The organism is Actinosynnema sp. CS-041913 (assembly GCF_050942485.1).
Lineage (GTDB): Bacteria > Actinomycetota > Actinomycetes > Mycobacteriales > Pseudonocardiaceae > Actinosynnema.
Window position 1 is genome coordinate 510,290 of the sequence record NZ_CP192037.1, and the last position, 110,672, is coordinate 620,961.

Genomic DNA, 110,672 nt, shown 5'->3' on the forward strand with positions numbered 1-110,672 from the left:
ACCTGCACCTGACCGACGACCAGGGCTGGCGCTTCGAGTCGAAGCGGTACCCGAAGCTGCACGAGGTCGGCGGGTGGCGGCCGTCGTCGCGGTACGGCGACCGGCGCAGCGGCGGCCAGACCGGACGTCCGCACGGCGGCTACTACACGCAGGACGACCTGCGGGAAGTCGTGGCGTACGCGGCGCGGCGGCACATCACCGTCGTGCCGGAGATCGACGTGCCCGGCCACAGCCAGGCGGCGATCGCGGCGTACCCGGAACTCGGCGTGTCCGGCGGCGGCGTGTGGACGGACTGGGGCGTGAACCCGAACGTCCTCAAGGCCGACGAGTCCACCGTGGACTTCTACCGCAACGTCTTCGACGAACTGCTGGACGTCTTCCCGTCCGAGGTCATCGGCCTGGGCGGCGACGAGGCCGAAGGCGGCGACGGCCGGTTCGTGCGACGGATCGCGCAACACCTGGCGCAGCGCGGGCGGCGTCCGCACGGCTGGGACGAGGTGCTGGACGTCGGTCCGCTGCCGACCAGGACGGTCATCGCCTCCTGGCGTGGCGAGGAAGCCGGCCTCACGGCGCTGGAACGTGGCCACGACGTCGTCATGTGCCCGGAGAAGCACGTCTACCTGGACTACCGCCAAGCCGACGACCCGTCCGAGCCCATCCCGGTCGGCACCGTGCTGACCTGGGAAGACGTCTACTCGTACGAACCCGCGGCAGCGGATCGGGTGCTCGGCGCACAGGCGAACCTGTGGACCGAGCACCTCGACTCCCCGAGGCGGCTGGACTACGCCGCCTTCCCCCGGTTGAGTGCTTTCGCCGAAGTGGTCTGGAGCCCCGCTCCCCGTGACATCGCGGAGTTCCGGACCCGGCTCACCGAGCACCACCTGCCACGGCTGGACGCCTTGGGTGTCGAGTACCGGCCCCTGTCCGGCCCTCGTCCCTGGCAGTTGCTCCCCGGTGTGCCCGGCTTCCCCCGGTGAAACATCCCCTGCATCCCCTGACCGGCGTACCTCCTCATCACACATCCCCCGTGATCACTGCCGTCGGTGTGGGCGTCAGTCCTCTTCGGGCATGAGGATCCACGCCGCGAGGTAGAGGATGGCCCCGGCGCCGAACCCGAACAGGGTCGCGGCGACCAGCAGGATGCGCGTCAGCGCGGCGTCCACACCGAGGAGCTTGGCGACGCCGCCGCACACACCCGCGACCATCCGGTCGTTCCGGCTGCGGCGGAGCTTCTTGACCTTGTCGGTGGCCTGGTTGAGCACGTCGTTCGTCATAGCTCAATAGTGCTGGTCAGAGCACCGCGGCACATCGGGGACGGACCCTGAACCCGTCCTCAGGGTAGAACCAGGACCTTCCCCCGAGTCCCGCCCTCCGGGTCCACCGGGAACCGGTTCCGCGCTGTCGGCGTGACCTCGCGCTATGTTCGGTCCGTGACGCCCGAGGACCTGGCCGCCGAGCTGGACCGCGTCGGCTACCTGCCGGACGACGGCATCGCCACGGCGGCGTTCCTGGCGTGGCGGATGCACCGACCGCTGTTCTGCGAGGGCGAGCCCGGCACCGGCAAGACGTCCCTGGCGCTGGCGCTCGCGGAGGCGTTGGGGCTGCCGCTGATCCGACTGCAGTGCCACGAGGGGATCGACGCGTCCCAGGCGCTGTACGACTGGGACTTCCCGCGCCAACTGCTGCACCTGCGCGCCCTCGAAGCCGCCGGCCCGGTCGACGCCGAGCAGGCCGAGGCGTCCCTCTACACGCGCCGCTTCCTGCTGTCCCGTCCTCTGCTGCGGGCCCTGGAGGAAGCGCCCTGCGTGCTCCTCGTGGACGAAGTGGACCGCGCGGACGACGAGTTCGAGGCGTTCCTGCTGGAAGTGCTCGGCGAGAACGCGGTCACCATCCCCGAACTCGGCGTGGTCCGGGCCGAGACGCCGCCGCTGGTCGTGCTCACCTCCAACCGCACCCGCGAAGTCCACGACGCCCTGAAGCGCCGCTGCCTCTACCACTGGCTGGAACACCCCGACCTGGCCCGCGAGGTGGCCATCCTGCGCCGCCGCCTGCCCGGTGTCGACGAACGCCTCGCGCACCAGGTGGCGTCCGCCGTGCGGCGGCTGCGCGAGCTGGACCTGCTCAAGCCGCCGGGCGTCGCCGAATCCCTGGACTGGGCGGAGGCGCTGGTCACGCTGGGCCGGACGGAACTGGACGCGGAAACCGCCGCGACCACGCTCGGCGCCGTCCTGAAGTACCGGGAGGACGTGCAACGCGCCCTTTCGGCCGGTGTGCCGGCGGTCACTTTCGGGAGCACAATCGCAGGATGACCGGCGCCGGGTCGTTGATCGGGCTCGTGGGGTTCGCCCACGTGCTGCGGCGGGCTGGGGTCGCTTGCGGGCCGGAGCGGGTGCAGGCGTTCCTGCGGGCCGCCGGGTTGGTCGACCTGTCGTCGCGGTCGGCCGTCTACTGGGCGGGGCGGGTGACGTTGTGCGGTGAGCCCGACGACCTCGTCCGGTACGACGCCGCGTTCGCCGCCTGGTTCGGTGGGGTGGAGGTGCGGGCTCCTCGGCACGCCCGGGTGCGGACGTCTTCGGTGGCCGCGTTGGGTGGCGGGCCGTCGCGGGACGGGCGTTCGCGGCGGTTGGCGGTGGCGGCCAGTGACGTGGAAGTGTTGCGGCGCAAGGACATTGCCTCGTTGAGTCCGGGGGAGCGGGCGCACCTGCGCGAGATGCTGGCGACGTTGCGGCCGGTGCCGCCGATGCGTCGGGGGCATCGGCGGCGGCCTGCGCGGCGCGGTGGGGTGGACGCCCGGCGGACGTTGCGGGCGATGGTCCGCTCCGGGGAGCTGACCCGGCCCCGGTATCGGCGGCCGGCCGCGCGGGCGCGGAAAGTCGTGTTGCTGGTGGACGTTTCCGGGTCGATGGAGCCTTATGCCGACGCGTTGCTGCGGTTCGCGCACGTCGTCGCGCGGCGGATGCCGGTGGAGGTCTTCACGCTCGGCACGCGGCTGACGCGGGTCACCCGGCAGCTCCGGCACCTGGACCCGGAGCAGGCGTTGGCCGCCGCGGCGCGGGCGGTGCCGGACTTCTCCGGTGGCACGCGGCTCGGGGAGACGGTTCGGGTGTTCCTGGACCGGTGGGGGCAGCGGGGCGCGGCTCGGCGGGCTGTGGTGGTGGTGTTCTCGGACGGGTGGGAGCGGGGTGACCCGGCGTTGCTCGCCGAGCAGGTGGCTCGGGTGAAGCGGTTGGCGCACAAGGTCATCTGGGTCAACCCGCACGCGGGGAAGGACGGGTACGAGCCGGTGCAGTCCGGGATCGTCGCCGTGCTGCCGCACCTGGACCGGCTGCTCGCCGGGCACAGTCTGGACACCTTGCGCCGACTGTTGGAGGAGGTCGGCGATGCGTGATTCGGTCACTGGTGCGGGTCCTTCGCGCCGGCTGTTGGAGGTCGGCGATGCGTGAGTCGGCACTGGATCGGGTGCCTCGCGCCGGCTGTTGGAGGTCGGCGATGTGTGATGTCGTCGGCACGGACAACCTGTGTGGTCTGGAGGTCGACTTTGCGTGATGTCCTCACCGAACTCGCCCGGCGAGTCGAGGCGGGCGAGACCGTCGGCGTCGGCACGGTCGTGGCGACGTTCAGTTCCGCGCCGCGCCCGCCGGGTGCGTCGATGCTGGTCGGGGCCGATCAGGCGGTGGTCGGGTCGGTGTCCGGCGGCTGCGTGGAGGGCGCCGTCTACGAGCTGGCGCGGGAGGTCGTGGCCGCGCGCGTGCCGGTCCTCCAGCGGTACGGGGTGAGTGATGACGACGCGTTCGCGGTGGGGCTGACCTGCGGCGGGATCATCGACGTCTACGTGGAGGCGATCGACCGGGACGGGTTTCCCGAGTTGCCAGACGTGGTGGAGACGGTCCGGGCCGAGGAGCCGGTCGCCGTCGCCACGGTCGTCGAGCACCCGGAGTGGGTCGGCAAGCGGCTCGTCGTGTGGCCGGACCGGGTGGCCGGGGACGTGCCGTCGGCGCGGGCGCGGGACGCGATCACCGACGACGCGCGGGGGCTGCTCGCGACCGGGCGGAGCGGGACGTTGCACTACGGGCCGGACGGGCAGCGGCGGGGCGAGGGCATGGCCGTGTTCGTCAACTCGTTCGAGCCGCCGCCCCGGATGCTGGTGTTCGGCGCGATCGACTTCGCCGCCGCGATGGCGCGGCTCGGGGCGTTCCTCGGCTACCGGGTGACGGTGTGCGACGCGCGGCCGGTGTTCGCGACGAGGAGCCGGTTCCCGGAGGCGGACGAGGTGGTCGTGGACTGGCCGCACCGGTACCTCGCCGGGCAGGCCGACGCCGGGAAGGTGGACGAGCGCACGGTGGTCGCCGTGCTGACCCACGACCCGAAGTTCGACGTGCCGCTGCTGGAGGTCGCGCTCCGGCTGAAGCTGGGGTACGTGGGCGCGATGGGGTCGCGCCGCACGCATGACGACCGGATGCGCCGGCTGCGGGAAGCCGGGCTCACCGAGGGCGAACTGGCCGGGCTGGCGTCGCCGATCGGCCTCGACCTCGGGGCCCGCACGCCCGAGGAGACCGCCGTGTCCATCGCCGCCGAGATCATCGCGTTGCGCTGGGGTGGGGGAGGTGAGCGCCTCACGCGGACCGAGGGCGCGATCCATCGCGCGGGCTGAGACAGCGCATCTCCTGGGACACCGCATCGGCCGAGACGTCCATCCCACCGCCGACGGGGGTTGTTTGACGAGGCAACCAGTAGCAGGCTCTGTTGTGACCCCCATCACCACCACATGCTTGGAGGGTTCATGCGGATCACCGTCACCGTGGACGGGGTGAACTACAGCGACGAGGTCGAGCCCCGCACGCTGCTCGTTCACCACCTCCGCGAACGACTCGGCAAGACCGGAACCGTCGTCGGCTGCGACACCAGCAACTGCGGCGCGTGCACCGTCCACCTCGACGGCCACAGCGTGAAGTCGTGCTCCGTGCTCGCGGTGCAGGCGAACGGGCGTGAGGTCACCACCGTCGAGGGACTCGCCCGGGACGGGCGGCTGCACCCGGTGCAGCAGGCGTTCCACGAGAACCACGCGCTCCAGTGCGGGTTCTGCACGCCCGGCATGATCATGCAGGCCATCGACCTGCTCGCGGACGACCCCGACCCGGACGACGACGCCGTCCGCCACGGCTTGGAGGGCAACCTCTGCCGCTGCACCGGGTACCAGAACATCGTGCGCGCCGTCCGCGACGCGGCTCGGCGGATGAGTCCGGGCGCCGGTCCCGACGCCGAACGCGTCGACGAGCCCGTGGGCGCGAGCGAGCCCGTGCCCGAGGGAGCCGTGCCCGACCAGGCCGGACCGGGCCGGACACCGCTGCGCGCGGGCGGTGGGGAATGACCGCCACGGCCGAGCCCGAGGTCGGCCGGGCGCGGCGGCGCAAGGAGGACGCCCGGCTGATCACCGGCGCGACCAGGTGGACCGACAACATCCAGCTCTCCGGGATGTTGCACATGGCCGTGTTGCGCAGCCCGGTCGCGCACGCGCGCATCACGTCCATCGACGTCACCGAGGCCGTGCGGATGCCGGGCGTGCTGGACGTGCTCACCGGCTCCGACCTGGCGGACGAGCAGGGCAGCCTGCCGTGCGCGTGGCCGATCACCGAGGACATGCTCGCCCCGCCCGCCCCGTCCCTCGCGGTGGACGAGGTGAACTTCGCCGGCGAGGCCGTGGCGCTGGTGGTCGCCCGCACGGCGGCCGAGGCGCAGGACGCGCTGGCCGCGATCGACGTCGACTACGAGGACCTGCCGGTCGTGCTGGACATGGCGGCGGCGGTCGAGCCGGGCGCCGACCTCGTGCACCCCGACCTGGGCACGAACAAGAGCGCCACCTGGGTGTTCGACTCCGCCGAGGCGGGCACCGGCGCCGACGTGGACCAGGCCATTGCCGACGCCGAGGTGGTGGTCGAGCGGACGTTCCGGCAGCAGCGGCTGATCCCGGCGTTCATGGAGCCCCGCTCGGTCGTGGTCGACCCGACGCCGGACTCCGCCACCATGTGGTCGTCCACGCAGGTGCCGCACATCCTGCGCTGGATGCTGTCGGCCGTGCTGGGCATCCCCGAGCACAAGCTGCGGGTCATCGCCCCGGACGTCGGCGGCGGCTTCGGCGGCAAGCTCCAGGTCACGCCCGAAGAGGTGCTGACCCTGCTGGTCGCGCGGCGGCTCGGCAAGCCGGTGAAGTGGACCGAGTCGCGCACCGAGTCGATGCTGTGCGCGCACCACGGCCGCGACCAGGTGCAGCGGATCACCGTGTCCGCCCGCCGGGACGGCACGGTCACCGGGCTCAAGGTCGACCTGCTCGCCGACATGGGCGCGTACCTGCGCCTGGTGTCGCCGGGCGTGCCGATCCTGGGCGCGTTCATGTTCAACTCGATCTACAAGTTCCCGGCGTACCGGTTCACCTGCACCAACGTGTTCACCAACAAGACGCCCACGGACGCCTACCGCGGCGCGGGGCGTCCCGAGGCCACGTTCGCCATCGAGCGGATGATGGACGAGCTGGCCGCCGAACTCGGCGTGGACCCGATGGCGTTGCGGCAGCGCAACTGGATCAGGCACGAGGAGTTCCCGTTCACCACGGTCGCGGGCCTCACCTACGACAGCGGCAACTACGAGGCGGCGACCGCCCGCGCCATGGAGCTGTTCGGCTACGACGCCCTGCGCGCGGAGCAGGACGAGCGGCGCGCGAACGGCGACCCGGTGCAGCTCGGCATCGGGATCTCCACCTACACCGAGATGTGCGGCCTCGCGCCCTCCCGGGTGCTGGGCGCGTTGCGCTACGCCGCGGGCGGTTGGGAGCACGCGGCGATCCGGATGCTGCCCACCGGCAAGGTCGAGCTGGTCACCGGCACCTCCCCGCACGGGCAGGGGCACGAGACGGCGTGGAGCCAGATCGTGGCGGACCGGCTCGGCGTGCCGTTCGAGGATGTCGAGGTGCTGCACGGCGACACGCAGGTCGCGCACCGGGGCATGGACAGCTACGGCTCGCGGTCGCTGGCGGTCGGCGGCGCGGCCGTCGTGCTGGCCGCCGACAAGGTGCTGGCCAAGGCGCGCACCGTGGCCGCGCACCTGATGGAGTGCTCGGCGGACGACGTGGAGTTCACCGCCGGCACGTTCTCCGTGCGCGGCACGTCCACCACGATGGCGCTGGGCGACGTGGTGGTCGCGGCGCACGTCGCGCACAACCTGCCGGACGGGATGGAGCCGGGGCTGGACGCGGAGGCCGCGTTCGACCCGACGAACTTCTCCTACCCGCACGGAACCCACTTGTGCGCGACGGAAGTCGACACGCGGACCGGGCGGGTGCGGATCCGCTCGTACGTGTGCGTGGACGATGTCGGCAAGGTGGTCAACCCGCTGATCGTGGAAGGCCAGGTGCACGGCGGAGTGGCGCAGGGCATCGCGCAGGCGCTGTACGAGGAGGCCCTGCACGACGAGGGCGGCACGCTCACCACGGCCACGCTCGCCGACTACCTGGTGCCGTCGGCGGCGGACCTGCCGTCGTTCACCACGGACCGCACCGAGACCCCGGCGGACACGAACCCGTTGGGCGTCAAGGGAGTCGGCGAGGCGGGCACCATCGCGTCCACGCCGGCCGTGGTGAATTCGATCGTGGACGCGTTGCGGCACAAGGGTGTCACCGAAGTCGAGATGCCGTGCACGCCGATGCGCGTGTGGAAAGCGTTGCAGGGCAGTAAAACCGATGTCTCGTCCACGACCGGCGCGGTCGGCGGACTCGGTTCGATCGACGCGCGAGGAGGTGCGGAGTGATCCCGGCCCCGTTCGACTACCTGGCACCGTCCACAGTGGACGAAGCGGTACGCGCGCTGGCGGAGGGCGGCGAGGACGCCAAGGTGCTGGCCGGCGGGCAGAGCCTGCTGCCGGTGCTGCGGATGAGGCTGGCCGCGCCGACGCTGGTGGTGGACCTGTCCGGGCTCACCGAGCTGACCGGCGTGCACGACGACGGCGACTCGCTGCTCATCGGCGCGATGACCACGCACTACGAGGTGCAGCGCGACCACCTGATCCGCGAGCACGCGAAGCTGCTGCGGCTGGCCACGGACACCGTCGCCGACCCGCAGATCAGGCACCGGGGCACGTTCGGCGGGTCGCTCGCGCACGCCGACCCGGCCGGCGACCTGCCCGCGTCCGCGCTGGCCCTGGACGCGGTGATGGTGTGCCGAGGTCCGGGCGGCACGCGGGAGGTGCCGGTGGCCGAGTTCTTCGTGGACTACTTCACCACCGCCCTGGAGCCCGGCGAGCTGCTCACCCACGTGCGGGTGCCCAAGCTGACCGGGTGGGGCGCGCACTACGAGAAGTTCAACCGGGTCGCGCAGGCCTGGTCGATCGTGGCGGTGGCGGCGGCGCTGAAGGTCTCCGGCGGCGTCATCGAAGAGGCTCGCGTCGCCTTGACCAACGTGGGGCCGACGCCGCTGCGGGCGTCCGGTGTGGAGGAGGCGCTGGTCGGGCGGCCCGCGACGGCCGAGGCCATCACCACGGCCGCGAACCGGGCCGCCGAGGGCGCCCGTCCGGGGACGGACGCCGACGCCGACCCGGAGTACCGCACCCACCTGGCCCGCGTGCTGACCGAGCGGGCCTTGACCGCCGCGGTGAGCGCATGAGGCTGGAGCACCGGTTCACCGTTCCCGCGCCCGTGCCGGACGTGTGGGCGGCGCTGCTCGATCCCGCGAGGGTGGCGCCGTGCATGCCCGGCGCCACCCTCACCGGGGTGGACGGGCGGACGTTCGCGGGCACCGTGAAGGTGAGACTCGGGCCGGTGACCCTGCTCTACAAGGGGACCGGTGAGTTCACGTCGGTGTCCGAGGACGTGCACGCGGCCGTGCTCAAAGCGTCCGGCAAGGACACCAGGGGCAACGGCACGGCATCGGCCACGGTCTCGGTGACGCTGGCCGGCGAGGACGGCGGCACCGCCGTGTCGGTGGTCACGGACCTGGCCGTCACCGGGCGTCCCGCCCAGCTCGGACGAGGGCTGATCAGCGAGGTCAGCGGCAAGATCGCGGGCGAGTTCGCGGATTGCCTGGCGGCCTCGCTCGGGACGGGGGAGGCTGAGGGGGTGACTTCTCCCGAAGCCGGTGCCCGACCGCGGCTGCACGCCGTGCCCGACGAGCCGATCGACCTGCTGGAGACCGCGCGCGTCCCGGTGCTCAAGCGGGTGCTGCCGTTCGCGCTGGCGCTGGCCGTGCTGGTCTTCCTGCTGCGCCGCAGGCGGCACCGCTGATCAGGCGCGGCAGGCGGCTGGCGGCCGTGACGCTGGCCGCCTGCCTCACCGCGGCCTGCACCGGGTCACCGGTGGTCATCACGTCGTCCCGGCCGCCCCCATCGTCGTCGGCGCCACCGCCGCCGCCGTCGTTCACGCTCGCGGCGGGCGGCGACATCCTGGTCCACCCGGCGCTGACCGAGCAGGCGGACCAGGACGGCGACCGGGACTTCGTGCCCTTGCTGGAGGGCCTGCGCCAGGCGATCGACGCGGACCTGTCGATCTGCCACCTGGAGACCCCGCTGTCCGCGCCCGGCGAGCCGACGTACGGCTACCCGGCGTTCAGCGCGCCGCCCGAGGTCGCTACGGCGCTGAAGACCATCGGCTACGACACCTGCTCGACCGCGTCCAACCACACGCTGGACCGCGGTCCGGGAGCCATCAAGACGACTTTGGACGTGATGGACGGGGCCGGCCTGCACCACACCGGTTCGTTCCGCACGCCCGCGGAGTCCTCGACACCGCTGCTGCTGGACGCGAAAGGCGTGAAGGTCGGGCACATCGCGTTCACCTACGGCTTCAACGGCATCCCGCTGCCGCAACCGTGGATGGCGAACCAACTGTCCGTCGACGGCGTCCTCTCGGCCGCGCGCGCGGCCCGTGCCGCCGGGGCCGAGGTCGTGGTGGCGAGCCTGCACTGGGGCGCGGAGTACCAGCACGAGGCGACCGAGGAGCAGCGCGAGATGGCGGCGGCGATCCTCGCCGACCCGGCGGTGGACCTGATCATCGGGACGCACGTGCACGCCGTGCAGCCGATCGAGCAGATCAACGGCAAGTGGGTCGTCTACGGCATGGGCAACGAGGCCGCCCGCCACTCCGAGCCGCGCGGGATCACCGAGGAAGGGATCGTCACGCGGTTCAGGTTCGTCAAGGGCGCGGGTGGCTGGGCGGTGGAACACGCCGAGTACATCCCCACGATGGTGGAATTCGGTCCACCGATCCGGGTGATTGATTTGACCAGGTCGCCGGCTACGCCGCGCCGGGTCGAGGCGTTGAACCGCACGGACGGCGTGGTGCGCAGCATGGGCGTCCAAGGCCTGAACCGGCCATGATCGCCGGATCGGGTGATGCATTCGAACGCCTGGGCGTGAAATACTGTGACCATGCTGACCGTTGCGGAGTATGCCTCGCTCGGTGAGTTCGAGTGCGGTTATACGGAACTGTGTGAAGGGCGGGTGGTGATATCGCCGAATCCGGCGGTCGAGCACAATGTCGTCTTGGGTCGGTTGGCTTCTCAGTTGCACTCGCAGTTGCCCGGTCGACTGATCGTGGTCCACGGTCTCGACATCGATCTGGAGCTCGCTCCGCCTGCTGGGCCGGGGTTCTCGCGCAGACCTGACCTGGTGGTACTCGATGCTGCCGCGCTTCAGCGGGTGAAGGGCGGCGGCGGCATGATCCGCGCCTCCGAGGTGCGAGTGGTGATCGAGGTCGTGTCGCCGGACTCCCACTGCACCGACTACGTGGTCAAGCGCGCGGAATACGCCGATGCCGGTATTCCGCGCTACTGGGTCGTTGATCCGGTCGAACCGATCTCATTGGTCGACTGCCATCTCGCGGGGGAGTTCGGTTATCGGGATGCTTCGGCGGTGACCGGCACATTCGTGACCACCGTGCCGTGTCCGATCACCCTGAAAGTTGACGAATTGTCCTGAGGCTCGCCAGGTGCAGGCCTTTCGCCTCCCTGGTTGTCGAGCCCTGGATGCCGAGCCTTGGGTTTGGAGCCTTGGGTTTGGAGCCCGCGTTCGGAGCCTTGGGTTCGGGGCCTGCGATCGGCGCGAAATCAAAGTTTGGCGCGGCGGCGGCGGTCGGCGCTAGGGCGTTCAGCGCCAGGCCGGGGCGATGCCGGCCTCGGCCGTCACGCGGGCCAGGCGTTCCTCCCAGCGGCGCGTGGTGGGCGGGTCCGCGGTGAAGTCGGCCATCCGGTCGGGTTTCGGCGCTTCCGCCGGCACCGGCAGCCAGCCGTCCACCGGACGCAGGGACTCGCTCGCCACGTCCCCGTCCAGCAGCGACAACGTCCCCAGCCCACACGCGAAGTCCAGCTCCGGCAACGCCCCGGCCAGCGCCAGCCCGGCCGCCATCCCCACCGACGTCTCCACCGCCGACGACACGACACAAGGCAACCCGCAGGCCTCGGCGACCTCCAACGCCCGCCGCACCCCGCCCAACGGCGCCACCTTGATCACCGCCACGTCCGCCGCCCCCGCGACGGCGACCCGCAACGGGTCCTCGGCGCGTCGGATGGACTCGTCGGCCGCGATCCGCACGTCCACCCGCCGCCGCACCGCCGCCAATTCCTCGATCGACGGACAAGGCTGCTCCACGTACTCCAACCCCCGCGCGGCCCGGTCCAGCTCGCGGATCGCGGGCACGGCGGTGTCCACGTCCCACGCGGTGTTCGCGTCGACCCGCAGCGCTCCGGACGGCCCGAGCGCGTCCCGCACCGCCGCCACCCGCTCCAGGTCGTCCGACAGCCCGACGCCCGGATCGGCCACCTTGACCTTTGCCGTCGAACACCCCGAGGCCACGACGATCTCGTACGCCCGTTCCGGCGACACCACGGGCACCGTGCAGTTGACCGGGATCCGCGACCGGACCGGCGCGGGCCAGCCGTCGGTGGCCGCCTCCGCCGCGCACGCCAGCCACGGCACGCACTCGGCGTCCGAGTAGTCCAGGAACGCGCAGAACTCACCCCACCCGCGCGGCCCTTCCAGCAGCACGCCCTCCCGGACGGTGATACCGCGGAACCGGTTGCGCATCGGGATCGAGTAGACGAACACGCCGCAGAGCCTAGAGCGGGTCCAGCGCGGCGACCCGGCGGAGCGCGCTCGCGGCGAGTTCCGGGTCCAGCTCCTCGACCGCGATGCGGAGCGCGGCGCCGAACTGGTCCACCCGCCGGTCCAGCTCGGCCAGCGCCCTGGTCGACTCGGCGATGGCGGCGGCCAGGCCGGGCCTGTTGTCGGTCCGGGCGAGGGCGTCGCGCACCGCCAGGCTGTTCCGCAACGCCACCAGCGCCTGCCACAGCAGCAGTTCGACGTGGGCGAGCCGCGCGGAGTCGGCGTTCTCCCGCACCGCGAGGAAGTGCTCGCACAGCTTCCGCGCCCGCCGCCGCTGCTCGACGTCGGCGAACTGCTCGCAGTGCACGACATCACGCTCCCGCGCGGCCACCACGACGTCCCACTCGGAGACCCGCTGCGGCAGCAGCAGGATCCCGCCGACGAACAGGAACGGCACACCGGCCAGCACCACCGCCGACCACAGCGCGGGCGCGAGCATCACCAGCACCCCCGCCAGCGGCACCGCCACCGCCAGCAACACCCGCGACCGGGCGTGCCTGGCCCGCTGCCCGGCCAGCCGCGCGGGCCCGCCCCGATCAGCGCCCGGCCGCCACATCCACCAGCGCGGTAACGGCTTGAGCCGCACCACCACAGTCATGTCTCACCCGATCGTCGGGCAGTAGGACGGCGATCAACCTAGCGGGCGCGACGGTCGGGCAGAAGATCACTCAGCGCTTCGGCCCAACCGGGGGTCAGGACCCCACCTCGGGGAGCTTCGGGCCGAGCAGGTCGTCCGCGTCCACGATCTTGTACGCGTACCCCTGCTCCGCCAGGAACCGCTGCCGGTGCGCCGCGTAGTCGGTGTCCAGCGTGTCCCGCGACACCACCGAGTAGAAGTGCGCCTGCCGCCCGTCCCCCTTCGGCCGCAACAGCCTGCCCAGCCGCTGCGCCTCCTCCTGCCGCGACCCGAACGTCCCCGACACCTGCACGGCGACCGAGGCCTCGGGCAGGTCGATGGAGAAGTTCGCGACCTTCGACACCACCAGGGTCCGCAGCTCACCGCGCCGGAACGCGTCGAACAACTGCTCGCGTTCCTTGTTCTTGGTGGAACCCTGGATGATCGGGGCGTCCAACGCCTCGCCCAGCGACTCCAGTTGGTCCAGGTAGGCGCCGATCACCAGCGTCGGCTCGTCCGGGTGGCGGGCCAGGATCGCCTTCACCACCGGCAGCTTCGTGCGGGCGGTGGAGCACAGCTTGTAGCGCTCGTCCGGTTCGGAGGTCGCGTACTCCAGGCGTTCGTGGTCGGTCAGCGTCACCCGGACCTCCGTGCAGTCCGCCGGCGCGATCCAGCCCTGCGCCTCGATGTCGCGCCACGGCACGTCGTACCGCTTCGGCCCGATAAGGGAGAACACGTCGCCCTCCTGGCCGTCCTCGCGCACCAGGGTCGCGGTCAGGCCCAGCCGTCGTCGGGACTGGAGGTCCGCCGTCATCCGGAACACCGGGGCGGGCAGCAGGTGCACCTCGTCGTACACGATCAGGCCCCAGTCGCGGGAGTCGAACAGCTCCAGGTGCTTGTACTCGCCCTTGGACTTGCGGGTGATCACCTGGTAGGTCGCGATGGTGACCGGGCGGACCTCCTTGCGCTCGCCGGAGTACTCGCCGATCTCCTCCTCGGTCAGCGACGTCCGCGCCACCAGCTCGCGCTTCCACTGCCTGCCCGCGACGGTGTTCGTCACCAGGATCAGCGTGGTCGCGCCCGCCTCGGCCATCGCCGCCGCGCCGACCAGCGTCTTGCCCGCGCCGCACGGCAGCACGACGACACCCGAGCCGCCCGCCCAGAACGCCTGCGCCGCCAGCCGCTGGTAGTCGCGCAGTTGCCAGCCGTCCTCGACCAGCGAGATCGGGTGCGCCTCGCCGTCCACGTAGCCGGCCAGGTCCTCGGCGGGCCAGCCGACCTTGAGCAGCAACTGCTTGAGCCGACCGCGCTCACTGGGGTGCACGACCACCGTGTCGTCGTCGAGGCGCGCGCCCAGCATCGGCTTGACCTTCTTGTGCCGGAGCACCTCCTCCAGCACCGCCCGGTCGGTCGAGCTGAGCACGAGGCCGTGCGCGGGGTGGTTGGCGAGCTGGAGCCGGCCGAACCGGCCCATCGTGTCCACCACGTCCACCAGCAGCGGCTGCGGCACGGGGTAGCGGGAGAACCGGACCAGCGCGTCCACCACCTGCTCGGCGTCGTGCCCGGCGGCACGCGCGTTCCACAGCGCGAGCGGCGTGACGCGGTAGGTGTGGACGTGCTCGGGGGCGCGTTCCAGCTCGGCGAACGGCGCGATGGCGGTGCGCGCGTCGTCCGACAGCGGGTGGTCGACCTCCAGCAGCAGGGTCTTGTCCGACTGGACGATCAGTGGGCCGTCGGTCACGAGAACGCACTCCTGTCGTTGGCGTATCCACCAGTGTTCCAACCGGGCGCAAGTCGATCGCGGCCGGTGTGAGGCGGCCCACACCCGAAGTCCGCGGACTCGTTTCGGTAACACCGCATACCCCCGGATGGGTGACCCGATAGCTTGCCGACTTCCCGTCCGCGTGGAATCGCGCGGAGTCACGCAAGTCCCCGAGAACGAACGAAGGACATCATGAGCACGGACGCGCCCGCGCCCACCCCCAACTTCCCGCCGGCGGCGCCTCAGCAGCAGGAGCCTGCTCCGCCGAAGAAGAAGAGCATCGTCAGCCGCATCCTGACCGCGGTGGTCGGCATCATCGTCGCGGGCCTGGTCGTCTACGGCATCAACTACTTCACCAGCGACGCCGCCCAGTCCAAGGCCGGTGACTGCGCCAGCGTGACCGGCACGACGACGAAGCCGGAGTTCAAGACCGTGGACTGCGGCGCGGCCGAAGCGAACTACGACATCGCCAAGGTGCTCAACTCCACCTCGGAGTCGTGCGGCGGCAACTACGACGAGTACACCGAGACCGCCCGCCGCGGCCCCGACTCGAAGCTGTGCCTGATCCCGCGCGTGGCCGAGGGTGCCTGCTACGACCTGGAGAACACCGCGAACATGGGCTTCCCGAAGGTGGACTGCGGCAAGTCCGGCGCGTTCAAGCTGGTCAAGCAGCTCAAGGACGTCGAGGACGAGGCCGCGTGCACGGACAGCGCGCCGCTGACCTTCCCGGAGCCGAAGCTGACGCTCTGCTTCGCACCCGCCGAGAGCGCCTGATCGCGGCGACGGGTGCGCGGGCCGCTACCTTCTGTGGCGTCACGCGCACCCGTCCAGCGAGGATGATCATGAGCAACGAGCCGAACCAGCCCGCCGAGGACGCGCCCGAGCCCAAGTCCGCGGAGGCCGCAGGTCAGGCCGCACCCGCGCCGAAGGCCGACGCCGACGCACCGAAAGCCCCCGCGCCCGCCGCCGACGCCGCCAAGCCCGCGCCCGCTGCCACCCCTGCCGGCAGCGCCGCCAAGCCCGCCGAAGGCGCCGCGACGCCCGCCGCCGAGTCGGCCGAGCCCGCTGCCGAGCCCGCTGCCGCCGTGCCCGCCGACGCAGCCGCGAAGCCCGACACCCCGGCCGGTGCGTCGCCCGCTGGCGAGGCGCAGCCGTACCTGATCGCGCCGGACGACGAGGAGCGCGCCGAGCCCGCCAAGGCGGGCAGCCCGACCAGGAAGATCCTCATCGGCGTGCTCGGCCTGGTGATCGTCGTCGCCGGCTTCTTCGCCGTCCGCTACTTCGTCGGCAACAGCGCCGCCGCCACGGCGGGGGACTGCGTCGACCTCATCGAGCAGCCCGACAACCGCGCCGACGTCAAGACCCTCGACTGTGACGACGAGAAGGCCACCTACAAGGTCGGCAAGGTGATGGACAAGGCCGAGGACGTCTGCCCGGAGGAGGGCCTCTACACCGAGGTGTCCCCGGCGTCGAGCGTCGGCGGCGACGGCTACAAGCTGTGCCTGCTGCCGAACATGGTCGAGGGCGCCTGCTACCAGCCGGACGAGAGCAGCACCGGGTTCGTGAAGGGCGACTGCACCGGCACGGACACCTTCAAGGTCACCCAGGTCATCAAGGACGTGTCCGACCTGACCAAGTGCCCGGACAGCGCCGGCTTCGCCTACCCCGAGCCCGCCGTCACCTACTGCCTCGCCCCAGCCGAGTTGTAACCACATGCGGTGAACTCGTTCAACTCGGCGCGCGGCCGTGCCGATGTCCCAGTCCATGCGGAAGATCGGATGGGGCGTCGGCGCGGCCGTCGTCGCGATTGCGGGCGGGTACGCGCTGACCATGACCGGTGGCGACGCCGCGCCGCCGCCACCGGCGCCGGGTGACTGCGCGAGCGTCGTCGGGCAGGCCGAGCAGCGCCGCTACCTGGCCCTGGACTGCGGGGCCGAGCAGGCCATGGTGAAGGTCGCCAAGGTGGTGGACGACCAGGCGCAGTGCCCGAAGGGCGCGCCGTACTCGACCTTCCACGGCCCGGTGACGCTGTGCCTGATCCCGAACTTCGTGGAAGGCGCGTGCTACCAGCAGGACCGGGACGCCGGCCTGCGCAAGGCGGACTGCGCCGCGGCCGAGGCGTTCAAGGTCGTCAAGGCCGTCCAGGGAACCGTGAAGTGCGACGACGGCCGGACGCTCGCCTACCCCGAGCCCTCGGTCACGTTCTGCCTCACGCGCACCACCGCACCGGGCTGAGCCCTTCGCGACCATCCCAGGCCGCGATCCGCCGCGCCGGGCTGAGCCCCTCGCGACCACCCCGGGCCGCGATCCGCCGCGCCGGGCTGAGCCCCTCGCGACCACCCCGGGCCGCGATCCGCCGCGCCGAAACGCCTGCGCCCGCCGCTCCCACGGCGGTACGTTCCGCTCGCCCGACCCGAGAGGAACGCAGCGTGACCACGCCCCCGAACCCGCCGCCGTACAGCCCCCAGCCCGGCGGTCACCCGCCCCAGCAGCCGGGCTGGGGACCGCCGCCGCAGGGTTTCCCGGCTCAACCGGGTCACCCCGGACCGGGCTATCCCGCACCACCCGGCTACGGCGCACAGCCGCCCGGCTACCAGGGACCGCCGCCGAACCAGGGCTACCCGCCGCCCGGAGGCTTCCCCCCGCCGCAGGACTTCCCGCCACCGCCGAAGAAGAAGACCTCGACCGGCGCGAAGGCGCTGATCGGCGTGGTGGTGCTGGGCATCGCGGCCATCGTGGTGATCGGGATGATCGCGGGCGCGGGCAGTCCCGGCCGGGCGAACGCGGGCGACTGCATCAAGGTCAACTCGGCGAGCGTGGGCAAGGCGGACGTCGACACCGTCGACTGCTCCTCGCCCGAGGCGGCGTTCAAGGTGGCCGTGAACCTGGACAGCAGCACCAGCGCGTGCCCGTCCGGCGACTACTTCGAGTACAGCGACCGGGGCGGCCGGCGGAGCAACGGGTTCAAGCTGTGCCTGGTGTTCAACGCGAAGCAGGGTGACTGCTTCAAGCAGGAAGGCACGATTGTCGCGGGCAAAACCACCAAGGTGACCTGCGATTCGTCGGCCACCCACAAGGTGACCAAGGTCGTGAACACCTCGGACGAGAACGCGTGCGCGAGCGGCGAGGCGGTGGTCGTTTACTCACAGCCCGCTACCACCCTCTGCCTGGTCAAGACTGAATAACAAAAAGCAAGGGGCCTTCCGCGGTCGACGCGAAGGCCCCCTACAAACGTTCTTGGTGCACGGCGTGCGACGAACCGGTCGCACGCCGCTGATCATGTGGTGCCCGGCGGGAGCAGGCCCTGGACGTCCAGCCGGCCCTGCAGGACCTCCTCGGTGTCCATCATGTCCGCCACGCGCTGGAGCCGGATCGGGTTGAGCGACAGCGGGAACGTGCCCACCGAGACCAGCGCGGCGGTCTGCTGGTCCACGTCGACGTAGCCGGTCAGGGCGTCCTGCACGGACAGCTTGTTGTCCGTCGCGAGCTGCTGCGCGTCCCGCAGGACCTGCCGGAACAGGGCCAGCGTCTTGGGGTTGGCGTCGGCGAACTTCTTGCTCGACGCGTACCCCGACATGGGGAAGTCCTTGGTCGGGCCGACCGCGGTGTCGGTGACGATCCGCGCGCCGACGTCCTTCTGCGCCTTGGTGATGAACGGCTCGGTCATCCACGCCGCGTCGACTTCCTTGGCCCGCATCGCGAGCACCATCTGGTCGAACGGCATCTCGCGCAGGTCGATCCGCTGCTTCTCGACGCCCGCCGTGTCCAGCACGGCCTTGGTGGTCAGCGCGCCGACGTCGGACTCGCTGTTCACCGCGATGCGCGGCGCGACCAGCTTGTCCGGGCGGTCGTAGTTGGGGTCGGTCGTGACCAGCGCCATCGTGTTCGCGCCCGCCTGGTACGCCTCGCCCTGGAGTTGCAGCTCGGTGCCCTCGGCGACGGCGCGGAACAGGTTGACGTGGCCCGCCCAGGTGATGTCCAGCGTCGTGTCGAGCTGCTTGATGCCCTCGGCCTCGCTGCTCAGCGTCACGAGCTGCACGGACAGGCCGGCCTTCTCGAACAGCTTCTCGTTGGTGGCGAGCCTCAGCGGGGCCACGTCCACCACCGGCATCACGCCGATGCGCAGCGTGTTGCGCTCGACTTCGGGGCGGTCGGTGCCTTCGGTGCCCGGCAGCAGGCCGCACGCCGTCAAGGTCGCGGCGCACGCGAACAACGCTGCCGCACGTCGCAGAACACGCGCTGGGGTTGGCATGGCACCTCTCGCCGCGATGACCGCTGGAGCGGGTCTATTTGATCAACCGAATTTTCGACGCAGTTGTCGATGCGGGGGATGGTAACCACCCAGAGGTATGAAACGACAGCCCCGGCGGATACTGTGAGTGCTTCCCGGAGTCTTCCCTGGGGCAGGGGTGCGGCACTACGCTCCCGGCCGGGTGGCACAAGGTCCAAGTGGGTCGTCGTGTCCCCGTGCGGAGGTGGGGTGCCTAGCCGGCACTACCACTCCTGTGCTGCAATTCGGCCCGATTTGCCAGTCCATGCTTCGGTCCGGGGGAGAGGCCGGGGAACACTGCTGCCGGAAGAGGAAGCCCAGGGTGGCCCGACGAGAGAGAGGTCCCAGCCAGTCCGGCGTGGGGATTACACCGCGCTCCGATAGCCCCGGAATGGGTGACGGACTGGCTGCGCTGCGTGATGGAACTGTGACCGAGTCAACGGGCGCCGGGCCGACAACCGAGGTGCGCACCAAGCAGAACGCCGGTACCGCCCCGTGGCGGCTCCGCAACTGGCGCCTGCCCACCAAGCTGGCGGCCGTCCTGCTGATCCCGACCGTGGCCGCGCTGGCCCTCGGCGGGCTGCGCGTGCAGTCGGACCTCAGCGACGCGACGGAGTTCAACCGGCTGGCGAACCAGATCCAGCTAGAGGCCGCGGTCGCGGACCTGGTGCAGCAGTTGCAGCGCGAGCGCGACCTGAGTGCGAGCCACGTGGCGTCGGGCAAGAGCCTCGACCGCGTCGTGCTCGACCGCCAACTGCGCCGGGTGAACGACACCACGGACGCGTTGAACAACAAGATCTCCGAGCTGAGCGGCGACCTGGACGACGAGGTCGTCACCCGGTTCCGCCGCGCCGCCGAGCAGCTCAAGCGGCTCAACAGCCTGCGCAACGCCGTGCGGGACACCGCGTACCCGTCCGACGCCGTGCTGCGCACCTACTCCGAGTCCGTGGAAAGCCTCCTGGACCTCGGCGAACAGGCCATCGCGGGGATCAGCCACCCCGAGCTGGTGCGGCTGCACCTGGCCACCAACGCGATCGCGCGCATCAAGGAGCAGGAGTCGCGCAAGCGCGGCATCATGCTCGACGTCTTCCAGCGCGGCGGCTTCGGCCCCGGCCAGGAACGCGCGCTGCTCGCCGCGAACGCCGAGCTGGACGCGGCCCGCAACGACTTCCGCAAGTCCGCGACGCCCGACCAGGCCAAGATCTACGACGACACGGTCACCGGCCTGATCGTCGACACCGCGAACGACATGCAGGAGTCGGCGCTGAACCTGGGCGCCGGCGGCAAGAGCCTGTCCTCGCTGCGCCCGGAGAAGTGGGACATCGCGTCCACGCTGACCGTGAACCTCACCCGGGACGTGGAGAACCTGCTCCTGGAGCAGCTCCAGAACCGCACCGACGAGCTGACCGACCTGGCCCGCACCGCCGCGCTGCGCGACTCGGGCATCGTGCTCGGCGCGCTGCTGCTGGCGTTGATCATGGCGTTGTTCGTGGCCCGGTCGATCCTCAACCCGCTGCGGACGCTGCGCCGCACCGCGCTGGAGGTCGCCGACCACGGCCTGCCGGACGCGGTCAGCCGCATCCTGGTCGACCCCAACCCGCACGAGGCCGCGAAGACGGCCATCGCGCCGGTGCCGATCACCACCAAGGAAGAGGTCGGCCAGGTCGCGCGGGCGTTCGACGCGGTGCACGGCGAGGCGGTCCGGCTGGCCGCCGAACAGGCCCTGCTGCGGGACAACGTCAACGCGATGTTCGTCAACCTGTCCCGCCGCTCGCAGGCCCTGGTGGAACGCCAGCTCAACCTGATCGACCGGCTGGAGCAGGACGAGCAGGACCCCGACCAGCTTGCCAGCCTGTTCGAGCTGGACCACCTGGCGACCCGGATGCGCCGCAACTCGGAGAACCTGCTGGTCCTCTCCGGCACCGACCTGTCCCGCCGGCTCACCCGCCCGGTGCCGGCCGCCGAGGTGCTCGGCGCGGCGGTGTCCGAGGTCGAGCAGTACGCCCGCGTGCAGGTCGGGCAGACCCCGGAGCTGACCGTCCAGGGCCGCGCGGTCAACGACCTCGTGCACCTGATCGCGGAGCTGCTGGACAACGCCACCGCGTTCTCCGACCCGGTCACCCCGGTCACCGTGCGCACGGCCCGCACCCGCAAGGGCGAGCTGGCGATCGAGATCCAGGACCGCGGCGTCGGCATGGTCGAGCAGGAGATCTCGGACGCCAACGAGCGGCTGGCCGACCCGCCGGACGTGGACGTCGCGGTGTCCCGCCGGATGGGCCTGTACGTGGTCGCGCGGCTGGCCAAGCGGCACGACATCCGGGTCCGGCTGCGCGCCAACGAGGACATCGAGGGCGGCACCACCGCGCTCGTCGTCGTGCCCGAGACGCTGGTCGCCGCGCCCGGCGCGGCAGGCGGTCCGGTGCCGACGGAGTCCGTGTTCGGCACGCCGGCCACGTACCAGACGAACCCGGCGGAGCGCGCGAGCGGCATCGCGGGCGCGTTCACCGGCGCCGTGCCGCGCGTGGACGACGAGTCCGGCCACCCGAGTTCGCCGCGCTTGAACGAGGAGTCCGGCTGGGGCAGCTCGCCGCGGCTCGACGAGGAGTCGGGCTGGGGCAGCTCGCCGCGCCTGAACGAGGAGCCCGGCTACGGCAGTTCCCCGCGCTTGGAGGACGAGCCGGGCTGGGGCAGCTCCCCGCGGCTGGACGAGGAGCCCGGCTACGGCAGCTCGCCGCGCTTGGAGGACGAGCCGGGCTTCCCGGTGAGCTTCGTGCGCAGCGACAGCGAGCCGGACCCCGCCGGCCTGCCGTCGTTCGGCGAGGCCCCGGCGGAGACCTCCGGCGAGATCTCCCAGCCGTGGCGGCCACTGGCCGAGGAGCACAGCGGGCGGGACGTCGAGCGCGAGCCCGCGGGCTCGTTCGGCGAGCCGACGCTGTTCACCGCCTACGAGGACCGGCACGAGCAGGACGACCAGGACCAGCACGGCTTCGAGACGACCCAGTTCGCGCCCGCCATCGAGAGCAGGCTCACGCGCGAGCCGTACGCGGAGCCGTTCGCCGCGGAGCCGTTCGCCGCGGCGCCGGAGCGGTTCGACGAACCCCAACCGGTGCGGCGCAACGGCTCCTCGCCGCACGCGCCGGCGGCCAAGGAGGTCGAGCACGACTTGGACGCCCCGACCGAGCGGCTGCCGATCTACGAGGCGGTCCTCTCGCAGTGGTTCCAGGCCGTCGGCAGCGAGACCTCGGCGGCGACCGCCCAGGCGGTGCCGCCGGCCCCCGAGCCGGACGCGGAGCCCGCCGCGCGCGAGGAGACGTCCCTGCCGACCCGCAAACCCCGCTCGACGACGCCGGCGGCGCCGACCGCGGAGGCCGGCCCGGCGCACCCGCCGCTCGCGCCGCGCGAGGCCGACAAGGGCCGCCCGTTCACCGAGGGCGGGCTGCCGAAGCGGCAGCCCGGCTCCCCCGCCAACCTGCCCAAGCGCGCTCCGGAGGTGTCCCGCGTGACCGAGCCCGAACCGGTCGCCGAGCCGGAGCCGGTCGCGAACGGCGCCTTCGGCCACGGGGACGCCGAGCACGGCGACCTCGCGCCGGCCACCGAGTCGACCTGGCACTCGCCGGCCGACGAGGGCTGGCAGGCGGCCCAGGCGCTGCTCGGCAAGACCCCAGAGACCACGACACAGGCGGGGTTGCCCAAGCGGGTGCCCAAGGCTCAGCTTGTGCCGGGATCAGCCGCTCCCAAGCCCCTTTCCGCGGAGCGGCAACCGCAGCGGCCCCCGCTGCCACCACGATCGGCTGACGCGATCCGTGGACGCATGTCGAGTCTTCAGCAGGGCGTCCGTCGAGGGCGACACGCGATGATCGACGCTTACGCTGGTGACATGTCGAGCCGGCAAGACGAGGAGCAGGAGTGACGACCGCAGCTCAGCCAGGCAGCTTTGGTTGGCTTATCACCGACTTCGTGCGCAGGGTTCCCGGTGTGGCACATTCCGTGGTCGTGTCGGCGGACGGGCTGTTGCTCGCCGGCTCGCAGGGCCTGCCCCGCGACCGTGCCGAACAGCTCTCCGCGGTGGCGTCCGGACTGGTCAGCCTCACCGCCGGCGCGGCCAGGTGCTTCGAGGCGGGCACCGTGAACCAGACCGTGGTCGAGATGGAGCGGGGCTACCTGTTCCTGATGTCGATCAGCGACGGGTCGTGCCTCGCGGTGCTGGCGGCCCCGAACTGCGACATCGGCCTGGTGGCGTACGAGATGACCCTGTTGGTCGAGCGCGTCGGCCAGCAACTGACCCCGGAGCTGCGCGCGCAGCTCCAGGGTGTGGTTCGGCGGTAGATCCTCATGAGATCGTGGGGGTGAGCGGTAAATGGCTGAACGATCTGGCGCCGGCGGACGTCGCTTCGGTAGGAACTTCAACTACCAGGAGTGGGCGGCCGGGGGCTTCCAATTCGCTGAGCCGGATGCCGACCCCTCAGCAGACGAGGAAGCCGAGGACGTACCCAACTCGTGGACCGGTCGGGCGGCCGAGCCTCCACGGGTCGAAGGCACAGGGCAGGGGCTAGGCGATATGTCTCAGCGTGAGGTTGACGACTCGTCGTACGACTACGACGACGTCCCCAACCGGTTCGACATCGACGGGTACGGCAGCGGGCTGTTCGGAGGTCCGGGCGCCGACCTGTTCGGCGCTCACAACCTGCCGGACAGCGTGCCGGAGCAGCTTCCCTACACGACCGGTCCGCAGCCGGTCGTGCGCCGGGAGGAAAACCCGGCGGCCGAGTCGGGCTCGCTGGTCCGCCCGTACACCCGGACCGGCGGCCGTACCCGGCCGGACTACGACCTCGCGATCGAGGCGCTCGTGTCGACCAGCGAGCGGGGTCTGGAACGAGACGCGGCGGTGCTCCCCGAGCACCGGTCGATCTGCGGGCTGTGCACCGACACGCGGTCGGTGGCGGAGGTGGCCGCGCACCTGCGGCTGCCGCTGGGCGTCGTGCGGGTGCTGATCGGCGACATGGCGAGCATGGGTTTGGTTTTGATTCACCAGGGCGGCTTGGTCGTGGGGGACCGGCCTTCCATTGAATTCCTTGAGAGGGTGCTCAGTGGGCTTCGCAGGCTCTAGCCCCGACGCGGCCGAAGGCGCACGGAAGCCGACGACCTCCGCGAAGATCGTGGTGGCCGGTGGCTTCGGCGTGGGCAAGACGACGTTCGTCGGTTCCGTGTCGGAGATCGTTCCGCTGACCACCGAAGCGGTGATGACCGAGGCGAGCGCCGGGGTCGATGACCTGTCGGCGACGCCGAACAAGGTCACGACGACGGTGGCGATGGACTTCGGTCGGGTGTCGTTGGACCAGGACCTGATCCTGTACCTGTTCGGTACGCCGGGTCAGCACCGGTTCTGGTTCATGTGGGACGACTTGGTGAAGGGTGCGATCGGGGCGATCGTGCTGGTGGACACGCGGCGGTTGGCGGACGCGTTCGCGTCGATCGACTTCTTCGATGATCGGCAGTTGCCGTACGTGGTGGGGGTGAACTGTTTCGACGGTTTGCTGCATCACCGGATCGAGGATGTGCGGGAGGCGTTGACGATCGACCAGTCGGTGCCGATAGTGACTTGTGACGCTCGGAACCGTCAGTCGACGAAGCAGACGCTGATCACGCTGGTGGAGCACGCGATGCGCCAGTGGATGTCGGTTCGCGCCGGCTGAGCCGGGTTTCGGCGGTGGGGCGGTCACCTTGGTGGGGAGGCCGCCCTTCGAGCGTGCCCGGCATCGCCTGGTCCGGCGTCGCGGAGGGGACTTCGCGAGTCAGGCCGTGACGGCGTCGCGGTCGATTTCGCTCGCCGAGACGGTCACGTCGTGGTCATCGAAGTCGGCGACGACGCGCAGACGTCCGCCGACAGCCGTGATGTAACGGTTCAGCGTGTCGACTTCCAGTTGGCCGACCTCGCCGCGTTCGAGCTGGCTGACCCGCGGTTGGCTGATTCCCATGCGGCCGGCGACCTGGGTCTGCGACAGCCCGCGTTCTTCGCGTAGCTGCGCCAGCCGGAAGCCGAGGATGAACGCGTGGGTGCGGTTGCGCGCATCTTCGCGAGCCTGCGCCACGTCTCGGCCGGCCGCTGCATCACGACGTGCCTTGTCTGCTTTAACGTCCTTCCAGGAACGAGTCACCGTCAGTCCCTCTCCCTGAGCGTGTCCGCTTGCGCAGGTGTTCGTCGAACCTCCGGTCGGCGACCGGGATACCGCGCTCGTACCAGCCTTTCCAGTCGCCGGACTTACGCCGGGTCAGCACCGGTTCTGGTTCGTGTGGGACGATTTGGTGGGGAGGCCGCCCTTCGAGCCTGCCCGGCATCGATCCGAGGGCGGCGTCCACCGGCCGCGCCATCGTGGCTGCTCAATCCAGGAGCGGCCCCCTCGTGGGAGGCCGCCCCTCGGGCTGCTCCGGTGAGCGGGGTGACGCCCGCCGCGCGGCTGCCCTCGTCACGAGGTCGATGGGATCGCGCTCGCCCGTGGAGACGACCGCCGGGGCGCGCCCGACCAACGCCCCGCCTCCACAGACGCTAAAGGGCCCCGCCGCCACCGTCAGGTGATCAACGCGCCCGATCGGGCATCACTCGGAGTCCTCGATCAGCGCCGCCGACGTGATCCGGTGCAGCGGGAACCGGCGCACCTCGCCGTAGCTGACATCCACGCCTTCCAGCACACCACCGCCCACGACCTGCGGTTTTATCACCCGACGGGCCGCCGTGCCATGGCCGTCGACGAAGTCCACCAGGACACCGCGCCCCTCCCGGGCGGCCCGTTGCAGCAACGCCATCGTCGCCGACGGACCCGCTCCCAGGTGACCCGGCACGGACACCCGAGTACCCCCGGTAGTGGACGCCGCCTGGTCGCCGGCGCGCACCATCCGCACCAGCTCGCCCAACTGCTCGTCCGACGGCGGCGTGGGCGCGGGCGACCTGCGCCGGCCCTTGCCCGCGATCCGCCTGCCCGTCCCCGCCCGCAGGTCCAGCACCCGCCCGTCCGGCCCTTCGGCGGCCGGCGCGAACCCGGCGGCCCGCAACCCGTCCATCACCTCGGCCAGCGGATAAGGGCTGACCAGCACGGTCGGCGCGATCTTCCGCAGCTCCAGCCGCTCCGCCACCGGGTGCGCGGCCACCTCGGCGATCAACACGGGATCGTCGCACCGCAGGAACGACCCGGCCGCGCCACCCCGCAGCTTGCCGTGCTTGCGGGCCGCGTCATCGATCAGGTAGGTCAGCGACTGCGGGATCGGCGTCCGCGACTTGGACCGGAACAGCTCGTGCAGGTCCGCCGCGGTCCGCCCGGCGTCGAACGCCCGCCGGACCGAACCCTCGTGCACCCGGTACACGGTCGCGCCACCGGCCGACTCGACGTCCGCCACCATCGCGATGTCGTCGGCCAGGTCCGGCTCCAGCCGTCCCGGCGCGACCACGGTCAGGTCGGCCTGCACCAGGACGTGGTCGACCGGCGCCGGCAGGGCGTCCCCGAGCCGCTTCGCCGCGGGCCCAGGCCCCTCGCTCAGCAGCGTGCGGCCCTGCGCGGTGAGCGCGTGCAACGCCAGCACGCCGACCGCCGTGCCCTCCGCCAGGGTCCACCGCACCAATTCGTCCCGCAGCCGCCCACCCCGCCGAGGCGCGCGCCACGCCAGCACAGCGGCCAACTCGTCGGCGTTCGGCACGGCGGTGCCCACGGGAAGGGCGGCCAGCGCCTCCAACACCCGCTTGCGGTCGCGCGGCGCACCCGGGCGGTTGAGTTCGGGCGCCAACGGGTTGAGCAGCCGGTCACGGTCGTCCCGCTGCCCGATCAGGCCGGGCAGCCGGGGCAGCTCCAGCCACGCCTGGGCGAGCGTCGCCCACCGGTGCTCGGGCGCGGCGGCCAACCAGGAGTCGGCCTGCGTGGTCGGCACCCACTCGGGTTCGGCGCCCTCGCTGTCGGCGACGAGCCCCGCATTGACCACCAACTCGACGAGCAACCCGGCCCGCCGCTCGTCGACGTCCAGGTCCTTGGCGACCTTGCGCAGCTCACGGACACCCACACCACCGGACCGGAGGACCGCCGGCGGCTCCTCGGACCACCCGGTGAGCAACGCCTCGACGTGCCGCCCGAGTTCCAAGGCCTCGCCGGCGCCCGTGCTGTCGACCGTCGCCGGCTCCCGTTCGACGGTGGTCAGCGCCGGCTCGGCGGTCTGGACCGGACCCAGCGGACGGTCCCCGCGGACCTTGAGACCGATCTCACGCGGCAACTCGACGGTCAACGCGTCCCGCCGCACCAACAACCCGCGGGCCAGCAACTTCTGGATGGGCGTACGGGCATTCGCCAACGACACGACGTGCGCGGCGTCCTTCGTCTGCCCGACCGGAGGCCCGGCGGCCAACGCACCCAACACCCGCCGCTCGTCCTCCCCGAGAACACCGAGGTCGACGTCGGCCAGGCTCGGCACGGACCGCCCGAGACCACAAGGGAACGGGTTGACCGCGTCCCGGGTGGCGGGCGGCGTGGAGAGGGAGTCGTCGTCCCCCCACACCAGCGCGCGGTCGCGCAACGCGTCGACAGCCGGCCGGACGTCCACGTCGAACAACCGGCTCAGGTCCCCGAGCCCGACCGGCCGCTGATCGGCGTCCAACACCAACAGCGCTTCGAGGACGGTCAGCGTCAACGTGTCGAGATCCTCACAGGCCCGAGCGACAGACGCCCGCGACCCGACCCGGGTGGCCAGCACCATCGTGTCGGCAGGAGGCGGAGTGGCCAGGTCAGGACGCGCGCGCAGCAGCGCCACGAGCGCGGTGTCGTCCTGCGCGCGCAGCCACGCGGCCAATGTGGTGCCGGACATCCCCACCACGGTATAGGGCCGCGCACACCACCGACCCGGTGAGGCACACTTGTCCCGACGTGCAGGACTCTAAGGAGGAACCGTGGCCAAGGCCCGCCCCGAGCGCATCGACCCCCACTGGCCGGAGCCGCCCGCGGACGGCAAGTACGCGGTGAGCGAACTGACCAGCGACGTCCAAGGCGCACTGTCCCCGTTCGGCAAGGTCACGTTCCCCTTGCCGGCGGAAGAACTCGGCTACTACCACCCGGTGACCGAAATCAACCGCTGACCGGCACCCCCAGCCACAGCCGAGGCGCGCACACCTGTCGGTGGGCTGCGTGTCATCCCCGTACGGCCTGCCCGCAGGTTGTCTTCGACCTGGTCATACGGGGATGGCACGACGCCCGGGTCTTGCTCTTGTGATCATCCTTCGCGGCCTGCCCAACGGCGACCGCCTCCGCGCCAAGGCAGAACAGCGCCAACGCCGAGCCGCGCACGTACCGCTAATCCAAGCGGACTAGGCTCGGTCAACGGTTGAGCAGTGCTGTTCTGGGAGGTTCGATGCCGGTCCCCGGCCCTGGTTACTCGATCACCGTCCGCTTGGAAGCGCCACCTTCAGCGAGCGCGGCAGGCGACCTGACCTCGGCAGTGGGCAGAGCAGGCGGCGTGATCACCGCGTTCGACGTCGTCGAGTCGCACACCGACCGGGTGATCATCGACCTCACCTGCAACGCCCTCTCCGCCAACCACGCCAAGGACATCACCGACACCCTGGGCCTCCTCCCGGGCATCGTGGTCCGCAAGGTCTCCGACCGGACGTTCCTGGTCCACCTCGGCGGCAAGATCGAGATCTCCTCCAAGGTCCCGCTGCGCAACCGCGACGACCTCTCCCGCGCCTACACGCCGGGCGTGGCGCGGGTCTGCCAGGCCATCGCGGAGAACCCGGACGACGCGCGCCGCCTCACCATCAAGCGCAACACCGTGGCGGTCGTCACCGACGGTTCCGCGGTCCTGGGGCTGGGCAACCTCGGCCCGGCCGCCGCACTGCCCGTCATGGAGGGCAAGGCCGCCCTCTTCAAGAAGTTCGCGGGCGTGGACGCGTGGCCGGTGTGCCTGGACACCCAGGACACCGAGGAGATCATCCGCGCCGTGGAGCTGATCGCCCCCGTCTACGGCGGCATCAACCTGGAGGACATCGCGGCTCCCCGGTGCTTCGAGATCGAGGCCCGCCTGCGCGAGAAGCTGAACATCCCGGTCTTCCACGACGACCAGCACGGCACGGCGATCGTCGTCGTCGGGGCCCTGCGCAACGCCCTCCGGGTCGTCGGCAAGAAGCCCGAGGACTGCAAGATCGTGGTCTGTGGCGTCGGCGCGGCCGGGTCCGCGATCATCCGCCTGCTGCTCAAGCAGAACCCCGGCGACGTGGTGGCGGTGGACGTCGACGGCATCGTGCACCGCGACCGGCCCGGCCTGGACGACAACCTCAAGTCCATCGCCGCCGCCACCAACCGCGACAACGTGAGCGGGCGGCTGCACGACGCGCTGGTCGGCGCGGACGTGTTCATCGGCGTGTCCGCGCCGAACCTGTTCGGGGCCGAGCAGGTCGCCACCATGAACTCCGACGCGATCGTGTTCGCGCTGGCCAACCCGGACCCGGAGATCGACCCGATGGAGGCGCAGAAGCACGCCGCCGTCGTCGCCACCGGCCGGTCGGACTTCCCGAACCAGATCAACAACGTGCTGGCGTTCCCCGGCGTCTTCCGCGGGCTGCTGGACGCGCACGCGCGCACCATCACCGACTCGATGCTGCTGGCCGCCGCGAACGCCATCGCGGACGTCGTGGACGGCGAGAAGCTGAACGCCTCGTTCATCGTGCCCAGCGTGTTCGACAACACGGTCGCGCCCGCCGTCGCCGAAGCGGTCCGGAAGGCCGCCGCCGGACAGGCCTAGCATCGCTGGCATGACCAAGCAGTTCAGCCACCTGGACGGAACGGGCGCGGCCCGCATGGTGGACGTGTCCGCCAAAGAGCCGACCACCCGCACGGCGGTCGCGTCCGGCGTGCTGCGGACCATCGACGAGGTGGTGGCGCTGCTCGGCAGCGACGGCCTGCCCAAGGGCGACGCACTGGCCACCGCGCGCATCGCGGGGATCATGGCGGCCAAGCGCACCTCCGAACTCGTGCCGCTGTGCCACCCGATCGCGTTGACCAGCGTGGCGGTCGACTTGGAGCTGGGCGCGGCGGAGGTGCGCATCACCGCGACCGTGCGGACGACCGACCGGACCGGCGTGGAGATGGAGGCGCTGACCGCCGTGTCCGTGGCCGGGTTGACGCTGCACGACATGGTGAAGTCCGTCGACCCGGCGGCGACGCTCGACGCGGTGCGGGTCGAGCGCAAGGAAGGCGGCAAGACCGGCCTGTGGGTGCGGCCGTGAGGACGGCGCGGGTGATCACCGCCTCGAACCGGGCCGCCGCCGGGGTGTACGAGGACCGGGGCGGCCCGATCATCGTGTCGTGGCTGGCCGAACGCGGCTTCGACGTGCCGGACGCGGTGGTCGTGCCGGACGGCGACCCGGTCGCGGAGGCGTTGCGCTCGGCCGTGGCCGCCGGCGTGTCGGTGGTGATCACCACCGGCGGCACGGGGATCAGCCCGACCGACCGGACCCCCGAGGCGACGCGGACCGTGCTCGACTACGAGGTGCCGGGCGTGGCCGACGCGATCCGCACGTCAGGCTGGCCGCGCGTGCCCACCGCCGTGCTGTCGCGCGGTGTGGCGGGTGTGGCGGGCTGGACCTTCGTGGTGAACCTGCCCGGCTCGACCGGCGGGGTGCGCGACGGGCTGGAGGTGCTCGGCACGCTGCTGGAGCACGCGGTGGACCAGTTGGCCGGAGGTGACCACGCATGACCGAGGTGCTGCGGGCTGCCGTCAGCGAGGAGCCGTTGTCGGTGGACGAGCACGCGCAGCTCGTGGCTGATGCCGCCGCCGGCGCGGTGGTCACCTTCGCGGGTGTGGTGCGTGACCACGATCACGGGCGGTCGGTGCGGGAGCTGGAGTACGTGGGGCACCCGTCGGCCGGTGATGTCGTGGCCGAGGTCGTGCGCGACGTGGTGGGGCGGTTCGACGGGGTGCGGGCGGTCGCGGTGTCGCACCGGGTCGGTGAGCTGGCGATCGGGGACGTGGCGCTGGCTTGCGCCGTGTCGGCCGAGCACCGGGGCGAGGCGTTCGCGGTGTGCTCCGAGCTGGTGGACGAGGTGAAGCGGCGGCTCCCGGTGTGGAAGCGGCAGGTTTTCGCGGACGGCACCGACGAGTGGGTCAACTGCCCTTAGCCCGGCCTCCGGCCCTGTCTTTGGCCTGGCCTCCGGCCCCGCCTTGCCTCCGGCCCCCGCCTTGCCTGGCCTCCGGCCCCCGATTCAATCATCCCACGGACCACCGACAATCCCGGCGGTGCGCGGGCAAGGGCGATCATGACCGTTCTTGACCGGACAGCGGTGGTCCTGCTGTTGGCCGGCTAGCGGTGACCCTGCCGGTGGTCGGCTTGCGGTGACCGTGTCGTCGGCCGATTAGCAGAGACCCTGCCGTCGGGGGGAAGACGGCAGGGTCTCTGGTCTGGCGGGTCGGCCGTGGCCGACCCCGGGATCACTTGGTCGCGATCTTGTGACCCGGCAGGATCAGGTCCGGGTTCGGGATGAACTGCTTGTTCAGCTCGTGCAGCTTCTCCCAGCCACCCTCGACCTTCAGCTCCGACGCGATCTTGGACAGGCTGTCGCCCGCCTTGATCTCGTAGTCGCCCGCCGGGTTGGTGCTGGGCAGGGCCACGGCCACCGGGGCGGGCGCGGACTGCTGGACCGGCGCGGACTGCTGCTGCTGCTGCGGGGTCGCCTTGCGCGGCTGGGCCGGGGCCGGGGCGGCGGTGCGCTGCGGGGCGGGGGCGGCGGCGCCGCCCAGGCCCTTCGGGCCGCACACCGGCCACGCGTTGATGCCCTGCGAGTCGAGGACGTTCTCGGCGACGCGGATCTGCTCCTCGCGGGACGCCTGGTGGGGCATCCCGGAGCCACCGTTGGCCGTCCACGTGCTGGGCAGGAACTGCAGCCCGCCGTAGTAGCCGTTGCCGGTGTTGATGCTCCAGTTGCCACCGCTCTCGCACGCGGCGACCGTGTCCCAGTTGACGCCGGAGCCCTGCGCGCTCGCAGTGCCGGCGGCCAGGCCCAGCGGGGCGCCGACGATGACGCCGGCGACGGCGACCTTCGCGACGGTCCGGGCGGCGGAGCTGACGGCCGGTCGGTGCTTGCCTCGGTAGGAAGCCATTTCCCTCTCTGCCCACCACACCTGCGCGATCGACTCGGGTTCGGGGCCCGGGATGTCGATCGGTCCCTGTCCGGGCGGTTTTCTCTCACTCGGGGTTGGTGCCGGGGTCGCTGGACAGGGCTCGGTGTGCGACATCCCGGATCTTGCTCGTGGTCGGTCGGGGCCAACCGAAGAGCGACGGTACGTAACCGGGAGCGCGAGTCCAAACGTTCCATTGTGTGGCGCACATCACTGTAACGCTTTGCAGTGATCCGCCGAGATGGCTGTTTAGCCAGCTCAGACCGCCGTTACCATCTCGTTTCCGTTCCGAGATCTGTCGAGATGGATCACGTTAAGTGAGGCATGGCTCACGTTGCCGACCCCCCTGAGTAGCGGCTCGTCAGCCGCCGGCGAAGGGCGGGAGCACGTCCAGCCGCGACCCGGACGGCACCGGCGTGCCGCGGTCCCGGACCGCCACGCCGTCCAGCAGGAAGCTGCACGCCGCCAGCACCCGCTCCAGCCCGTCCCCGTGCCGCGCGCGCACCGCGTCGAGCGCCTGCGCCACGGTGGGCCCGCCGGGCAGCTCGAAGCTCTCCTCCGGCACCCCGGCCGCCGCCCGCGCGCCGGCGAAGTACCGGACCGTCAACTGGACCAACGCTCAGCCCCCGATCGCGCTCATCGGCCGGTCCGGCTGCTGGAACCCGGCGTCATTGATGCCGTGCCCGGCCGCCTTCGCCCACGAGTTCGCCCGCCACCGGTCGGCGATCTCCCCGTCCGACGCGCCGCCGCGCAGCAGCGCCCGCAGGTCCGTCTCCGACCGGCTGAACAGGCAGTTGCGCACCTGGCCGTCGGCGGTCAGCCGGGTCCGGTCGCACGCCGCGCAGAACGGCCTGGTCACGGACGCGATCACGCCCACCGCGGCGGGCCCGCCGGCCACCAGCCACCGCTCCGCCGGCGCGCCGCCCCGCTCGCCGGGCTCCGGCGTCAGCTCGAACTCCGTCCGCAGCTCCGCCAGGATCTCCTCGGCGGTCACCATGTCGCCCCGGTCCCAGCCGTGCTGCGGGTCCAGCGGCATCTGCTCGATGAACCGGAGCTGGTAGCCGTGCGCCAGGCAGAACCGCAGCAGCGGCACGGCCTCGTCCTCGTTCACGCCGCGCATCAGCACCGAGTTGACCTTGACCGGCGTCAGGCCCGCGTCCCGCGCGGCGGCCAGCCCCTCGAACACGTCCGCCAGCCGGTCCCGCCTGGTCAGCGTGCGGAACCGGACCGGGTCCAGGGTGTCCAGCGAGACGTTCACCCGGTTCAGCCCGGCCGCCACCAGCGCGGCGGCCCGCCGGTCCAGGCTCACGCCGTTCGTGGTCATGGAGATCCGGGGCCGCGGCTCCAGCGCCGCCGTCGCCGCGATGACGGCCTCCAGACCGGGCCGCAGCAGCGGCTCGCCGCCGGTGAACCGGACGTCCGTGACGCCCAGCCGGGTCACCGCGACGCCGATCAGCCGCGTCAGCTCGTCGTCGGTGAGCAGCTCCGGCTTCGGCAGCCAGTCCAGGCCCTCGGCGGGCATGCAGTAGGTGCAGCGCAGGTTGCACCGGTCGGTCAGCGACACGCGCAGGTCGGTCGCGACCCGGCCGAAGCGGTCGACCAGCAGCGCGGAATCCGGCCGCGCGGACATTTCGGACGTGCCCCGCACGGTGGGTAGGCCCAGCTCGACTGCTGTCACCCCTACCAGGGTAATGCGCCGCCGGCGGAGGGCGCCGGAACCGGCCTGGAGACAGCTCGGAGGAAGATGCCGGCCGAACTCTCTCACCGGCTAAATTACTTGACATGAAGAGCGAGCACGACGTCCCCGCCGACGAGTTGGAGCGGTTCGGCTTCTACGCCCGCGAGGCCAGCACGCTCACCATCCTGTTCCACAGCCGCGTGGCCGAGCAGATGGGCCTGTCGCCGACCGACGAGAAGTGCCTCGACCTGGTCGTGCGCGCCGAGGACCCGATCACGGCGGGCCGCATCGCCGAGCTGTCCGGCCTGTCGACCGGCGCGGTGACCGGGGTGATCGACCGGCTGGAGAAGGCCGGGTACGTGCGTCGGGTGCGCGACCCGCACGACCGCCGCAAGGTGCTGGTGGAGGTCACCATGGCGGACCACCGGTTCGACCACCTCTTCATCGGCGCCCAGGAGACCCTCCGCGAGGTGTTGGCGCAGTTCACACCGGATGAGCGGAGAGTGCTGGAGCACTACAACAAGACCCTGATCGAGGTCTTCCGGAGACGCGTCATCGACGCCTGAGCCGGCAGCATGGCGGCCATGGCCGAGCAGTGGAACTACCTGATGGACATGGACGGCGTGCTCGTGCACGAGGAGCACCCGATCCCCGGTTCGAGCGAGTTCGTGGCGGAGCTGACCGCGCACGGCATCCCGTTCCTCGTGCTCACGAACAACTCCATCTACACACCGCGCGACCTGCGTGCCCGGCTGGCCCGCACCGGCCTGGAGGTGCCGGAGACGGCCATCTGGACCTCCGCCCTCGCGACCGCGAAGTTCCTCGACTCGCAGCGGCCGGGCGGGTCGGCGTTCGTGATCGGCGAGGCCGGCCTGACCACGGCGCTGCACGAGATCGGGTACGTGCTGACCGACCGCGACCCGGACTACGTGGTGCTCGGCGAGACCCGCACGTACAGCTTCACGGCCATCACCAAGGCGATCCGGCTGGTGGAGGAGGGCGCGAAGTTCATCGCGACCAACCCCGACGCGACCGGGCCGTCCCGCGAGGGCTCGCTGCCCGCGACCGGCTCGATCGCGGCCCTGATCGAACGCGCCACCGGCCGCGAGCCGTACTACGTGGGCAAGCCGAACCCGCTGATGATGCGGTCCGCGCTGCGGGCGCTGGGCGCGCACTCGGCGAACACGCTGATGATCGGCGACCGGATGGACACCGACGTGCGGTCCGGCCTGGAAGCCGGGCTGCGCACCATCCTGGTGCTGACCGGCATCTCGTCGGCGTCCACCGCCGAGCTGTACCCGTACCGGCCGACGCGGGTGGTCAAGTCCATCGCGGACCTTCTCGGCAACTCCGCGGACCCGTTCCCCGACGAGGCGTGACACCTGACCGGGGGTCACCCCCATGAGGACTGGGCGTGCCACCCGACCGGAACTCACCCCGGAGGGGGAGGCCGATCGCCCGACGATCCTCCCGCCGGGGGTGGCCGTCCGGCCCAACCCACGCCCGCGTTGATCCACTTCTACGCACCGCGGGGCAACGTCGCTTATCGTCGCAACTGTGGACCGACCGCTGTTCGTGGTAGGCGACGTGCACGGGCACCTCGCCGAGCTGACCCGCGCCCTGCACGCCCGCGACCTGGTGGATGAAGCAGGCGACTGGGCGGGCGGCGACGCGGAGCTGTGGTTCCTCGGCGACTTCGTGGACCGGGGCCCGGACGGCATCGGCGTCATCGAGTTCGTCATGCGCCTGTCCGAGCAGTCCGGCGGCCGGGTGGACGCCCTGATCGGCAACCACGAGGTCCTGCTGCTCGGGATGCACCGGTTCGGCGACGAGCACGTGCCGAACGCGCCGACCCCGCGCAGCTTCGCCCGGAGCTGGCTGCTCAACGGCGGCCTGCGCAGCGACCAGGACCGGCTGACCGACAAGCACATCGAGTGGCTCACCACCCGCCCGGCGCTGCACCGGGTGGACGACCACCTGCTCATGCACTCCGACACGCTGGCGTACCTGGAGTGGGGCTCGACCATCGCCGAGGTGAACGCCGCCGTCCACGGGGTGCTGGCGGGGCACGACCTGGACGCCTGGTGGGAGTGCTGGCGGAAGATGACGACCCGGTACGCGTTCCGGGGGCCGGACGGCGGCGCGGTCGCCGCCGCGCTGCTGGACGCGCTGGGCGGGTCCGAGGTGGTGCACGGGCACAGCGTGATCGCCGACCAGCTCGGCGTGCCGCCGGAGGAGATCGACGGGCCGCTGCGGTACGCCGACGACAAGGTGCTGGCGATCGACGCCGGGCTGTACAGCGGGGGGCCGTGCCTGGTGGTGCGGCTGGACGGCGGCGGCCTAGGGGGCGGGGACGATGACCTTGCCGAGCGGCATGAGCGAGACCGGGACCATCTTGAAGTTCGCGACGCCGAGCGGGATGCCGATGATCGTGACGCACAGCAGGACACCGCTGACCAGGTGGCCGATCGCCAGCCAGAACCCGGCCACGACGATCCAGATGACGTTGCCGACCAGTGACGGCGCGCCCGCGTCCGGCCGGTCCACGATGGTCCGCCCGAACGGCCACAGGGCGTAGTTCGCGATCCGGAACGCCGCCAGCCCCCACGGGATCGTGATGATCAGGATGCAGCAGACGATCCCGGTCAGCACGTATCCGATGGCGAGCCAGAACCCGCTCAGCACCAGCCATATCAGGTTCAGGATGATCCGCACCGCACCATCTTGCCCGAACGCCGGCCACGGTGATGCGGCCAAGCGGATCACCGTGCGGTCACGGGTGGACGGCGGGTCTCAGGCGAGCAGGGCCGTGGCCACCAGCACCACGGCGCGCACGCCGTCGTGCCGCGGGGTGAGCAGGTGGCTGAGCGCCACCCGAACGACGGTCTCCGCGACCAGCTCGGCCCGTTCGGCGGGCAGCCACGGCCAGTGCCGGCGCACGTGCTCCAGGAACACGTCCGTGGCGGAGGACAGCACCGCGTGCCCCCTCGTGGTCACCAGCGGCAGCATGTCCTCGGCGTTCGTGCCGCTGAGCACGGAACTGCTCAGCGGGTCCTTCGCGGCCAGGTCGAACACGAAGCGCGCGGCCTCGCGGATGCCGTCGACCGGATCGGGCGTGTCCGCGAGCCGCCGCCGGACGCCGTCCACGAACTCCTCCGTCTTGTGGAGGGCGACGGCGTGCACGATCCGTTCCTTGTTGCCGAACTCGTTGTAGACGGTCTGCCGGCTCACGCCCGCCCTGGTGGCCACGTCCGCCATCCGCAGGCCGCGGAAGCCGTGCGCCGCCAGCAGGTCCGCTGCGGCATCCACTAACGAGCGGGTGAGTTCGGTCACGGCCCCCAAGCTTTACACAGAGTGGCTTTTTGTAAAGCCCGTAGAGTGCGGACGTGTCGCTGACCGTGGGATTCGACCTGGACATGACGCTCATCGACCCCAGACCGGGCATGGCGGCGGTGATGGACGCGGTGGCCGCCGAATCCGGCTACCCGCTCGACGGCGCGCACTTCGCGGCGAACCTCGGCCCGCCGCTGGACATGGTCTACCGCGACTTCGGCGTGCCCGAGGAGGACGTCCCGGACCTCGTCGCCCGGTTCCGGCAGTTGTACCCGGAGATCGTCATCCCGGCGACGGTCGCGCTGCCCGGCGCGGAGCAATCGCTTGCGGCGGTGCGTGAGCTGGGTGGCAGCGCGGTCGTGGTGACCGGGAAGTACCGCGCCAACGCCGCCCTGCACCTGGCCGCGTTCGGGTGGGAGGTCGACCACCTGTTCGGCGAGCTGTGGTCCACGGGGAAGGCGGAGGCGCTGAAGGCCCGGGGCGCTGCGGCGTACGTCGGCGACCACGTCGGGGACGTGCGGGGCGCGCAGGCGGCGGGCGCGGTGGCCGTGGGGGTGCCGACCGGGCCTTGTTCGGCGGCCGAACTCACGGCGGAAGGCGCTGACGTGGTGCTCTCGTCGTTGGCCGAGTTCCCCGACTGGTTGCGGGAGCACGCTCCCCGGCTCGCGGACGGGAGCTTCGCGCGGCGCTAGCCAGGTCCGGTGCCGGCTATCTGCTGTGTCGCCTTCGTGCGGCGCTGACCAGGCGCGACGCCGGCCAGGCCCGGTGCGGGCTAGGCGTGCGGACGGCGGCGGGAGCCGCGGACGGCGCCGTACACGCCGAGCGCCAGCCCGGCCGGGGCCAGCAGCCAGCCGGCGGCGAACACCCAGGCCGGCAGGCCTCGTTCACCCGCGATGAACATCGCCGCGATCGCCACGACGCCGAGCGCGAACAGCGCCACCGCCGGCGGCATCAGCTTCGAAGTCGACATGGGGTGAGCGTAGTCGCGCGGGTGGTCGCGCGATCGGAGGTGCCCCGACAGGGGTCTTCTGGATAGTCTGGTGGGACGCGTCCTGGGCACGCCTGGGGCGCGTTCGTCGTGTGGTTGCAGAGGATTGGTGAGCGCGGTGCCGACCGGCAAGGTCAAGTGGTACGACTCGGAAAAGGGCTTCGGCTTCGTCACGCAGGACGGTGGCGAGGACGTGTACGTGCGGAAATCCGCGCTGCCTCCGGGCGTCGAGGGCCTCAAGGCCGGACAGCGCATCGAGTTCGGCATGGCCGAGGGGCGGCGCGGGCCGCAGGCCCTGTCGGTCCGGCTGATCGACCCCGCCCCCTCGGTGGCGGAGGCGCGGCGGCGGCCGGCCGAGGAGCTGCACGGCCTGATCGAGGACATGATCAAGCTGCTGGAGGTCAAGGTGCAGCCCGAGCTGCGGCGCGGGCGGTACCCGGACCGCAAGAACACCAAGCTGATCGCCGACGTGGTCCGGGCGGTCGCCCGGGAGCTGGACCCGTAAAGCCGACCCGGGAAGCCGGGGAGCCGGACCGGTGAGGCCGGCTACCGGCGGTCCTCCACCGAGAGGATCCAGGTCCCCCTGGCCACGAAGTCGAACGCGCCGGTGGTGCTCGACTCGATCCGGGAGCCGTACTGCTGGACCTCGACGCTCTCCAACCGGTCGTCGGGGTTCGGCAGCACGAGGGTGTAGGCGTACTTCGGGTCGCGTTCGGTGAACAGCTTGCTGCGCAACGGCTCCTGCGGCTCGCCCCGCGCGTTGCGGTAGGTGAACTTCACCGACCAGGCGGTCTCGGCGAGGTCGCCCGGAACCGAGATCTGCACCGGCTTGCCCGGCCGCACCCGCAGCACGCCGGCGGCCCGGCTGTCCGCCGTGCAGTTCTCCGACTTCACGTCGCAGTACTGGGTCGGCTTGACGTTGACCGTCTTGCCGTCGGCGTGGAACGTCACCTCGGGGCTGGTGGGCGCGGCGCAGCCCGCGACGACCAGGAGCAGCAGGAACGGCAGTACTCGGCGCACGGGCAGGCAGCCTACGGCGTCACCGGGGTCGGGCGGATCGGGCGGTCGCCACCCAGGCCCGGGATGAGGGTGCTGCCCTGCCGGGACAGGATCGTCTGCGCCAGGCCGCAGGCCAGCAGGCCGGACAGGACCGTGAAGCCGATCCAGTACTCGGTCGGCAGCAGCACGCCCACGGCCCCGCCGAAGACCCAGCCGAGCTGGAGGATCGTCTCCGAGCGGCCGAACGCGGACGCCCGGGACTGCTCCGGGAGGTCGTCCTGGATCACGGCGTCCAGGCTGACCTTCGCCAGCGAGCTGGCGGTCGCGCCGACCAGGCCCACGGCCGCGGCCGTGATCAGGCCGGGCAGGATCGCGGCGAGGACGGTCGTGACGAACGCCGCGACCAGGCAGCCGATCACCACCTGGTCGGGTGCGCCGAAGTGCAGCCTCGCGCCCACCGCGTTGCCGAGGAAGCTGCCGATGCCCGCCGCGCCTGCGATGACGCCCAGCAGCAGGAGCTGCATGAAGGCGTCGCCTTCGGTCTGCGCGCGGACCACGAAGGCCGCGAACAGCATCAGGAAGCCGGTGAGCATCCGGATCGCGCCGTTGCCCCACAGCGCCACCACGACGGTGCGGCCGAGAGGTTGGCGGGTGAGCTGCGGCTGGGCGCGCAGGGAGGTCGGGACCTCGCCTTCGGTCACCTCCACCCAGGACGGGATGCGGAGGCAGAACCAGGCGTTGACCAGGCACAGGACCGCCGTGAACCACAGCGCGCCCGGTGAGCCGAAGATGTTCGCGAAGCCCGCCGCCACCAGCCCGAACACCCCGCCCGCCGCCAGGCCGAAGATGGTCATCCGGGCGTTGGTCTTCGACAGGGTGATGTCCCGCGGCAGGACGCGGGGCGTGATGGCGGCCTTGAGCACGGTGAACGACTTCGACAGCACCATGCTGCCCAGCGCCGCCGGGTAGAGGCCCCAGTTGTCGAAGTTCATCGCCATGACGACGGACAGCACGACGCGCAGCACGCAGGCCGCGGCCAGGGCGAACCTGCGGCCGTGCTGGATGCGGTCCAGGGCCGGGCCGATCACCGGGGCCACCAGGGCGAACGGGGCCACCGTGATCAGCAGGTAGAGCGCGACCTTGCCCTTGCTCTCGCCGGTCGCGGCGGAGAAGAACAACGTGTTGGCCAGCGCGACGGCCATCGCGGCGTCGGCGGCGTAGTTCATCATCACCGAGTACGTCAGCGACGACAGGCCGGACTGCTTGGCCCCGTCCGCGTGGGCCGCCTTGCGGAACGCCGCCACCGCCTGGGCGCTGAGCTGCCGCGTCCGCCACAACGCCACCCTGGTGACGGTGAGCTTCCGCGGCATGGTCGGGGCGGTGGGGCGGTCCCCGGACGGCGGTCCCTGAGGCGGCGGTCCCTGAGGCGGCGGTCCCTGGGAGGGGGTGCCCTGCTGCGGGGCGCCGTGCTGCGGCGGGGGTTGGGGCGGTCCCTGAGGTGGCCCCTGGGGCGGGCCTTGCGGCGGGCCCTGTGTCGGGTAGGGCCGGGTGCGCGGCTTGTACTCGTCGTCTTCCCACGGGTACCGCCGCGACGGGTCTTCCGGCCGTTGACGCGTCACAGGGTCAATCCTGCCTCACCGGCACCCCGCTGTCTCAGACATTGCTCCCGGTGAGCACGGTGGCGACGGTCTCGCCCGGGATGTCGTGGACGGCGAGGGCGGCCAGACCCGCCGCGCCGGCCGGCTCCAGGACCAGGCCCAGGGTGCGCAGGGCGAGGTCGGACGCGGCCCTGATGGCGTCGTCGGCCACCAGCACGATGTCGTCCACGAGTGCCCGCAGGCGCGGGACCGCTTCCGGCACGGGCACGCGGACCGCGATGCCGTCCGCGATCGTGTCCACCGGCCCGGAGTAGGTTTCGCCCGCCCAGGCACGGGCCACCGCCGGCGCGCCGGCCGCGCAGACGCCGACGATCCGGGTGCGCGGCGAGTGCTCCCGGAGCCAGCGGGCCATGCCGGTGACGAGGGCTCCGTCGCCGACCGGGACGACCGCGGTGTCGATCTCCAGGCCCGCGTGCAGCAGCTCCACGGCGATGCTGCCCGCGCCCTCGGCGATCGCCGGATCGCGGCCGTCCTCCACGAACACCGCGGCGGTCCGGTCGGCGTGGTGGCGGGCGGCTTCCTTGGCCGCCGTGAAATCGCCGTCGACCTCGATGACGGCCGCGCCGAGCGAGCGCATCCGGCGGACCTTGTCCGGGACGGCGGCGTTCGACACGAAGACCTCGACCGGGAAGCCGCGGTTGCGGCCCGCGTAGGCGACGGCCTGGCCGAAGTTGCCCGCCGACGCGCACACCACGGTCTCGCCGACCGGCAGGGTGGTGGCCAGGAAGTCGGCGCCCCGGCCCTTGAAGCTGCGCAGCGGGTTCGCCGTCTCGACCTTGACCAGGACCCGCCTCCCCAGCTCGGCGCAGAGCTGCTCGTCCACGTACTGCGGGGTGTCGCGGAAGACCGGGTCGATGGTCTTGGCGGCGCGGGCGATGTTCTCCAGGGTGATGTACACGGCTCGACGGTAGAGCGGGCGCCGGTGGGCGCGATTGAAACTTTTCCCGCCGTGACGCAAGATTTTTGCGTGGACGACCTCGATCGCCGACTGCTCGACCAGCTCCAGCGCGATGCCGGGCGGACCCTGCACGAGCTGGGCGAGCTGGTCGGTCTGTCGCCGAGCGCGGTGCAGCGCCGGATCACCCGCTACCGGGAGTCCGGGGTGCTGACCGGGGAGGTCGCCGTGCTCGACGCGGCGAAGCTGGGCGGGATGCTGTTCATCGTGCTGGTCGCGCTCGAACGCGAGTCGAACGCGCACCACCGCCGGTTCGCCGAGCGGATGCGGAGCACGCCCGAGGTCCAGCAGTGCTACGAACTCGCCGGGCGGTGGGATTACCTGATCGTGTTGTCGACGTCCGACATGACCCGGTTCCGCGAGTTGGGCGACGAGCTGTTCCAGCAGGACGAGAACGTGCGGCGGTACGAGACGTTGCCGGTGTTCGACGCGGTGAAGACCGGGCTCGCGGTCACTTTGCGTTGAGCCGGACGCGGAAGATGGTCGGCCAGTTCTTGCCGGTGACCAGGAACTCGTCGGTGCCCGGCACGGCCGCGATGCCGTTGAGCACGTTGTCCTTCGGCACGTCCGCGGGCCGCAGCGAGCTGAGGTCGACGGTGGCCAGCACGTCCCCGGTGCCGGGGTCGATCTTCACCACCTCGTCGAGCTGCCACAGGTTCGCCCACACCTGGCCGCCGACGCACTCCAGCTCGTTGATCCGCACCAGCGGGATGCCGTTGCGCCGCACGGTGACGCGGCCGGTCTCGGCGAACGTCTCCGGGTCGCGGAACCGGAGTTCCTCGGTGCCGTCGCTCATCACCAGCCGGCCGCCGTCCCGGCACAGGCCCCAGCCCTCGCCGTCGTACGTGACGCGCTTCACCTCTTCCAGCGTCCCCCGGTCGCGCTGGATGGCGATGCCGTTCTGCCAGGTGATCTGCCAGATCCGGTCGCCGACCACGGTCACGCCCTCGCCGAACAGCGGCGACGGCAGCTCGACCTGCTGCCGGACCTCGCCGGTGGCGGGGTCGAGGCGGCGGAGGGTCGACTGGCCCGCCAGGCCCGTGCCCTCGTAGAGGACGCCGTCGACCAGTTCCAGCCCCTGCGTGAACGCCGAGGTGTCGTGCGGGATCGTGCCCAGCACTTCCACGCCCTTCACGGGCTGTTCCGGCCCGCTCGGCGGACTGGTGCACGCCGCCGACAGGACGAGGACCGAAGCCATCAGGAGCCACCGCACGTCCGAAAGGGTGGCACGTGTGCACGAGCCTGCGAAGACGTGCGGCACAATTCACCTGTGACCGCCACGCCGACCCAGCAGCCCGATCCAGTGCTCGCCGACCCGGTACTCGTCGAAGCCGGGGCGGTTTCGCTCGCGCGGGCCGCCGCGCAGGAGGAGGCCGGCGCCGAACCCGTCGGCGACCACGTGGGTGTGCTCGCCGAGGACGAGGCGTCGGTGACCCACCTGTTCGAGGCCGAGCACGCCGGCTACCGGGGCTGGAACTGGGCGGTGACCGTCGCGTTCGCGGGCGCGGGCACGCCGGTCTCGGTCTCCGAGGTGGTGCTGCTGCCGGGCCAGGACGCGCTCGTCGCGCCGGACTGGGTGCCGTGGAACGAACGGGTCCGCGCGGGCGACCTGGGCGTCGGCGACCTGCTGCCGCCCCGGGAGGACGACCCCCGCCTGGCCCCCGGCTACGTGGGCTCCGACGACCCCGCGGTCGAGGAGGTCGCGCTGGAGGTCGGGCTCGGCCGGGTGCGCGTGCTGTCCCGCGAGGGCGTGCTGGACGCCGCGGCCCGCTGGCAGGGCGGCGACTACGGTCCGCGCAGCGACATGGCCCGCAGCGCGCCCGCGAAGTGCGGCACCTGCGGTTTCTACGCGCGGGTGGCCGGTTCCCTGGGTGCCGCGTTCGGCGTGTGCGCGAACGAGTTGACGCCGGCCGACGGCCACGTGGTGCACGTCGAGTACGGCTGTGGCGCGCACTCCGAGGTGGAGGTCGAGAACAGCCCGGCGGTGCCGGTGGCCGACCTGGTCTACGACGACGCTGTGCTCGACGTCGAGGTGAACCCGGCGGGTTCCGTGACTGCGGCGGACCCGGCGTCCGAGTCCGGGCAGTGAGCCGCGACCCGTTCGGCACGGAGGCCCTGCGCGAGTCGGTCCTGGCGGCGTGGCGGGGGTCGCCCACCCGCTTCCGCGAGGACGCCAACGCCGAGGAGGACCTGCGGCTCGGCGGCTACCGCGACCGGCTGCTGGTCGAGCTTGCGCAGAACGCCTCCGACGCGGCCGGCGACACGCCCGGCGTGCTGCGGCTGTCCCTGGTGGACGGCGAGCTGCGCGCGGCGAACACCGGCTCGCCGCTCACCGCGTCCGGCGTGGCCGCGCTGGCGTCGTTGCGCGCGTCCGCCAAGTCGACCGACACCGTGGGCCAGTTCGGCGTCGGCTTCGCCGCCGTGCTGGCCGTGACCGACGCGCCCCGGGTGGTGTCGACGTCGGGCGGTGTGCTGTTCTCCGCGTCCCGGACGCGGCAGGCCGTGCCCGAGCTGGCGTCCGCGCGCGGCGGCGACGTGCCGGTGCTGAGGCTGGTGTGGCCGACCGACGAGGCGGACCTGCCCGCGGGCTTCGACACCGAGGTGCGGCTGCCGCTGAAGGTCGACGGCCCGTCGCTGCTGGCCGAGTTCGCCGAGCAGGTGCCGGACCTGCTGCTGGCCCTGCCCGGTCTGCGCCGGGTGGAGGTCGGCTCCGACACGTGGGAGCGCACCGAGGACGGCGGCGTGGTCGTGCTGACCGGTCCGGCCGGCTCGGCGCGGTGGCGGGTGCACCGGGTGGGCGGCGAACTGCCGTCGTCGCTGGTGCAGGGCGTCGAGTCGCGTGCGCACTGGACGGCCTGCTGGGCGTGGCCGATGGACGAGCCGCTGACCGGGGACGTGTTGCACGCCCCGACGCCGACCGACGAGAAGATGTCGCTGCCCGCCCGCCTGATCGCGACGCTGCCGGTCGAGCCCTCGCGGCGGCGGGTCCTGGTCGGCGCGGCGGCCTCCTACGTGCTCGACCGGGCCGCGCTCGCCTACCCCGACCTGGTGACGGCCCTGCCCGCGGTGGACCGCACGGCGCTGGTGCCGCTGCCCGGCTTCCCGCTGTCCGAAGTGGACGGTCTGCTGCGGGACGGCGTGCTCGCCGCGCTGCGCAAGGCCTCCTGGCTCCCGCTGGCCAGCGGCGACTGGGCGGCTCCCGCGTCCGCGAAGGTGCTGGACGCCCCGTCGGAGGACCTGGTCGAGCTGCTGGAGGACGTGGTGCCCGGCCTGCTCGACGCCGAGCTGACCCTGCCCGAGCACGCGAAGGCGCTGGCCGCGCTGGAAGTCCCCCGGATGTCGGTCTCCGAGGTGGTCGCGGCGCTGGCCGGCGTCGGCGGCGACCCGGAGTGGTGGCGCCAGGTCTACCAGGCGCTGACCCCGCTGGCGGATGTCGACTCCGCCGCGCGCGAGGAGATGGGCAGCCTGCCCGTGCCGCTCGCGGACGGGCGTCTGGTGAGTTCGCCGCGCGGTGTGCTGCTGCTGTCCTCGGACTTCTCGGTGGAGCTGTCCGGGATGCGCGTCGTGCACCCGGCAGCCGCCCACCCGTTGCTGCTGCGCCTGGGCGCGACCGAAGCCGGACCGGCCGAGCTGCTGGACTCGGACGCGGTGCGCGAGGCCGTGCACCGGAGCCTGGACGACCCGGCGATGGACGGCCCGGACCTGGTGCGGACCGTCCTGTCGCTGGTGGCACGCGCCGGCGGGCGGCCGTGGCTGGGCGAGCTGGCGCTGCCCGACGCGGCCGGCGAGTGGCGGCGGGCGGACGAGCTGGCGCTGCCCGACTCGGCCCTGCTGTCCGTGCTCGAAGCCGACGCGCCCATCGGCGTCCTGGACTCGGCGCTCGCCGCCGAGTGGCCGCGGTCCGTGCTGACCGACGTGGGCGTTCTCGACGGGTTCACCGTCGTGGAGGACGACGCGCCGACCGAGCCCGACCACGACCTGGCCGACGAGGGCTACTGGTGGGACGCCGCCGAGGAGCCGCCGTCGCACGTGCGGGGCATCCGCGACCTGGACCTGGTGGCCCGCGACAAGTGGCCGGACGCGCTGCGGCTGATGGCCGCCGACCCGGTGACCTGGCGCGCGGTGACCGAGCCGGACGGCTACACCGGCTGGTGGCTGGCCCGGTACGCGACCTTCGACGGCGTGCCGCTCGGCTCGTGGCGGCTGCCCGACGCGGCCGGCCTGGACGGCCTTTACGACGTGGTGCCCGACGTGGACCTGCCGCCGCACGTGCTGGCGGCGGCCGGCGTGCGGACGTCCCTGACCGTGCTGGACGAGGACGACGTCACCGATCTGCTGGGGCGGTTGGGAGACCCGGAGCGCAAGCTGTCCGACGCCCTGGTGCTGCGGGTGCACGCGGCGCTGGCGGAGGTCGCGGACGCGGTGAGCGTCGAGCCACCGGACCGGGTGCGCGTGCTGACCGGCGAGGCGGCGCCCGCCGACGACGTGGTGGTGCTGGACCTGCCGTGGCTGCTGGGCGTGCTGCCCGGCAACCAGGTGCTGGCCGCCGAGGGCGCGGCGGAGGTGCTGGCCGAACTGCTCGCGCTGCCGCTGGCGTCCGAGGAGGTCAGCGGGGAGGTCGTCGGGGAGGGCGACGAGGTCGTGTGGTCGGACCTGGGCGCGGTGCGGCTGGCGTGCGACCTGCTGGGCGTGGAGCTGCCGATCAGCCCGGTGATCGTGCACGACGAGCTGGTGGTGGCGTTCGAGGGCGAGCAGCACGAGGTGTCGTGGTGGGTCGCCGACGACGTGCCGCACGCGGCCGACAGTCCGGAAGGCCTGGCGCGGGCGTTGGCGTGGGCGACCGGGCGGTGGGCGGACCGGCACACGTTCGCGGCCTTGATCACGGACCCGACGCCGACCGTGCTGCTCGGCTGAACCCCGGCGCTCGCTCTTCGCCGAGCAGGTGCACGGCAAGGTGAAGGCGTCGTGTCACCGGGCGGCTCCGGCGGCGAGGGTGGTGGATCCGGCGGCGGTGGGGGTCAGGTCGCGCAGCCACCGTTCGCAGCCGATGGTCTGCTCGACCATGATCGGGGTGGCGTCGCTGGTCCAGATGCCGGTCAGCGCGGACCGGAGCCGGGTGGGGTCGACCAGCCCCAGGTCGGCCAGCCTGGCGTCCTGGCACAGGGTCAGCAGGTCCGCGCGGTAGAGGGGCAGGGCGGCGTGCTCGGGTGTGGTGCCGCCCTTGGTCGTGCGGGTCAGGCAGTGGTCCGGGACGATGCCGCGCATCGCCTCGACCAGCAGCGGCTTGTACCGCCAGGGGGTGGTGCGCTCGTGCGGGCGCCCGGTCAGGCAGGCCTCGACGACCCGGTCGTCCAGGAACGGCGCGGCCAGCGGCAACCCGGCCGCCGGCGCGGCCATGGCGGCGCGGCGCATCGTCCGGCCGGCGCAGCGCGCCAGTCGGACGGCGTCGTGCGTGACCCAGTCCGACATCGGCGCGGGCGTCCGGTCCGCGGCCTCGATCAGCAGTTCCCGCGCCAGCCGCACGGCGTCGGCACTCGCCCACGGGGCGAGCGTCACCGAGCCGGGGGAACGGTCGTCGGGGGCGGTGAGGGTGCGGGCCAGCCGCAGCAACTCGCTGCGCTCATCGCGCGGCGCGGTGAGCCGCCGCCACACCGTCGGCCACGACCAGCGGTGCAGGGCGCTCATCCCGCGCAGGTGGGACAGCCCGAGCCGGGGGCGGCGTCGCAGCAGCGCGGGCAGGTAGCTCACCGGGGCCGGCAGCACTTCGTCGCCGCCGTCACCGGTCAGGTGCAGTTGCGCTCCGCGTGCGGTGAGCAGGCGGGCGCGTTCCCGGTCCTCGGCCCGCAGGTGGATGTCCGGGTACGGCTCGTCGTTGGCCATCCCGGTGCACAGGATGTCCTGGTACGGAGCGGGAAGGTCGTCGTCGGTCACGACGAGCCGGTCCAGCTTGCCCAGACCGGCGGCGGCGATGCCGGCCCAGTAGCCGTCGTCGTCGGCGGGGTCGGTGCTCGCGACGGTGAACGCCGTCAACCGGTCCATCCCGGCGACGGCCACCGAGCAGATCGCGGTGGAGTCCACCCCACCGGACAGGTCGGCGCTGACCGTGCGCCCTGACCGGGTCCGCGCGCCGACCGCCGTGACCAGTGCCTGGCGCAGGAGGGGCGCCGCGTCGGTCAGCGACAGCGTCGGCGGCGGGGGCCGCCACCAGCCCACCGTCCGGGCCGGCGTCCGGGGGGTGAGCAGCAGGTAGTCCTCCTCGGGCACCGCGGCGACCCCGTGCCAGTACGACCCACCCGTCAGCGCCGGCGGCGGCTGCGGGTACATCAGGCAGGTGACGAGCTGCCGCTCGTCCAGGCCGGCGCCGGTCAGCCGGGCCAGCGTGTCCGCCCGGTCGGCGGCGACGTCCACCTCGCCCATCCGGGTGTGGAACACCCGGCGCACCCCCGAGACGCTGCCCTGGGCCCGCACCACCCCGTCCACGCTGGCCACGAGGTGGAAGCTGCCGGCCAGCGAGCCCGCCACCCGGTCCAGGCCGGCCGGTCCGGCAACCTGGTGGGTGAGCAGTGCGAGTTCTCCGATCGAGGCCGGGCAGTACCCCAGCACGGCCACCCTGGTCCGCCCGGCCGAGGCCAGCAGCAGGTCCCGCGAGTCCCACCGGCCCATCAGCCAGGGCCGCCCGGACGGGTGATCGACGCGTCGGGACACCGCCCAGCGCCCTGCCGCCGTGGCCATCGCGGTGGCCACGGCGGAAGCGGAGTCATCGTCCGGCAGGACGACGAACCACTCCTCGCCGTGGCCCCCGTCGGCGGCCGAAAGGCCCCTGTTCATACCTGTCGCCTCGCCGGCTCGCCGTTGTCGCCGTCAGCCCTCATTCTTCTGGCGACGCCGGCTGTCCCGATCCCTTCCCCGGGAGCCGAGGGTCAGCGAGGCGAAGCTGCCGACCATCACCAGCGCCGGCTTCACGTATGGAGACGGTTTCTTCTGCATGACGAACCTCTTCCTGATCGTGGGATCGGAAATGTCGCCGTGGCACGGCCGGTTCACCCACCCGCGTTCGCCGGACCCGGCGTGCGAATGGGGTGCCCGGCCGACGCGGGCTCTCACCGAACACGGCCATGTTCGCCACATCCAGTGACCGCGTGACAAGAAGTGACCGAGGCGAAGACCTTCCGTGCCGCCTAGTCGACCAGACCCTGCTGGGCCGTCCGCGAACCCCGGCGGGCCGCTGATCGTTGCCACCGGAAGACGCCATAGCCGATCAGGCCGAGCCCCGCACCGCTCAGGCAGGCCCACAAGAGAGTGGTGTGCGACCGGAAGAAGACCAACACGACCAGGAAGGCCAGCAGCCACAGCCCGGTGCCGACCACGATGGCAGGCACGGGGTCGGCCAGCCGGGCCGGCAGCGGCGGCGGGGCGGGCGGCGATTGGGTCTGTTCGGCCACGTCAGGCAGGCTACCTGCCGGAAACGCGGGCACGGCGCGTCGCGCCCCACCCGGCACACCGACCACAAGGGAGACGAGATGGCCACGAGGGCCGGCCTGGACGGCTTCTTCAAGATCACCGAACGCGGCTCCACCGTCGGCCGGGAAGTGCGCGGCGGGCTGGTCACGTTCGTGACGATGGCCTACATCGTGGTGCTCAACCCGCTGATCCTGGGCAGCTTCGCGGCGGACGACCCGGCGGCGAAGAAGGACCTGTTCGGCGCGATCCTGCCGGTGTCGCAGGTGGCCGCCGTCACAGCCCTGGTCGCCGGTGTGATGACCATCCTGTTCGGACTCGTCGCCAACTACCCGTTCGCGCTCGCCACCGGCCTGGGCATCAACACGTTCGTGGCGGTGAGCATCGTCCCGATGATGACGTGGCCGGAGGCGATGGGCCTGGTCCTGGTCAACGGCCTCGTGGTGCTGCTGCTCGTGGTCACCGGGGTGCGCACGGCGGTGTTCAACGCGGTGCCGCCGGAGCTGAAGGCGGCGATCGCGGTCGGCATCGGGCTGTTCATCACCTTCATCGGGCTGGTGGACGCCGGGTTCGTGCGGCGGATCCCGGACGCGGCGGGCACGACCGTCCCGGTCGGACTGGGCATCAACGGCGCGATCGCCTCGTGGCCGACGCTGGTGTTCGTGGTCGGGCTGGTGCTCACCGGCATCCTGGTGGCGCGCAAGGTGAAGGGCGCGATCCTGATCGGCGTGCTCGCGACGACCGCGCTGGCCGTCGTGATCGAGGCGATCGTCCAGGCCGGCCCGTCGAAGGGTATTCACCCGGAAGGCTGGAACCTCGGCTACCCGGCGCTGCCGGACCACGTGTTCGGGCTGCCGGACCTGTCCCTGCTGGGTGACGTGTCGTTCGGCGCGTGGACGCGGCTGCCCGCGCTGACCGCCGCGCTGGTGGTGTTCACGCTGGTGCTGACGGACTTCTTCGACAGCGTCGGCACGATGACCGGCCTGGGCAAGGAGGCGGGGCTGATCGGCCAGGACGGGCAGCTCCCGGGGGTGAGCAAGGCGTTGTTCGTGGACGGCATGGCGGCGGTCGCGGGCGGTGCGGCCTCCTCGTCGTCCAACACGGTCTACGTCGAGTCGGCGGCGGGCATCGCGGAGGGCGCGCGGACCGGCCTGGCGAACGTCGTCACGGGGCTGCTGTTCCTCGCGGCGATGTTCCTGACACCGCTGTACTCGATCGTGCCGGTGGAGGCCGCCGCGCCCGCGCTGGTGATCGTCGGCGCGCTGATGATCGCCCAGGTGAGGGAGATCGACTTCGCCGACTTCTCGGTGGCGCTGCCCGCGTTCCTGACGATCGTGGTGATGCCGTTCACGTACTCGGTCGCCAACGGCATCGGCGCGGGTTTCGTGAGCTACGTGCTGCTGCGGGCGCTGACCGGGCGGGCCCGCAGCGTGCACCCGCTGATGTGGGTGGTGGCCGGGGCGTTCGTCGTCTACTTCGCGGTGGAGCCCATCCGGGCCGCTCTCGGGAGCTGAATGGGCAAGTTCACACGATGGGTGCAGAGATCGTGAGGTATGCTAACTACGTGGCGGAGACCGACGCGGAACAGGGACTGGCGAGCCGGCTGCGGCTGGCCGTGGTCCGGCTGACCCGGCGGCTCCGCGCGCAGCGGGTGAACTCCGCGCTCTCGCTCACCCAGGTGTCCGCGCTGTCCACGCTGCACAAGTGCGGGCCGCTGACGCCGGGGGAGCTGGCCGCGAAGGAAGGCGTCCAGCCGCCGTCGATGACCAGGGTGATCGCGGCGCTGGAGGAGTACGGCTTCGCGACCCGCCGCCCGCACCCCACGGACGGCCGGCAGGCCATCGTGGAGCTGAGCGAGTCTGGCGCGACCTACATCAACGAAGAGGTGTCGGCGCGCGAGGCGTGGCTGGACAAGCGCCTGGCCGAGCTGACACCGGAGGAACGGGGCGTGCTGTCGCGCGCCGCCGAGATAATCGACAGGATGGCGGGGCAGTAACGAGTGCCGGCGTACGTGGGTGGGGCGGAGTCCGATCAGCTCGATCGTGGCAAGGCGCTACCCCCGCCGAAGAGGCGCATGTTCGGCTCGCTCCGGGTGCGCAACTACCGCCTCTACGTCTCCGGCCAGGTCGTGTCCCTGGTGGGCCTGTGGATGCAGCGCGTCGCGCAGGACTGGCTGGTCCTGGAACTCTCCGACGGCTCGCCGGTGGCGCTGGGCATCGCCGTCGCGCTCCAGTTCGCGCCGACCCTGTTCCTGTCCCTCTGGGCGGGCGTGCTGGCCGACCGGATGGACAAGCGCAAGCTGCTGCTCGTGCTGGAGACCGGCCTCGGCCTGTGCGCGCTGACGCTGGGGCTGCTGGACGTGACGGGCGTGGCCGAGCTGTGGCACGTGTACCTGCTGTGCCTGCTGCTGGGCGCGGTGTCGGCGGTGGAGACGCCCGTGCGGCAGTCGTTCGTGGTGGAGATGGTCGGGCGTGACCAGCTCACCAACGCCGTCGCGCTGAACTCGATGACGTTCAACCTGGCCCGCATGGTGGGCCCGGCGGTGGCGGGCGGTCTGATCATCGTCGTCGGCACCGGCTGGGTGTTCCTGATCAACGCGATCAGCTTCGTCGGCGTGATCACCGGCCTGCTGATGATGAACCCGCGGGAACTGCACCGGGGCGACCCCGTGCCGCGCGAGAAGGGCCAGCTCCGCGAGGGCCTGCGCTACGTGCGGCACCGGGCCGACCTGGTGATCCTGCTCTGCCTGGTGTTCTTCATCAGCACGTTCGGCCTGAACTTCGCCGTGACGCTGGCCGTGCTCGCCCGCAACGCCTTCGGCGGCGACGCCGACGCGTACGGCCTGCTGTCGACCCTGCTGGCGGTCGGCACGCTGGCCGGCGCGACCCTCGCCGCGAAGCGCAGCGCGAAGGGCAAGCCGCGCCTGCGCCTGCTGATCGTCGGCGCGCTCGCGTTCGGCGTCCTGGAGATCGCCGCCGGCCTCATGCCGTCGATCTGGCTGGTCGGGGCCACCCTGATCCCGTTGGGCGTCGCCATGATGACCTTCACGACCACCGCGAACGCCACCGTGCAGCTCGCCGTGGCGCCGGCCATGCGAGGCCGCGTGATGGGCCTCTACATGCTGGTCTTCCTGGGCGGCAACCCGCTCGGGGGCCCCGTGATGGGCTGGCTGGCCGAGCACTTCACGGCCCGCGCGCCGCTCGTGGCGGGCGGTGTGGTGTCCATCGTGGCGGCCCTGGTGGGCGGCCTCGTGCTGGCGAAACGGGGCGGCCTGACGCTCCCCTCGTACCGACTGGGCCTGCGCCGCCGCGCCCGCGTCTGAGACGCGGGTGGTCGGATCACCCCACCGGGTGTTCAGATGCTCTCGTGGTCATCGCAACGGATTGGGTGCGCCTGCTCGTCGTGTGCCTGCTGTTCACGGCGGCGGCAGGCGCGGTGCTGTGGTGGGGCGGCCTGGCGTCGCCGAAACCGGTGGTCAGGGCGGCACTGCGGGCGACCGCCCAACTGGCCGCCGTCTCGGCCGTCATCACGGTCGTGCTGGCGTCCCTGCCCCTGACCGCCGCGTTCCTGGTGCTCATGGCGGCGGTGGCCACCGGCACGTCCGCCGCCCGCACGAAGACCGGCCGCCGGGGCGCCTGGGTGGGTGTCGCGATCCTCGTCGGCACGGTCCCGGCGGTCGCCGCCCTGGTCTTCACCGGCCTGGTGCCCCTGGACGGCATCGCCCTGGTGCCGGTGGGCGGCATCCTCATCGGCGGCGCGATGACCGCGACGACGCTGTCCGTCCGCCGGGCCCTGGACACCCTCCAGGACCGCCACGGCGAGTACGAGGCGGCGTTGGCGCTCGGCTTCACCGAGCCGGTCGCGGTGCGCGAACTCGTCCGCCGCCCGGCGGCGGAGGCGATCCTGCCCGCCCTGGACCAGACGAGGACCGTCGGCCTGGTGACGCTGCCCGGCGCGTTCGTCGGGATGCTGCTCGGCGGGGCGCCGGTGTGGCAGGCGGGTGCGCTCCAGCTAGTGGTCCTGCTGGGCCTGCTGGCGGTGGAGACGGCCGCCATCGCCGCCGTCGTGGAGTTGGTGGCACGAGGACTGGTACGTAGGGCTTCCCCTGATAGGGAAGTTAGGCTAACCTAAGTCTCGTCGCTTCGTGGTGGGAGCGGCAGTCAGTTCGGGAACAGACGAGGCCCCGCCTCCCGGTCGTACCACCGGGACGCGGGGCCTCGTCGTGTCGGCGGGCGGAAGCTTGTCGGAGCATCCACCGCCGAGTCCGGGCGAGCCCTCAGGCCGTCACTGCGCGGGTAGCCGGAGACCGTTCTGTCCGGCCCGCGCCGCCTCGAAGCGGGCGTTCACGTCGTCCCAGTTCACGACGTTCCACAGCGCGGAGATGTAGTCGGCCTTCAGGTTGCGGTACTGGAGGTAGTACGCGTGCTCCCAGATGTCGAACACCAGCAGCGGCGTGGTGGCGATCGACAGGTTGGAGTGGTGGTCCTTCAACTGCTGGGTGATCAGCCGCTGACCGACCGGCTCCCAGGCGAGGATGCCCCAGCCGGAGCCCTGGATCGTGGACGCGGCGGCGCTGAGCTGCGCGCGCAGCTTGTCGAACGAGCCGAAGTGCTCGTCCACGGCCGCCGCCAGCTCGCCGACCGGCTTGTCGCCCCCGTTGGGCGAGAGGTTCTTCCACCACACCTGGTGCAGCGCGTGGCCGGCGAGGTGGAACGCCAGCGTGGTCTCCAGACCGACGATCGAGCCGAAGGAGTCCTTGTCCCGCGCCTCGGCGATCTGCTCGATCGCGTCGTTCGCGCCCTTGACGTAGGCGGCGTGGTGCTTGCTGTGGTGCAGCTCGTTGATCTCGCCGATGATCGCCGGTTCGAGGGCGCCGTAGTCGTAGTCGAGATCCGGCAGCACGTACTGGGCCATGACCATCCCCTCGTTGCAACTCTCTTGTACCTGCAATCTACTTGCAACTAGGCCGGTGGGAAACCGGGGTGCTGATCACAGAAGTTCCTGCGACGATCGGGAATGTGTCCGCACTGACAGCCCGAAACGTCACGCTGTCGTTCGGTCCGAGGACCGTTCTCCAGGAGGTGGATCTCGATGTCCACGCTGGTCAGCGCATAGGTCTGAGCGCGCCGAACGGGGTGGGCAAGTCGACGCTGCTCCGCGTGCTCGCGGGGGAGCTGAAGCCCGACGAAGGCGCCGTGACGGCCCGGGGAACGGTCGCCCACCTCACCCAGGAGCCGACCGTCGAGCCCGGCGAGCCGCTGCGCGCCCACCTGGCGAGACGCACCGGCGTCGCCCGAGCCGTCGAACGCTTCGAAGCCGCCACCCGAGCACTGGCGACCGGCGAACCGAACGCCGAAGACGCCTACGCCCGAGCCTTCGACGAGTGGACCGCCGCCGGCGCGGCCGACTTCGACGAACGGGCGGACGAGGTCTGCGAACGCCTGGGCCTGCCCGCCGACCTCCTGGACGAGAACCGCCCGCTCTCCGGCGGCCAGTCGGCGAGGCTGCGACTGGCCTCGGTCCTGCTGGTGCGCGCCGACGTGCTGCTGCTGGACGAGCCGACGAACGACCTGGACGCGGCGGGCCTGGACCTGCTGGAGTCGCACGTGCCGGCCAGCCCGGCGGGCATGGTCCTGGTCAGCCACGACCGGGAGTTCCTGGCCCGGACCACGACGGCGGTCGCGGAACTGGACGAGTTCACGCACGGCATCACGGTCTTCGGCGGCGGCTGGGACGCGTACGTGGCGGAACAGGCGGTGGCGAGGAAGAGGGCGCGCGAGGACTACGAGACGTACGCCGCCAAACGGGACAACCTCACCCAACGCGCCCGCCAGACCCGTGAATGGTCGCAGGCGGGCGTGCGCCGCAACGCGAAGTCCGACGAGAAGGACAAGAACATCAAGTTCTTCCGCAAACAAGGAGCGGAAAACCTGGCCGGCAAAGCGTCGGCGACCGAACGTGCCCTGGAACGCCTGGAAGACGTGGAAGAGCCCCGGGAGCCGTGGGAACTACGGCTGACCCTGCCGACCTCGGGACGCGGCAGCCAGGTGGCCTTCACGTTGCGCAACGCCGTGGTGAGCAGGGGCGACGTCACCCTGGGCCCGGTCGACCTGACCATCGGCGCGGGCGAGCGCTGGCGCATCACCGGCCCGAACGGCTCGGGCAAGTCGACCCTCCTGGCAGCCCTCCTGGGCCGCCTGCCGTTGGCGGGAGGCGACCGGAGCCAAGGCGCTTCGGTGGTGATCGGCGAGGTCGACCAGGTACGGGCGTCGTTCGCGACGGAAACCCCGGCCCTGGCGGTCGTGGCCGAGGCGACGGGCTTGCCGGACGTCGAGGTGCGCACCCTCCTGGCCAAGTTCCGAGTGGGCGCGGACGCGGTGCTGCGCCCCGCGAACTCCCTGTCCCCGGGCGAACGAACCAGAGCGGGCCTGGCCGTGCTCCAGGCGAAGGGCACCACTTGCCTGGTGCTCGACGAACCGACGAACCACCTCGACGTGGCGGCCATCGAACAACTGGAACAAGCCCTGGAAACCTACGGGGGAACCCTGCTCCTGGTGACCCACGACCGGAGACTCGCCGACGCGGTGGGGGTTGACCACACGCTGGACGTGCGGACCCTGGCAAGATGACCGCATGGGCACCGAGGAGGACTGGCCGATCGAGCAGACGTGGTCACTGCGCAACACGCACTGGCACGCCTACGTAGAACACACGTCCCTCGACCACGCCTCTCCACGCCAGGAACGTCTGGAACGAACCCCGGAAGAGGTGCTGACCACCCCGGCGGAGGTGGCGGCGTGGCTGGAGGTCAACCTCCGCAGCGCGACAAAGCCGGAAGAGGCAGGCAAGAAACGCACCAAAGACGACCGCGACTTCTCCGACTCGAACCGAGTGCACGCGTCCCTGGCCTCAGCGGGCGAATCGATCTACACCGGCGTCAAGGGCATGCTGACCCTCGCGGTGGAAGCGGTAACCCCGGACGAATGCCGAAGCTCCCACGACGGAGCCGACGTAGCCCCACTAAAAGCCGGCCGCCGCCGCTAGAAAGAAGCCGTGGCGCGCTCCGCGCTCTTCGCCGCACAGGCGCGCGCAGCGCGCACACCCGTCGGTGGGCTGCGTGTCATCCCCGTATGGCCTGCCCGCAGGGAACCGCGCTTTTCCTGGGGATGCAAGCACGCTTTTCGCTTGCATCCCCAGGAAAAGGGTGGTGGTCTTTGACCAGGTCATACGGGGATGACACGACGCCCGAGTCCTGCTTTTGTGATCATCCTTGGCGGCCTGCCCAGCGGCGAGCGATGCTTTTAAGCTGTTCGACCCGACCCGACCCGAGCCGACCCGAGCCGAGACCGAAGTCACACCCCAACCGGCCAAGTATGAACAGCCTCCCCACAGTTCATCAGCTCCACATACCGCCCCAACATGGCCCCCAACGCAGCCTCCCGCCCCACCCCCCGCTCCTCCAACAAAGCCACCGTCTCCCGCTGCCACTGCGACCCGGTCCGCCGCGACAAGCACCGAGCCTCGATCACCCCGAGATACCGCTCCCGAGCCGAATCGGAAACCCCACAAGCCCGCAACCCGTCATGGGCCAACGGCAGCAACCGCCGCAACACCAACTCATCCGGCGGCACCCACCCGATTCCGGGCCAGTACAACTGCGCACCCATCCCGTGCCGAGACCCGGCGTACAGGTTCTCCTCAGCGGCGTGGAACGACATCTGAGTCCACAACGGACGCTCCAGCGTGGTCAAAGCCCGTTGCGCGCCATAGAAGAACGCCGCATTGGCCATGGTGTCCAACACCGTGGGCCCGGCCGGCAGCACCCGGTTCTCCACCCGCAGATGGGGAACCCCGTCCACCACGTCGTAAACGGGCCGGTTCCACCGCCACACGGTCCCGTTGTGCAACCGCAGCTCGGTCAACGAAGGCGTCCCGCCGGCGCTCAGCACGTCCAGCGGGTCCTCGTCGCCGGCCTCCGGGAGCAGTGCCGGGAAGTACCGGACGTTCTCCTCGAAGAGGTCGAAGATCGACGTGATCCACCGTTCCCCGAACCACACCCGGGGCCGGACGCCCTGGTTCTTCAGCTCCACCGTCCGGGTATCGGTGGCCTGCAGGAACAACGGGATGCGCGTCTCGTGCCACAACGCCCGCCCCAGCAGGAACGGGGAGTTGGCCGCGATCGCGACCTGCACGCCGGCCAACGCCTGCGCCGCGTTCCAGTGCGCAGCGAAGTCATCAGGGGCGACTTGCAAATGTAGCTGCACGGACGTGCAGGCCGCCTCCGGCACGATGGATTCCGCGTAGCTCAACAACTTCTCCGGTGAGGCGCCGCCCGGCATGGGCGACCCCTCCATGGACAGCACGGTCTCCTCGCCGCGCGCGGCGAAGATCTGGTCGTTCAGCAGCGCATAGCGCGGGCTGTCGGACAGCCACTGCCGGTCGAAGTGCTCGTGCCGCAACGTCGGCAGCACCCCGATCATCACGATCGACGTGCCGGCGTCGTGCGCCTTGTCGTCCGCCGTCGAGAGCGTTTCGCACAGTTCCCGTTCCAGGTCAAGGGTCTCGTCACCGGCCAGCTCGCGCGGCGGGACGTTGACCTCCAGGTTGTGCTGCCCCAGCTCCAGCGTGAAGGACGGGTCGCCGATCTTCTCCAGCACCTCGGCGTTGGCCATCGCGGGCCGGCAGTCGTCGTCCACGAGGTTCAGCTCGATCTCCAGCCCCATCTGCTGACGCGGGAAGGAGAAGCTGTCCTCGGCCAACATCGTTCCCAGCGCGTCCAAGCACCGCTGCACCCGCTCGCGGTAGCGCTGGCGGTCCTCCCTGGTGAACGTCCGACTGGACACATTGCTACCCATGCCGCCTCCCAATCGGTCGGGCTGTTCCGGCGGGCTCAGCGGAGGCCAACCGTGACACAGCAGGCACTTGCCCGCCAGCGCCCAAATCGGTGCTCTCTGTCACATACCGGTAACAATAAGCGAGAAGTTGCAGGTGGAGGCGTTGCGGTTCGGCCCTCTGGACTACGAGGGGTGTTCACCTGTCGGGAAGTGGGACACTGCCGGGGTGATCGAGATCGACGACCCGGCGGACCCGCGACTGGACGACTTCCGGGACCTGTCGACGGCCGACCGCCGCCCCGACCGACCCGGCGGCCGGGGCCTGGTGATCGCCGAGGGCGTGGTCGTCGTCGAACGGCTGCTCGACTCGCCGTACCCCGTCCGGGCGCTGCTCGGCGTGCGCCGCCGCATCGAGGCCCTGGGGAGCCTGCCCGCGCCCGCCTACGTGACGTCCCCCGAAGTCATGGCCGAAGTCGTCGGCTTCCACCTGAACCGGGGCGTGCTCGCCGCCGCCGACCGCGCGCCCCAGCCGACCGCCGAGGACCTCGCCCGGCGGTCGACCAGGCTCGCCGTCCTCGAAGGAGTGGGCGACCACGAGAACCTGGGTTCGTTGTTCCGCAACGCCGCCGCGCTCGGCGTCGACGGCATCCTGCTCGGCCCCGGTTGCAGCGACCCGCTGTACCGCCGGAGCGTGCGCGTCTCGATGGGCCACGTCCTCCGCGTGCCGTTCGCACCGCTCCCGGATCTCGACACCGGCCTGGACATGCTGCGCCACAACGGTTTCACCGTCGCCGCCCTGACCCCGAGGCCCACCGCCGTCAGCCTGGCGGACGCGCACCTCGGCGGCCGGCGGGTGGCCGTGCTGCTCGGCTCGGAAGGTCCGGGCCTGACCGAGGAGGCCATCGAGGCCGCCGACCTGGCCGTCCGCATCCCGATGACCACGGGCGTCGACTCGCTGAACGTCGCCACCGCTGCGGCCATCGCCTTCTACGCGATCGCCTGACCGACTACGGTCGACACAGCATCCCTGAGGAGGACATTCGTGGAACTGCGGGTCCAGGACGGCCGTGCCGTGCTGGCGGGCCGCGACGACGGGGCCGAGCGGGAAGTCGACCCGCACACCCTGCCACTCGGCGCGGGCCTGGCCGAAGCGCTGCACGAGTGGGCCAAGGTAGCCGAAGCGGTGCTGCGCACGGACGCACCCGCCGACGGCGCCGCCAACGCCCTGGTGACCAGGAGAGGCCGCCAACTGGCCGGCCGCGTGGCCGCCGACATGGGCACCCCCGTCGCCTACACGGACCCGGTCAGCGGCGAGCAGTACGTGGTGGAGGCCCCGACCGAGGCCCCCGTCGAACCCCCGGCGGAGCAACCCCCGCCGCCTCGGGAGCCGACCCCTTGGGGCACCGGCCTGACGGTCAGCGTCTTCACCGCCGCCGTGGTGACGTTCATGATCGTCACCCTGTCGCTGGGGCTGGGCGAGACCAGCAGATGGCTCGCCCTGCTGGCCAACGTCCTGGTCGTGGGAGGCATCGCCCCGTCGGTCTGGCTGGCCCGCAAGGTGCTGGTGTGGCGCTGGGTGGCCTACGGCGTGGTGGCGGGAGTGCTGCTGGCCTGGTTCACCCTGATCCTGACCTTGCTCTGATCAACTCGTCCGGACGAGCCGGCCGGCTATGCCGTCGACGTGGTCGAAGAAGGCGAGTGCCGTCTGTTCGTCGCTGGTGTGCAACAGCACCTCGCCGGATGCGACCGAGACCGAGCTTCGGAGTGCCGTGGATCTCAGCGTGCAGCGCCAGGAGCGGCTCACCGGAACGCATCCGCTGCGGCTACGGGCCCTGCTCGACGAGTCGTTGTTCGACCGTGTCGGCCACCTACTACGAGAAGCGGCGGGAAGTGCGAGCGCATGCCGATCTGTTCGAGCAGATCGCGTCGACCGCTTTGACGCCGGAGGGGACGCGCGATCGACTGGCTACCCTGGGCGGGCTCAGGAGCGGCGACTGAAAGGGGCCGGCGATGAACGACCTCCCCCACCTCGGCTGGCGCAAATCGACCAGGTCGAGCGGTGAGAACGGCAACTGCGTGGAGGTGGCCCGCACCCCGGGACTCCGCGCGCTGCGCGACTCGAAGAACCCGGCGGGCGGTGTGCTGTTCGTCGGCCGGCGGTCGGCGGAAGCGTTCCTCGCGGGCGTCAAGGCGGACCGGTTCGACCGGTGAACGGGAAGGGCGGGTCGCGGCGGTAGTGGTCCGCCGCGACCCGCGCTGTTCCAGGGCCCGAACCCCGATCAGGTCCGACACCCGAACCCGATACCGGCCGGCGAGACCCGCTGTACCCGGATCAGGCCAGCGAATCACGCCACGCCGTGTGCAGCGCCGCGAACCGGCCGTCGTCGCCGATCAGGTCCTCCGGCGTGCCGTCCTCCACGATCCGGCCCCCGTCGAGCACCAGCACGCGGTCCGCGATCAGGACTGTCGACAGGCGGTGGGCGATGATGAAGGCCGTCCGGTCCGCCAGCACGGTCTCCAGCGCGCCCTGCACGAGGCGTTCCGACGGCACGTCCAGGCTGGATGTCGCCTCGTCCAGCACCAGCACCGCCGGGTCCGCCAGGAACGCCCGTGCGAACGCCACCATCTGCCGCTGGCCGGCGGACAGCCGTCCACCGCGTTTGCGCACGTCCGTGTCGTACCCCTCGGGCAGGGCGGTGATGAACTCGTGCGCGCCCACGGCCCGTGCGGCGGCCTCCACCTCGTCCCGGTCGGCCGACGGCCTACCGAGCGCGATGTTGTCCGCCACCGACCCGTCGAACAGGAAGTTCTCCTGGGTCACCATCACCACGGCCCGCCGCAGGTCGGCGTCGGTCACCGAGCGCAGGTCCACGCCGTCCAGCAGCACGGCGCCGTCGGACGGGTCGTAGAACCGCGCCACCAGCTTCGCCAGCGTCGACTTGCCCGCGCCCGTCGCACCCACCAGCGCCACCGTCTGCCCGGCCGGCACGTGCAGGTCGAACGGCGGCAGCACCACCGGCGTCGACGCCGAGTAGCGGAACTCCACCCCGTCGAACGCCACCTGACCGCGCACGTCACCGAGCGGCGCGGGGTCGTCCGGCTCCGGCACGGTCGGCTTCTCCTCCAGGAGGCCGGAGATCTTCTCCAGCGCCGCCGTCGCCGACGCGTACGAGTTGGCGAACATCGCGATCTCGTCGAACGGGTCGTAGAACCGCCGCACGTACAGCGTGAACGCCGCCAGCACGCCCAACTCCAGTTGCCCGCCCGCGACCCGCCACGCGCCCAGCGCCAGGATCACCGCGAGCGACACGTTGCCGATCACCCGCACCAGCGAGGTGAACGCCGCCATCACGCGGAACGCCTCGGCGTTCGCGTCCCGGAACCGGGCGTTCAGCTCGCCCATGATCTTCTCGTTGCGCCGCTCCCGCCGGAACGCCTGCACCGCGCGGATGCCGTTCATGGTCTCCACGAACTGTACGATGATCTTCGCGATCGCGCCGCGGGTGCCCCGGTAGACCGTCGTCGACCGCCGCTGGAACCACCGGACGAGCAGCAGCAGCGGCAGGAAGCCGAACAGCACGACCATCGCCAGCGGCGGGTCCAGGGTGAGCATCACGACGGAGATGCCGACCACCGACAGCATCGACGTGAAGAACCCGTCCAGCCCCTCCTCCAGCAGGTCCTGCAACGAGTCCACGTCACTGGTCAGCCGCGAGATGACCTTGCCGGAGGTGTACTTCTCGTGGAACGCGACGGACAGCCGCTGGACGTGCCGGAAGATGCGCTCCCGCAGGTCCAGCAGCAGGTCCTGGCCGATCCGCCCGGTCAGCCGGACGAACGACCAGCGCAGCAGGGTCGCCGCCAGCGCCGTGCCCACGTACCCGCCGACGCACCACGTGAGCACGCCGGGACGGCCGTCCAGCGCGGCCGGCACTCCCCGGTCGATCGCCACCGCGATGAGCAGTGGACCGGCCAGGTGGGCGAGGTTCTCGGCGATCACGATGACCAGCGCGAGCACCGCCGCACGGGTGTGCGGGCGCACCAGCGAGCGCAGCAGCTTGCGCGACCGGGCCTGCAGCTTCACGCCGGTCGCGTGGTCCAGTTCCTCGACGTCCTCGGAGGCGACGCCCCGCCACTTCTCCTCGGTCGCCGCCTCGTCGGTCCGGCTCATCGTCTCGGTCGTCACGCCGCCACCTCCTCATCTTCCATAGTGGACAGAAGATGTCGATACTCTTCGTTGTCCGCCAACAGCTCCCGGTGCGTGCCGACGGCCGCGATCCGTCCGTCCACGAGCATCGCCACCCGGTCGGCGAGCTGCACCGTGCTCGGCCGGTGCGCGACCACGAGCGCCGTCACGCCGGTCAGCACGCGGTGCAGCGCGGCCTCCACCTCGGCCTCCGTGTGCACGTCCAGGGCGGACAGCGGGTCGTCCAGCACGAGCACCGCCGGGTGCCCGACGACCGCGCGCGCCAGCGCGAGCCGCTGCCGCTGGCCGCCGGACAGCGACAGGCCCTGCTCGCCGATCCGGGTGTCCAGGCCCCACGGCAGGGCGTCCACGAACTCCTCGGCGCGGGCCACCTGCAATGCCTCGCGCACCCGCGCCTCGTCCACGTCCTCGTTGCCCAGGGCGACGTTCTCGGTGACGCTCGCGGAGAACAGGATCGGCTCCTCGAACGCCGTGCCGACCACCGTGCGCAGCTCCGCCAGGTCCAGCTCGCGCACGTCCACACCGTCGATCGTCACCCGGCCGGACGTGACGTCGGTCAGCCGGGGCACCAGCGCCGTCACGGTCGTCTTGCCCGACCCGGTGGCCCCGACCAGCGCGACCGTCTCGCCCGGTCGGATGTCCAGGTCCACACCCCGCAACACCTCGCGCTCGCTGCCGGGGTGCGCGTAGTGCACGTCCTCGAACCGCACGTGCCCCCGGACCCGCTCGGGCAGCGGCTTGGCGTCGACCGGGTTGGTGATGGTCACGGGCGCGTCCATCACCTCGTAGTACCGCTCGGACGCCGACGCGGTCTGGTTCGTCTCGGCCAGCAGCCAGCCGATCGAGTCGATCGGCCACCGCAGGTACGCGCTCACCGTGACGGCGGCGACCAGCGTGCCCACCGTGACGGTGCCGTCCGCGATCCCCACCGCGCCGTACGCGAGCTGCCCGGCGATCGCCAACTCGGGCAGCACGATCAACACCGCCCACAGCAGCGCGAACACCCGGACCTTGGCCAGTTCGGTGTCCCGCAGGTCCCGGGCCTGCCGGAGGAACCGCTGGGTCAGGTGCGGCCCCCGCCCGAACGCCTTGAGCACCCGGATGCCCAGCACCGACTCCTCGACCACCGTGGTCAGGTCGCCGGTCTGGTCCTGCGCCTTGCGGGCCACCACCTTGAACTTCGTCTCGAACAGGTAGGACAGCGCCAGCAGCGGCAGGGTGCAGGCCAGCACGATCGCGCCCAGCACCGGCGACAGCCAGAACAGCACACCGAGGCCGACCAGCACGATCAGCGTGTTCACCACGAGGAACGTGATGACGAACGCCACGAACCGCCGCACCGTGTTGAGGTCGGTCGTCGCGCGGGACAGCAACTGACCGGACTGCCACCGGTCGTGGAACGACACCGGCAGCCGCTGGAGGTGCCGGTACATGTCGGCCCGCATCCGCGCCTCGACGTCGGACGCCGGCCGCGCGATGAACCGGCGGCGGGCGTAGAAGAACGCGGCCTCGGCGATGCCCAGCACCAGCACCAGGCCGATCAGCGGCGGCAACGCCCCCAGGTCGCGCCCGGCGATCGGGCCGTCCACGATGCGTTGGGTGATGAGCGGGATGCCCAGGCCGCAGAGCATCGCCAGCAGTGCCGCCGACATGCTGAGCAGCATCTGGAAGCGCACGGGCCGGAAGTACGGCCACAGCCGGCGCACGGTGGCGGCCGTGGAAGTTCGTCGGTCCGCGGTGTTGGATGGTGACCTCGCCGGCTCACTCACTGAATTCGTCCCCCTAGAGTCCGTTTCCACGGTACGAACCTCACCCGCGTGGGGCATCCGGTTTTCCCGCTGACGAACATGCAGGCTCGACCAAGGTGGAGGTCAAGATGGGCGTGCGCTACCTGCGCACCGAGCCGACCATGGTGTTCCCGCACGGCAGGCTGCTGGCGGTCCGCGGCGGCAAGCTGCACGTGCTGGCCCCGGACGGCTGGGATCCCGTGTCGACCCGCGCCGACCGCGCCCGGCCGATCAGCCGGGAGGAAGCGGAGGACTGGTGCGAACACGAGGGCTGGGACCTGCACCTGCTCGACACGGTCCCCATCCCTGACCAGGGCTTCTAGTGCTGAGTCCCGGAACGTTGACCCGCTGATCGGTCTGACGGTCCAGGCTGGTCGCCAATCCGGCCCACGACACCCCACGACCCGCTTAAGGTGCAGGAATGGCGGAGGACGGATTCGTCGAAGTACGCGGGGCCAACCGGGACAACAACGTGATCCTGCACCTCTTCGCCGTGGCGTTGATGGCCACCGGACCGATCGTCTACGCGGCCAACGACGGCGGCACCGTCGGCATCGTGCTCACCGTGGTGCTGTTGCCGCTGGGCATCGCCGTGTGGCGCGGTATCGCGCGCGCCAAGCGGCGGCTGCTGCGCCTGGACGAGGTGGGTCTGCCCGCGACCGCCGTGGTCCTGTCCATGCGGCCGATCAGCGAGGATTCCACGGTCCGCGTCCGGCTCCTGATCAAGGGCCCGGACGTGCCCGAGTTCGTGATCGAGCACGACGCCAGGTACGACCCCGGCCTGAAGCCGGGGAACAAGCTCGTCGCGGCGGTCGACCCCGACGACCACCGCGACTTCGAACTGGACTACTGAACCGGACTACCAGGGAACGCCGCGCGACTATCGCTTCCGGAACATGGCCGGCGCGGTCAGCAGCCCCGCCAGCCCGTAACTGGCCCCGGCGAGCAGCGTCAACACGGTCCACCTGTCACCCAGCCCGGAGAACTGCTCCGGCAGCTTGAAGTAGTGCGCCACCCCCAACAGCACCGGCCCGATCAGCACGATCGGCCACACCGGCCGCACCTTGAGCACCCACAACACCGGCCCGGCCAGCAGCGCGCTCACCACCAGCGCCACCGGCAGCCCGATCACGACCAGCAGGATGAACCCGCCCAGCGTCGTCTCGTTCACCACGCGGTCCAGCACGCCGCTCCGGTAGGCCCAGATCCACACGATCAACAGCGCCGACCCGACGACGGCGGACACGACGACGCGCAACAGCACCTTGAACGCGAGGCCGCCCGCCGTGGGGCGCGTGGTGTCAGTCACGGCCAGCAGTGTGGCCGACCGAGTGCCGCGCTGTCACCGGTGCGGCCAGCGCGAAGCCCAGCGCACCGGCCAGCACCCCGCCCGCCGGCACGGAGATCCAGACCGTCGTGAGCGTCAGCACGGCCGCGAAGAACATCCCCACCGCCGCCATCCCCAACGGCCGCTCCACCTTCGCCGCGGCCAGCACCGCCCACCCGAGCAGCACCCCGACGACCAGGCTCACCGGGATGGCGACCAGCCCCATGGCCAGGCAGTCCCAGTCGTCCTTGGAGCACACGGCCCCGGACGCGATGAACTCCCGCAGCCCCCACCAGGCCGCACCGAGGCCGGCCCCGACCGCCGCGCCCACCACGATTCGCCCCAGCATGGCCGAGGACTACCCGTGACCGGCCGCGCACAAACGGCGAAGGGCCTCCGCGCTGAGGCGGAGGCCCTCCGATCGATCAGCCCCGGTTCGAGCGGACGCCCAGCAGGACGTCCTCCCACGACGGGACGATCGGGTGGTTCTTCTTGCCGCGCTTGGGCGGCTCCTTCTTCGCCGGGGCCTGCGCGGGCGCCTGCTTGGCCGGCGCCGCCGGTGGTTCCTCGGCGACCGCGGGCGTCGGTGCGGGCGCGGCGGGCGCAGGAGCAGGAGGCGGCGGTGCCGGAGCGGGCTCCGGTTCCGGCACGGGCTCCTGGACCACCGGAGGAGGCGGCGGCGGGGCCGGCTCCTCGCGGGCGAGGATCTCCGTTTCCGCCTGCTTCTCCAGCGCCAGCGCCTGCCTCGCGAGCTGGGTCACCGGCCGGACGGTGCGCAGCACCCGGTTGGGGTTCGGGTCCATCAGCTCGACGGCCCCGTCGTCCAGCGCGGTCACCGTGCCGCCGTGCGCGCCGGGGTGGAACGACCAGTGCGCCCGGTTGTCCGAGCGGCCGGCCGTCCAGTGGAGCTGCACGACCCAGCGCCCGTCCTCGCCACGCCACGAGTCCCAGCTCACGTCCGTGTAGTCCTGGCCGCGCAGCCCGAACGAGTGCGCGACGACCTCGCCGAGCGTCTGCACGTCCGGCCCGTCCTCGCGCACCGGGTGGGCGCGCTGCGCCAGCTCGGCCGTGCGGGACCGCTCCAGCAGCACCGGGTACGCGTACCGCTCGACCCGGTTGGCCGGGATGCCGGCGGCCGTGGCCACCTGCTCGACGGACTCGCCGGCGCGGATGCGGGCCTGGATCTCCCGTGGGCGCATCTGGCTCTCCACCTCGATCTCGATCTGGCCGAGTCGGGTGAGGTCGCCCCGCGCCGCCGCGCGCAGCCGTTCGTCAGCGGGCAGCACGAAGCGCTCGCCGCGATCCGGGTCCTCGAGGATGACGGACTTGCCGTCCTCTTCGAGCCCGATGACCCGCAGCGCTCGCATCATGGCCTCCCGAATGACTTCACCTCGCCAGGTGCCGACGTTAATCCGGCGTGCCGCCTTGACGTGGGAGGCTCGCCGTGTTCACCGATATCTTCGTGTGATCTTGCCTTATGTCGCCGTGCCGCGCACGTCTGTTACCTGAAGGTTCACCTCAACGGCGCGGCAGTGCATTTCCCGAATGGGTCATGGCATTCGAACACCTGATCGACTGGAACGCGAAACGGGGGCCTTCCCGATCGAATGGGGAAGGCCCCCGTCGCGCGACGGTCGAGGCGTCAGAGCTTCGAGACCACCCAGTCGACGGCCTTGGTCAGCGTGCTCACGTCGGTCGGCTCGACCGCCGGGAACATCGCGACCCGGAGCTGGTTGCGGCCCAGCTTGCGGTACGGCTCGACGTCCACGATGCCGTTGGCGCGCAACACCTTCGCCACCACGGAGGCGTCCACCGAGTCGTCGAAGTCGACGGTGCCGACGACCTGCGAGCGGTGGTTCGGGTCGGCCACGTACGGCGTGGTGTAGGAGGTGGACTCGGCCCACGTGTACAGCCGCGACGACGAGTCGGCCGTGCGGTCGACCGCCCACGACAGGCCGCCGTTGGCGAGGAGCCACTCGATCTGGTCGTTCAGCAGGAACAGCGTCGCGATCGACGGCGTGTTGTAGGTCTGCTCCTTGGTGGAGTTGTCCAGCGCCGTGGTCAGCGACAGGAACTCCGGCACCCACCGGCCCGACGCGCCGATCTCGGCCACCCGCTCCAACGCGGCCGGGGACATCAGCGCGATCCACAGGCCGCCGTCGGAGGCGAAGCACTTCTGCGGCGCGAAGTAGTAGACGTCGAAGTCGGCGGCGTTGACGGGCAGGCCGCCCGCGCCGGACGTGGCGTCGATCGCGACCAGCGCGCCGTCCGAGCCGTCCGGCCGGAACACCGGCACCGCGACACCGGTCGACGTCTCGTTGTGCGCCCAGCCCACCAGGTCCGCGCCCTCGGCGTAGGTGATCTCCGGCGCGGAGCCGGGGTCGGCCTTCACGACGACCGAGTCGCCGAGGAACGGCGCGTCCGAGGTGACCTTGGCGAACTTCGAGGAGAACTCGCCGTAGGTGAAGTGCTGCGCGCGCTCGCGGACCAGGCCGAACGCCGCCGCGTCCCAGAACGCCGTGGTGCCGCCGTTGCCCAGTACGACCTGGTAGCCCTCGGGCAGCGAGAACAGCTCCCGCAGACCGGAGCGCACCGAGCCGACCAGGGACTTCACCGGCTTCTGCCGGTGGGAGGTGCCCATCAGGGCGGCGCCCTCGGACGCCAGGGCGGCCAACGCCTCCGGGCGGACCTTGGACGGCCCGCAACCGAAGCGGCCGTCGGACGGCAGCAGGTCGGAGGGCAGGACCAGGGTGGTCGGGTCGGCGGTCTGGGTCATCGCGAAGCCTCCGGGTACGGGGGAGGGGGACAGCCTGACCGGCGCCGTTGCCGGGGGCACCAGTGTTGCAGCCGGGTGGCCGGACAGTGACGGCCGGGTGTCCGTGCTCACGTTCCCCCCGGCCACCGCCCGCCACCCCCTCCGGCCACCACCGGCCACTAAGGACCGCTCCGCCCCAGCCTCCCGGCTCCGGGGGCGGGTGCGGGGCGGGTGCGGGGCGGGTGCGGGCGGTGCTCGGGATGTCGGGATCGGGGGGTGGGCGGCGCGGGGTCAGGCGATCTCCCGGTCTCCCCGCGATGTGTGGGCGGTGCGAGTCAGGCGATCTCCTCCCAGCCTTCCACTTCGGACGGCACGCGCGGACCGGGGCCCACGTAGGACGCGGACGGCCGCACGAGCCGTCCGGTGCGCTTCTGCTCCAGGATGTGCGCCGACCACCCGGCGGTCCGCGCACACGTGAACATCGCGGGCATCATGTGCGGCGGCACCTGGGCGAAGTCCAGGATCACCGCGGCCCAGAACTCGACGTTGGTCTCGATCGCCCGGTCGGGCCGGCGTTCCCGCAGTTCCGCGAGCGCCGCCTTCTCCAGCGCGTCCGCCGCTTCGTAACGGGCCGCGCCCAGCTCCCGGCAGGTGCGCCGGAGCACTCGCGCACGCGGGTCCTCCGCCCGGTACACCCGGTGGCCGAAACCCATCAGGCGCTCGCCCCGGTCGAGGATCCCGGTGACCACGGCCCGCGCGTCGCCGGTCCGCTCGACCTCCTCGATCATCGGCAGCACCCGCGCCGGCGCGCCGCCGTGCAGCGGGCCGGACATGGCTCCTATCGCGCCGGACATCGACGCCGCCACGTCCGCGCCGGTGGACGCGATCACCCGGGCGGTGAACGTCGAGGCGTTCAGGCCGTGCTCGGCGGCCGACACCCAGTACGCGTCCAGCGCCTTCACGTGCGCCGGGTCCGGCTCGCCGCGCCAGCGGGTGAGGAAGCGCTCGGTGATGGTGCGGCACTCGTCGATCCGGCGCTGCGGCACCGCCGCCCGCCCGATGCCGCGCGCGGACTGCGCCGCGTACGACAGTGCCATCACCGACGCCCGCGCGAGCTGCGACCGGGCCTCCTCGTCGGTGATGTCCAGCAGTGGCTGGTAGCCCCAGATCGGCGCGACCATCGCCAGCGCCGCCTGCACGTCCACCCGCACGTCACCGGTGTGCACCGGGATCGGGAACGGCTCGGCGGGCGGCAGGCCCGGCCCGAACCGGCCGTCCACCAGCAACGCCCACACGTTGCCGAAGGTGACCTGGCCCGCCAGGTCCTCGATGTCCACCCCGCGGTAGCGCAGCGCGCCACCGTCGCGATCCGGCTCGGCGATCTCGGTGCGGAAGGCGACGACACCTTCCAACCCCGGCCGGAACCCGTCCTGCTCGGTCTGCTGCACCACGCTGTGCGCTCCTTGTCAACGAGGCTCGAGAGTTGGGAAAACCTTGCTCTCCTCCAGACCCGCCGGCAACGACGCATTTCCGTGGCGTCGGTCACGATTCAGGAACCGATTCAGAAACCGGGCCGTCGTGAGCCGTTTCTTTCCGCTCTGCGGTAGCGCGATTTCACTCCTATCGCGCTCCGGGGCGAGGGCCGGTCCGCACCTCTCTCACACGACCGGTCGTCGCTCGTTGCGCTGACGCGGGGAGGCGGTCGGGCGACCGCGCCGGCCGCCGACGTGGTGACGGTGGAGCACCCGCCGGACGAGCCGGCCCGAATCCGTCCCGGATCGAGTGAGGGTCTGACTCGATCTCGTGCTCGATTCCGATCAAAAGATCACACCGACAGTCACGATCCGGGTGGTCCTCATCACCACGCAGGCGGTTTCGCGTACGAGCGGGAACCCGTACGGTCGCGGGAACGTTGGGTGCCACAAGTGCCTTGCCAGGTAAAACCTGCTCGGGAGGTCGGAATGTCGGAGACGACGAACATCGCGTTGCCGTCGATGCGCGTGTCTTACGAACAGGGTTCGCTCACGGAGAGCGACCTGGCGGCCACCTGGCACGAGCAGTTGCAGCTTTGGCTGGACCAGGCCGCCGGCGCGGGCCTGTCGGAGCCCAACGCGATGGTGCTGGCGACCTCGGACACCGAGGGCCGGCCGTCGTCCCGGACCGTCCTGGCGAAGGGCCTCGACGCGCGCGGGCTGGTGTTCTTCACCAACTACACGTCCGCCAAGAGCCACGACCTGATGGCCACCCGCTACGCCTCCGCGACGTTCCCGTGGTTCGCGATGCAGCGCCAGGCGCACGTGCGCGGCACGGTCGAGAAGGTCGGCCCGGAGGAGACCGCCCGCTACTGGAACAGCCGCCCGCGCGGCTCGCAGCTCGGCGCCTGGGCCTCCCCGCAGTCCCGCGTGGTGTCCGGCCGCACCACCCTGGAGAGCGCGCTGAACAAGATCGAGCGCCAGTTCGCCGAAGCCGACCGAGTACCGGTCCCGCCGCACTGGGGTGGCTGGCGCATCCGGCCCGAAGAGGTCGAGTTCTGGCAGGGCCGCCGCGACCGCATGCACGACCGCCTCCGCTTCCGCCTCGGCCGCGACGGCTGGGAACTCCAGCGCGTCGCTCCCTAACGCTTCCACGGCGTGACAGCCGGGAACTCCAGCGCGTCGCCCCGCTAACGTCTTCACGAGCGCGACGGCCGATAGCTTTCGCGCGTCGTGCCCCTAACGCTTCCACAGCACGAGGTGCGCGGACTCCGCGATCGGCTGGTGCGGAACGGTTTCGAGCGTCCGCCGTTCTTCGTCGGTGGACACCGGCCAGCCCGGTGACGGCCGGGACACCAGCAGGTAGTCCGCGTCGGTGTGCCAAGGGAACAAGCTGACCTCGCACCGGCCGGTCAACTGTGGCGCCACCCGGTTCGACGCGGCGACCGTCGCGTCGTCCGGGATCAGGGCGAGAATCCGCCGCGCCTCCGCTTGTTGCGCGGCGTCCCACAACGGCGGGGACGGCGGCCGTAGCGGCAGGAGCACGGTGAACGCGGCCGTCACGACCGCGCAGACCCACACGCGGGTCGGGCGTGCCGCGAGGAACGCGCCGAACACGATCGGCATCAGCACCGCGCTGTAGTGGTAGCCGATGCCCCAGTACGCCGGGTTGCCGGACGCGAACCGCCAGCCCAGCGTCGGCAGCGCCAGCAGCACCAGCGGTGACCGCAAGGCCAGGAAACCCGTGGGAGCCAACAAGACCAGCAAGGTGGCCAGCCGGGTCAGCAGCCCCAGCTCGGAGTCGCTGGGGCGCAACTGGTCCCAGTATTGGTAGTCGCCGGTCGGGTTGGCCGGCGGCAGCAACACGAAGAGGATCATGACGAAGCTGAGCGCGCCGAACGCGACGGTGGCCGCGCCGAGCCGGTATTGCCTGCGGTACACCAGGTACAGGCCGATCGCGGCGACCGTGACCGGCAGGTCTTCCTTCACCAGCACCAAAGGCGCGGCCCACAGCACCGCCGTGCGCCACTGCTCGTCGATCAACGCCTCGATCGCGAACGCCAGCAGCGGGACCGCGAAGCAGATCTCGTGGAAGTCGAACGCCACCGCGTTCTGCAACCCCCACGAGAAGCCGTAGGCGACGCCGACCACCACACCTCTGGGGCCCAGCCGCTCGGCTAGCCTGGTCACCGGGATCGTGGAGGCCGCGAACAGGAACGCCTGGGCGACCAGCAGCGTCTCGGCGCGCGGCGCGACGGCGTAGAACGGCGCGAGCAGCGCGATGATCGGGTGGAAGTGGTCGCCGAGCAGCGGGAAGTCCCGGCCCTTCAGGTCGGAGGTGGGCAGCCGCAGGTCCGCGTACGAACGCACGGCCTGCTCGAAGATGCCCAGGTCGTAGCCGGTGCTCTGGAAGGCGTGGTGCCGCCAGAGCGAGTAGGTGGTGTACAGGGCGAGGAAGCCGACCGCGACGGCGTAGGCCGGCCGGACGGTGAGCCGGGTTCGGATGAGCACCGGCGCAGCTTCGGATCATGGTGCTGAGCCGAACCTGAAATCGCCTGAAGCCTTCTTCAGGTATCGAGTTCCGATAATCGCTTTCGCCTCACCGGAGGCTCCGGCCCGACACGGGCTTCAGCCCAGTGGCAGGCGGACCACCAGCTTCGCGCCTCTCGTGCTCGGCGCGACCTCCACCGTGCCGCCGTGCGCGTGGGCGATCTCGCGGGCGATGGCGAGTCCCAGCCCGGCCCCGCCCTCGTCCCGCGCCCGACCTTCGTCCAGCCGCACGAACCGCTCGAAGACCCGTTCCCGATCGGCCTCCGGGATGCCCGGACCGTCGTCCGCCACGGTCAGCACGGCGTACCCGTCCTCGGTGGTCAGGGTGGTGCCGACCTGCGATTCCTTGTGGTGCTCGGCGTTGTCGAGCAGGTTGCGCACGAGCCGCTGGAGGTGCAGCGCACTGCCCTGGACGACCACGGACCCCGGAACGCCGACCAACGCCGCCAGGTCGACGCTCTCGTCGACCGGCGGCGCGCCCTCGACGCGGGTCAGCAGCATCAGGTCCGCCACCACGGCCTGCATCCGTTCGAGGTCCAGCACGACGTCCGAGGCGGTGCGCCGCCAGTCGACCCGGTCCGGGTGGGCGAGCAGGACTTCCAACTGGGTGCGCACCGACGCCAGCGGCGTGCGCAGCTCGTGCGACGCGTCGGAGGTGAACTGCCGTTGCCGCGCAAGGGAAGTCGCCAGTCGCGCGAGCATGTCGTTCATGGTGCCGGCGAGGTCCGCGATCTCGTCCCGCGCCCGTGGCACCGGAACCCGGCGGTCGAGGTCGTGCGCGCTGATCTCGGCGACCTCCCGCCGGATCGCCGCCACCGGCTGCAACGCCCGCCCGACCGCGAACCACGCCACCAGCCCGATGAGCAGCACGGTCAGCGGCACCGCGATCCACAACACCACCCGGACGGCCGCCACCAGCCGTTCCGCCTCGGGGACCGGTTTGGCCGCCAGGTGCACGACGTACCGGCCGTCGCCGCTGAGGATGGACGCCACCCGCGCGGGGCCCGGCGGCGAGAAGTCCGCCGAGAACAGGCACTTGTCGTCGGTCCCGATCACGACGTCCACCACGACGGTGCGCGGCGCCCCCAGTCCGAACATCGATCCGGCCGACCCGGTCGGCGCGAGGAACGGCCGGCCGGCGCGCTCCGGCCCGAGTTCCGGGCAGGTGACCACCCGCTCGCCCGCCAGGTCGACGATCTCGTACGGGCCGATGCCGAGCATGGTCGGCAGCCGCCGTGGGTCGCCGACCTGGTCGATCAGCTCCGCCACCCGCAGCGAACCGGCGGTGGCGAGGTCGTCCGCCCCGGCCTGCAACTGGTTGTCCATCTGCCGGACCAGGTACACCGCGCCGATCGTCAGCAGCGTCGCCGACACCAACGCCGCGACCAGGGCCACCCGGAGCCGCGTCGTCAACCTACGCACCGGGCATCACGTACCCCGCGCCGCGCACCGTGCGGATGGTGTCGCGGCCGAGCTTGCGGCGCAGCGAGCTGATGTAGACCTCGACCAGGTTCGGGTCGGGCGTGGTCGTGAAGTCCCACAGGTTCTCCAGCATGTCGGCCTTGGTCACGACCTCGCCGGACCGTTGCAGGAGGTAGCTCAGGACGGAGAACTCCTTGGTGGACAAGGGGACCAAGGTCCCCCGGCACCGGCACTCGCGCTTGCCCAGGTCAAGCTCGACGTCCCTGTGCCGGAGCACGCTCGCCCGTGGCGACCCGCCGCGCCGGATCAGCGCGCGCAGCCGGGCCAGGAAGATGATGTAGGAGAACGGTTTCGACAGGAAGTCGTCCGCCCCGGTGTCCAGAGCGTCGGCCTCGTCCAGCTCGCCGTCCTTCGCGGTCAGCATCAGGATCGGCGTGTCGTTGCCCTGGGCCCTGAGCCGCGCGCACACCCGGTAGCCGTTCAGACCGGGCAGCAGGATGTCCAGCACGATCGCGGCGTACTGGTGCTCCGACGCCAGCCACAGCCCGTCCGGCCCGTTGTGCGCGAGGTCGACCGCGTACCCCTCGGCTGCCAGCCCGGCGCGCAACGACTCGGCTAGTCGCTTCTCGTCCTCGACGACCAGCAGGCGCATCCGGCCAGGCTACGGGGCGGGCGGGTCGGCAGTGGCAGATGTCTCGGCGAAGAAGTCGTTAGTTGTCGTACGCTAATGAGAGTGAGGAGACTGCTGGGCAAGGTCGCGATCGACACCCGACCGTTGAAGGTGACGGCGTTCCGGCGGCTCTGGTTGTCGACCGTGGTCACGGCCGTCGGCAGTCAGCTCACGGCGGTCGCGGTGCCCAAGCAGGTGTACGACATCACCGGATCGTCGGGCTGGGTCGGCGTCTCGGCGGGCGTCGCGCTGGTGCCGCTGCTGGTGTTCGGGCTGTGGGGCGGTGCGGTCGCCGACGTCGTGGACCGGCGGAAGCTGTTGGTCGTGACCAACACCGGGATCGCCGTCACGTCGGTGCTGCTGTGGTTGCAGGCCGCGTTCGACGTCCAGTCGGTGTGGGTCGTCATCGCACTGCTCGGTCTGCAACAGGTGTTCTTCGCCGCCAACGCACCCGCCCGGACGGCCTCCATCGCCCGCCTCGTGCCGGAGGACCAGATGGCGGCAGCCGCCGCGCTCGGGTCGACCGTGATGACGTTCGGCGGCGTGTTCGGCCCGATGCTGGCCGGCGCGCTGATGCCGGTGATCGGGCTGCCGATGCTGTACCTGGCGGACGCGATCGCGTTGACGCTGACCATCTGGGCGGTGTGGAAACTGCCGCCGATGCCGCCGCTCGACGGGGTCTCCCGGCGGCCGGCGCTGGCCGACGTGCTCGACGGGTTCCGGTACCTGGCGCTGCAGAAGATCCTGCTGGCTTCGTTCCTGCTGGACATCATCGCGATGGTCTTCGGGATGCCGCGCGCGCTGTTCCCGGAGATGGCGGAGGAGACGTTCGGTGACCCGGCGGGCGGCGGTCTGGCGCTCGGGTGGCTGTTCGCGGCGATCCCGTTGGGCGCGCTGCTGTGCGGACTGGTGTCGGGCTGGACGTCGCGGGTGCTCCGGCACGGCGTCGGCGTGGTGCTGGCGATCGTGGTGTGGGGTCTGGCGATGGTCGGGTTCGGCCTGTCGCACGCGCTGTGGCTGGCCGTGGTGTTCCTGGCGATCGGCGGGGCGGCCGACATGATCAGCATGGTGTTCCGCAGCGCGATCCTCCAGAACGCCACGACGGACGAGATGCGCGGCCGGATGCAGGGCGTGTTCATCGTCGTGGTCGCCGGTGGGCCGCGCCTGGCGGACCTGCTGCACGGCACGACCGGCGCGGCCATCGGCGCCGGCGCCGCCACCGCCTGGGGCGGTCTGGCGGTGGTGGTGGCGACGGCGCTGGCGGTGGTGGCGATCCCGGCGGTGTGGCGCTACCGGTTCACCGTTGGGACTGTCGGACAAACCGCGCCCACGAAGTAGCGGGGAGGCTGATCGTCGGGTCGGGGTTCTTGGAGTCCCGAGCCATGACGCGGTCGGAGTGGTGCGCCACCTCGACGCAGTTGGCTGTGGTGTTGCTGCGAGAACTCTTACGCCACATGGTCATGCGGTCATGATTTCACGCGAGGCGCTTCAGGAACTCCGCCGTTTCCTCAACGCTGTAGGCCAGCTTGACGATGGCATCCCATGCCATCTCGAACGTCTCGATCTGGTCGTACTCGTCCAGGAACAGGCTTGTGATCTTGTTCTCCAGCAAGATCAGGCTTGGGTCGTCGTCATACTCCAGGATTACGAACGGGCCACTGAGGCCTGCGTGCAGCGACGCTTCGGTTGGTATGACTTGAACAGTGACGTTAGGCATCTGAGCGGTGTCAGCGATGTGTCGGATCTGACGCGCGTGGGCACCAGGTTCGCCGAAGGGGCGTTCCAGCGCCGCTTGCTCGATGATCGTGTGCAGCCTGAGCGGCTCGCTTCGGCTGAGCAAGCATCGGCGGGCGAGTCGGCTGGCGACCAGTGCATCGATCTCTCCTTCCGACAGGGCGTGTCCAGTGGCCCGAATGAGTGCCTGGGCGTACTCTGCGGTCTGCAGAAGACCGGGGATCCCGAGCGGCTCGTAGTTGAGCAAAGTACTCGCCTCATCCTCGAAGTCGGCCCAGGTTTGCCAGTCCTCAGGCAGGTTTTCGTTGTTTATGCGCAACAGACCTCGCTCTTCGGCGTGCCGAGCAAGGTCTAGCAACTCCGCGCGTTCCGCGCGGGTGACGTCGTAGAGGTCGAGCAACTTTTCCAGATCATCCAGATAGATGCCGATGCCTGAGGTTTCGATGCGACTGATCTTGCTGCCTGACATGCCAACCGCATCACCGGCGGCATCAGTGCTCAGGCCGGTGGCGGCGCGGAGCTTGCGGAGGACATATGCGAGTCGACGGGAGCGGACTGATCGTCCGGAGCGGCGTGCCATGGGAACGACGTTAGAGGCGGTGCAGTTCTAATAGCCATGTTGTTCACCCAATGGTGGCATTGCAGTGCTTTTGGAAGCGCTGCAATCTATTCGCATGAGCCAAGAGCGGATCATCGAGACGGACGAGGCGAAGCGGGACTGGGTGTTGCGGTGTGAAGGGGCCGCGAACAAGGTGTTCGAGCTGGGGGTGAGTCTGGGTACCGTCGAAGTGCACCTGCCGGTCGACGTCGACACCATCCGGCTCGACCGCCGGCAGACCGTGGACTTCAGGTCTGCCTTGGACGAAGCCATCGAGCGGGCCGAGGCGGACGTGCGGGCCGGCTGAACATCAAGGTTTGCCCAAGCCTTGCCGATTCGACTGTTGGACCCAGGTGTGATCCGGCACACTCACGCGGCATGGCGGAAGCGACGAGCGCACCGGCGCAACCGGAACTGAAGCGGGCCATCGGCCCGAAGCTCCTGCTGTTCTTCGTGGTCGGCGACATCCTCGGCACCGGCATCTACGCCCTCACCGGCAACGTCGCGGGCAAGATCGGCGGCGCGCTGTGGCTGCCGTTCCTGATCGCGTTCGCGGTCGCGTTCCTGACGGCGTTCAGCTACCTCGAACTCGTCGGCAAGTACCCCCGGGCGGCCGGGGCGGCGCTGTACACCAACCGGGCGTTCAAGATCCAGTTCCTCACCTTCATGGTGGCGTTCGCGGTGATGAGTTCGGGCATCACGTCCGCCTCGTCCGCCGCGCTGGCGTTCGGGCGGACCTACCTCCAATCCGTCATCAAGGAGTTCTTCTCCGACACGTTCACGGTGTCCGCGACGCTGGTCGCGATCCTGTTCATCGTCGGGCTGGCGCTCATCAACTTCCGGGGCGTGTCCGAGTCGGTCAAGGCGAACGTCGTCCTGACCTGCATCGAGCTGTCCGGTCTGGTGATCATCATCGCGATCGGCGTCTACGCCATCGCCGCGGGGGACGGTGACACGGGCCGGCTGACGCAGGTCGACCCCGCGCCGGGGCAGTCGGCCCTGGTCGCCATCACCTCGGCGACGGCGCTGGCGTTCTTCGCGATGGTCGGGTTCGAGGACTCCGTCAACATGGCCGAGGAGTGCCGCGACCCGGTCCGCATCTTCCCCCGCGCGATGCTGTGGGGCATGGTCGTCGCGGCGGTGATCTACGTGCTCGTGGCGATCACCTCGTCGCTGCTCATCCCGGCGGACGAGCTGTCCAAGGCGGGCAGCTCGGCGTTGCTGCGGGTGGTCCAGGTCGGCGCTCCCGGCTTCCCGCTGTGGGTGTTCTCGCTGATCGGCCTGTTCGCCGTCATCAACTCCGCGCTGATCAACATGCTGATGGCGAGCCGGCTCATCTACGGGATGTCGCGGGAGCAGATCATCCCGAAGGTCTTCGGGACGGTGCACCCGTTCCGGCGGACGCCGTGGATCTCCATCATCTTCACCAGCGGTGTCGCGATCATCCTGGTGTCGACCGCCGACATCGCGAAGCTCGGCGGCACGACCGCGTTGCTGCTGCTGATCGTGTTCACCATCGTCAACATCGCCGTTCTGGTGCTGCGCAAGGAGAAGGCGGACCACAAGCACTTCCGGGCGCCCACCTGGGTGCCGGTGCTCGGCGCGATCACCTGCGCCTACCTGGCGAGCCCGCTGTCCGGGCGGCCCGCCGACGACTACCTGATCGCCCTCTACCTGCTCGGGGCCGGTCTGGTGCTGTGGCTGATCAACCGGATCTTCCACGGCAAGGTCGTGTTCGATGCGGAGAAGCTGTCGAAGTAACCGCCCTACCCGACGTGGTGGAGCCGGCGCCGGGCCAGTTCCACCACGTCGTGGGCGCTGAAGACGTCCACCTGGTCGCCGTGGTCGCGGACCGGTGCGCTTGGTCTGTCCTAATTGGACAGTCGAGTTCGCGAACAGTGTGCCGCCGCAGGTACTTCAACGTCCGCGTGCAGCAGCCAGCGGTCGCCGGTGTCGACCGCGACACCGCACTTCGGGCCGTGGGACCGCTGCTGGTCCGGGTAGCGGGTGCGGTCGTTGCCGGACTTGTCGGGACGCAGGGCGGCGTCGAGTTCTTCGGCCAACACGAGTACTTGCGCGTGCGGGAGCGCCGGGGTTGCGCACATCGTCCACGCCCAGACCGCTGTCGACCAGGATCAGGCCGTCGGTCTCCAGCAGCCGGCAGACCGTCGTGGCCGCCTCGAAGGCGGAACCCTCGCCGCCGACCAGTTTCCGCCGAACGGGCGCATGGTGCCGCAGGCGAGGTGGTGGACCTTCATCCGGCGGGCCTTCCCAGGAGGACGCCGAGGTGCGCGCCCACGGCGTGGAGGGGGGACAGGTCGCGGCGGGTGCGGGCGAGCAGCATCGCGCAACTGGTCTACTGATGCCGGGGCTTCCCTCCGGTGGAAGGATGTCGCCATGCTGGAGATCGCCCACGGCGCGGCGCGCGCTGTCATCACCCCTGACGGCGCAGGACTGAAGTCGTACGAGGACGGTGGTGTGCCGTACGTCGAGACGTACGACGACCGACCGCCGATGGGCTGTGGCGCGGTGCTGGTGCCGTGGCCCAACCGGACGGCCGGCGGGCGGTGGGCGCTGGACGGCGTCGAGCAGCAGTTGGACATCACCGAGCCCGACCGGGGGAACGCGATCCACGGGCTGGTGCGGCGGGCCGTGTGGACGGTGGTCGAGCACACCGGGTCGCTGGTGTCGCTGGAGGTGCCGGTGGCCGGGTTCGGGTGGCCGGTCGAGTTGAAGACCTCGATCACGTATGCGTTGGACGGCAACGGGTTGACGGTGTCCCATGCCGTGCACAACGTGGGATCGGCGCGGACGCCGTTCGGGGTCGGGACGCACCCGTACCCGCGCGCGGGGCTGTCCTCGACCGACGAGTCGATGCTGTCGTTGGCGGCCACGACGGTGCTTCCGCTGGATTCCGGGACGATGATCCCCTCCGGGCCGGCCGTGCCGGTGGAGGGCGACTGCGACTTCCGCGTCGCGAGGCTGCTGGAAGGCGTGCAGCTCGACACGCCCTTCGGCGGCTGCGAGCCGGTGGACGGGCTCGTGCGGCACGTGCTGCGCGGACCCGGTGGTGCGGTGGAGATGTGGGCCGATCCCGACTTCAAGTGGGTGCAGGTGTACACGCCCGACAACTTCCCCGGCCGTGGCCGCGCGGTCGCGATCGAGCCGATGACGTGCCCGCCGGACGCGTTGAACTCGGGGGTGGACCTGCTGTGGCTGGACCCCGGTCAGTCCTGGGCGGGTCGGTGGGGATTGCGTCCGCTGGCCTAGATTGTTAGCGTCGCTAACTATGAACGTCGCGATCACGGGTGGATACGTCGTCCCGGTTTCCGGGGAGCCCATCGAGAACGGGACTGTCCTCGTCCAGAACGGGAAGATCGTCGCGGTCGGCGCGGACGTCGCCGTGCCGGACGGCGTGCCGGTCGTGTCCGCAGACGGCGGCTGGGTGCTGCCCGGCTTCGTGGAGGCCCACGGCCACCTCGGCGTGCACGAGGAGGGCGAGGGCTGGGCGGGTCAGGACACCAACGAGATGACCGACCCCAACGGCGCGCGGCTGCGTGCGCTGGACGCCATCAACCCGGCCGACCTGGGGTTCGCGGACGCGCTGTCGGGCGGCGTCACGACCGCCGTGATCAAGCCGGGGTCCGGCAACGTGATCGGCGGGCAGACCGTCGCCGTGAAGTGCTGGGGCCGCACGGTGGACGACATGCTCGTCCGCGAGCCGGTGAGCGTGAAGAGCGCGCTGGGCGAGAACCCGAAGCGGGTGTACGGGGAGCAGAAGAAGATCCCGTCGACGCGGCAGGGTGTCGCGGCCGTCATCCGGGACGCGTTCACCAAGGCGCAGGACTACGCCGAGAAGAAGGCGGCGGCCGACGGGCCGTTCGACCGGGACAACACGCTGGAGGTGCTGTCCCGGGTGCTGGACGGATCGCTCCCGTGGTGCCAGCACTGCCACCGCGCGGACGACATCGCGACGGCGCTGCGGCTGGCCGAGGAGTTCGGGTACCGGCTGATCGTGAACCACGGCACCGAGGGGCACCTCGTCGCGGACCTGTTGGCGGAGCGCGGGGTTCCGGTGATCGTCGGCCCGTTGTTCGCCACGCGGTCGAAGGTCGAGTTGCGGTCGCGGACGCTGCGGACGCCCGGTGTGCTCGCGCGGGCCGGCGTCGAGATCGCGATCACCACGGACCACCCGGTGATCCCCATCAACTTCCTGGTGCACCAGGCGACGCTGGCGGTGAAGGAAGGGCTGGACCGCGACGTCGCGCTGGCGTCGATCACCGCGAACCCGGCCCGGATCATGGGCTTGGACGACCGGGTCGGGTCGTTGCGGCCCGGTCTGGACGGCGACGTGGTGATCTGGTCCGGCGACCCGCTGGACGTGATGAGCCGCGCGCTGCGGGTGTTCGTGGAGGGGCGCGAGGTGTACCGGTACGCCGATGGCGAAGGCGTCGTGGCGAACGCGTTCTACCAGGAGGCCTGAACACCGTTAAGCGGCGGACGCACGGTGTTCGAGAGCGGCGCGGATGCCGTCCGCGCCCTCCTGGTTGCCCATCGCCTGCGCCACGTCGGCGGTCAGGCGGCAGGCGTCCAGGAGTTGGCCGGTGAAGAGTTCGGGCTGCTGTTCGGCCAGTTCGCTGTAGATCGCCACCGCGACCTGGACCGCCTGTCAGGCCTCGGCCGGCGCGGTGGACGCCGAGCCCGCCCCGCCGACCGGGACCAGGGCTTCCGCCCGGCGGCCCGAGCGCGCCAGGTAGGAGCCCAGGTTGTGCAGGGCCTTGGCCAGGTCGGGCAGGAGTCGAGCGTCCTCTCTGGACGGACCGCGGAGGAGCGCCGCTGCTTCCCGCGCGCGGTGGCGGGCCGCTTTCAGGTCGCCGGAGTGGGCCGGCATCATGCCCAGGTTGATCAGCGCGCCCGCCAGCGAGGGCGAGCATCCAGGGTGGCGCACCCCGTTGTCAGCGGCGGAGTTCGCGGCCGATCACGAGGCGCTGGATCTGGTTGGTGCCCTCGAAGATCTGCAAGACCTTGGCCTCGCGCATGTAGCGCTCCACCGGGAAGTCACGGGTGTAGCCCGCGCCGCCGAGCACCTGCACGGCGTCCGTCGTGACCTTCATGGCGGCGTCCGTGCAGACCAGCTTCGCGATGGCCGCCTGCCGCGTGAACGGCAGACCGCGGTCCCGGCGGCGGGCGGCGGACAGGTAGGTGGCGCGGGCCGACTCCACCGCCGCCGCCATGTCCGCCAGCAGGAACTCCAGGCCCTGGAAGTCGATGATCGCCCGGCCGAACTGGGTGCGCTGCTTGGCGTACGACACCGCCTCGTCCAGCGCGGCCTGGGCCAGTCCCACCGCGCACGCCGAGATGCCGAGGCGGCCGGAGTCCAAAGCGGACAGTGCGATCTTCAGTCCGTCGCCCTCGGCGCCGATCAGGCGGTCGCGGTCCAGCGCCACGCCGTCGAACACGAGCTGTGCCGTGGTGGAGCCGGTCAGGCCCATCTTGCGTTCCGGGGTGGCGGCGGTCAGGCCTTCGGCGCGGCCGGGCGCGAGGAAGCAGCTTATGCCCTTGCTCCCGGTGTCCGCGGTGCGGGCCATGAGGGTGTAGAAGTCGGCCGTGCCTGCGTGCGTGATCCACGCCTTGGTGCCGTTGACGACGTACTTGTCGCCGTCGAACACCGCGCGGGTGGACAGGGCCCCGGCGTCGGAGCCCGCGTGGGACTCGGACAGCGCGTAGCCGCCGAGGAGGTCGCCCTCCACGATCTCCGGGAGCCAGCGCTCCCGCTGGGCCTCCGTCCCGAACGTCGCCAGGGCGTAGGTCGACATCACGTGCACCGACAGGCCCACGCCGACGGACATCCACGCGGACGCGATCTCCTCCAGCGCCTGGAGGTAGACCTCGTACGGCTGGGCGCCGCCGCCGAACCGCTCCGGGTACGGCAGGCCGAGCAGGCCGCTCTTGCCGAGCAGCCGGAACTTGTCCCTCGGGAACCGCTCGTGCTCCTCGGCCTCCGCCGCGTGCGGGGCCAGCTCCTCGCGGGCGATCTCGCGGACCAGTGCGATCAGGTCCTCGGCCTCGGTGGTGGGCAGCAGGCGCTCGGCGGGCATCGTCGACCTCCGGGACGGCTCGACCGTCAATGGTGAGTACTCTTGCCAGTACTGTAGGACGTACCGCAGTACTGGTGCCAGACCCTGTGGCAGAGTCTTTTCATGACCTCGATCGCGCGCAGGACCCTCACGCCACGGCAGGTCGACCTGCTGGCCCGGCTGGAGTCGCTGGTGCTCGCCGAGGGGTTCGCGCACTTCACGCTGGACGACCTCGCCGCGCGCCTGCACTGCTCCAAGTCCACCCTGTACGCGCTCGCCGCCAGCAAGGAGCAGCTCGCCGTCCGCGTCGTCGGCCGGTACTTCAAGGGCGCGGCCGAGCGGATCGAGCAGCGGGTGTCCGAGATCAAGGACGTGCGTGCCCGGGTGGGGACCTACCTGGCGGGCGCGGCGGACGAGCTGCGCCGGGCGTCCGCGCAGTTCATCGCCGACGTGTCGGCCTTCGCGCCGACCCGTTCGACCTACGAGCGCAATGCCCGCGCCGCCGCCGAGCGCATCCGCTCCTTCATCCAGGAAGGTGTGCGGGACGGGGTGTTCCGGGAAGTCCATGCGACCCTCGTCGCCGAGATGGCAGGGCTGCTCATCGAAGGCATCCAGACCGGTGTGCTGACCCGCCGGGCCGGGGTGTCCGACGCCGAGGCGTTCACCGCGCTGGGCGAGCTGCTGCTGGACGGGCTACGCAGAGAACGGAGCCAGGCGTGATCGTCGTCGCTGGTGAGGCGCTGGTCGACCTCGTGCCCACGGCCGGGGGGAACCTCGCGCCGCGGCTGGGCGGCGGGCCGTACAACGTGGCAGTCGCCGCCGGGCGGCTGGGAGCGCCGGCGGGTTTCCTGTCCCGGCTGTCCACCGACCTGTTCGGCGACCGCCTGATCGAGCGCCTGCACGCCGCGGACGTGCGCACCGACCTGGTCCAGCGCGGCCCGGAGCCCACGACGCTCGCCGTGGTCGGCCTCGCCGAGGACGGGTCGGCGCGGTACGCGTTCTACGTCGAGGGCACGGCGGACCGGCTGGTCACCGATCCGGGACCGCTGCCGGCCGAGGTGCGGGCGGTGTCGTTCGGCACGCTGTCGCTGGTCCTGGAACCGGGGGCGAGCACGTACGAGCGGGTGCTGTGGCGGGAGGCCGAGCGGGGCGCGCTGACCGTGCTGGACCCGAACATCCGCGCCGGCCTCATCCACGACCCGCCGGCCTACCGCGACCGGTACGACTCGTGGCTCGCGCACGTCGGCCTGCTGAAGGTCTCCGTCGACGACGCCCGCTGGCTGGCCGAGCTGCCCGAGGACGCGCCCGAGGCGGACGTGCTGGACGTCGTGCGCGACTGGCAGGGCGCCGGGCCCGCGGCCGTCGTGCTCACCCGCGGCGGCGACGGACTGGCCGTGCTCACCGGTAGTGGTGAAGTGATTCACGTCCCACCCACTCCAGTGACGGTGGTGGACACCATCGGGGCGGGGGACACCGTGCAGGGCGCGCTGCTGGCGTGGCTGCACGACCACGACGCGCTGTCCACCGAGGCCGTCCGCGGTCTGGACGGCGGGAAGTGGGCCCGGGCGCTGGCCTACGCGGGCGCGGCGGCGGCCATTACCTGCTCCCGTGCCGGAGCGGAACCGCCGTTCAAACGCGAGCTGGAGATGACCTAGCTCTCACCCGCCGTGAGGTGGAGAAACACGGTGAACGGGCTACGGTGGGGGATGCACGCTAGCCATCCGTGCATCCGCGTGTGATGCCGGTCCCACCTCGCAGAATCGGTGCACGCCGCGGCTGTGGAGCGGGTTGGCCGCCGACTAGCGTGGCACAACTGACAGGACCCCAACGGGGTGGTGCTGCGGTGCGGGACGCCTCACAACGTCCGCGTGCGCGCGCGTGCGAGAACCCGCACGAGGCCACCCCGCCCTAGCGTGAGAGGGACTCTGAATGCCCGACGCGACGACTGCGCCGAACGACACCCGTACCGTCGCGCTGCGCCATCAGGGCGGAGAGCACGAGATGAAGGTCGTGCCGGCCACCGAGGGTGCGTCCGGTATCGATCTCGGCAAGCTCCTGGCCACCACCGGCCTGGTCACCCTGGACAGCGGGTTCGTCAACACCGCGTCCTGCTCGTCCGAGATCACCTACATCGACGGTGACGCGGGGATCCTGCGCTACCGCGGCTACCCGATCGAACAGCTCGCCCAGCGGTCGAACTTCAACGAGGTCAGCTACCTGCTGATCTATGGCGAGCTGCCGACGCAGGCGCAACTGGACGAGTTCTCGTCCAAGATCAGCCGACACACCCTGCTGCACGAGGACCTGAAACGGTTCTTCGACGGCTTCCCGCGCGACGCGCACCCGATGCCGGTGCTGTCCTCCGCGGTATCCGCGCTGTCCACGTTCTACCAGGACAGCCTGAGCCCGTTCGACGCCAACCAGGTGGAGATCTCGACCATCCGGCTGCTGGCCAAGGTGCCGACCATCGCGGCGTACGCGTACAAGAAGTCGGTCGGCCAGCCGTTCCTGTACCCGGACAACTCCCTCGGGCTGGTGGAGAACTTCCTGCGGATGACGTTCGGCTTCCCGGCCGAGCCCTACGACGTGGACCCGGACCTGGTCCGCGCGCTGGACCTGCTGTTCGTGCTGCACGCCGACCACGAGCAGAACTGCTCCACCTCCACCGTCCGGCTGGTCGGCTCGTCCGAGGCCAACCTGTTCGCGTCCATCTCGGCCGGCATCAACGCCCTGTTCGGCCCGCTGCACGGCGGCGCGAACAGCGCGGTGCTGGAGATGCTGGAGAAGATCCGCGCCGAGGGCGGCGACGTCGCGGCCTTCGTGCGCAAGGTGAAGAACAAGGAGGACGGCGTCCGCCTGATGGGCTTCGGGCACCGGGTCTACAAGAACTACGACCCGCGCGCGGCGATCATCAAGAAGACGGCCGACGAGATCCTCGGCAAGCTCGGCGCGGACGACCAGCTACTGGACATCGCGAAGAAGCTGGAGGAGACCGCGCTCGCGGACGACTACTTCATCGAGCGCAAGCTGTACCCGAACGTGGACTTCTACACCGGCCTGATCTACCGGGCGATGGGCTTCCCGACGAAGTTCTTCACGGTCCTGTTCGCGCTGGGCCGCCTGCCCGGCTGGATCGCGCACTGGCGCGAGATGATCCAGGACCCGGCCACCAAGATCGGCCGCCCGCGGCAGATCTACGTGGGCGCGCCGGAGCGCGAGTTCGTGCCGGTCGAGCAGCGCTGACGTTCCGCGACGCCAAGGCCCGTGCCCCGTTCGGGGTGCGGGCCTTTCGCCGTTCCGCTCTGTCGTGCGAGGTGGTGCGGCGGCTCCTAGGGTCGGCCCGTGGACTCCTCTACCGTCGTCTGGTTCCGGCGTGACCTGCGGGTGGCCGACCACCCCGCGTTGGCCGCGGCGGCCGGCCGGGCTCGGCGCGGGCTGGCCCTGTTCGTCCTGGACCCCCGGCTGCTGAAGGTCGCGGGCCGGCCGCGGGTCGACTTCCTGCACCGGTGTCTGCGGTCCCTGGACGCCCGGCTCGGCGGGCGGCTGATGGTGGTGTCCGGTGATCCCGTCGACGTGGTGCCCGCTGTCGCGCAATCCGTTGGGGCGTCGTCGGTCCACGTCTCGGCCGATGCCGGTCCTTATGGGCGGCAACGGGATGCGGCGGTGGCGGAGAAGACCGAGCTGGTGCGGGTCGGGTCTCCCTACGCCGTGACGCCGGGCCGGGTGGTGAAGGCCGACGGGACGCCGTACCGCGTGTTCACGCCGTTCCGCCGGGCGTGGCTGGAGCACGGGTGGCGCGGGCCCGCCGACACCGACGAGTCCACTGTGGACTGGATCGAGCCCGCTCAGAGCGAGGAGCTGCCGGACGCCGAGCCGCTGCCGGATGTCGCCGGGCTGTGGGCGAGGTTCCGCGACGAACGGCTGCCCGACTACGCGCGGGACCGCGACCGCCCCGATCTCGACGGCACCAGCCGGTTCTCCCCGTTCCTGCGGTGGGGCGTGGTGCACCCCCGCACCCTGCTGGCCGACCTCGGCGACGACGACGGCTCGAAGGCGTACCGGTCGGAACTGGCCTGGCGCGACTTCTACGCCGATGTCCTGTGGCACCAACCGGAATCCGCGCGGCGCAACTACGACCGGAGGTTCGACCGGATGCGGTTGGACGCCGACCGCGGCCGGTTCGAGGCCTGGTGCGCGGGCCGGACGGGGTACCCGCTCGTGGACGCCGGGATGCGGCAGTTGCTCGCGGAAGGCTGGATGCACAACCGCGTGCGGATGGTGGTCGCGAGCTTCCTCGTCAAAGACCTGCACCTGCCGTGGTGGTGGGGCGCGCGGCACTTCATGGAGCACCTGGTGGACGGCGACCTGGCGTCGAACCAGCACAACTGGCAGTGGGTGGCGGGCACCGGCACCGACCCCGCGCCGTTCTTCCGGGTGTTCAACCCCGTCACGCAGGGCGAGAAGTTCGACCCGAACGGCGACTACGTGCGGAAGTACGTGCCCGAACTCCGCCACGTCGCGGGCAAGGGGGCACACCGGCCGCGCAACCCGATCGTCGACCACGCGCACGAGCGCCAGGAGGCCCTGGCGCGGTACGGGGAGATCAAGGACTAGCGGAGCACCTCGCGCAGCTTCACCCGCGAGCCGGTCCGCAGCACGGCGTTGGCGTAGACCTTGCCGCCGAGCCAGGTGATCGCCGCCACCGCCCCCAGGGCCAGCACGATCGCCAGCAGCACCTGCCACGTCGGCGCCACGCCCATCGCCATCCGGCCCGGCATCAGGATCGGCGCGAACGGCGGCAGGACGGACAGCACCGCCACCAGGGTGTCCGACGCGTCCTGGATCATCAGGTTGATGCCGACCACGAACGCGATCACGATCGCCATGCTGATCGGCGTCAGCACCGACTGGAGCTCTTCCTGGCGCGACACCAGCGACGCCGCCGCCGCGAAGATGGTGGCGTACATGAAGAAGCCGAGCAGGTACCAGAGCACGCCGGTGGCCAGGGCGCCGCCGGCCACGGCGGTCACGTCCAGCACGCCCGACACCGACGACAGCACCAGGCCGATGCCGCCGATCAGCAGCAGTTGCAGCAGGCCGACCACGCCGAGGCCGATCACCTTGCCCAGCAGAAGCTGCCACGGCCGCAGCGTCGCCAGCAGGATCTCCACCACGCGGCTGGACTTCTCCTCCACCACGCCCTGCGCGACCATCGTCCCGTACACCAGCAGCGAGTAGTACAGCAGCACGGCGATCACCAGGCCGATCGCCAGCCGTTGCCCCTGCTGGTCGTCCTCCGGCGCGAGCGCGACCACGTCGACCTGCGCGCGTTCGACGTTCCGGGCCGCCGTGACCGGGTCCACGCCCGCCTCGGCCAACTGCGCGCTGAGCACCTGCTGCTTCACGATCAGGTTGATCGAGTTGCGCAGCTCGTCGTCCAGCCGGTCCTTCACCACCACGCGCAGGGCGTCCGGCGCGCCGGTCACCAGCGCGTCCAGCTCGCCCGCCCGCACCCGTTCCTCGGCGGCGGCCACGTCGGGCACGTCGACGGTGTCGATGTCGCGCCCGAAGGACTTCGCCGTCTGCTTCAACGGTTCCGCCAGCACGGTCGCCTGGCCGCTCAACGCCACCGTGGCCCGGCCCGCGCGGTCGATCAGCACGGTCTGCAGCAGCACGTACCCGGCCAGCACGGCGACGATCACCAGCGTCCCCCACAGGAACGACTTGGTGCGCACCTTGGCCAGGAACTCCCGCCGGGCGACCAGGAACACCGCCCGGCTCGGGGTCAGGGTGCTCATGCGAAGCGCTCCTCGGTCACCACGCTGCGGAAGAGTTCGGTCAGCGACGGCCGTTGCCGGGTGAACTCGCGGACCGGGCCGGTGGCCAGCGCCGCGTGCAGCACGGCCTGGTCGTCGGCGTCGGGCGCCAGCTCCAGCACGAACCGCGTGCCCTCGACGGACGCCGTGCGCACGCCGGGCACCGCGTCCGCCCAGCCCTCGGCGGCACCCGGCGCGTCCACGACCAGCTTGGCCGCACCGCCCCGGCGGAGCTCGTCGACCGAGCCGGACGCCACCAGCGAACCGCTGCGCACGATGCCCACCCGGTCGCACAGCCGTTCCACCAGGTCCAGTTGGTGGCTGGAGAACACCACCGGCACACCGGCGGACGCCTTCTCCCGCAGCACGGCGCTCATCACGTCCACCGCCACCGGGTCCAGGCCGGAGAACGGCTCGTCCAGCACCAGCACGTCGGGGTCGTGCACCAGCGCCGCCGCGAGCTGCACGCGCTGCTGGTTGCCCAGGCTCAGCTTCTGCACTTCGTCGCCGCGCCGGTCGCGCAGGCCGAGGCGGGCGATCCAGTTCTCCGCCGAGCGGTGGGCGTCGTTGGTCGGCACGCCGTGCAGCTCCGCCAGGTACACCAACTGGTCGAGCACCTTCATCTTCGGGTAGAGGCCGCGCTCCTCGGGCATGTAGCCGATGCGCCGCCGGGTCTCCAGCGTCACCGGCGCGCCGTTCCAGCGCACCTCGCCCGCGTCCGCCGCGAGCACGCCGAGCGCGATCCGCATGGTCGTGGTCTTGCCCGCCCCGTTGCTGCCGACGAACCCGAACAGCTCACCCGCCCGGACGTCGAACGTCATGTCCCGCAACGCGACGACCTCGCCGTAGCGCTTGGAGACGCGGTCGATCTCCAGCACCCCCTGTGCCACGGTCGCACTCCTCCTGTCGGTCAACTTCCGTAGACCTGCTTCGACAGCGGCACGAACGGGACGCGGCTGAACACCGCCTCCACCGGGAGGTCGAACACCTCGCAGATCCGCATCGCCAGGTCCAGGCTGGGGTAGTGGTCGCCCCGTTCCAACGCGCCGATCGTCTGGGGATTGACCTCCACCGCCCGTGCCAGCCCCACTCTGGTCATGCCCCGCTCGGCCCGCAGCACCTGGATCCGGTTGTGGATCCGCCGCTCGGGCCCCCGGCGTGCCGGACTCATGTTACGAAGTGTTGCGAAAACCCAACAGAACGGCAAGTAAACAATTCACACAATAGTCCGAACGGCGGTATCCAGACCCGGCGTGCCCGGAAATCACGATTCGGTGAAACGATACGTGCCCGGGAACCGAATCGAACGACGACCGGTCGAATGTGTCGTGGGCCGCAAGCCCCGTTGCCTGGAGGGGTGACTCTATGGAGCCGATGGAGCCGGACCAGTGGCTCGCGCAGTACGGCCAGAAGATCGAGCAGGCCAAGCAGAACGCCGAGCAGGCGAAGGACCAGCTCGGCGGCGTCGGCGGCAGCGCCACGTCACCGGACGGCCTGATCACGGTGACGGTCAACGCGTCGGGCGCGCTGACCAACCTCATCCTGCGGCCGGCACTGCGCGGTGAGGACCCGGAGCGCGTCTCCGGAGCGATCATGACCGCGGTCGGCCAGGCGCAGCGCGCCGCCGCCGGCCAGGTCGTGCAGATCATGAACGACTTCGTCGGGGACGGCCCGGCGCTGGACTTCGTCAAGGCGAACATGCCGAACGGCTATTCGGGTGACGGAACCGATCCGGTGGAACCGGAGCCGGAGATCCAGCGTCGTGACACCAGGCCCGACGACGACTACTTCACCAATCCACCAGACGTGATGGCCTGAGCAGGGGGTAGATGTCCATGGTTGTGTCGTTCAACGTGAGCCCGGAGGAGATCCGGGCGCACGCCGGCACGGTCGACCAGCTAACGCAGCGGATGCTCTCGGCCACGAAGACCGCGGACCCGTCGCTGTCGACCGACGCCTTCGGGGTCTTCGGCTCGTTCCTGGCGGCGTTCCTGCTCAAGACGGCTGGTGTGTCCCAGGACATCCTCGGCCAGGCGACCGAGACCGTCGCCGACATGTGCCAGGGCCTCAAGGAGGTCGCCGAGCTGTACGAGAACGTCGATCTCGACAACGCGTTCGGGTTCAGCGGAAGGGCACGGGGATGAACGCCCAGGCGACCACTCAGGGGCGCGACCCGTCCCACCTGATCGGTGACGTGCAGGGCACCGTCGCGGCCGTCGAGCGCGGCGACTGGGTGCAGGCGGGCCTGGGCATGGCGAACACGGCCCTGGGCATGGTCGGCCTGGCGTCCAACCCGCTGTCGGGCTTCCTGTCCGCCGGGTTTAGCTGGGCCATCCAGCACGTGGACTTCCTGCGCGAGCCGTTCGACGCGCTGCTGGGCAGCCCGCAGGCCATCCAGAAGATGTCCGAGAGCTGGGCGTCCGCCGCCAAGCAGATCGAAGGGATCGTCGCCGACTACCGGCGCACCTCGGTCGAGGAGACGCGCGGCTGGCGCGGGCGCTCCGCCGACGGCTACCGCGCGGCGAGCAAGAAGCACGCCAGCGGGCTGGAGACGCTGGCCAAGGCGGCGCAGGGCATCTCGGGCGCGGCCAAGGGCGCGGGCGAGCTGGTCGCCACCGTGCGCAAGACCATCATGGACCTGATCAGCCAGGCCGTGTCCGACATGGTCATGAAGATCATCCAGTGGCTGGCGGCGTCGTTCCTGACCTTCGGCGCGGCCATCGCGGCGGCGATCTCGGACATCGTGCAGCTCGCGGTGAACTACGCCAAGAAGCTCGCGGACTTCCTCCAGAAGCTCGGCAACTCGCTGAAGAAGCTGATCGACCTGATCAAGTCGGTGCAGCAGATCGCGTCCACCGCGAAGCAGATCCTCCAGGCGATCACGGCCATGACGCACTCCAACAAGGGCGCGGGCGGCGGCGGCGCGGGTCCGCGCAACTCGCAGGGCGGCCTCGGGCTCACCGAGGAGCAGTTGGCGAACATGGACCGCAACGCGCGTGACCGCTACGCGAACGGCGGTGGCAGCGGCGGTGGCGGGAACACCGACACCAGCGGCTCCCCGAACGCGGGCCCCGTGGTCAGCCGTCCGCCGTCGTTCGGCGGGCAGCAGGGCGCGGACGGCGTCGGCGGCACGGGCGGCGGTACCTACCCCGGCGGCGTGTCGGCGGGAGGTCCGTCGGTCAGCCGTCCGCCGCAGGTCGGCTCCGGCGGTTCCGGTTCCGGCGGCTCGGGTTCCGGTGGCTCGGGTTCCGGTGGCCACTGGGAGCCGGGCCGGTGGGTGCCGGCGGGCGGTTCGACGCCCCTTCCGCGCGCCAACCCGGTCCCGTTCCCGACCGGGCCGCGGGACGTCACGCACGCGACCAACACGACCACGGGCGTCGTGCCGCCCGTGCGTCCGTTCGCCACGCCCGACCTGCCGAGCACGGCCGGTGGTGGCGGTGGTGGTGGCGGGATTCCGGGTGGCGGCGGTGGTGGTTTCGCCGGTGGTGGCGGGATTCCCGGTGGTAGCGGCGGTGGCGGCGCCGGTGGCGCGGGCCAGACGTTGCAGGCCGGCGGTTCGTCCGGCGTGGCTCCCGCTGGTGCGGGCACTGCTCCGGGTGCGGGTGGCGGTGCGGCCGGCGGCGGTGGCCGTGGCGGTGCCGGCGGCGGCGCGATGGGCGGCATGATGGCGCCCCCGATGGCGGGCGCGCCGGGCCAGGGCGACGGCAAGGACCACCAGCGCAAGGTCCGCCTCGAAGGCGAGCCGCTGGTCGAGGAGCCGCCGAAGGCGGCGAAGCCGATCATCGGCGAGTGAGACGAAGGGGGACCTCCTGGGTGAACCGCTCCCCAGAAGTTGGACTGGGAATCCAGTTCCGACTTCCGGGGAGCGGTTTGGTGCATCCACGAAGTTCGTTGTCCGAGGGGCAGCGGGAGTCCGCTGTCGGGTCGTTCGAGGCCGGGTATGGTCCGAAGGCTGTGGCAACCCGGTTGGGTGTGTCCAGGGCCGCGGTGCGACGCTTGCATGATCGTTGGAGGTTGAGAGGCGCGGGAGCGCTGATGAACAATCCGGGCAAGCGGTCGTTCACGTTCGAGTTCAAGCTCGGGGTCGTGCGCCGGTTCGTGGCGGGTGAGGCGACCGCGGCCGAGCTGGCGCGCGAGCACGACCTGTCCTCGTCCAAGCTGGTCGAGAACTGGGTGCGGGCGTATCGGCGCGAGGGAGAGGAAGCGTTGCGCCCCAGGCGGAAAGGCCGGCCCGCGGCGCCACCGGCTTCGGAACCGGATGAGCTGGAACGGTTGCGGGCCGAGAACCTGCGGTTGTCCGCGAAGGTGGCCTACCTGGAAAAATTGCGGGCCTTGAGGGAGCAGGGGCGAGGGTGAAAACCCAGGTCATCGCCGCCCTCAAGGCCGACTACCCGCTGCCGGTGCTGCTGGCGGTCGCCGGCCTGGCCCGGTCGACGTTCTTCCATCACCAGGCCCGGCTCACGCGACCTGATCCGCAGGCCGGGCTCAAGACCGCGATCATCGAGGCGTTCGAGGCCGCCCGTGGCCGCTACGGGCATCGGCGGATCCACATCATGCTGATCCGTCAAGGCCGGCAGGTGGCCAAGAAGACCGTGCTCAAGCTGATGAACATCCTCGGCCTGGTCTGCGAGGTCCGGCGGCCACGCCGGTATCGGTCCTGGCTCGGGCAGACCGGCACGACCGCCGAGAACACGCTGAACCGCCAGTTCACCGCATCGGCGCCGGACACGAAGTGGGTCACCGACGTCACCGAGTTCCGCATCGGTGACCGCAAGCTCTACCTGTCCCCGATCATCGACCTGTTCGACCGATCCGTGATCGCTTACTCCTGTGGCCCGTCGCCAACGCTGGAGCTGACCAACTCTTCACTCCGCGAGGCGATCGCCACCCTGCCCGCCGGCACCTCGCCGCTGGTGCACTCCGACCAAGGGTTCCAGTACCAGCACGCCTCCTGGCGGAAACTGCTTGACGACGCGGGCCTGACCCAGTCGATGTCACGGCGGGCCAACTGCCTGGACAACTCCATAGCCGAGAACTTCTTCGGCCACCTCAAGGAAGAACTGTTCCACCACACCAAGTTCGACACCGTCACCGAGTTCACCACGGCGCTGGACGAGTACATCGACTGGTACAACACCACCCGCATCTCGACCACGCTCAAGGGCCTGAGCCCGGTCGAGTACCGAGCCCAGGCCCTCACGGCCTAACCTTCAGTTAGCCAGTCCAACTTCCGGGGACCAGTTCAGGGCGGGAGGTCCCCCTTTGCTTTGCCTGCTCCGGATTGGGAAAAGTTCCGTGTCGGCCGTTCATGCCAGAGCGGCGAGTTCCTCCGCGATCCGTTGGCGCGCTTCGGCTTCCCTTTCCGCGCGATCGGCGGGCACCAGTCCGATCCGCGTCCGGCGGTCGAGTACGTCGTCCGCGTCCAGAGCCCCCTCGTGCCGCACCGCCCAGGCGAACTCGCCGATCTCGGCGACCTGGTGGGCCTCCCCGCCGTACCGGGCGACCAGCTCCGCCGGACCGTGCGCCGGACCGGAACCGATGAGCGGCAACGACTTGGTGCGTGACTTGACCGTCGTGAGGCCGGTCGCGTCCACCGCGTCCGCCGCCATCCGCCGATACGTGGTGAGCTTCCCGCCGACGACCGTGGTGACACCGCCCTCGGTCAGCACGGCGTGCCGGCGCGACAGGTCGGCGCTGGGCCCGGCCCCGGTGTCCAACAGCGGACGCAGGCCGGCGAAGCTGCCCAGCACCTCGTCGTGGGTCAGTTTCCGTTCCAGCACCGAAGAGGCGACATCGAGCAGGAAGTCCACATCGGACGGTGGAACGGTCGGCACGTCCGGGATCGGACCGTCCACGGGCTCGTCGGTCAGCCCCACGTAGACCCGGCCGTCCTGCTGCGGCAGCACGAGCGCGTAGCGGTTGCGCTGCCCCGGGACGGGCACGGTCAACGCGGTGCGACCGAGACCGAGGGTGTCCGCGCTGAGCACCAGGTGCGAGCCCCGCGACGGGCGCAGCTTCACGTCGGCCAACCGGCCCGCCCACACGCCGGCCGCGTTCACCACGGCCTTCGCCCTGACGACGAGGCTTTCCCCGGTCTGGCCGTCCACGATCCGCGCGGTACGCCCGTGCAGGCCGGTGACCTCGGCCCTGGTGATGATCCGCGCACCGAACCCCGCCGCCGTGCGGGCCAGCGCGACGACCAGCCGGGCGTCGTCGACGAGCTGCCCGTCGAAGCTGAGCAGCCCGCCGCGCAAGTCCTTCCCGCGCAGACCCGGCGCGAGCGCGAGAGCTTCGACCGCCGGCACGTGACGAGGACCGGGCAGGACACGGGACGGGGTGCCCGCGAGGCGGCGCAACACGTCGCCCGCCCGCAGGCCCGCCATCACGACCGGGTCGTTCGCCTTGCCGTGCAACGGAATTAGCTGCGGCAGAGTGCGGACCAGGTGCGGCGCGGTGCGGGTCATCAGGACCCCGCGCTCCACCGCGCTCTCGAACGCCAGCCCGATCTCGCCCTGCGCCAGGTACCGCAGACCGCCGTGGACCAGCTTGCTCGACCAGCGGGACGTGCCGAACGCCAGGTCGCGCGCCTCCACCAGGCACACGTCCAGGCCGCGCGAGGCCGCGTCCAAGGCGACCCCCGCGCCGGTGACGCCACCGCCGACGACCAGCAGGTCGACGGTCCCGTCCGCCACCTCGGCGAGTTCCCGGCGGCGACGGGCCGCGTTGAGCGACGTGCTCACGACAGGGCCGCGTCGAGGAAGTCGGCCAGCTCGGCGAGCAGTGCCTCGAAGTCCAGGTCGGTGGTCGCCGGGCGCACCGACAACACCATCGACTGGGTGGTCAGCAGCACCAGGCGGGCCTGCGCGGCGGAGTCGCCGGGCCGGATCGAGCCGTCCGCGTGGCCGGCCTCGATCTGGCTGAGCAGGAACGCCTCCACCAGCCGCTGCGTGCTGCCCAGGCGTTGCACGAGGTAGGGCAGCATCAGCTCGGCGTCCAGGTCGAGCACGCGGCGCATCAGCGGGTCGGCGGCGAGCAGCCGGATGCCCGCGATGGCCCGGCCAACCAGGCACTCGCGGGCGTTGGCCCCGTCCGGGCCGGGCTCTTCGACCCGGCGCAGCAGCGCGCCGAACTCCCGGGTCATCAGCGCCCGGACGAGCGTGCGGACATCCGGGAACCGGCGGTACAGGGTCATCCGGCTCACGCCGGCGCGTTTGGCGATGTCCGTCAGCGTGGTGCGGCGGACACCGACCTCGACCACGCAGTCGCGGGCCGCGTCGAGGAGGGCGTCATCACTGTGACGTTGAGACGTCATGTGTAACACTGTAGCGGTGACCGAGCGCATCGACCACACCCTGCGGGGCAGGTGGACCCCGACGACGGGGACGCTGCCGCCGCACGCCCTCAAGTGGCTCCGACAGCGGGCCGGCCTGCCGGACGTCACGACACCCGCCCGCACGCCCTCCGTGCCCGCGACGGCGTTGTCGGACGCCGCGCACTCCGCTCTGGACGCCGTCGTGGGCCCCGGTTACGTGCGGGTGGACCGCGACTCGCGGCTTGGGCGGGCCGGAGGCCTGTCGTACCTGGACCTGTTGCGGCAGCGCGGGGACGGGACGTTGGCCGTGCCCGACGCCGTGGTGCTGCCGGCGACACCGGAGCAGGTCGTCGACGTGCTGCGGACCTGTGCCGATCACGACGTGGCCGTGGTGCCGTTCGGCGGTGGCACGTCCGTGGTCGGCGGCGTGGCGGCGCTGCGCGGGGACAAGGCGGCGGTGATCGCGCTGGACCTCGTGCGGCTGGACAAGCTGGTCTCCGTCGACCCGTTGTCACGGATCGCCGTGGTGCAGGCCGGCGTGCCCGCGCCGGAGGCCGAACGACTGCTGGCTCCGCACGGGCTGACCATCGGGCACGTGCCGCAGTCGTACGAACGCGCCACCATCGGCGGTTTCGCGGCCACCCGGTCCGCCGGGCAGGCGTCGTCCGGGTACGGGCGGTTCGAGGACATGGTCCAAGGCGTCCGGCTGGCGACACCGGTCGGGGAATGGCGGTTGGGCGCGGCGCCCGCGTCGGCGGCCGGGCCGGACCTCAAGCAGCTCGTGATCGGCAGCGAGGGCGCTTTCGGTGTCATCACGGAGGTTTCGGTACGCGTGCGGCCACGGCCGGTGGTCGAGCGTTACGAGGGCTTCGTGGTCGACGGCTGGGCGCGCGGAGCCGCTGCCGTGCGGTCGTTGGCGCAGGGTCGGGTGCTGGCCGACGTGACCCGGCTGTCCGATGTGGACGAGACCGAGGTGTCCTTGGCACTGGCAGGTGGCTGGAAGACCACCGCGCTGAGGGCTTACCTCAGCGCGCGCAAGGTCAAGGACCCCTGCCTGCTGATCCTGGGTTGGCACGGGCAATCCGAAGACGAGGTCCGCCGACGGCGCAGGGAGACGTTGCGGGGGTTGCGGCTGGTGTCACTGGGCCGGGTGCTCGGCGAGGCGTGGCGGCACGGGAGGTTCAACGGGCCGCGCCAACGGGACACCCTGATGGACCTCGGCGTGTGCGTCGAGACGCTGGAGACGGCCGCGCACTGGTCCCGGGTGTCCGAGCTGCGCACCGCGGTGCGGGACGCCGTGACCGACGCACTGGGCAGGTGCATCGTCATGTGCCACATCTCGCACGCATACGAGACCGGCGCGTCCCTGTACTTCACGGTGCTGGCCGCGCGGGACGCGGGCGACCCCATCGGCCAGTGGCAGGTCGCGAAAGCCGCCGCGAGCGAGGCGATCGGCGGCGTGGGCACGATCAGCCACCACCACGCCGTTGGGGCCGACCACGTCCCGTACCTGGAGGCCGAGATCGGCGGCCTGGGCATCGAGGTGCTGACGTCGGTCAAGCGCACGCTGGACCCGACCGGCGTGCTCAACCCTGGCAAGCTCATCCAGAGCGGGCTAGCTTCACCCGGGTGACCGGTGATCTGCTGATCCGCTCCGTGCGGCCGTGGCCCAACAGCCTTGACGTGCCGCCCGTGGACATTCTCTGCTCGGGTGGCCTGGTGGCGTCGATCGGGGCCACCCTGGACGCGCCTCCGGGCGTGCCCGTGGCGGACGGGAAGGGCGGCGTCCTCCTGCCGTCCTTCACCGACGCGCACGCACACCTCGACTCGACCCGCCTGGACCTGCCGTTCCGCCCGCACAGCGCCGGGACGGGCCTCAACGAGCTGATCGAGAACGACCGCCGCAACTGGCGGACGGCCGAGCGCGGCGTCGCCGAACGGGCCACGCACACGCTGGGCCGGACCATCGCGAGCGGAGCGACCCTCGTGCGCAGCCACGCGCAGGTCGACGTGGACTCCGGCCTGGAGAAGCTGGAGGGCGTCCTGGCGGCCCGCGAGGCGCACTCCGGCCGTGCGTCCGTGGAGGTGGTCGCGTTCCCGCAGTGCGGCATCCTGCGCGAGAAGGGCACCGCCGACCTGCTGGAGGCGGCCCTGCGAGCCGGGGCGGACCTGGTGGGCGGCCTGGACCCGGCGGGCTACGACCGAGACCCGGCGCGGCACCTGGACGTCGTGTTCGACCTGGCGGACAAGCACCAGCGCGGGGTGGACGTGCACCTGCACGACGCGGGCTCGCTGGGCGCGTTCCAGGTCGAGCTGATCTGCGAACGAGCGGCGGCCCTGGACATGCGGGGCCAGGTCACCATCAGCCACGCCTTCGCGCTGTCCACTGTGGACGCGGACCGCCAACGCGAACTGGTGGACCTGCTGGCCGAGCACGACGTCGCGGTGACCACGGTCGCACCCGGCGCACGGGAGCCGCTGCCACTGCGGCAACTGCGGTGGGCGGGAGTCAGGCTGGGCCTGGGACAAGACGGAATTCGCGACTACTGGTCCCCCTACGGCAACGGCGACATGCTGGACCGGACGTGGCAACTGGCCTACCGCAACGGCTTCCGGCAGGACGCGCTGATCGAGATGTGCGTGGACATCGCCACCCGGGGCGGCGCGTCGGTGATGGGCCACACCCACGGCCTGACGGAAGGCGCACCAGCCAACCTGGTGGTGGTGCCAGGGGACACGGTGACCGCGGCCGTGATGGACCGCGCCCCGCGGACGCTGGTGGTACACGGCGGGAACGTCGTGGCCGCCGGGGGAGAACTGCTTTAACCCCGGACTACAGCGCGACCAGGGCTTTCCCCAGGTTTTCACCCGACAGCATGCCGATGAAAGCCGACGGGGCCTCGCTCAGACCACCCTCGGTGACGGTCTCCCGGTACTTCAATTGGCCTGCAGCGATCCACCCGCCGACCGAACGCGCGAACTCGTCCTGCAAATGCGCGTGATCACTCACCAGGAACCCGCGCAAGGTCAACCGCTTGCCCACCGCCAGCCCCAGGTTGCGCGGCCCCGGAGGCAATGTGGACGCCGTGGCGTTGTAGACCGAGATAGCCCCGCACAAAGCGGCACGCCCGTAGAGGTTGAACGAGTCGATGGCCGCCTCCAGATGCTCACCACCGACGTTGTCGAAGAACACGTCGATACCCTCCGGGGCGGCTGTGGCGAGCTGCTCCTTGACCGGCCCGTTCCGGTAGTTGAACGCGGCATCGAAGCCGAGTTCATCAAGCAGGTACGACACCTTCGCGTCAGTACCGGCACTGCCGATCACCCGCCGGGCACCGCGCAACCGGGCGATCTGCCCCGCAACCTGCCCGACCGCCCCCGCCGCGCCGGACACGAACACCACGTCGCCTTCCTTGAACGACGCCACGTCCAGCAGCCCGGCGTAAGCGGTCATCCCGGGCATACCCAGCACACCCAGATAAGCGCCCAGCGGGGCGTCACCCACCTTCGTGGCGTGCGCGCCGCCCACGACCGCGTACTCCCGCCAACCCAACCCGTGCAGCACCTTGTCGCCGACCGCGAAGCCCTCGACGTTGGAGACCACGACCTCGCCGACCGCGCCACCGTCCAGCGGCCGGCCGATCTCGAACGGCGCGACGTACGACTTGACGTCGTTCATCCGACCCCGCATGTACGGGTCGACGCTCATCACCAGGTTCCGGACCAGCAGCTCACCGTCGACCGGCGCAGGCACCGGAGCCGAGACGAGTTCGAAGTTCTCCGCTGTCGGAAGGCCCTGGGGGCGGGACGCGAGACGGATCTCCTGCGCGGTGCGAGGCACGGTCATGCTCCCGTCAACCGGACGTGGTCAGCGGAGTGTTCCACTCAACCGGTGTGACCTGCGTCTCGTAGCGCGGACACGCTCCGGTACACGTACCCGAGCCGTTCGTACACCTTGATCGCGGTCTGGTTGTGCGCGTCCACCATCAACGCGCAGGCCCCGGACTCCGCCAGCAGGGCACTGGTCAGGAACGCGCAGAGGCGCGTGGAAAGGCCCAGGCCCCGATGATCGGGATGGGTGGCCACGCCGGCGATGAACCCGATGCCCGGCGCGGACCAGGCGTCCGCCCCGACCGCGATGAGCGTGCCGTCGTCCGCGTGGATGCCCGTCCACCGGCGCGGCCCCGGCTGGTACGGCCAGACGTACGAGTTCGGGCTCGCCTTGCGCAGCAGCGCCTCCACGTCGTCCCACTCGTCCTCGTGCAGCCAGCCGAGGTCGGGCGCGTCCAGCGAGCCGGTGCGCTCCATCCAGCCGAACGTCGCCGTCGTTGGGAAGTCCGGCAGCTCGGCGGCCAGCTCCGTGGTGACCAGTGGCCGCACGCCGGGCCGCTGCCGGGCGCGCAGGATCACCGCGACGTCCTCGGCGGGCCCGGCGAGCACCAGGCGGTCGTACCGGTTCAACGCCGGCGTGAGCACGCCCACCGCGTCGCCGTGCGCCCACGCCACACCACCTCGACCGGGCAGGAGGCACTGGGCCGCCCAACCGGCGAGCAGGTCCGGGTTCGCCGCCGCCACCTCGTCCGGGGTCCGCAGAACACGCATGACCGCATCATCGCCGACGGGCTAGCCTCACCCGCATGGACATCCGGCGGGTGACGTCGCCCGACGCCGTGACAGCGGCGGCACACCTGTTCGACGACCCGCCGCGGGCCGACGCGACCCGCCGGTTCCTCGCCGACGAGGGCCACCACCTGCTCATCGCGTACGTGGACGACCAGCCCGCCGGCTTCGTGTCGGGCGTCGAGACCACGCACCCGGACAAGGGCACCGAGATGTTCGTCTACGAACTGGGTGTGGACGAGCCGTTCCAGCGCCGGGGCATCGGCCGGGCCCTGGTGGACGCCATGCTGGCGCTCGCCGGGGAACGCGGCTGCTTCGGCGCGTTCACCGCGACCGAACCGGACAACACCGCCGCCCTGGCGACCTACGCCCGCACCAACGCCGACACCGCGGCCACGGTGTCGCTGTCCTGGACGTTCTGAACGGCTCAGGCCGAGCCCTTGCGGAACAGCAGGCCGCGTTTCTGCGACGTGTCCTCCAACGCCTGGTAGGCCACGTCCATCGCGATCAGGTAGTCGCGCTGGTCCCGGGGAGGCACCGACTCGTCCGGGTCGGGGACCGGGCTCATCCGCATCCACCGCTCCTCCCACAGCAGGTCGACCGCCGCCTCCCAGAGCAGCCGCACGCCGGCCTGCGCCAGCTTCTCCTGCTCGATCAGGTCGGCCATCCGGTCCTGCGACGCGGCCAGCCGTTCCAGCAGCTCCCGCACCCGGTCGCGGTCCGCGTCGCGCATCCGCTCGACCGACTCGCCGGCCAGCGCGGCGACCTCCTTGTACCGCTCGACCGCCGAGACCGCCGCCGCTTCCGGCACGCCGTCCCCACTGCGCTGCGCGGGCACCACCGATGCGTGGCTGATCATGATTCCTCCCCGGTGTCGAACGGGATGACCACCTGCGGACGGGAATGCTCGAACCGGTCGAAGAACAAACCCCGACGAGGTCGCGGCGACCACGCCATGACCTGCTCCGGTCCGAACGACAGCAACTCCTTGCCCTGGATGTCGAACGCCAGCCACGCGCCGATGTCGTCGTACACGCCCGGCGGCAGGCTGTTCTTCAGCCGCTGCGCGCCGCGCCACCAGCCGAGCAGGTGGGTGCGGTTCTCCGGGCCGTGCTTGAGCACCGTGCGCAGACTGTCCATTCCGGACACGCGTGCGGTGTTCTTGTTCTCCAGCAGGGTGTGCGCGCCGTCGACGGCGTACACGACCAGGTAGTGGGGTGGGAGCGGCGCGCCGGTCTCGCCGGTGATGGACGCGGTGAGCCGGGCCGCCGTCGTGTCCAGCAGGGCGCGGATGTTGTCCAGCCCCAGCAGGTCCACCGAGTGGCCCGCGTTCTGCAGTTGCTTGCACAGCTTCTCCGCGTACGGCCAGGCGTCCTCCGCCAGGCACGCCAGGCTGAACTGCGCCGCCGTCGGCTCGTGTTGGCGGGCGAGGGACAGCGCGGCCCCGCCGAGCACGGCCGCCGCGTCCTCGGCGAGCGAGCCGAGCACCGCGATGTTGCGTCCGGGTGTGCGGGCGAACCGCACCTTGGCCGCGCTGCCCGCCATGTCGATGACCTGGCCCAGCAGCACGGTCGGGTTCCGCTCACCCGGTTTGAGCGCCTGGAAGTCCGGGAGTGCCTGCAGGTTCGGCACCTTGCTGCCGTCGAACAGGATCGGCTCGGCGAGGTCCGCCGGGCGGCGGGCGTGCAGCTCGGCCTGGAGCCGGTCGAACGTGCCCCGGCCGGTCGCGTCCGGGATGCGCGCGATCTCGTTGCCCGGCCGCACGCCGGACTCGTGGTTGACCACCGCGTGCCAGCGCGGCAGCTCCACGGCGGCGTCGTTCTGCGGCTCGGCCAGCACCCGGCGCGCCTTGGGCAGCGCGATGCGCACGGTGAACTGCTCGAAGATCGCCGACTTGCCCCAGAAGCCCTCGATGCCGGACACGTCCTGGCTGGACAGCACCAGGTGGATGCCCTGCGACCGGCCGCGCCGGGCCACGTCCTCCAGTAGCTGGGTGGCCTGCGCGGTGACCTGGTCGCGTTCGCCGAACAGGTACTGGAACTCGTCGACCACCGCCACGATCCGGGGCCACCGGCCGTCCGGGTCCTCCTCCCGGAGCTGCTCCAGCTTGGTGACCTCGTGCAGCTTCGCCGCGTCCGCGCGCCGGCGCATCTCGTCGGCCAGGAACCTCAGCAGCGCCACGCCGAACTCGCGGTCGGTGTTGACGTTCACGCCGACCAGGCGCGCGTGCGGCAGCCACGTGGGGTCCTTGCGACCCGGCGCGAACTGCGCGAACGACACGCCCTCCTTGAAGTCCAACAGGTACAGCTCCAGCTCGTCCGGGTGGTAGCGGGCGGCGAGGCTGCCCAGCATGGCGTACAGGAAGTTCGTCTTGCCCGAACCGCTCGGGCCGCCGACCAGGGCGTGCGGCGAGGTGTCGCCCAGCGCCACGTGCACCGGCTCGCCCTCGTCGTAGCCGACCGGCGCGACCACGCCGGCGGCCGAACTCTCCCGCCAGAGGCCCTCCGGCAGCAGGTCGGCGAACGTGCTCAGCCGGGTGCGGCGCTCCTCGCGCTTCTCCGCGATCGCGGCGCACGCCCGCGGCACCTGGTTCTGCGGGAACTGCGGGTCGAGCGCCACCGTGACGTGCTTGCCGGTCATGGTGGTCGTCGCGGACTGGTCGGCGGCGATCGTCACGGTCTCGATCGGCGAGTTCACGGTGACCGGGATGTCCACGATGATGAGCTGCACGCCGCAGGCCAAACCGTTGCGCGCCACCCGTTGCAGTTGCTGCTGGTGCTCCTCCTTGAGCGCCTGCCGGTTGCCGAACAGCACGGCCACCCGCCACGGCTCGGTCCGCCGCCCGCCGACCGACCGCACCGACTGGTGGCCCTCCACCAGCACGCCGGTGTGCACGCGCCGGATGTGGTCGGACAGCTCGTCCAGCAGCTCGTGCAGCCGGGCCGGGTCGTGCACGGTGAGCAGTCCGGCGCGGGTCAGCGGGTACAGGCCGGGCAGCGAGCCGGTGAGCTGGTTGACGTCCCACACGTGGACGTGCACCAACCCCGGCTGGAAGTAGCTGACCAGCCGCAGCAACAGGTTCTCCACCACCGCGTCGGCCGCCTCGCGGCTGTCCGGAGTGGACACCACGTGCAGGTGCGAGTGGTCGAGCAGCGGCACGGCCACCGGGAACGTCTGCGGCTCCGGCGCGGCGCGCACCACACCCGTGCCGATGCGCCACAGCTCCGGCACGCCCGCGCTGCCGTCCTCCGTGCCGGGTTGCCCGAGCCACCTCTCCGGCGGCCACGACGCGGGGCCCGGCGCGACCGCGTTCACCAGGGCGGTCAGCCGACCCGGACCGCGTTCGGACCACTCGCGGAACGCGTCGACCCGGTCGATCATCGTCCTGGCGAGCTGCTGCTCGAACTTCTCCTTCTTCAACGCCTTCGCGAGCAGCGGGTCGGCGAGCGCGCGGTCGACGCCCTCGCCGCGCAGCATCACCTCGAACATGTCGCGCGCGCGGTCGTCCGCGAGTTGGCGCAGCTCGCGCGAGGCGTTGCCCAAGGTCGCCGCGACCGCCCGGCGGAACTCCTCGAACGCGCCCTCGATCCTCCTCCGACGCTCGTCGCGCCTGCTCACGTCACAGCTCCACGGCCAGCCGCTGGACCAGGTCCAGGCTGCCGACGATCAGGTCGAGCTCGTCGGCGAACCGTTCACCGGCCTTGACGAACGCGGCGGGGACCAGGGACTCGTGGTGGTTGGCGCTCGCCTCGGTGAGGAGGCCGACCGCGTCCTCCAGCGCGGCCTGCGCCTCGCGGACGCTCCGATAGGCATCGCGGAGCAGCTCGCAGCTCTGTTCCAGCGCGAGCCTGATCTCGCCGACGGAGGTCACGTCGCACCCTTCGTGGTCACAGCCGGTTGTTGATGCTTTCGGCCTGCGAAATGCCGGCGCTGAGGAACTTCTGCAGGTCGGTGACCCCGCTCGCCACTTCCGCGAATTGCGCGTTCGCCTGCTCCACATCGGCCTGGACGCTGCCCTGGGTCGCGGTGCTGAGCAGCGCCTGGGCGTCTTCGGCCAGGTCAGCGGCTTGTTGCAGGGCCTGTGCGCTCTGGCCTGCCTTGTCGACGGCCTGGGCGATCGCGGCGCGGACCTCTTCGATGCTGGCCATGTCGGATCCCGACCCCTCCTATAACGCTGGAGTTCCTATAGTTGAAAGTAGTACCGAAAGACGCACGTTTCACAAGCAAGATCGGCTGACCGGGTGGTAATGAAAACCACTCGATCGGATCATCGATGTCGATCTCAGTCGGGCACCGTCCACACGAATGCCGAGGCCGGTGTCGCGGTGAGTTCCAACGCGGTGATGCCGGCCTCCGGGGCGGGTGCGGCTGACCAGCGCGTTACCGCCGACTCGCCGGACCACTCCACGGGCGTCCACCCCGATCGGCCCAGCGACGACACGGCGTCGAGTAGCGCGACCGTGGGCGAATTGACACTCGATCCGAGATCGATGTTGACGCTCAGTAGATCCCCCTGTGGAGCCACTCGGGTGATCTTGCCACTCCGCGCGACCCGACTGGCTACCGCCCGCGCCTGCCACTCGGCCCCGGCCGACCGGTCGGTCGCCACGTCGACCCGCAACAGCAGCCGGGTACCCGCCTCGGGCTCGGGCCGAACCTCGGCGGCCGGCTCCGGCCGGGCCTCCTGCCGCTGCGGATCACCACCCGCCCACGCTTCGACGAGGAGCCGTTCCGCGCCCGGCACGAGCCCGTCCAGCAGCGGCTGGTCCTCCAGCACGGTCCACGCGGTGGGCGGCTCGCAGGCGACGCGGGGCATCGGGAACTCGTCACCCAGCGACCGCACGAACATCCGAACGGCCCTGGCCAGCGCCCCGGCGACGTTCTGCGTGGCCCGCTCGCCGCTGGTCAGGCTGACCGTGACGGACCAGCAGCCGGGCTCCTCGTCGGAGCAGTCGCCGGCCTCCACGACCCGCCCGCCGACCCGACGCAGCAACCCGCCACAGGCCGCCCTCGCCTGCCGCTCGTCGTCCGCCCCGACCACCACGGTGATCAGCAGCTCCAGCTCTTCTCCCACCATCGCGGGCAGATTGTCCATGAACGCGGTCGTCCGGTCTCCCCCGGCTTGACCTGGAGTGCGCTCCAGCGTGTTGGCTGACCCCCATGACGAACAAGCTGGAGGGCAAGGTCGCGCTGGTCACCGGAGCGTCGTCGGGCATCGGGGAGGCCACGGCGGTCGCGTTGGGGAGGGCCGGGGCGGTCGTTGTCGTGGCCGCGCGGCGGGTGGAGCGGTTGGCCGCGGTGGAGGAGCGGTTGGCGGCCGAGGGGGTCAAGGCGTTGGCCGTGGAGCTGGACGTGACGGACGAGGCGGCCTGCCGGCGTGCGGTGGAGCGGACCGTCGGGACGTTCGGCGGGTTGGACGTCCTGGTCAACAACGCCGGGGTGATGCTGCTCGGCAACATCGAGGGTGCGGACACCACCGACTGGACGCGGATGGTGTCGACAAATCTGCTCGGCGTCATGTTCCTGACGCACGCCGCGCTGCCCCACCTGCTCGACCGGCGCGGGTCCGTGGTGCAGGTGTCGTCCACCGCCGCGCGGGTGGTGCGGCCGGGGACCGGGGTGTACAACGCGACCAAGTTCGGGCTCAACGCGTTCAGCGAGTCGTTGCGGCAGGAGGTGACCGCGCGCGGGGTCCGGGTGGTCGTGGTCGAGCCGGGGGTGGTGGAGACCGAGCTGCGCGAGCACATCACCGACGCCGCGGCGCGGGCGAGCATCGACCAGCGGATCGCGGGCTTGCGGCAGCTCAAGGCAGAGGACATCGCCGACGCCGTGCTGTACGCCGTGGGGCAGCCCGAGCACGTGGCGGTGAACGAGATCATGGTGCGGCCCACCGACCAGACGTGGTGACCGGCGCTCCGCGCCTGCTCAGCCGTCGAACCGGCCTGCTCAGCCGTCGAACCGGCCTGCTCGGCAGTCGAACCGGCCTGCGCTGATCCCGGCGAGGAACGTGGCGAAGGCCGGGTCGTGGAACGACAACGCGCCCCCGGCGGTGTTCTTGGAATCCCGCACCGCGTGGGTGCGCGTTGTCGCGGCCGGCTCTGCGCAGTTCGACGTCGAGCCGGACCTGCTCGGCTTGCGCCACCTCATGGCCCGCCCTCCAACTCGCCGGCTCGGGCCGTGATGAGCCGGAGGGATTCCGTCGCGCCGAGGGCGACGGCTTCCACCCTCGCCGCGGTCGTCACGTAGGGCGTCGCGTCACCGCGCTCCAGGAAGACGGCGGAGCGCTGGAGTTCCACGTGCGCGATCGGCTTGGCCGCGGGGAACTCCATCAGCAGGAACGGCCCCAGCATGCCGGGGTGCATGGCGGCGGACGGCACGACGCCGACGTGGACGTTGGGCAGTTCGGCGGTCCGCAGGACGTGCCGCCACTGGTCCGCCATGACCTTCCGGCCGTCGACCGCCGTGCGGAGCGCGGCTTCGCCGATCAGCGCCACGTACTCGACGTCGCCGCGCAGCACCTGCTGCCGCCGCAGGCGGGCCATGAGCCGGGGTTCGACGTCCCGCGGGTCGATGCCGTCGACCGTCATGAACGCCCGGCTGTAGTCCATCGTCTGGAGCAGGCCGGGCACGAGCAGCGGCTCCCAGCTCAGCATCCGGACCGCCTCGTTCTCGTAGCCCGCCAGGGTGTTGACCTCCGGGGGCACGCCGGGCAGGGCCCGTTCCCAGAGGCCGGGCCCGTGGCCGCCCCTGGCGCGTTCGAGCAGGTGGTCGCGGCGGTCACCGGTGACCTCGTAGATCCCCAGCAGGGCCGCGACCTCCTCGGTGGAGATCTTGCGCTTGCCGTTCTCCAGGTTGGAGAGCATCGACTTGCTCCAGCCGAGCCGCTCGGCGGCGGCGGTCACGGTGAGCTTCGGCCTGGCCGCCTCCCTGATGCCCCGCAACTCGGCGCCGAGGGCGCGCTCGTGCGCCCCGGCGGCCTTCCTCGGCATGAGGTCTCCGATCGGGTGAACTGTTGGACTTCGAGTTGTGTTGCTGTCACGGCAGCGGCTCCAATGCCCAGCGTCTCATGTTGTGCGCGCACAACAAAGGGTGCGCGCATGCCACAATCGGATGAAATCGTGAAGAGCGCCCTGCGACGCGCTGACGGGCCGCGCGAGAGGCGGACGTCAGGATCGCGCGCTGTTCGCCGCCTTGAACGCCGCTTTGCGCGCGGCCTTGGCGACTTCCTTCACCGGGTGCGCCGTGCCGATGGCCTCCAGCGCTTGGATCAACTCGGGGTGGGGGAGCCGCCACAGCTCGTTCAGCAGGCTCAACTGGAGGTCCGCCGGCACCACGTCGTTGAAGCAGTCCACGACCGGTGTGGGGTCGACCGGGCTCCAGGACGCCGCGAGCTGATCGGTGACCAGCCAGGCGGCGTCGAAGTCATCGGGGTCCTCACCCAGCGCCGCCTTGGCGTACGGCCGCAGGGACAGCGTCTCGGCCACCTGCCGCCAGTGCGCCTCCGCGTCGACCTCGTTGACGACGGACACCGCGAACACCCGTTGCGCCGCGGTGCCTTCGGCGGCGACCTGGAGCAGGTCCGCGGCGGCGGCGCCGGCGTCCCGGCACGCCAGCCACGCGACACGCTCCGCCGTCAGCTCGTCGTCGGTGAGGCTTTCGGCGGCGTCGACCAGTTCGTGCGCGCTCATCTGCTCGACCGGCGGCAGGAGCGGGATGTCGATGCCCTCGTGCCGGAGTTCTTCCCGCATCGCCCACGTGCCGAGCGGGGTCAGTCGGGCGTGGTCGCCGACGAGTTCCACCGCTCCGTGGCGGGCCAGCCGGTCCAGGGTCACCGCGGCCGGATCGCCGTGCGCGGCGGTCCACGCCGCCCAGTCCTCCCGCGCCTGCCTGGTGGGGTGCTCGCCCAGTTCCTCGGCGGCGAGGAGTTGGGCGAGCAGGGACCGCGGAATGCCGTCCGACCGGCCTGACAACAGGGCGACCATCGCCGTCATCCCGGTGGTCGTGAACGCGAACGGGAGGTCTTCGGCCGAGCCGAGCCCCAACGGGTCGGCGAGCAGTTGCGCCAGGCCGCGTTGCCACTGGCGCAGCGCCGCGGCGTCGTCCCCGGGCGGCCAGTCGGCGGCGAGAGACCCGGTCCGCGCCGTGGCGTCGTAATCGTCGAAGTCGATGAACTCCGCGGCTTCGGCGACCACCCACAGCAGCGCCAAGTCCGATCCGGTGGCACCCGTCAGCCGGCCTGCCTCGGCCGCGTCCTCGGCCGTCAACTCGTCCGACTCGGTGACCGGCCGCCGCTCGCCGACCCACAGCCCGAGTTCCCGCGCCGCGGCGAGCAGTTCGCTGCCGCGCGCCGCCGCCGCGAGGTTCGCGGTGTCCGGCAGGCGCACCGGTGGGAGCCGTTCCAGCGGACCGCGGTCGTCCGCCCCACCTCGCGCGTCTAGCCACTCCTGCACGCCGTCCGGGTCGGCCAGGTCCACGCCGTCGGCGATCATCCGGTCGACCATGACGCGAACCGGGGGCCAGTCCGCCGTGGCGCGCATCGTGTCGAGGAACTCCGACTCGATCTCGTCCACCTCGCGGGTGAACCCCGCGGCCTGTTCGTCGCTGAGCCGGCCGGTCTCGGCGAGGAACGCGAGCAGCGCCCGGACGGTGGGGACCACCGTCGCCGAGTCGTCGATCAGCACCGCGCGAAGGTCTTGCGGGAACACCTCCAGCAGCACTTCGGCGAGGTCGCCGGGGCGCAGCTCGGCGGGGTCGGTGTGGCCGAAGTGGCGGTGGAGCAGGTCCAACAGCAGCGCGGCGTCCTCGGAGCCGGCCGACGGGTGGTCACCGCGTTCCTCCCACCGGGCGAACTCGTGAATCACCCGGGCGTGCCTGGAATCCATGGGCCCGGACCCTATCGGCGCGGGCTCAGCCCAGGTCGAGCACCCGGCGCACGAACGCCACCACGTCGGACAGGACCTCGTCGCGGTTGGTCTCGTTGAAGACCTCGTGCCGGGCGTCGCGGTACACGCGTTCCTCGAACAGCAGGCCGCGGATCCGGTCGGTGCCGGTCCGGGTGTCCGCCAACGGCACCAGCCGGTCCGCGTCGCCGTGCAGCCACAGGGTCGGCAGGTCCTCCAGCGTCGGACCGTAGTTCACCTCGTCCAACGCCTGTTCCAACGCCCCCAGGGTCGCCCGCTTGAACGGCCCGTGCCAGACCAGGGGGTCGGCGGCGTACTGCTTGCCGACCTCCGGGTCGCGGGACAGCACGTCCGGGTCGATGGGCTCGTCCGGGATCTCGGCCGCCGACAGCATGTCCAAGCCCTGCCACGTGCCGAGGACCGGAGCGGAGAGCACGAGCGCCGAGATCGGGTGCAGTTGCGCGTAACGGGTCGCGACCAGGCCGCCCATCGAGTGTCCGATGAGGACGGTCGGCAGTGATGACGCCGCCGAGCTGATCGCCGCGCCGACGTCTTCCACCACGCCGTCGAACGACGTGATCAGCGCGCGTTCGCCCGCGGAACCGCCGTGTCCGACGTGGTCCGGGGCCACCACCAGCGCCCCCGCCTCCACCAGGCGCTCGGCCACGTGCCCGTACCGCCCGCTGTGCTCGCCGTACCCGTGCACCAGCACGGCCAGCCAGGTGGCGTCCAGGTTCGGCCAGGTCCGCACCGCGAGTTCCCCGGCGTGGCCGGGGACGTTCGACTCGATCACCTAGGCAGCGTAGAACGCGCTGATCTCGATCTTCCCACCGCCGCACACCGGGCCCACGCCCCACGCCAGGCTCATCGGCTGGGTCTCGTCCGGCGGGATGGCGGCGGCGGTCACGGCGTCCGGCTCGCACGGCCGGTCCACCGGCTCGTCACCGCTCGGCACGACGGTCCAGCGCAGGTTCGCCGCGGCCGAGGCGTCGGGGGCCAGGGTGACGGGGGACGGGCCGGGGTCCTGGGTGCGCACGAGGTTCGTCGGCACCGGTCGGCCCGCCGCGTCGAGCAGTTGCAGGCCGCTGTAGCCGTTGAGCGTGCACGGGGACGAGCCGGTGTTGGTCACCACGAACCTGCCGTAGCGGTTGCCCGCGCCGGCCTCGGTCGGCTCGACCTTGCCGGTCAGGGACGCCGCCGTGCACCTGGTCGAGGAGGCTGTGGAAGCCTGCGTCGGCGGCAGCGGCGCGACGGTGGAGGTCGGCGGCGGTGTGCCGGTGGGCAGGGTCTGCCGGTTGGCGGCCTGGTCCGGGCTTCCGCACGCGGTGAGCAGCGCCAGGGCGCCGCACAGGACGAGTCGCCTCATGTCCACCTCCTGGATGTGGTCCTACCAGGAGGACGTACCCGGCCGGCGGACGGTTGGGTCGCTTCGCCAAGAATTCACCGCATCGGGCGCATTACGGGTGGTTCTCGACCCAGCCGTCCGGGAGCACCGGCAGGTCGTGCGCCCCGGCCGTCCACAGGTACGTCCAGCACACCTGCCCGTCCGGCAGGGCCACCCGGACCCGCCGGTACTCGTCGCCCTCGTACTCGTCC

115 protein-coding genes and 3 pseudogenes (2 of these 118 running past the window's edge) are annotated in these 110,672 nt (G+C 71.3%); 62 read left to right on the forward strand and 56 right to left on the reverse strand.

Annotated elements, in window-relative coordinates; translation table 11 throughout:
* A protein-coding gene (locus tag ACQPZF_RS02480; RefSeq protein WP_433267790.1) for a beta-N-acetylhexosaminidase crosses the window boundary here: on the forward strand, positions 1-977 show its 3' portion. Its footprint begins 397 nt before the window's first position; only the last 977 of its 1,374 coding nucleotides appear in the window; its start codon lies off the left edge, out of view; it ends in the stop codon at positions 975-977.
* 75 nt (positions 978-1,052) lie between these two features.
* Here the strand turns inward: ACQPZF_RS02480 and ACQPZF_RS02485 are convergent, their stop codons facing one another.
* Positions 1,053-1,274 (reverse strand): PspC domain-containing protein, encoded by a 222-nt coding sequence (locus ACQPZF_RS02485; RefSeq protein ID WP_433267792.1) that lies wholly within the window; start codon positions 1,272-1,274, stop codon positions 1,053-1,055.
* Between the two features lie 156 nt (positions 1,275-1,430).
* On the opposite strand from ACQPZF_RS02485, the gene ACQPZF_RS02490 reads away from it, so the two are divergent.
* The 9 genes from ACQPZF_RS02490 (at position 1,431) to ACQPZF_RS02530 (ending at position 10,956) form a co-directional block, all read left to right on the forward strand.
* Entirely contained in the window at positions 1,431-2,309 is an 879-nt protein-coding gene (locus ACQPZF_RS02490; protein ID WP_433267794.1) for an AAA family ATPase, read from the forward strand.
* Entirely contained in the window at positions 2,306-3,388 is a 1,083-nt protein-coding gene (locus tag ACQPZF_RS02495; protein WP_433267796.1) for a vWA domain-containing protein, read from the forward strand. Before ACQPZF_RS02490 ends, ACQPZF_RS02495 begins: the two co-directional genes overlap by 4 nt.
* A 150-nt stretch (positions 3,389-3,538) precedes the next feature.
* Positions 3,539-4,651: an XdhC family protein gene (locus tag ACQPZF_RS02500; RefSeq protein ID WP_433267798.1), complete on the forward strand. Its 1,113-nt coding sequence runs from the start codon at positions 3,539-3,541 to the stop codon at positions 4,649-4,651.
* Positions 4,652-4,780: 129 nt separating this feature from the next.
* Positions 4,781-5,368 carry a (2Fe-2S)-binding protein gene (locus ACQPZF_RS02505; protein WP_433267800.1) on the forward strand — a complete coding sequence of 196 codons (588 nt, stop codon included), beginning with the start codon at positions 4,781-4,783 and terminating at the stop codon, positions 5,366-5,368.
* Complete coding sequence (locus tag ACQPZF_RS02510; protein ID WP_433267802.1) at positions 5,365-7,797, forward strand: xanthine dehydrogenase family protein molybdopterin-binding subunit; 2,433 nt, start codon at positions 5,365-5,367, stop codon at positions 7,795-7,797. Before ACQPZF_RS02505 ends, ACQPZF_RS02510 begins: the two co-directional genes overlap by 4 nt.
* Positions 7,794-8,648: an FAD binding domain-containing protein gene (locus ACQPZF_RS02515; RefSeq protein ID WP_433267804.1), complete on the forward strand. Its 855-nt coding sequence runs from the start codon at positions 7,794-7,796 to the stop codon at positions 8,646-8,648. Before ACQPZF_RS02510 ends, ACQPZF_RS02515 begins: the two co-directional genes overlap by 4 nt.
* On the forward strand, positions 8,645-9,265 hold the full coding sequence (locus ACQPZF_RS02520) for an SRPBCC family protein (protein ID WP_433267806.1): 621 nt from the start codon (positions 8,645-8,647) through the stop codon (positions 9,263-9,265). The genes ACQPZF_RS02515 and ACQPZF_RS02520 overlap by 4 nt, the downstream gene beginning before the upstream one ends.
* A 26-nt stretch (positions 9,266-9,291) precedes the next feature.
* Entirely contained in the window at positions 9,292-10,356 is a 1,065-nt protein-coding gene (locus ACQPZF_RS02525) for a CapA family protein (RefSeq protein WP_433267808.1), read from the forward strand.
* 51 nt (positions 10,357-10,407) lie between these two features.
* On the forward strand, positions 10,408-10,956 hold the full coding sequence (locus ACQPZF_RS02530; protein WP_433274404.1) for a Uma2 family endonuclease: 549 nt from the start codon (positions 10,408-10,410) through the stop codon (positions 10,954-10,956).
* Positions 10,957-11,124: 168 nt separating this feature from the next.
* Here ACQPZF_RS02530 and ACQPZF_RS02535 read toward each other — a convergent pair whose 3' ends face one another.
* The 3 genes from ACQPZF_RS02535 to ACQPZF_RS02545 form a co-directional block, all read right to left on the reverse strand.
* Entirely contained in the window at positions 11,125-12,081 is a 957-nt protein-coding gene (locus ACQPZF_RS02535) for an o-succinylbenzoate synthase (RefSeq protein WP_433267810.1), read from the reverse strand.
* A 10-nt stretch (positions 12,082-12,091) separates the two neighbouring features.
* Positions 12,092-12,736, reverse strand: coding sequence for a hypothetical protein (locus ACQPZF_RS02540; protein ID WP_433267812.1), 645 nt, complete (start codon positions 12,734-12,736; stop codon positions 12,092-12,094).
* A gap of 94 nt (positions 12,737-12,830) precedes the next feature.
* Complete coding sequence (locus ACQPZF_RS02545) at positions 12,831-14,495, reverse strand: DNA repair helicase XPB (RefSeq protein ID WP_433267814.1); 1,665 nt, start codon at positions 14,493-14,495, stop codon at positions 12,831-12,833.
* A 213-nt stretch (positions 14,496-14,708) separates the two neighbouring features.
* Between ACQPZF_RS02545 and ACQPZF_RS02550 the strand changes: the two genes are divergently transcribed.
* The 4 genes from ACQPZF_RS02550 to ACQPZF_RS02565 all read left to right on the forward strand — a co-directional run bounded on the left by ACQPZF_RS02550 (position 14,709) and on the right by ACQPZF_RS02565 (position 17,701).
* Positions 14,709-15,290: an LppU/SCO3897 family protein gene (locus tag ACQPZF_RS02550; RefSeq protein ID WP_433267815.1), complete on the forward strand. Its 582-nt coding sequence runs from the start codon at positions 14,709-14,711 to the stop codon at positions 15,288-15,290.
* A 68-nt stretch (positions 15,291-15,358) separates the two neighbouring features.
* Positions 15,359-16,225, forward strand: coding sequence for an LppU/SCO3897 family protein (locus ACQPZF_RS02555; protein WP_433267817.1), 867 nt, complete (start codon positions 15,359-15,361; stop codon positions 16,223-16,225).
* A 55-nt stretch (positions 16,226-16,280) separates the two neighbouring features.
* Positions 16,281-16,751 carry an LppU/SCO3897 family protein gene (locus ACQPZF_RS02560; protein ID WP_433267819.1) on the forward strand — a complete coding sequence of 157 codons (471 nt, stop codon included), beginning with the start codon at positions 16,281-16,283 and terminating at the stop codon, positions 16,749-16,751.
* Between the two features lie 194 nt (positions 16,752-16,945).
* On the forward strand, positions 16,946-17,701 hold the full coding sequence (locus ACQPZF_RS02565) for an LppU/SCO3897 family protein (RefSeq protein ID WP_433267821.1): 756 nt from the start codon (positions 16,946-16,948) through the stop codon (positions 17,699-17,701).
* Between the two features lie 92 nt (positions 17,702-17,793).
* On the opposite strand, the gene ACQPZF_RS02570 is transcribed toward ACQPZF_RS02565, so the two are convergent.
* Positions 17,794-18,768 (reverse strand): ABC transporter substrate-binding protein, encoded by a 975-nt coding sequence (locus tag ACQPZF_RS02570; protein WP_433267823.1) that lies wholly within the window; start codon positions 18,766-18,768, stop codon positions 17,794-17,796.
* A 409-nt stretch (positions 18,769-19,177) separates the two neighbouring features.
* Here ACQPZF_RS02570 and ACQPZF_RS02575 point away from each other — a divergent pair, with 409 nt between their 5' ends.
* From ACQPZF_RS02575 to ACQPZF_RS02590, 4 genes are read left to right on the forward strand one after another with little or no spacing between them, the layout of a single operon-like run.
* On the forward strand, positions 19,178-22,696 hold the full coding sequence (locus ACQPZF_RS02575; RefSeq protein WP_433267825.1) for a nitrate- and nitrite sensing domain-containing protein: 3,519 nt from the start codon (positions 19,178-19,180) through the stop codon (positions 22,694-22,696).
* On the forward strand, positions 22,693-23,112 hold the full coding sequence (locus ACQPZF_RS02580) for a roadblock/LC7 domain-containing protein (protein WP_033442969.1): 420 nt from the start codon (positions 22,693-22,695) through the stop codon (positions 23,110-23,112). The genes ACQPZF_RS02575 and ACQPZF_RS02580 overlap by 4 nt, the downstream gene beginning before the upstream one ends.
* A gap of 31 nt (positions 23,113-23,143) precedes the next feature.
* Entirely contained in the window at positions 23,144-23,893 is a 750-nt protein-coding gene (locus tag ACQPZF_RS02585; RefSeq protein ID WP_433267827.1) for a DUF742 domain-containing protein, read from the forward strand.
* On the forward strand, positions 23,874-24,479 hold the full coding sequence (locus ACQPZF_RS02590) for a GTP-binding protein (protein WP_433267830.1): 606 nt from the start codon (positions 23,874-23,876) through the stop codon (positions 24,477-24,479). Before ACQPZF_RS02585 ends, ACQPZF_RS02590 begins: the two co-directional genes overlap by 20 nt.
* Positions 24,480-24,578: 99 nt before the next feature.
* Here the strand turns inward: ACQPZF_RS02590 and ACQPZF_RS02595 are convergent, their stop codons facing one another.
* Entirely contained in the window at positions 24,579-24,941 is a 363-nt protein-coding gene (locus ACQPZF_RS02595) for a helix-turn-helix domain-containing protein (RefSeq protein ID WP_433267832.1), read from the reverse strand.
* Positions 24,942-25,380: 439 nt separating this feature from the next.
* Positions 25,381-27,624, reverse strand: coding sequence for a helicase-associated domain-containing protein (locus ACQPZF_RS02600; RefSeq protein ID WP_433267834.1), 2,244 nt, complete (start codon positions 27,622-27,624; stop codon positions 25,381-25,383).
* An 82-nt stretch (positions 27,625-27,706) separates the two neighbouring features.
* Between ACQPZF_RS02600 and ACQPZF_RS02605 the strand changes: the two genes are divergently transcribed.
* From ACQPZF_RS02605 to ACQPZF_RS02620, 4 genes and pseudogenes are all read left to right on the forward strand, one after another.
* The gene (locus ACQPZF_RS02605) at positions 27,707-27,892 is read left to right on the forward strand and encodes a hypothetical protein (RefSeq protein ID WP_433267836.1); all 186 of its coding nucleotides are present in this window, start codon (positions 27,707-27,709) and stop codon (positions 27,890-27,892) included.
* Positions 27,893-28,164: 272 nt separating this feature from the next.
* Positions 28,165-29,553 carry an NAD-dependent malic enzyme gene (locus ACQPZF_RS02610; protein WP_433267838.1) on the forward strand — a complete coding sequence of 463 codons (1,389 nt, stop codon included), beginning with the start codon at positions 28,165-28,167 and terminating at the stop codon, positions 29,551-29,553.
* Between the two features lie 10 nt (positions 29,554-29,563).
* Positions 29,564-30,037: a cyclic pyranopterin monophosphate synthase MoaC gene (gene moaC / locus ACQPZF_RS02615; protein WP_433267840.1), complete on the forward strand. Its 474-nt coding sequence runs from the start codon at positions 29,564-29,566 to the stop codon at positions 30,035-30,037.
* Positions 30,034-30,929: pseudogene (locus ACQPZF_RS02620) on the forward strand (molybdenum cofactor biosynthesis protein MoaE). Before moaC ends, ACQPZF_RS02620 begins: the two are co-directional and overlap by 4 nt.
* Before the next feature lie 310 nt (positions 30,930-31,239).
* On the opposite strand, the gene ACQPZF_RS02625 reads toward ACQPZF_RS02620, so the two are convergent.
* From ACQPZF_RS02625 to moaA, 3 genes are all read right to left on the reverse strand, one after another.
* Complete coding sequence (locus ACQPZF_RS02625) at positions 31,240-31,908, reverse strand: transglycosylase family protein (RefSeq protein ID WP_433267842.1); 669 nt, start codon at positions 31,906-31,908, stop codon at positions 31,240-31,242.
* Positions 31,909-32,287: 379 nt separating this feature from the next.
* Positions 32,288-32,542: a MoaD/ThiS family protein gene (locus ACQPZF_RS02630; RefSeq protein WP_433267844.1), complete on the reverse strand. Its 255-nt coding sequence runs from the start codon at positions 32,540-32,542 to the stop codon at positions 32,288-32,290.
* A gap of 3 nt (positions 32,543-32,545) precedes the next feature.
* A complete protein-coding gene (moaA, locus tag ACQPZF_RS02635; protein ID WP_433274406.1) occupies positions 32,546-33,556 on the reverse strand; it encodes a GTP 3',8-cyclase MoaA in 1,011 nt (336 codons plus the stop codon).
* Positions 33,557-33,708: 152 nt separating this feature from the next.
* On the opposite strand from moaA, the gene ACQPZF_RS02640 reads away from it, so the two are divergent.
* From ACQPZF_RS02640 to ACQPZF_RS02650, 3 genes and pseudogenes are all read left to right on the forward strand, one after another.
* Positions 33,709-34,170 carry a MarR family winged helix-turn-helix transcriptional regulator gene (locus ACQPZF_RS02640; RefSeq protein WP_433267846.1) on the forward strand — a complete coding sequence of 154 codons (462 nt, stop codon included), beginning with the start codon at positions 33,709-33,711 and terminating at the stop codon, positions 34,168-34,170.
* Between the two features lie 18 nt (positions 34,171-34,188).
* Positions 34,189-34,983 (forward strand): HAD-IIA family hydrolase, encoded by a 795-nt coding sequence (locus ACQPZF_RS02645; RefSeq protein WP_433267847.1) that lies wholly within the window; start codon positions 34,189-34,191, stop codon positions 34,981-34,983.
* A 178-nt stretch (positions 34,984-35,161) separates the two neighbouring features.
* Positions 35,162-35,932, forward strand: a pseudogene (locus ACQPZF_RS02650) (metallophosphoesterase); the annotation flags it as partial.
* Between the two features lie 12 nt (positions 35,933-35,944).
* On the opposite strand, the gene ACQPZF_RS02655 reads toward ACQPZF_RS02650, so the two are convergent.
* Together ACQPZF_RS02655 and ACQPZF_RS02660 are read right to left on the reverse strand one after the other, a co-directional pair.
* Positions 35,945-36,319, reverse strand: a complete 375-nt coding sequence (locus ACQPZF_RS02655; protein WP_433274408.1) for a YccF domain-containing protein — start codon at positions 36,317-36,319, stop codon at positions 35,945-35,947.
* A 78-nt stretch (positions 36,320-36,397) separates the two neighbouring features.
* A complete protein-coding gene (locus tag ACQPZF_RS02660; protein ID WP_433267849.1) occupies positions 36,398-36,937 on the reverse strand; it encodes a TetR family transcriptional regulator in 540 nt (179 codons plus the stop codon).
* Positions 36,938-36,990: 53 nt separating this feature from the next.
* Between ACQPZF_RS02660 and ACQPZF_RS02665 the strand changes: the two genes are divergently transcribed.
* Positions 36,991-37,629, forward strand: a complete 639-nt coding sequence (locus ACQPZF_RS02665) for an HAD family hydrolase (protein WP_433267851.1) — start codon at positions 36,991-36,993, stop codon at positions 37,627-37,629.
* An 80-nt stretch (positions 37,630-37,709) separates the two neighbouring features.
* Here the strand turns inward: ACQPZF_RS02665 and ACQPZF_RS02670 are convergent, their stop codons facing one another.
* Positions 37,710-37,907, reverse strand: a complete 198-nt coding sequence (locus ACQPZF_RS02670; RefSeq protein ID WP_433267853.1) for a hypothetical protein — start codon at positions 37,905-37,907, stop codon at positions 37,710-37,712.
* A gap of 136 nt (positions 37,908-38,043) precedes the next feature.
* On the opposite strand from ACQPZF_RS02670, the gene ACQPZF_RS02675 reads away from it, so the two are divergent.
* Entirely contained in the window at positions 38,044-38,430 is a 387-nt protein-coding gene (locus tag ACQPZF_RS02675) for a cold-shock protein (protein WP_433274410.1), read from the forward strand.
* Between the two features lie 41 nt (positions 38,431-38,471).
* Here ACQPZF_RS02675 and ACQPZF_RS02680 read toward each other — a convergent pair whose 3' ends face one another.
* Genes ACQPZF_RS02680 through ACQPZF_RS02690 form a run of 3 tightly spaced genes read right to left on the reverse strand, consistent with a single transcriptional unit; the run spans position 38,472 to position 41,480 of the window.
* Positions 38,472-38,945, reverse strand: coding sequence for a DUF2771 family protein (locus ACQPZF_RS02680; RefSeq protein WP_433267854.1), 474 nt, complete (start codon positions 38,943-38,945; stop codon positions 38,472-38,474).
* A gap of 11 nt (positions 38,946-38,956) precedes the next feature.
* Positions 38,957-40,552: an MFS transporter gene (locus tag ACQPZF_RS02685; protein WP_433274412.1), complete on the reverse strand. Its 1,596-nt coding sequence runs from the start codon at positions 40,550-40,552 to the stop codon at positions 38,957-38,959.
* A 25-nt stretch (positions 40,553-40,577) separates the two neighbouring features.
* Positions 40,578-41,480: a threonine ammonia-lyase gene (locus ACQPZF_RS02690; protein WP_433267856.1), complete on the reverse strand. Its 903-nt coding sequence runs from the start codon at positions 41,478-41,480 to the stop codon at positions 40,578-40,580.
* 69 nt (positions 41,481-41,549) lie between these two features.
* Here ACQPZF_RS02690 and ACQPZF_RS02695 point away from each other — a divergent pair, with 69 nt between their 5' ends.
* On the forward strand, positions 41,550-42,002 hold the full coding sequence (locus ACQPZF_RS02695; RefSeq protein WP_433267858.1) for an Lrp/AsnC family transcriptional regulator: 453 nt from the start codon (positions 41,550-41,552) through the stop codon (positions 42,000-42,002).
* Here the strand turns inward: ACQPZF_RS02695 and ACQPZF_RS02700 are convergent.
* The gene (locus ACQPZF_RS02700) at positions 41,989-42,735 is read right to left on the reverse strand and encodes a glutaminyl-peptide cyclotransferase (protein ID WP_433274414.1); all 747 of its coding nucleotides are present in this window, start codon (positions 42,733-42,735) and stop codon (positions 41,989-41,991) included. The two genes, ACQPZF_RS02695 and ACQPZF_RS02700, sit on opposite strands and share 14 nt — an antisense overlap.
* Positions 42,736-42,807: 72 nt before the next feature.
* On the opposite strand from ACQPZF_RS02700, the gene ACQPZF_RS02705 reads away from it, so the two are divergent.
* Positions 42,808-43,626, forward strand: coding sequence for a DUF3027 domain-containing protein (locus ACQPZF_RS02705; RefSeq protein WP_433267860.1), 819 nt, complete (start codon positions 42,808-42,810; stop codon positions 43,624-43,626).
* Positions 43,623-46,451 carry a sacsin N-terminal ATP-binding-like domain-containing protein gene (locus ACQPZF_RS02710; RefSeq protein WP_433267862.1) on the forward strand — a complete coding sequence of 943 codons (2,829 nt, stop codon included), beginning with the start codon at positions 43,623-43,625 and terminating at the stop codon, positions 46,449-46,451. The genes ACQPZF_RS02705 and ACQPZF_RS02710 overlap by 4 nt, the downstream gene beginning before the upstream one ends.
* 54 nt (positions 46,452-46,505) lie before the next feature.
* Here ACQPZF_RS02710 and ACQPZF_RS02715 read toward each other — a convergent pair whose 3' ends face one another.
* From ACQPZF_RS02715 to ACQPZF_RS02725, 3 genes are read right to left on the reverse strand one after another with little or no spacing between them, the layout of a single operon-like run.
* Positions 46,506-48,365, reverse strand: coding sequence for an asparagine synthase-related protein (locus tag ACQPZF_RS02715; protein WP_433267864.1), 1,860 nt, complete (start codon positions 48,363-48,365; stop codon positions 46,506-46,508).
* A 33-nt stretch (positions 48,366-48,398) separates the two neighbouring features.
* Positions 48,399-48,665: a lasso RiPP family leader peptide-containing protein gene (locus tag ACQPZF_RS02720; RefSeq protein ID WP_433267866.1), complete on the reverse strand. Its 267-nt coding sequence runs from the start codon at positions 48,663-48,665 to the stop codon at positions 48,399-48,401.
* 50 nt (positions 48,666-48,715) lie between these two features.
* Positions 48,716-48,979, reverse strand: a complete 264-nt coding sequence (locus ACQPZF_RS02725) for a DUF2530 domain-containing protein (RefSeq protein ID WP_433267868.1) — start codon at positions 48,977-48,979, stop codon at positions 48,716-48,718.
* Positions 48,980-49,057: 78 nt separating this feature from the next.
* Here ACQPZF_RS02725 and ACQPZF_RS02730 point away from each other — a divergent pair, with 78 nt between their 5' ends.
* The 4 genes from ACQPZF_RS02730 to ACQPZF_RS02745 are packed head-to-tail and all read left to right on the forward strand — an operon-like array spanning position 49,058 to position 53,126.
* The gene (locus ACQPZF_RS02730; protein WP_433267870.1) at positions 49,058-50,509 is read left to right on the forward strand and encodes an NCS2 family permease; all 1,452 of its coding nucleotides are present in this window, start codon (positions 49,058-49,060) and stop codon (positions 50,507-50,509) included.
* 17 nt (positions 50,510-50,526) lie between these two features.
* On the forward strand, positions 50,527-50,991 hold the full coding sequence (locus ACQPZF_RS02735) for a MarR family winged helix-turn-helix transcriptional regulator (protein WP_433267872.1): 465 nt from the start codon (positions 50,527-50,529) through the stop codon (positions 50,989-50,991).
* 3 nt (positions 50,992-50,994) lie between these two features.
* Complete coding sequence (locus ACQPZF_RS02740; RefSeq protein WP_433267874.1) at positions 50,995-52,317, forward strand: MFS transporter; 1,323 nt, start codon at positions 50,995-50,997, stop codon at positions 52,315-52,317.
* A gap of 44 nt (positions 52,318-52,361) precedes the next feature.
* Complete coding sequence (locus ACQPZF_RS02745) at positions 52,362-53,126, forward strand: ABC transporter permease (protein WP_433267875.1); 765 nt, start codon at positions 52,362-52,364, stop codon at positions 53,124-53,126.
* 153 nt (positions 53,127-53,279) lie between these two features.
* On the opposite strand, the gene ACQPZF_RS02750 is transcribed toward ACQPZF_RS02745, so the two are convergent.
* Positions 53,280-53,909, reverse strand: coding sequence for a superoxide dismutase (locus tag ACQPZF_RS02750; RefSeq protein ID WP_433267877.1), 630 nt, complete (start codon positions 53,907-53,909; stop codon positions 53,280-53,282).
* Between the two features lie 104 nt (positions 53,910-54,013).
* On the opposite strand from ACQPZF_RS02750, the gene ACQPZF_RS02755 reads away from it, so the two are divergent.
* Positions 54,014-55,624 carry an ABC-F family ATP-binding cassette domain-containing protein gene (locus ACQPZF_RS02755; RefSeq protein ID WP_433267879.1) on the forward strand — a complete coding sequence of 537 codons (1,611 nt, stop codon included), beginning with the start codon at positions 54,014-54,016 and terminating at the stop codon, positions 55,622-55,624.
* A 4-nt stretch (positions 55,625-55,628) separates the two neighbouring features.
* Positions 55,629-56,039: a hypothetical protein gene (locus ACQPZF_RS02760; RefSeq protein WP_433267881.1), complete on the forward strand. Its 411-nt coding sequence runs from the start codon at positions 55,629-55,631 to the stop codon at positions 56,037-56,039.
* A gap of 308 nt (positions 56,040-56,347) precedes the next feature.
* Here the strand turns inward: ACQPZF_RS02760 and ACQPZF_RS02765 are convergent, their stop codons facing one another.
* Complete coding sequence (locus ACQPZF_RS02765; protein WP_433267883.1) at positions 56,348-57,850, reverse strand: glutamate-cysteine ligase family protein; 1,503 nt, start codon at positions 57,848-57,850, stop codon at positions 56,348-56,350.
* Between the two features lie 205 nt (positions 57,851-58,055).
* Here ACQPZF_RS02765 and ACQPZF_RS02770 point away from each other — a divergent pair, with 205 nt between their 5' ends.
* The 4 genes from ACQPZF_RS02770 to ACQPZF_RS02785 all read left to right on the forward strand — a co-directional run bounded on the left by ACQPZF_RS02770 (position 58,056) and on the right by ACQPZF_RS02785 (position 60,040).
* The gene (locus tag ACQPZF_RS02770) at positions 58,056-58,832 is read left to right on the forward strand and encodes a TrmH family RNA methyltransferase (protein WP_433267885.1); all 777 of its coding nucleotides are present in this window, start codon (positions 58,056-58,058) and stop codon (positions 58,830-58,832) included.
* A gap of 39 nt (positions 58,833-58,871) precedes the next feature.
* Positions 58,872-59,471 (forward strand): DUF2537 domain-containing protein, encoded by a 600-nt coding sequence (locus ACQPZF_RS02775; protein ID WP_433267887.1) that lies wholly within the window; start codon positions 58,872-58,874, stop codon positions 59,469-59,471.
* A 215-nt stretch (positions 59,472-59,686) separates the two neighbouring features.
* Positions 59,687-59,827 (forward strand): hypothetical protein, encoded by a 141-nt coding sequence (locus ACQPZF_RS02780; RefSeq protein ID WP_433267889.1) that lies wholly within the window; start codon positions 59,687-59,689, stop codon positions 59,825-59,827.
* A 12-nt stretch (positions 59,828-59,839) separates the two neighbouring features.
* On the forward strand, positions 59,840-60,040 hold the full coding sequence (locus ACQPZF_RS02785; RefSeq protein ID WP_433267890.1) for a DUF397 domain-containing protein: 201 nt from the start codon (positions 59,840-59,842) through the stop codon (positions 60,038-60,040).
* A gap of 121 nt (positions 60,041-60,161) precedes the next feature.
* Here ACQPZF_RS02785 and ACQPZF_RS02790 read toward each other — a convergent pair whose 3' ends face one another.
* Complete coding sequence (locus tag ACQPZF_RS02790) at positions 60,162-62,015, reverse strand: ABC transporter ATP-binding protein (protein WP_433267892.1); 1,854 nt, start codon at positions 62,013-62,015, stop codon at positions 60,162-60,164.
* A complete protein-coding gene (locus tag ACQPZF_RS02795; RefSeq protein ID WP_433267894.1) occupies positions 62,012-63,742 on the reverse strand; it encodes an ABC transporter ATP-binding protein in 1,731 nt (576 codons plus the stop codon). Before ACQPZF_RS02795 ends, ACQPZF_RS02790 begins: the two co-directional genes overlap by 4 nt.
* 158 nt (positions 63,743-63,900) lie before the next feature.
* Between ACQPZF_RS02795 and ACQPZF_RS02800 the strand changes: the two genes are divergently transcribed.
* A complete protein-coding gene (locus ACQPZF_RS02800; protein ID WP_433267896.1) occupies positions 63,901-64,146 on the forward strand; it encodes a hypothetical protein in 246 nt (81 codons plus the stop codon).
* Positions 64,147-64,244: 98 nt separating this feature from the next.
* A complete protein-coding gene (locus ACQPZF_RS02805) occupies positions 64,245-64,676 on the forward strand; it encodes a hypothetical protein (RefSeq protein WP_433267898.1) in 432 nt (143 codons plus the stop codon).
* 27 nt (positions 64,677-64,703) lie between these two features.
* Here the strand turns inward: ACQPZF_RS02805 and ACQPZF_RS02810 are convergent, their stop codons facing one another.
* From ACQPZF_RS02810 to ACQPZF_RS02830, 5 genes are all read right to left on the reverse strand, one after another.
* Positions 64,704-65,132, reverse strand: a complete 429-nt coding sequence (locus ACQPZF_RS02810) for a hypothetical protein (protein WP_433267900.1) — start codon at positions 65,130-65,132, stop codon at positions 64,704-64,706.
* Positions 65,125-65,499 carry a hypothetical protein gene (locus ACQPZF_RS02815; protein ID WP_433267902.1) on the reverse strand — a complete coding sequence of 125 codons (375 nt, stop codon included), beginning with the start codon at positions 65,497-65,499 and terminating at the stop codon, positions 65,125-65,127. The genes ACQPZF_RS02810 and ACQPZF_RS02815 overlap by 8 nt, the downstream gene beginning before the upstream one ends.
* Before the next feature lie 76 nt (positions 65,500-65,575).
* Complete coding sequence (gene sepH / locus ACQPZF_RS02820; protein ID WP_433267904.1) at positions 65,576-66,517, reverse strand: septation protein SepH; 942 nt, start codon at positions 66,515-66,517, stop codon at positions 65,576-65,578.
* A gap of 275 nt (positions 66,518-66,792) precedes the next feature.
* Positions 66,793-67,926 carry a phosphoserine transaminase gene (serC, locus tag ACQPZF_RS02825; protein WP_433267906.1) on the reverse strand — a complete coding sequence of 378 codons (1,134 nt, stop codon included), beginning with the start codon at positions 67,924-67,926 and terminating at the stop codon, positions 66,793-66,795.
* 314 nt (positions 67,927-68,240) lie between these two features.
* Positions 68,241-69,356, reverse strand: a complete 1,116-nt coding sequence (locus tag ACQPZF_RS02830; protein ID WP_433267907.1) for a citrate synthase 2 — start codon at positions 69,354-69,356, stop codon at positions 68,241-68,243.
* A gap of 510 nt (positions 69,357-69,866) precedes the next feature.
* Here ACQPZF_RS02830 and pdxH point away from each other — a divergent pair.
* Entirely contained in the window at positions 69,867-70,523 is a 657-nt protein-coding gene (pdxH, locus tag ACQPZF_RS02835) for a pyridoxamine 5'-phosphate oxidase (RefSeq protein ID WP_433267909.1), read from the forward strand.
* A gap of 93 nt (positions 70,524-70,616) precedes the next feature.
* Here pdxH and ACQPZF_RS02840 read toward each other — a convergent pair whose 3' ends face one another.
* The 3 genes from ACQPZF_RS02840 to ACQPZF_RS02850 form a co-directional block, all read right to left on the reverse strand.
* Positions 70,617-71,888, reverse strand: coding sequence for a DUF2079 domain-containing protein (locus tag ACQPZF_RS02840; RefSeq protein ID WP_433267911.1), 1,272 nt, complete (start codon positions 71,886-71,888; stop codon positions 70,617-70,619).
* Positions 71,889-72,005: 117 nt separating this feature from the next.
* Entirely contained in the window at positions 72,006-73,340 is a 1,335-nt protein-coding gene (locus tag ACQPZF_RS02845; RefSeq protein WP_433267913.1) for an ATP-binding protein, read from the reverse strand.
* Between the two features lies 1 nt (position 73,341).
* Complete coding sequence (locus ACQPZF_RS02850) at positions 73,342-74,001, reverse strand: response regulator transcription factor (protein ID WP_433267914.1); 660 nt, start codon at positions 73,999-74,001, stop codon at positions 73,342-73,344.
* Between the two features lie 75 nt (positions 74,002-74,076).
* Between ACQPZF_RS02850 and ACQPZF_RS02855 the strand changes: the two genes are divergently transcribed.
* Positions 74,077-75,357, forward strand: a complete 1,281-nt coding sequence (locus ACQPZF_RS02855) for an MFS transporter (protein WP_433267916.1) — start codon at positions 74,077-74,079, stop codon at positions 75,355-75,357.
* Here the strand turns inward: ACQPZF_RS02855 and ACQPZF_RS02860 are convergent.
* Positions 75,317-75,481, reverse strand: a complete 165-nt coding sequence (locus tag ACQPZF_RS02860; protein ID WP_433267917.1) for a DUF397 domain-containing protein — start codon at positions 75,479-75,481, stop codon at positions 75,317-75,319. The genes ACQPZF_RS02855 and ACQPZF_RS02860 overlap by 41 nt on opposite strands.
* Positions 75,482-75,493: 12 nt before the next feature.
* Positions 75,494-76,333, reverse strand: coding sequence for a helix-turn-helix domain-containing protein (locus ACQPZF_RS02865; RefSeq protein ID WP_433267918.1), 840 nt, complete (start codon positions 76,331-76,333; stop codon positions 75,494-75,496).
* Positions 76,334-76,427: 94 nt separating this feature from the next.
* Between ACQPZF_RS02865 and ACQPZF_RS02870 the strand changes: the two genes are divergently transcribed.
* Both ACQPZF_RS02870 and ACQPZF_RS02875 read left to right on the forward strand, forming a co-directional pair.
* Entirely contained in the window at positions 76,428-76,658 is a 231-nt protein-coding gene (locus tag ACQPZF_RS02870) for a hypothetical protein (protein ID WP_433267920.1), read from the forward strand.
* A gap of 71 nt (positions 76,659-76,729) precedes the next feature.
* Positions 76,730-78,112 carry an APC family permease gene (locus ACQPZF_RS02875; RefSeq protein ID WP_433267921.1) on the forward strand — a complete coding sequence of 461 codons (1,383 nt, stop codon included), beginning with the start codon at positions 76,730-76,732 and terminating at the stop codon, positions 78,110-78,112.
* Between the two features lie 110 nt (positions 78,113-78,222).
* Here ACQPZF_RS02875 and ACQPZF_RS02880 read toward each other — a convergent pair whose 3' ends face one another.
* Positions 78,223-78,456 (reverse strand): hypothetical protein, encoded by a 234-nt coding sequence (locus tag ACQPZF_RS02880; RefSeq protein WP_433267923.1) that lies wholly within the window; start codon positions 78,454-78,456, stop codon positions 78,223-78,225.
* Between the two features lie 292 nt (positions 78,457-78,748).
* On the opposite strand from ACQPZF_RS02880, the gene ACQPZF_RS02885 reads away from it, so the two are divergent.
* Entirely contained in the window at positions 78,749-79,621 is an 873-nt protein-coding gene (locus ACQPZF_RS02885) for an aldose 1-epimerase family protein (protein ID WP_433267925.1), read from the forward strand.
* Between the two features lie 19 nt (positions 79,622-79,640).
* Entirely contained in the window at positions 79,641-80,834 is a 1,194-nt protein-coding gene (locus ACQPZF_RS02890; protein ID WP_433267927.1) for an amidohydrolase, read from the forward strand.
* A 6-nt stretch (positions 80,835-80,840) separates the two neighbouring features.
* On the opposite strand, the gene ACQPZF_RS02895 is transcribed toward ACQPZF_RS02890, so the two are convergent.
* Genes ACQPZF_RS02895 through ACQPZF_RS02905 form a run of 3 tightly spaced genes read right to left on the reverse strand, consistent with a single transcriptional unit; the run spans position 80,841 to position 82,449 of the window.
* Positions 80,841-81,002 carry a hypothetical protein gene (locus tag ACQPZF_RS02895; RefSeq protein WP_433267929.1) on the reverse strand — a complete coding sequence of 54 codons (162 nt, stop codon included), beginning with the start codon at positions 81,000-81,002 and terminating at the stop codon, positions 80,841-80,843.
* A gap of 18 nt (positions 81,003-81,020) precedes the next feature.
* Positions 81,021-81,299: a hypothetical protein gene (locus ACQPZF_RS02900; RefSeq protein WP_433267931.1), complete on the reverse strand. Its 279-nt coding sequence runs from the start codon at positions 81,297-81,299 to the stop codon at positions 81,021-81,023.
* Positions 81,300-81,306: 7 nt separating this feature from the next.
* On the reverse strand, positions 81,307-82,449 hold the full coding sequence (locus ACQPZF_RS02905; RefSeq protein ID WP_433267933.1) for an acyl-CoA dehydrogenase family protein: 1,143 nt from the start codon (positions 82,447-82,449) through the stop codon (positions 81,307-81,309).
* Positions 82,450-82,551: 102 nt separating this feature from the next.
* Here ACQPZF_RS02905 and ACQPZF_RS02910 point away from each other — a divergent pair, with 102 nt between their 5' ends.
* The 4 genes from ACQPZF_RS02910 to ACQPZF_RS02925 all read left to right on the forward strand — a co-directional run bounded on the left by ACQPZF_RS02910 (position 82,552) and on the right by ACQPZF_RS02925 (position 87,042).
* Entirely contained in the window at positions 82,552-83,148 is a 597-nt protein-coding gene (locus ACQPZF_RS02910; RefSeq protein WP_433267935.1) for a TetR/AcrR family transcriptional regulator, read from the forward strand.
* A complete protein-coding gene (locus tag ACQPZF_RS02915; protein WP_433267937.1) occupies positions 83,145-84,083 on the forward strand; it encodes a carbohydrate kinase family protein in 939 nt (312 codons plus the stop codon). Before ACQPZF_RS02910 ends, ACQPZF_RS02915 begins: the two co-directional genes overlap by 4 nt.
* A gap of 274 nt (positions 84,084-84,357) precedes the next feature.
* Entirely contained in the window at positions 84,358-85,671 is a 1,314-nt protein-coding gene (locus tag ACQPZF_RS02920) for a citrate synthase (protein WP_433267939.1), read from the forward strand.
* A gap of 99 nt (positions 85,672-85,770) precedes the next feature.
* Positions 85,771-87,042, forward strand: a complete 1,272-nt coding sequence (locus tag ACQPZF_RS02925; protein WP_433267941.1) for a cryptochrome/photolyase family protein — start codon at positions 85,771-85,773, stop codon at positions 87,040-87,042.
* Here the strand turns inward: ACQPZF_RS02925 and ACQPZF_RS02930 are convergent.
* From ACQPZF_RS02930 to ACQPZF_RS02940, 3 genes are read right to left on the reverse strand one after another with little or no spacing between them, the layout of a single operon-like run.
* Complete coding sequence (locus ACQPZF_RS02930) at positions 87,039-88,226, reverse strand: ABC transporter permease (RefSeq protein ID WP_433267943.1); 1,188 nt, start codon at positions 88,224-88,226, stop codon at positions 87,039-87,041. The genes ACQPZF_RS02925 and ACQPZF_RS02930 overlap by 4 nt on opposite strands.
* The gene (locus tag ACQPZF_RS02935; protein WP_433267945.1) at positions 88,223-89,134 is read right to left on the reverse strand and encodes an ABC transporter ATP-binding protein; all 912 of its coding nucleotides are present in this window, start codon (positions 89,132-89,134) and stop codon (positions 88,223-88,225) included. The genes ACQPZF_RS02930 and ACQPZF_RS02935 overlap by 4 nt, the downstream gene beginning before the upstream one ends.
* Before the next feature lie 20 nt (positions 89,135-89,154).
* Complete coding sequence (locus tag ACQPZF_RS02940; RefSeq protein ID WP_433267947.1) at positions 89,155-89,415, reverse strand: helix-turn-helix transcriptional regulator; 261 nt, start codon at positions 89,413-89,415, stop codon at positions 89,155-89,157.
* A gap of 194 nt (positions 89,416-89,609) precedes the next feature.
* Between ACQPZF_RS02940 and ACQPZF_RS02945 the strand changes: the two genes are divergently transcribed.
* The 6 genes and pseudogenes from ACQPZF_RS02945 to ACQPZF_RS02970 all read left to right on the forward strand — a co-directional run bounded on the left by ACQPZF_RS02945 (position 89,610) and on the right by ACQPZF_RS02970 (position 93,451).
* Positions 89,610-90,062 carry a YbaB/EbfC family nucleoid-associated protein gene (locus ACQPZF_RS02945; protein ID WP_433267948.1) on the forward strand — a complete coding sequence of 151 codons (453 nt, stop codon included), beginning with the start codon at positions 89,610-89,612 and terminating at the stop codon, positions 90,060-90,062.
* Positions 90,063-90,073: 11 nt separating this feature from the next.
* Complete coding sequence (locus ACQPZF_RS02950) at positions 90,074-90,388, forward strand: type VII secretion target (protein WP_433267950.1); 315 nt, start codon at positions 90,074-90,076, stop codon at positions 90,386-90,388.
* Positions 90,385-92,037: a WXG100 family type VII secretion target gene (locus ACQPZF_RS02955; RefSeq protein ID WP_433267952.1), complete on the forward strand. Its 1,653-nt coding sequence runs from the start codon at positions 90,385-90,387 to the stop codon at positions 92,035-92,037. The genes ACQPZF_RS02950 and ACQPZF_RS02955 overlap by 4 nt, the downstream gene beginning before the upstream one ends.
* A gap of 80 nt (positions 92,038-92,117) precedes the next feature.
* Positions 92,118-92,258: pseudogene (locus tag ACQPZF_RS02960) on the forward strand (helix-turn-helix domain-containing protein); the annotation flags it as partial.
* Positions 92,259-92,279: 21 nt separating this feature from the next.
* Positions 92,280-92,600 carry a transposase gene (locus ACQPZF_RS02965; protein ID WP_433274416.1) on the forward strand — a complete coding sequence of 107 codons (321 nt, stop codon included), beginning with the start codon at positions 92,280-92,282 and terminating at the stop codon, positions 92,598-92,600.
* Complete coding sequence (locus ACQPZF_RS02970) at positions 92,597-93,451, forward strand: IS3 family transposase (RefSeq protein ID WP_433267953.1); 855 nt, start codon at positions 92,597-92,599, stop codon at positions 93,449-93,451. Before ACQPZF_RS02965 ends, ACQPZF_RS02970 begins: the two co-directional genes overlap by 4 nt.
* Before the next feature lie 99 nt (positions 93,452-93,550).
* Here the strand turns inward: ACQPZF_RS02970 and ACQPZF_RS02975 are convergent, their stop codons facing one another.
* Entirely contained in the window at positions 93,551-94,984 is a 1,434-nt protein-coding gene (locus ACQPZF_RS02975) for a glycerol-3-phosphate dehydrogenase/oxidase (RefSeq protein WP_433267956.1), read from the reverse strand.
* Entirely contained in the window at positions 94,981-95,556 is a 576-nt protein-coding gene (locus ACQPZF_RS02980) for a TetR/AcrR family transcriptional regulator (protein ID WP_433267959.1), read from the reverse strand. Before ACQPZF_RS02980 ends, ACQPZF_RS02975 begins: the two co-directional genes overlap by 4 nt.
* 16 nt (positions 95,557-95,572) lie before the next feature.
* Between ACQPZF_RS02980 and ACQPZF_RS02985 the strand changes: the two genes are divergently transcribed.
* A complete protein-coding gene (locus ACQPZF_RS02985; protein ID WP_433267962.1) occupies positions 95,573-97,189 on the forward strand; it encodes an FAD-binding oxidoreductase in 1,617 nt (538 codons plus the stop codon).
* The gene (locus ACQPZF_RS02990; protein WP_433267963.1) at positions 97,186-98,382 is read left to right on the forward strand and encodes an amidohydrolase; all 1,197 of its coding nucleotides are present in this window, start codon (positions 97,186-97,188) and stop codon (positions 98,380-98,382) included. Before ACQPZF_RS02985 ends, ACQPZF_RS02990 begins: the two co-directional genes overlap by 4 nt.
* A gap of 7 nt (positions 98,383-98,389) precedes the next feature.
* Here the strand turns inward: ACQPZF_RS02990 and ACQPZF_RS02995 are convergent, their stop codons facing one another.
* Positions 98,390-99,403 (reverse strand): NADP-dependent oxidoreductase, encoded by a 1,014-nt coding sequence (locus ACQPZF_RS02995; RefSeq protein ID WP_433267965.1) that lies wholly within the window; start codon positions 99,401-99,403, stop codon positions 98,390-98,392.
* Between the two features lie 38 nt (positions 99,404-99,441).
* On the reverse strand, positions 99,442-100,158 hold the full coding sequence (locus tag ACQPZF_RS03000) for a GNAT family N-acetyltransferase (protein ID WP_433267967.1): 717 nt from the start codon (positions 100,156-100,158) through the stop codon (positions 99,442-99,444).
* 35 nt (positions 100,159-100,193) lie between these two features.
* On the opposite strand from ACQPZF_RS03000, the gene ACQPZF_RS03005 reads away from it, so the two are divergent.
* Complete coding sequence (locus ACQPZF_RS03005) at positions 100,194-100,598, forward strand: GNAT family N-acetyltransferase (protein WP_433267969.1); 405 nt, start codon at positions 100,194-100,196, stop codon at positions 100,596-100,598.
* A gap of 5 nt (positions 100,599-100,603) precedes the next feature.
* Here ACQPZF_RS03005 and ACQPZF_RS03010 read toward each other — a convergent pair whose 3' ends face one another.
* The 5 genes from ACQPZF_RS03010 to ACQPZF_RS03030 form a co-directional block, all read right to left on the reverse strand.
* The gene (locus ACQPZF_RS03010; protein WP_433267971.1) at positions 100,604-101,035 is read right to left on the reverse strand and encodes a hypothetical protein; all 432 of its coding nucleotides are present in this window, start codon (positions 101,033-101,035) and stop codon (positions 100,604-100,606) included.
* Positions 101,032-103,794 carry an FtsK/SpoIIIE domain-containing protein gene (locus ACQPZF_RS03015; RefSeq protein ID WP_433267973.1) on the reverse strand — a complete coding sequence of 921 codons (2,763 nt, stop codon included), beginning with the start codon at positions 103,792-103,794 and terminating at the stop codon, positions 101,032-101,034. The genes ACQPZF_RS03010 and ACQPZF_RS03015 overlap by 4 nt, the downstream gene beginning before the upstream one ends.
* 1 nt (position 103,795) lies before the next feature.
* Positions 103,796-104,047, reverse strand: a complete 252-nt coding sequence (locus tag ACQPZF_RS03020) for a hypothetical protein (protein WP_433267975.1) — start codon at positions 104,045-104,047, stop codon at positions 103,796-103,798.
* Between the two features lie 16 nt (positions 104,048-104,063).
* On the reverse strand, positions 104,064-104,324 hold the full coding sequence (locus ACQPZF_RS03025) for a hypothetical protein (protein WP_433267977.1): 261 nt from the start codon (positions 104,322-104,324) through the stop codon (positions 104,064-104,066).
* Between the two features lie 134 nt (positions 104,325-104,458).
* Positions 104,459-105,271: a hypothetical protein gene (locus ACQPZF_RS03030; protein ID WP_433267979.1), complete on the reverse strand. Its 813-nt coding sequence runs from the start codon at positions 105,269-105,271 to the stop codon at positions 104,459-104,461.
* Between the two features lie 65 nt (positions 105,272-105,336).
* On the opposite strand from ACQPZF_RS03030, the gene ACQPZF_RS03035 reads away from it, so the two are divergent.
* Positions 105,337-106,083: an SDR family NAD(P)-dependent oxidoreductase gene (locus tag ACQPZF_RS03035; protein ID WP_433267981.1), complete on the forward strand. Its 747-nt coding sequence runs from the start codon at positions 105,337-105,339 to the stop codon at positions 106,081-106,083.
* A 39-nt stretch (positions 106,084-106,122) separates the two neighbouring features.
* Here ACQPZF_RS03035 and ACQPZF_RS03040 read toward each other — a convergent pair whose 3' ends face one another.
* The 6 genes from ACQPZF_RS03040 to ACQPZF_RS03065 all read right to left on the reverse strand — a co-directional run.
* Positions 106,123-106,323, reverse strand: a complete 201-nt coding sequence (locus tag ACQPZF_RS03040) for a DUF397 domain-containing protein (protein ID WP_433267983.1) — start codon at positions 106,321-106,323, stop codon at positions 106,123-106,125.
* Positions 106,320-107,165, reverse strand: coding sequence for a helix-turn-helix domain-containing protein (locus ACQPZF_RS03045; RefSeq protein ID WP_433267985.1), 846 nt, complete (start codon positions 107,163-107,165; stop codon positions 106,320-106,322). The genes ACQPZF_RS03040 and ACQPZF_RS03045 overlap by 4 nt, the downstream gene beginning before the upstream one ends.
* 177 nt (positions 107,166-107,342) lie before the next feature.
* Positions 107,343-109,058: a hypothetical protein gene (locus ACQPZF_RS03050; protein ID WP_433267987.1), complete on the reverse strand. Its 1,716-nt coding sequence runs from the start codon at positions 109,056-109,058 to the stop codon at positions 107,343-107,345.
* Between the two features lie 25 nt (positions 109,059-109,083).
* The gene (locus ACQPZF_RS03055; protein WP_433267989.1) at positions 109,084-109,869 is read right to left on the reverse strand and encodes an alpha/beta fold hydrolase; all 786 of its coding nucleotides are present in this window, start codon (positions 109,867-109,869) and stop codon (positions 109,084-109,086) included.
* Positions 109,870-110,442, reverse strand: a complete 573-nt coding sequence (locus ACQPZF_RS03060; RefSeq protein WP_433267990.1) for a DUF4232 domain-containing protein — start codon at positions 110,440-110,442, stop codon at positions 109,870-109,872.
* Positions 110,443-110,533: 91 nt separating this feature from the next.
* On the reverse strand, positions 110,534-110,672 hold the final stretch of the coding sequence (locus tag ACQPZF_RS03065) for a gamma-glutamylcyclotransferase (protein WP_433267992.1). It continues 923 nt past the right edge of the window; only the last 139 of its 1,062 coding nucleotides appear in the window; its start codon lies off the right edge, out of view; its stop codon occupies positions 110,534-110,536.

Excerpts from the sequence above, each read along its gene's own strand:
- ACQPZF_RS02485 (WP_433267792.1), bottom strand. The coding sequence starts at position 1,274 with ATGACGAACGACGTGCTCAACCAGGCCACCGACAAGGTCAAGAAGCTC.
- ACQPZF_RS02495 (WP_433267796.1), top strand. The coding sequence starts at position 2,306 with ATGACCGGCGCCGGGTCGTTGATCGGGCTCGTGGGGTTCGCCCACGTG.
- ACQPZF_RS02505 (WP_433267800.1), top strand. The coding sequence starts at position 4,781 with ATGCGGATCACCGTCACCGTGGACGGGGTGAACTACAGCGACGAGGTC.
- ACQPZF_RS02510 (WP_433267802.1), top strand. The coding sequence starts at position 5,365 with ATGACCGCCACGGCCGAGCCCGAGGTCGGCCGGGCGCGGCGGCGCAAG.
- ACQPZF_RS02520 (WP_433267806.1), top strand. The coding sequence starts at position 8,645 with ATGAGGCTGGAGCACCGGTTCACCGTTCCCGCGCCCGTGCCGGACGTG.
- ACQPZF_RS02530 (WP_433274404.1), top strand. The coding sequence starts at position 10,408 with ATGCTGACCGTTGCGGAGTATGCCTCGCTCGGTGAGTTCGAGTGCGGT.
- ACQPZF_RS02540 (WP_433267812.1), bottom strand. The coding sequence starts at position 12,736 with ATGACTGTGGTGGTGCGGCTCAAGCCGTTACCGCGCTGGTGGATGTGG.
- ACQPZF_RS02550 (WP_433267815.1), top strand. The coding sequence starts at position 14,709 with ATGAGCACGGACGCGCCCGCGCCCACCCCCAACTTCCCGCCGGCGGCG.
- ACQPZF_RS02555 (WP_433267817.1), top strand. The coding sequence starts at position 15,359 with ATGAGCAACGAGCCGAACCAGCCCGCCGAGGACGCGCCCGAGCCCAAG.
- ACQPZF_RS02560 (WP_433267819.1), top strand. The coding sequence starts at position 16,281 with ATGCGGAAGATCGGATGGGGCGTCGGCGCGGCCGTCGTCGCGATTGCG.
- ACQPZF_RS02570 (WP_433267823.1), bottom strand. The coding sequence starts at position 18,768 with ATGCCAACCCCAGCGCGTGTTCTGCGACGTGCGGCAGCGTTGTTCGCG.
- ACQPZF_RS02575 (WP_433267825.1), top strand. The coding sequence starts at position 19,178 with ATGGGTGACGGACTGGCTGCGCTGCGTGATGGAACTGTGACCGAGTCA.
- ACQPZF_RS02585 (WP_433267827.1), top strand. The coding sequence starts at position 23,144 with ATGGCTGAACGATCTGGCGCCGGCGGACGTCGCTTCGGTAGGAACTTC.
- ACQPZF_RS02600 (WP_433267834.1), bottom strand. The coding sequence starts at position 27,624 with ATGTCCGGCACCACATTGGCCGCGTGGCTGCGCGCGCAGGACGACACC.
- ACQPZF_RS02610 (WP_433267838.1), top strand. The coding sequence starts at position 28,165 with ATGCCGGTCCCCGGCCCTGGTTACTCGATCACCGTCCGCTTGGAAGCG.
- moaC (WP_433267840.1), top strand. The coding sequence starts at position 29,564 with ATGACCAAGCAGTTCAGCCACCTGGACGGAACGGGCGCGGCCCGCATG.
- ACQPZF_RS02625 (WP_433267842.1), bottom strand. The coding sequence starts at position 31,908 with ATGGCTTCCTACCGAGGCAAGCACCGACCGGCCGTCAGCTCCGCCGCC.
- moaA (WP_433274406.1), bottom strand. The coding sequence starts at position 33,556 with ATGTCCGCGCGGCCGGATTCCGCGCTGCTGGTCGACCGCTTCGGCCGG.
- ACQPZF_RS02640 (WP_433267846.1), top strand. The coding sequence starts at position 33,709 with ATGAAGAGCGAGCACGACGTCCCCGCCGACGAGTTGGAGCGGTTCGGC.
- ACQPZF_RS02645 (WP_433267847.1), top strand. The coding sequence starts at position 34,189 with ATGGCCGAGCAGTGGAACTACCTGATGGACATGGACGGCGTGCTCGTG.
- ACQPZF_RS02670 (WP_433267853.1), bottom strand. The coding sequence starts at position 37,907 with ATGTCGACTTCGAAGCTGATGCCGCCGGCGGTGGCGCTGTTCGCGCTC.
- ACQPZF_RS02700 (WP_433274414.1), bottom strand. The coding sequence starts at position 42,735 with ATGGCTTCGGTCCTCGTCCTGTCGGCGGCGTGCACCAGTCCGCCGAGC.
- ACQPZF_RS02715 (WP_433267864.1), bottom strand. The coding sequence starts at position 48,365 with ATGAACAGGGGCCTTTCGGCCGCCGACGGGGGCCACGGCGAGGAGTGG.
- ACQPZF_RS02720 (WP_433267866.1), bottom strand. The coding sequence starts at position 48,665 with ATGTGGCGAACATGGCCGTGTTCGGTGAGAGCCCGCGTCGGCCGGGCA.
- ACQPZF_RS02730 (WP_433267870.1), top strand. The coding sequence starts at position 49,058 with ATGGCCACGAGGGCCGGCCTGGACGGCTTCTTCAAGATCACCGAACGC.
- ACQPZF_RS02735 (WP_433267872.1), top strand. The coding sequence starts at position 50,527 with ATGGGTGCAGAGATCGTGAGGTATGCTAACTACGTGGCGGAGACCGAC.
- ACQPZF_RS02750 (WP_433267877.1), bottom strand. The coding sequence starts at position 53,909 with ATGGCCCAGTACGTGCTGCCGGATCTCGACTACGACTACGGCGCCCTC.
- ACQPZF_RS02760 (WP_433267881.1), top strand. The coding sequence starts at position 55,629 with ATGGGCACCGAGGAGGACTGGCCGATCGAGCAGACGTGGTCACTGCGC.
- ACQPZF_RS02765 (WP_433267883.1), bottom strand. The coding sequence starts at position 57,850 with ATGGGTAGCAATGTGTCCAGTCGGACGTTCACCAGGGAGGACCGCCAG.
- ACQPZF_RS02785 (WP_433267890.1), top strand. The coding sequence starts at position 59,840 with ATGAACGACCTCCCCCACCTCGGCTGGCGCAAATCGACCAGGTCGAGC.
- ACQPZF_RS02805 (WP_433267898.1), top strand. The coding sequence starts at position 64,245 with ATGGCGGAGGACGGATTCGTCGAAGTACGCGGGGCCAACCGGGACAAC.
- ACQPZF_RS02815 (WP_433267902.1), bottom strand. The coding sequence starts at position 65,499 with ATGCTGGGGCGAATCGTGGTGGGCGCGGCGGTCGGGGCCGGCCTCGGT.
- sepH (WP_433267904.1), bottom strand. The coding sequence starts at position 66,517 with ATGCGAGCGCTGCGGGTCATCGGGCTCGAAGAGGACGGCAAGTCCGTC.
- serC (WP_433267906.1), bottom strand. The coding sequence starts at position 67,926 with ATGACCCAGACCGCCGACCCGACCACCCTGGTCCTGCCCTCCGACCTG.
- pdxH (WP_433267909.1), top strand. The coding sequence starts at position 69,867 with ATGTCGGAGACGACGAACATCGCGTTGCCGTCGATGCGCGTGTCTTAC.
- ACQPZF_RS02850 (WP_433267914.1), bottom strand. The coding sequence starts at position 74,001 with ATGCGCCTGCTGGTCGTCGAGGACGAGAAGCGACTAGCCGAGTCGTTG.
- ACQPZF_RS02855 (WP_433267916.1), top strand. The coding sequence starts at position 74,077 with ATGAGAGTGAGGAGACTGCTGGGCAAGGTCGCGATCGACACCCGACCG.
- ACQPZF_RS02860 (WP_433267917.1), bottom strand. The coding sequence starts at position 75,481 with ATGACCATGTGGCGTAAGAGTTCTCGCAGCAACACCACAGCCAACTGC.
- ACQPZF_RS02865 (WP_433267918.1), bottom strand. The coding sequence starts at position 76,333 with ATGGCACGCCGCTCCGGACGATCAGTCCGCTCCCGTCGACTCGCATAT.
- ACQPZF_RS02870 (WP_433267920.1), top strand. The coding sequence starts at position 76,428 with ATGAGCCAAGAGCGGATCATCGAGACGGACGAGGCGAAGCGGGACTGG.
- ACQPZF_RS02875 (WP_433267921.1), top strand. The coding sequence starts at position 76,730 with ATGGCGGAAGCGACGAGCGCACCGGCGCAACCGGAACTGAAGCGGGCC.
- ACQPZF_RS02880 (WP_433267923.1), bottom strand. The coding sequence starts at position 78,456 with ATGTGCGCAACCCCGGCGCTCCCGCACGCGCAAGTACTCGTGTTGGCC.
- ACQPZF_RS02885 (WP_433267925.1), top strand. The coding sequence starts at position 78,749 with ATGCTGGAGATCGCCCACGGCGCGGCGCGCGCTGTCATCACCCCTGAC.
- ACQPZF_RS02890 (WP_433267927.1), top strand. The coding sequence starts at position 79,641 with ATGAACGTCGCGATCACGGGTGGATACGTCGTCCCGGTTTCCGGGGAG.
- ACQPZF_RS02905 (WP_433267933.1), bottom strand. The coding sequence starts at position 82,449 with ATGCCCGCCGAGCGCCTGCTGCCCACCACCGAGGCCGAGGACCTGATC.
- ACQPZF_RS02910 (WP_433267935.1), top strand. The coding sequence starts at position 82,552 with ATGACCTCGATCGCGCGCAGGACCCTCACGCCACGGCAGGTCGACCTG.
- ACQPZF_RS02920 (WP_433267939.1), top strand. The coding sequence starts at position 84,358 with ATGCCCGACGCGACGACTGCGCCGAACGACACCCGTACCGTCGCGCTG.
- ACQPZF_RS02930 (WP_433267943.1), bottom strand. The coding sequence starts at position 88,226 with ATGAGCACCCTGACCCCGAGCCGGGCGGTGTTCCTGGTCGCCCGGCGG.
- ACQPZF_RS02940 (WP_433267947.1), bottom strand. The coding sequence starts at position 89,415 with ATGAGTCCGGCACGCCGGGGGCCCGAGCGGCGGATCCACAACCGGATC.
- ACQPZF_RS02945 (WP_433267948.1), top strand. The coding sequence starts at position 89,610 with ATGGAGCCGATGGAGCCGGACCAGTGGCTCGCGCAGTACGGCCAGAAG.
- ACQPZF_RS02950 (WP_433267950.1), top strand. The coding sequence starts at position 90,074 with ATGTCCATGGTTGTGTCGTTCAACGTGAGCCCGGAGGAGATCCGGGCG.
- ACQPZF_RS02955 (WP_433267952.1), top strand. The coding sequence starts at position 90,385 with ATGAACGCCCAGGCGACCACTCAGGGGCGCGACCCGTCCCACCTGATC.
- ACQPZF_RS02965 (WP_433274416.1), top strand. The coding sequence starts at position 92,280 with ATGAACAATCCGGGCAAGCGGTCGTTCACGTTCGAGTTCAAGCTCGGG.
- ACQPZF_RS02980 (WP_433267959.1), bottom strand. The coding sequence starts at position 95,556 with ATGACGTCTCAACGTCACAGTGATGACGCCCTCCTCGACGCGGCCCGC.
- ACQPZF_RS02995 (WP_433267965.1), bottom strand. The coding sequence starts at position 99,403 with ATGACCGTGCCTCGCACCGCGCAGGAGATCCGTCTCGCGTCCCGCCCC.
- ACQPZF_RS03000 (WP_433267967.1), bottom strand. The coding sequence starts at position 100,158 with ATGCGTGTTCTGCGGACCCCGGACGAGGTGGCGGCGGCGAACCCGGAC.
- ACQPZF_RS03005 (WP_433267969.1), top strand. The coding sequence starts at position 100,194 with ATGGACATCCGGCGGGTGACGTCGCCCGACGCCGTGACAGCGGCGGCA.
- ACQPZF_RS03010 (WP_433267971.1), bottom strand. The coding sequence starts at position 101,035 with ATGATCAGCCACGCATCGGTGGTGCCCGCGCAGCGCAGTGGGGACGGC.
- ACQPZF_RS03025 (WP_433267977.1), bottom strand. The coding sequence starts at position 104,324 with ATGGCCAGCATCGAAGAGGTCCGCGCCGCGATCGCCCAGGCCGTCGAC.
- ACQPZF_RS03030 (WP_433267979.1), bottom strand. The coding sequence starts at position 105,271 with ATGGACAATCTGCCCGCGATGGTGGGAGAAGAGCTGGAGCTGCTGATC.
- ACQPZF_RS03035 (WP_433267981.1), top strand. The coding sequence starts at position 105,337 with ATGACGAACAAGCTGGAGGGCAAGGTCGCGCTGGTCACCGGAGCGTCG.
- ACQPZF_RS03040 (WP_433267983.1), bottom strand. The coding sequence starts at position 106,323 with ATGAGGTGGCGCAAGCCGAGCAGGTCCGGCTCGACGTCGAACTGCGCA.
- ACQPZF_RS03045 (WP_433267985.1), bottom strand. The coding sequence starts at position 107,165 with ATGCCGAGGAAGGCCGCCGGGGCGCACGAGCGCGCCCTCGGCGCCGAG.
- ACQPZF_RS03050 (WP_433267987.1), bottom strand. The coding sequence starts at position 109,058 with ATGGATTCCAGGCACGCCCGGGTGATTCACGAGTTCGCCCGGTGGGAG.
- ACQPZF_RS03060 (WP_433267990.1), bottom strand. The coding sequence starts at position 110,442 with ATGAGGCGACTCGTCCTGTGCGGCGCCCTGGCGCTGCTCACCGCGTGC.